104 protein-coding genes and 1 riboswitch (2 of these 105 running past the window's edge) are annotated in these 115,343 nt (G+C 54.2%); of the genes, 57 read left to right on the top strand and 47 right to left on the bottom strand.

The features are described 5' to 3' along the window. The 10 genes from fdhF to RG807_RS05955 all read left to right on the top strand — a co-directional run. Window positions 1-841 carry the end of a formate dehydrogenase subunit alpha gene (gene fdhF, locus RG807_RS06000; RefSeq protein WP_309044085.1) on the top strand. Its footprint begins 2,096 nt before the window's first position, so the window shows 841 of its 2,937 coding nt (coding positions 2,097-2,937); the start codon falls outside the window, past its left edge; its stop codon occupies window positions 839-841. Window positions 842-857: 16 nt separating this feature from the next. Beyond that, the gene (gene fdhD, locus RG807_RS05995; RefSeq protein WP_309044084.1) at window positions 858-1,697 is read left to right on the top strand and encodes a formate dehydrogenase accessory sulfurtransferase FdhD; all 840 of its coding nucleotides are present in this window, start codon (window positions 858-860) and stop codon (window positions 1,695-1,697) included. After that, window positions 1,694-1,927 (top strand): formate dehydrogenase subunit delta, encoded by a 234-nt coding sequence (locus RG807_RS05990; protein WP_298451215.1) that lies wholly within the window; start codon window positions 1,694-1,696, stop codon window positions 1,925-1,927. The genes fdhD and RG807_RS05990 overlap by 4 nt, the downstream gene beginning before the upstream one ends. 104 nt (window positions 1,928-2,031) lie before the next feature. Continuing rightward, the gene (locus RG807_RS05985; protein WP_298451212.1) at window positions 2,032-3,372 is read left to right on the top strand and encodes a cyclic di-GMP phosphodiesterase; all 1,341 of its coding nucleotides are present in this window, start codon (window positions 2,032-2,034) and stop codon (window positions 3,370-3,372) included. Window positions 3,373-3,424: 52 nt separating this feature from the next. After that, window positions 3,425-5,392, top strand: a complete 1,968-nt coding sequence (locus RG807_RS05980) for a diguanylate cyclase domain-containing protein (protein ID WP_309044083.1) — start codon at window positions 3,425-3,427, stop codon at window positions 5,390-5,392. A gap of 49 nt (window positions 5,393-5,441) precedes the next feature. Beyond that, complete coding sequence (locus RG807_RS05975; RefSeq protein WP_309044082.1) at window positions 5,442-6,071, top strand: class I SAM-dependent methyltransferase; 630 nt, start codon at window positions 5,442-5,444, stop codon at window positions 6,069-6,071. A gap of 253 nt (window positions 6,072-6,324) precedes the next feature. Next, on the top strand, window positions 6,325-7,833 hold the full coding sequence (locus RG807_RS05970) for an ATP-binding protein (RefSeq protein ID WP_309044081.1): 1,509 nt from the start codon (window positions 6,325-6,327) through the stop codon (window positions 7,831-7,833). Beyond that, window positions 7,830-10,565 carry a Z1 domain-containing protein gene (locus RG807_RS05965; RefSeq protein ID WP_309044080.1) on the top strand — a complete coding sequence of 912 codons (2,736 nt, stop codon included), beginning with the start codon at window positions 7,830-7,832 and terminating at the stop codon, window positions 10,563-10,565. Before RG807_RS05970 ends, RG807_RS05965 begins: the two co-directional genes overlap by 4 nt. Continuing rightward, the gene (locus RG807_RS05960) at window positions 10,525-11,514 is read left to right on the top strand and encodes a PD-(D/E)XK motif protein (RefSeq protein ID WP_353962121.1); all 990 of its coding nucleotides are present in this window, start codon (window positions 10,525-10,527) and stop codon (window positions 11,512-11,514) included. The genes RG807_RS05965 and RG807_RS05960 overlap by 41 nt, the downstream gene beginning before the upstream one ends. Then, window positions 11,507-13,573, top strand: a complete 2,067-nt coding sequence (locus RG807_RS05955) for an AIPR family protein (protein WP_309044078.1) — start codon at window positions 11,507-11,509, stop codon at window positions 13,571-13,573. Before RG807_RS05960 ends, RG807_RS05955 begins: the two co-directional genes overlap by 8 nt. Window positions 13,574-13,674: 101 nt before the next feature. On the opposite strand, the gene RG807_RS05950 is transcribed toward RG807_RS05955, so the two are convergent. Further along, the gene (locus tag RG807_RS05950; protein WP_309044077.1) at window positions 13,675-15,333 is read right to left on the bottom strand and encodes a DNA cytosine methyltransferase; all 1,659 of its coding nucleotides are present in this window, start codon (window positions 15,331-15,333) and stop codon (window positions 13,675-13,677) included. Between RG807_RS05950 and RG807_RS05945 the strand changes: the two genes are divergently transcribed. Beyond that, entirely contained in the window at window positions 15,310-15,768 is a 459-nt protein-coding gene (locus tag RG807_RS05945; RefSeq protein ID WP_309044076.1) for a very short patch repair endonuclease, read from the top strand. The genes RG807_RS05950 and RG807_RS05945 overlap by 24 nt on opposite strands. A gap of 6 nt (window positions 15,769-15,774) precedes the next feature. Here RG807_RS05945 and RG807_RS05940 read toward each other — a convergent pair whose 3' ends face one another. Together RG807_RS05940 and RG807_RS05935 are read right to left on the bottom strand one after the other, a co-directional pair. Beyond that, window positions 15,775-16,182, bottom strand: a complete 408-nt coding sequence (locus RG807_RS05940; protein WP_309044075.1) for a hypothetical protein — start codon at window positions 16,180-16,182, stop codon at window positions 15,775-15,777. Between the two features lie 175 nt (window positions 16,183-16,357). Continuing rightward, window positions 16,358-17,668, bottom strand: coding sequence for an NAD(P)/FAD-dependent oxidoreductase (locus RG807_RS05935; protein ID WP_309044074.1), 1,311 nt, complete (start codon window positions 17,666-17,668; stop codon window positions 16,358-16,360). Window positions 17,669-17,855: 187 nt separating this feature from the next. Between RG807_RS05935 and RG807_RS05930 the strand changes: the two genes are divergently transcribed. Further along, window positions 17,856-18,416, top strand: coding sequence for an LOG family protein (locus tag RG807_RS05930; RefSeq protein WP_309044073.1), 561 nt, complete (start codon window positions 17,856-17,858; stop codon window positions 18,414-18,416). A 58-nt stretch (window positions 18,417-18,474) separates the two neighbouring features. On the opposite strand, the gene RG807_RS05925 is transcribed toward RG807_RS05930, so the two are convergent. From RG807_RS05925 to RG807_RS05900, 6 genes are all read right to left on the bottom strand, one after another. Next, the gene (locus RG807_RS05925) at window positions 18,475-19,086 is read right to left on the bottom strand and encodes a DUF2931 family protein (RefSeq protein WP_309044072.1); all 612 of its coding nucleotides are present in this window, start codon (window positions 19,084-19,086) and stop codon (window positions 18,475-18,477) included. Next, window positions 19,083-19,979: a phospholipase effector Tle1 domain-containing protein gene (locus RG807_RS05920; RefSeq protein WP_309044071.1), complete on the bottom strand. Its 897-nt coding sequence runs from the start codon at window positions 19,977-19,979 to the stop codon at window positions 19,083-19,085. Before RG807_RS05920 ends, RG807_RS05925 begins: the two co-directional genes overlap by 4 nt. Then, window positions 19,976-20,365: a hypothetical protein gene (locus tag RG807_RS05915; protein ID WP_309044070.1), complete on the bottom strand. Its 390-nt coding sequence runs from the start codon at window positions 20,363-20,365 to the stop codon at window positions 19,976-19,978. Before RG807_RS05915 ends, RG807_RS05920 begins: the two co-directional genes overlap by 4 nt. A gap of 102 nt (window positions 20,366-20,467) precedes the next feature. Further along, complete coding sequence (locus RG807_RS05910) at window positions 20,468-20,854, bottom strand: PAAR domain-containing protein (protein ID WP_309044069.1); 387 nt, start codon at window positions 20,852-20,854, stop codon at window positions 20,468-20,470. 138 nt (window positions 20,855-20,992) lie between these two features. Next, window positions 20,993-21,733 carry a spermidine synthase gene (locus RG807_RS05905; RefSeq protein ID WP_309044068.1) on the bottom strand — a complete coding sequence of 247 codons (741 nt, stop codon included), beginning with the start codon at window positions 21,731-21,733 and terminating at the stop codon, window positions 20,993-20,995. A 24-nt stretch (window positions 21,734-21,757) separates the two neighbouring features. Then, window positions 21,758-22,090, bottom strand: a complete 333-nt coding sequence (locus tag RG807_RS05900) for an ankyrin repeat domain-containing protein (protein WP_309044067.1) — start codon at window positions 22,088-22,090, stop codon at window positions 21,758-21,760. A gap of 153 nt (window positions 22,091-22,243) precedes the next feature. Between RG807_RS05900 and RG807_RS05895 the strand changes: the two genes are divergently transcribed. After that, window positions 22,244-22,867 (top strand): YbhB/YbcL family Raf kinase inhibitor-like protein, encoded by a 624-nt coding sequence (locus RG807_RS05895; RefSeq protein WP_200370679.1) that lies wholly within the window; start codon window positions 22,244-22,246, stop codon window positions 22,865-22,867. A gap of 21 nt (window positions 22,868-22,888) precedes the next feature. Here the strand turns inward: RG807_RS05895 and RG807_RS05890 are convergent, their stop codons facing one another. Then, the gene (locus RG807_RS05890) at window positions 22,889-23,644 is read right to left on the bottom strand and encodes a C40 family peptidase (RefSeq protein ID WP_309044066.1); all 756 of its coding nucleotides are present in this window, start codon (window positions 23,642-23,644) and stop codon (window positions 22,889-22,891) included. A gap of 139 nt (window positions 23,645-23,783) precedes the next feature. On the opposite strand from RG807_RS05890, the gene RG807_RS05885 reads away from it, so the two are divergent. From RG807_RS05885 to RG807_RS05855, 7 genes are all read left to right on the top strand, one after another. Next, window positions 23,784-25,976 (top strand): dihydrolipoyl dehydrogenase family protein, encoded by a 2,193-nt coding sequence (locus tag RG807_RS05885; RefSeq protein ID WP_309044065.1) that lies wholly within the window; start codon window positions 23,784-23,786, stop codon window positions 25,974-25,976. Between the two features lie 23 nt (window positions 25,977-25,999). Then, entirely contained in the window at window positions 26,000-26,968 is a 969-nt protein-coding gene (locus RG807_RS05880; RefSeq protein ID WP_200370675.1) for a radical SAM protein, read from the top strand. 18 nt (window positions 26,969-26,986) lie between these two features. Next, window positions 26,987-28,393, top strand: coding sequence for a sodium:solute symporter family transporter (locus RG807_RS05875; RefSeq protein WP_309044064.1), 1,407 nt, complete (start codon window positions 26,987-26,989; stop codon window positions 28,391-28,393). Then, window positions 28,390-29,343 (top strand): metallophosphoesterase family protein, encoded by a 954-nt coding sequence (locus RG807_RS05870; RefSeq protein WP_309044063.1) that lies wholly within the window; start codon window positions 28,390-28,392, stop codon window positions 29,341-29,343. Before RG807_RS05875 ends, RG807_RS05870 begins: the two co-directional genes overlap by 4 nt. A 149-nt stretch (window positions 29,344-29,492) precedes the next feature. Then, on the top strand, window positions 29,493-30,008 hold the full coding sequence (gene ectA / locus RG807_RS05865) for a diaminobutyrate acetyltransferase (RefSeq protein WP_309044062.1): 516 nt from the start codon (window positions 29,493-29,495) through the stop codon (window positions 30,006-30,008). A 77-nt stretch (window positions 30,009-30,085) separates the two neighbouring features. Beyond that, complete coding sequence (ectB, locus tag RG807_RS05860) at window positions 30,086-31,354, top strand: diaminobutyrate--2-oxoglutarate transaminase (protein ID WP_309044061.1); 1,269 nt, start codon at window positions 30,086-30,088, stop codon at window positions 31,352-31,354. A 54-nt stretch (window positions 31,355-31,408) separates the two neighbouring features. Next, window positions 31,409-32,851 carry an aspartate kinase gene (locus RG807_RS05855; RefSeq protein WP_309044060.1) on the top strand — a complete coding sequence of 481 codons (1,443 nt, stop codon included), beginning with the start codon at window positions 31,409-31,411 and terminating at the stop codon, window positions 32,849-32,851. A gap of 51 nt (window positions 32,852-32,902) precedes the next feature. On the opposite strand, the gene RG807_RS05850 is transcribed toward RG807_RS05855, so the two are convergent. From RG807_RS05850 to pdxH, 3 genes are read right to left on the bottom strand one after another with little or no spacing between them, the layout of a single operon-like run. Next, window positions 32,903-33,505 (bottom strand): DNA-3-methyladenine glycosylase I, encoded by a 603-nt coding sequence (locus RG807_RS05850; protein ID WP_309044059.1) that lies wholly within the window; start codon window positions 33,503-33,505, stop codon window positions 32,903-32,905. Between the two features lie 21 nt (window positions 33,506-33,526). Further along, entirely contained in the window at window positions 33,527-34,315 is a 789-nt protein-coding gene (locus tag RG807_RS05845) for a 4'-phosphopantetheinyl transferase family protein (protein WP_309044058.1), read from the bottom strand. After that, complete coding sequence (gene pdxH, locus RG807_RS05840) at window positions 34,284-34,919, bottom strand: pyridoxamine 5'-phosphate oxidase (protein ID WP_309044228.1); 636 nt, start codon at window positions 34,917-34,919, stop codon at window positions 34,284-34,286. The genes RG807_RS05845 and pdxH overlap by 32 nt, the downstream gene beginning before the upstream one ends. 204 nt (window positions 34,920-35,123) lie before the next feature. Here pdxH and RG807_RS05835 point away from each other — a divergent pair, with 204 nt between their 5' ends. Continuing rightward, window positions 35,124-37,964 (top strand): DUF748 domain-containing protein, encoded by a 2,841-nt coding sequence (locus tag RG807_RS05835; protein ID WP_309044057.1) that lies wholly within the window; start codon window positions 35,124-35,126, stop codon window positions 37,962-37,964. 44 nt (window positions 37,965-38,008) lie between these two features. Next, window positions 38,009-38,602, top strand: a complete 594-nt coding sequence (gene yfbR, locus RG807_RS05830; protein ID WP_309044056.1) for a 5'-deoxynucleotidase — start codon at window positions 38,009-38,011, stop codon at window positions 38,600-38,602. Between the two features lie 32 nt (window positions 38,603-38,634). Here yfbR and RG807_RS05825 read toward each other — a convergent pair whose 3' ends face one another. Both RG807_RS05825 and RG807_RS05820 read right to left on the bottom strand, forming a co-directional pair. Then, window positions 38,635-39,669 carry an SPFH domain-containing protein gene (locus tag RG807_RS05825; protein WP_309044055.1) on the bottom strand — a complete coding sequence of 345 codons (1,035 nt, stop codon included), beginning with the start codon at window positions 39,667-39,669 and terminating at the stop codon, window positions 38,635-38,637. Window positions 39,670-39,671: 2 nt separating this feature from the next. After that, window positions 39,672-40,130, bottom strand: a complete 459-nt coding sequence (locus tag RG807_RS05820) for a nodulation efficiency, NfeD-like protein (RefSeq protein ID WP_298451142.1) — start codon at window positions 40,128-40,130, stop codon at window positions 39,672-39,674. A gap of 199 nt (window positions 40,131-40,329) precedes the next feature. On the opposite strand from RG807_RS05820, the gene RG807_RS05815 reads away from it, so the two are divergent. Together RG807_RS05815 and RG807_RS05810 are read left to right on the top strand one after the other, a co-directional pair. Further along, window positions 40,330-41,145, top strand: coding sequence for an SDR family NAD(P)-dependent oxidoreductase (locus tag RG807_RS05815; RefSeq protein WP_309044054.1), 816 nt, complete (start codon window positions 40,330-40,332; stop codon window positions 41,143-41,145). Window positions 41,146-41,257: 112 nt separating this feature from the next. Continuing rightward, complete coding sequence (locus RG807_RS05810; RefSeq protein WP_309044053.1) at window positions 41,258-42,055, top strand: class II glutamine amidotransferase; 798 nt, start codon at window positions 41,258-41,260, stop codon at window positions 42,053-42,055. Window positions 42,056-42,106: 51 nt separating this feature from the next. Here the strand turns inward: RG807_RS05810 and RG807_RS05805 are convergent, their stop codons facing one another. Next, the gene (locus RG807_RS05805) at window positions 42,107-43,012 is read right to left on the bottom strand and encodes a metal-dependent hydrolase (RefSeq protein WP_309044052.1); all 906 of its coding nucleotides are present in this window, start codon (window positions 43,010-43,012) and stop codon (window positions 42,107-42,109) included. A gap of 221 nt (window positions 43,013-43,233) precedes the next feature. On the opposite strand from RG807_RS05805, the gene RG807_RS05800 reads away from it, so the two are divergent. Continuing rightward, a complete protein-coding gene (locus RG807_RS05800; protein WP_309044051.1) occupies window positions 43,234-44,340 on the top strand; it encodes an AraC family transcriptional regulator in 1,107 nt (368 codons plus the stop codon). Window positions 44,341-44,552: 212 nt separating this feature from the next. Next, a complete protein-coding gene (locus tag RG807_RS05795) occupies window positions 44,553-44,960 on the top strand; it encodes an NINE protein (RefSeq protein WP_309044050.1) in 408 nt (135 codons plus the stop codon). On the opposite strand, the gene RG807_RS05790 is transcribed toward RG807_RS05795, so the two are convergent. The 4 genes from RG807_RS05790 to RG807_RS05775 all read right to left on the bottom strand — a co-directional run bounded on the left by RG807_RS05790 (window position 44,953) and on the right by RG807_RS05775 (window position 50,711). Continuing rightward, window positions 44,953-46,335: a WS/DGAT/MGAT family O-acyltransferase gene (locus RG807_RS05790; protein WP_309044049.1), complete on the bottom strand. Its 1,383-nt coding sequence runs from the start codon at window positions 46,333-46,335 to the stop codon at window positions 44,953-44,955. The two genes, RG807_RS05795 and RG807_RS05790, sit on opposite strands and share 8 nt — an antisense overlap. A gap of 65 nt (window positions 46,336-46,400) precedes the next feature. Further along, window positions 46,401-46,769 carry a nitrite reductase small subunit NirD gene (nirD, locus tag RG807_RS05785; protein ID WP_309044048.1) on the bottom strand — a complete coding sequence of 123 codons (369 nt, stop codon included), beginning with the start codon at window positions 46,767-46,769 and terminating at the stop codon, window positions 46,401-46,403. A 173-nt stretch (window positions 46,770-46,942) separates the two neighbouring features. After that, window positions 46,943-49,450 carry a nitrite reductase large subunit NirB gene (gene nirB, locus RG807_RS05780; protein WP_309044047.1) on the bottom strand — a complete coding sequence of 836 codons (2,508 nt, stop codon included), beginning with the start codon at window positions 49,448-49,450 and terminating at the stop codon, window positions 46,943-46,945. Window positions 49,451-49,478: 28 nt separating this feature from the next. Beyond that, window positions 49,479-50,711, bottom strand: coding sequence for an NAD(P)/FAD-dependent oxidoreductase (locus RG807_RS05775; protein ID WP_309044046.1), 1,233 nt, complete (start codon window positions 50,709-50,711; stop codon window positions 49,479-49,481). 341 nt (window positions 50,712-51,052) lie between these two features. Here RG807_RS05775 and RG807_RS05770 point away from each other — a divergent pair, with 341 nt between their 5' ends. Then, a complete protein-coding gene (locus tag RG807_RS05770; RefSeq protein WP_309044045.1) occupies window positions 51,053-52,357 on the top strand; it encodes a nitrate- and nitrite sensing domain-containing protein in 1,305 nt (434 codons plus the stop codon). A 9-nt stretch (window positions 52,358-52,366) separates the two neighbouring features. Here RG807_RS05770 and RG807_RS05765 read toward each other — a convergent pair whose 3' ends face one another. Genes RG807_RS05765 through RG807_RS05755 form a run of 3 tightly spaced genes read right to left on the bottom strand, consistent with a single transcriptional unit; the run spans window position 52,367 to window position 55,565 of the window. Beyond that, window positions 52,367-53,233, bottom strand: coding sequence for an ABC transporter ATP-binding protein (locus RG807_RS05765; protein ID WP_309044044.1), 867 nt, complete (start codon window positions 53,231-53,233; stop codon window positions 52,367-52,369). An 11-nt stretch (window positions 53,234-53,244) separates the two neighbouring features. Beyond that, the gene (locus RG807_RS05760; RefSeq protein ID WP_309044043.1) at window positions 53,245-54,240 is read right to left on the bottom strand and encodes an ABC transporter permease; all 996 of its coding nucleotides are present in this window, start codon (window positions 54,238-54,240) and stop codon (window positions 53,245-53,247) included. Between the two features lie 23 nt (window positions 54,241-54,263). After that, window positions 54,264-55,565, bottom strand: a complete 1,302-nt coding sequence (locus tag RG807_RS05755) for a CmpA/NrtA family ABC transporter substrate-binding protein (protein WP_309044227.1) — start codon at window positions 55,563-55,565, stop codon at window positions 54,264-54,266. A 515-nt stretch (window positions 55,566-56,080) separates the two neighbouring features. On the opposite strand from RG807_RS05755, the gene RG807_RS05750 reads away from it, so the two are divergent. Next, window positions 56,081-58,753, top strand: a complete 2,673-nt coding sequence (locus RG807_RS05750) for a nitrate reductase (RefSeq protein WP_309044042.1) — start codon at window positions 56,081-56,083, stop codon at window positions 58,751-58,753. Here the strand turns inward: RG807_RS05750 and RG807_RS05745 are convergent. From RG807_RS05745 to RG807_RS05730, 4 genes are all read right to left on the bottom strand, one after another. Next, window positions 58,736-59,392, bottom strand: a complete 657-nt coding sequence (locus RG807_RS05745; protein WP_309044041.1) for a hypothetical protein — start codon at window positions 59,390-59,392, stop codon at window positions 58,736-58,738. The genes RG807_RS05750 and RG807_RS05745 overlap by 18 nt on opposite strands. Window positions 59,393-59,577: 185 nt before the next feature. Beyond that, a complete protein-coding gene (locus tag RG807_RS05740; protein WP_309044040.1) occupies window positions 59,578-60,015 on the bottom strand; it encodes a hypothetical protein in 438 nt (145 codons plus the stop codon). A 19-nt stretch (window positions 60,016-60,034) separates the two neighbouring features. Continuing rightward, window positions 60,035-60,385 carry a hypothetical protein gene (locus tag RG807_RS05735; RefSeq protein ID WP_309044039.1) on the bottom strand — a complete coding sequence of 117 codons (351 nt, stop codon included), beginning with the start codon at window positions 60,383-60,385 and terminating at the stop codon, window positions 60,035-60,037. A 74-nt stretch (window positions 60,386-60,459) separates the two neighbouring features. Next, entirely contained in the window at window positions 60,460-60,978 is a 519-nt protein-coding gene (locus RG807_RS05730) for an Hcp family type VI secretion system effector (RefSeq protein ID WP_309044038.1), read from the bottom strand. A 352-nt stretch (window positions 60,979-61,330) separates the two neighbouring features. Between RG807_RS05730 and RG807_RS05725 the strand changes: the two genes are divergently transcribed. Further along, a complete protein-coding gene (locus RG807_RS05725) occupies window positions 61,331-63,679 on the top strand; it encodes a sensor domain-containing diguanylate cyclase (RefSeq protein WP_309044226.1) in 2,349 nt (782 codons plus the stop codon). A gap of 10 nt (window positions 63,680-63,689) precedes the next feature. Here RG807_RS05725 and RG807_RS05720 read toward each other — a convergent pair whose 3' ends face one another. Together RG807_RS05720 and RG807_RS05715 are read right to left on the bottom strand one after the other, a co-directional pair. Next, the gene (locus RG807_RS05720) at window positions 63,690-64,457 is read right to left on the bottom strand and encodes a sulfite exporter TauE/SafE family protein (protein ID WP_309044037.1); all 768 of its coding nucleotides are present in this window, start codon (window positions 64,455-64,457) and stop codon (window positions 63,690-63,692) included. Continuing rightward, window positions 64,448-65,587, bottom strand: coding sequence for a transglycosylase SLT domain-containing protein (locus RG807_RS05715; protein WP_298451104.1), 1,140 nt, complete (start codon window positions 65,585-65,587; stop codon window positions 64,448-64,450). The genes RG807_RS05720 and RG807_RS05715 overlap by 10 nt, the downstream gene beginning before the upstream one ends. Window positions 65,588-65,639: 52 nt before the next feature. Between RG807_RS05715 and RG807_RS05710 the strand changes: the two genes are divergently transcribed. From RG807_RS05710 to RG807_RS05685, 6 genes are all read left to right on the top strand, one after another. Beyond that, window positions 65,640-67,142: an amidase gene (locus tag RG807_RS05710; protein ID WP_298451101.1), complete on the top strand. Its 1,503-nt coding sequence runs from the start codon at window positions 65,640-65,642 to the stop codon at window positions 67,140-67,142. A 111-nt stretch (window positions 67,143-67,253) separates the two neighbouring features. Next, entirely contained in the window at window positions 67,254-67,868 is a 615-nt protein-coding gene (locus RG807_RS05705; RefSeq protein ID WP_298451099.1) for a hypothetical protein, read from the top strand. A 65-nt stretch (window positions 67,869-67,933) separates the two neighbouring features. After that, window positions 67,934-69,031, top strand: coding sequence for a PLP-dependent cysteine synthase family protein (locus RG807_RS05700; RefSeq protein ID WP_309044036.1), 1,098 nt, complete (start codon window positions 67,934-67,936; stop codon window positions 69,029-69,031). Between the two features lie 117 nt (window positions 69,032-69,148). After that, complete coding sequence (locus tag RG807_RS05695) at window positions 69,149-70,156, top strand: methionine ABC transporter ATP-binding protein (RefSeq protein WP_309044035.1); 1,008 nt, start codon at window positions 69,149-69,151, stop codon at window positions 70,154-70,156. Next, window positions 70,156-70,821, top strand: a complete 666-nt coding sequence (locus RG807_RS05690) for a methionine ABC transporter permease (RefSeq protein WP_298451088.1) — start codon at window positions 70,156-70,158, stop codon at window positions 70,819-70,821. The genes RG807_RS05695 and RG807_RS05690 overlap by 1 nt, the downstream gene beginning before the upstream one ends. Window positions 70,822-70,848: 27 nt before the next feature. Then, window positions 70,849-71,631, top strand: a complete 783-nt coding sequence (locus tag RG807_RS05685; protein ID WP_298451085.1) for a MetQ/NlpA family ABC transporter substrate-binding protein — start codon at window positions 70,849-70,851, stop codon at window positions 71,629-71,631. 111 nt (window positions 71,632-71,742) lie between these two features. Here RG807_RS05685 and RG807_RS05680 read toward each other — a convergent pair whose 3' ends face one another. After that, window positions 71,743-72,396 carry a peroxiredoxin gene (locus RG807_RS05680; RefSeq protein ID WP_298451082.1) on the bottom strand — a complete coding sequence of 218 codons (654 nt, stop codon included), beginning with the start codon at window positions 72,394-72,396 and terminating at the stop codon, window positions 71,743-71,745. Between the two features lie 176 nt (window positions 72,397-72,572). Further along, window positions 72,573-73,934, bottom strand: a complete 1,362-nt coding sequence (locus RG807_RS05675) for an alanine/glycine:cation symporter family protein (protein ID WP_309044034.1) — start codon at window positions 73,932-73,934, stop codon at window positions 72,573-72,575. 204 nt (window positions 73,935-74,138) lie between these two features. Between RG807_RS05675 and RG807_RS05670 the strand changes: the two genes are divergently transcribed. Then, entirely contained in the window at window positions 74,139-74,570 is a 432-nt protein-coding gene (locus RG807_RS05670) for a CBS domain-containing protein (protein WP_298451076.1), read from the top strand. A 179-nt stretch (window positions 74,571-74,749) separates the two neighbouring features. Beyond that, window positions 74,750-75,778: a GGDEF domain-containing protein gene (locus tag RG807_RS05665; RefSeq protein ID WP_309044033.1), complete on the top strand. Its 1,029-nt coding sequence runs from the start codon at window positions 74,750-74,752 to the stop codon at window positions 75,776-75,778. On the opposite strand, the gene RG807_RS05660 is transcribed toward RG807_RS05665, so the two are convergent. Continuing rightward, the gene (locus RG807_RS05660; protein ID WP_309044032.1) at window positions 75,767-77,173 is read right to left on the bottom strand and encodes an MATE family efflux transporter; all 1,407 of its coding nucleotides are present in this window, start codon (window positions 77,171-77,173) and stop codon (window positions 75,767-75,769) included. The genes RG807_RS05665 and RG807_RS05660 overlap by 12 nt on opposite strands. A gap of 172 nt (window positions 77,174-77,345) precedes the next feature. On the opposite strand from RG807_RS05660, the gene RG807_RS05655 reads away from it, so the two are divergent. From RG807_RS05655 to RG807_RS05645, 3 genes are all read left to right on the top strand, one after another. Then, window positions 77,346-78,218: a carboxylate/amino acid/amine transporter gene (locus RG807_RS05655; protein ID WP_309044031.1), complete on the top strand. Its 873-nt coding sequence runs from the start codon at window positions 77,346-77,348 to the stop codon at window positions 78,216-78,218. Between the two features lie 142 nt (window positions 78,219-78,360). Further along, entirely contained in the window at window positions 78,361-79,935 is a 1,575-nt protein-coding gene (locus RG807_RS05650; RefSeq protein ID WP_298451067.1) for a methyl-accepting chemotaxis protein, read from the top strand. Between the two features lie 122 nt (window positions 79,936-80,057). Next, window positions 80,058-81,455, top strand: coding sequence for a sodium-dependent transporter (locus tag RG807_RS05645; protein WP_309044030.1), 1,398 nt, complete (start codon window positions 80,058-80,060; stop codon window positions 81,453-81,455). Window positions 81,456-81,520: 65 nt separating this feature from the next. Here the strand turns inward: RG807_RS05645 and RG807_RS05640 are convergent, their stop codons facing one another. Further along, entirely contained in the window at window positions 81,521-82,102 is a 582-nt protein-coding gene (locus RG807_RS05640; RefSeq protein WP_309044029.1) for a hypothetical protein, read from the bottom strand. Window positions 82,103-82,327: 225 nt separating this feature from the next. On the opposite strand from RG807_RS05640, the gene RG807_RS05635 reads away from it, so the two are divergent. The 3 genes from RG807_RS05635 to msrB all read left to right on the top strand — a co-directional run bounded on the left by RG807_RS05635 (window position 82,328) and on the right by msrB (window position 85,792). Then, the gene (locus RG807_RS05635) at window positions 82,328-83,029 is read left to right on the top strand and encodes a response regulator transcription factor (protein ID WP_309044028.1); all 702 of its coding nucleotides are present in this window, start codon (window positions 82,328-82,330) and stop codon (window positions 83,027-83,029) included. A gap of 6 nt (window positions 83,030-83,035) precedes the next feature. Next, complete coding sequence (locus tag RG807_RS05630; RefSeq protein ID WP_309044027.1) at window positions 83,036-84,541, top strand: sensor histidine kinase; 1,506 nt, start codon at window positions 83,036-83,038, stop codon at window positions 84,539-84,541. 78 nt (window positions 84,542-84,619) lie between these two features. Next, entirely contained in the window at window positions 84,620-85,792 is a 1,173-nt protein-coding gene (gene msrB, locus RG807_RS05625; protein WP_309044026.1) for a peptide-methionine (R)-S-oxide reductase MsrB, read from the top strand. Here msrB and RG807_RS05620 read toward each other — a convergent pair. Further along, window positions 85,789-86,517, bottom strand: a complete 729-nt coding sequence (locus RG807_RS05620) for a 3'-5' exonuclease (RefSeq protein WP_309044025.1) — start codon at window positions 86,515-86,517, stop codon at window positions 85,789-85,791. The genes msrB and RG807_RS05620 overlap by 4 nt on opposite strands. Next, a complete protein-coding gene (locus RG807_RS05615) occupies window positions 86,510-88,396 on the bottom strand; it encodes a putative nucleotidyltransferase substrate binding domain-containing protein (protein WP_309044024.1) in 1,887 nt (628 codons plus the stop codon). The genes RG807_RS05620 and RG807_RS05615 overlap by 8 nt, the downstream gene beginning before the upstream one ends. Before the next feature lie 127 nt (window positions 88,397-88,523). Here RG807_RS05615 and cobU point away from each other — a divergent pair, with 127 nt between their 5' ends. Then, window positions 88,524-89,039, top strand: coding sequence for a bifunctional adenosylcobinamide kinase/adenosylcobinamide-phosphate guanylyltransferase (gene cobU / locus RG807_RS05610; protein WP_309044023.1), 516 nt, complete (start codon window positions 88,524-88,526; stop codon window positions 89,037-89,039). On the opposite strand, the gene RG807_RS05605 is transcribed toward cobU, so the two are convergent. Beyond that, on the bottom strand, window positions 89,020-89,643 hold the full coding sequence (locus RG807_RS05605; protein ID WP_309044022.1) for a histidine phosphatase family protein: 624 nt from the start codon (window positions 89,641-89,643) through the stop codon (window positions 89,020-89,022). The genes cobU and RG807_RS05605 overlap by 20 nt on opposite strands. A 14-nt stretch (window positions 89,644-89,657) precedes the next feature. Further along, window positions 89,658-90,728 (bottom strand): nicotinate-nucleotide--dimethylbenzimidazole phosphoribosyltransferase, encoded by a 1,071-nt coding sequence (gene cobT / locus RG807_RS05600; protein ID WP_309044021.1) that lies wholly within the window; start codon window positions 90,726-90,728, stop codon window positions 89,658-89,660. Between the two features lie 155 nt (window positions 90,729-90,883). On the opposite strand from cobT, the gene cbiB reads away from it, so the two are divergent. Both cbiB and cobD read left to right on the top strand, forming a co-directional pair. Further along, window positions 90,884-91,834 carry an adenosylcobinamide-phosphate synthase CbiB gene (cbiB, locus tag RG807_RS05595; RefSeq protein WP_309044020.1) on the top strand — a complete coding sequence of 317 codons (951 nt, stop codon included), beginning with the start codon at window positions 90,884-90,886 and terminating at the stop codon, window positions 91,832-91,834. After that, complete coding sequence (gene cobD / locus RG807_RS05590; RefSeq protein ID WP_309044019.1) at window positions 91,831-92,850, top strand: threonine-phosphate decarboxylase CobD; 1,020 nt, start codon at window positions 91,831-91,833, stop codon at window positions 92,848-92,850. Before cbiB ends, cobD begins: the two co-directional genes overlap by 4 nt. A gap of 28 nt (window positions 92,851-92,878) precedes the next feature. On the opposite strand, the gene RG807_RS05585 is transcribed toward cobD, so the two are convergent. After that, on the bottom strand, window positions 92,879-94,093 hold the full coding sequence (locus RG807_RS05585) for a hypothetical protein (RefSeq protein WP_309044018.1): 1,215 nt from the start codon (window positions 94,091-94,093) through the stop codon (window positions 92,879-92,881). A gap of 68 nt (window positions 94,094-94,161) precedes the next feature. Then, window positions 94,162-96,132 (bottom strand): TonB-dependent receptor, encoded by a 1,971-nt coding sequence (locus RG807_RS05580; RefSeq protein ID WP_309044017.1) that lies wholly within the window; start codon window positions 96,130-96,132, stop codon window positions 94,162-94,164. 142 nt (window positions 96,133-96,274) lie between these two features. Then, window positions 96,275-96,495: riboswitch (cobalamin riboswitch) on the bottom strand. A gap of 96 nt (window positions 96,496-96,591) precedes the next feature. On the opposite strand from RG807_RS05580, the gene RG807_RS05575 reads away from it, so the two are divergent. From RG807_RS05575 to bluB, 6 genes are read left to right on the top strand one after another with little or no spacing between them, the layout of a single operon-like run. Next, window positions 96,592-97,461, top strand: a complete 870-nt coding sequence (locus RG807_RS05575) for a cobalamin-binding protein (RefSeq protein ID WP_309044016.1) — start codon at window positions 96,592-96,594, stop codon at window positions 97,459-97,461. A gap of 33 nt (window positions 97,462-97,494) precedes the next feature. Then, window positions 97,495-98,454, top strand: a complete 960-nt coding sequence (locus RG807_RS05570; protein WP_309044015.1) for a FecCD family ABC transporter permease — start codon at window positions 97,495-97,497, stop codon at window positions 98,452-98,454. After that, window positions 98,454-99,221 (top strand): ABC transporter ATP-binding protein, encoded by a 768-nt coding sequence (locus RG807_RS05565; protein ID WP_309044014.1) that lies wholly within the window; start codon window positions 98,454-98,456, stop codon window positions 99,219-99,221. Before RG807_RS05570 ends, RG807_RS05565 begins: the two co-directional genes overlap by 1 nt. 26 nt (window positions 99,222-99,247) lie before the next feature. Beyond that, complete coding sequence (cobO, locus tag RG807_RS05560) at window positions 99,248-99,859, top strand: cob(I)yrinic acid a,c-diamide adenosyltransferase (RefSeq protein WP_309044013.1); 612 nt, start codon at window positions 99,248-99,250, stop codon at window positions 99,857-99,859. A gap of 3 nt (window positions 99,860-99,862) precedes the next feature. Then, complete coding sequence (locus RG807_RS05555; protein WP_309044012.1) at window positions 99,863-101,332, top strand: cobyric acid synthase; 1,470 nt, start codon at window positions 99,863-99,865, stop codon at window positions 101,330-101,332. After that, window positions 101,329-102,030, top strand: coding sequence for a 5,6-dimethylbenzimidazole synthase (bluB, locus tag RG807_RS05550; protein WP_309044011.1), 702 nt, complete (start codon window positions 101,329-101,331; stop codon window positions 102,028-102,030). Before RG807_RS05555 ends, bluB begins: the two co-directional genes overlap by 4 nt. 3 nt (window positions 102,031-102,033) lie before the next feature. Here the strand turns inward: bluB and RG807_RS05545 are convergent, their stop codons facing one another. Both RG807_RS05545 and RG807_RS05540 read right to left on the bottom strand, forming a co-directional pair. Continuing rightward, on the bottom strand, window positions 102,034-102,453 hold the full coding sequence (locus tag RG807_RS05545) for a hypothetical protein (protein ID WP_309044010.1): 420 nt from the start codon (window positions 102,451-102,453) through the stop codon (window positions 102,034-102,036). Between the two features lie 15 nt (window positions 102,454-102,468). After that, on the bottom strand, window positions 102,469-103,047 hold the full coding sequence (locus tag RG807_RS05540) for a nucleotidyltransferase domain-containing protein (protein WP_309044009.1): 579 nt from the start codon (window positions 103,045-103,047) through the stop codon (window positions 102,469-102,471). Window positions 103,048-103,157: 110 nt separating this feature from the next. Between RG807_RS05540 and RG807_RS05535 the strand changes: the two genes are divergently transcribed. After that, window positions 103,158-103,829, top strand: coding sequence for a DNA-3-methyladenine glycosylase I (locus RG807_RS05535; protein ID WP_309044008.1), 672 nt, complete (start codon window positions 103,158-103,160; stop codon window positions 103,827-103,829). Window positions 103,830-103,841: 12 nt separating this feature from the next. On the opposite strand, the gene cobS is transcribed toward RG807_RS05535, so the two are convergent. The 3 genes from cobS to RG807_RS05520 are packed head-to-tail and all read right to left on the bottom strand — an operon-like array spanning window position 103,842 to window position 106,811. Continuing rightward, window positions 103,842-104,636 carry an adenosylcobinamide-GDP ribazoletransferase gene (gene cobS, locus RG807_RS05530; protein WP_309044225.1) on the bottom strand — a complete coding sequence of 265 codons (795 nt, stop codon included), beginning with the start codon at window positions 104,634-104,636 and terminating at the stop codon, window positions 103,842-103,844. 23 nt (window positions 104,637-104,659) lie between these two features. Further along, window positions 104,660-105,706 (bottom strand): FUSC family protein, encoded by a 1,047-nt coding sequence (locus tag RG807_RS05525; protein WP_309044007.1) that lies wholly within the window; start codon window positions 105,704-105,706, stop codon window positions 104,660-104,662. A gap of 10 nt (window positions 105,707-105,716) precedes the next feature. Continuing rightward, window positions 105,717-106,811: an HlyD family secretion protein gene (locus RG807_RS05520; RefSeq protein ID WP_309044006.1), complete on the bottom strand. Its 1,095-nt coding sequence runs from the start codon at window positions 106,809-106,811 to the stop codon at window positions 105,717-105,719. Window positions 106,812-107,003: 192 nt separating this feature from the next. On the opposite strand from RG807_RS05520, the gene RG807_RS05515 reads away from it, so the two are divergent. From RG807_RS05515 to RG807_RS05500, 4 genes are all read left to right on the top strand, one after another. Next, window positions 107,004-108,512, top strand: coding sequence for a sensor domain-containing diguanylate cyclase (locus RG807_RS05515; protein WP_309044005.1), 1,509 nt, complete (start codon window positions 107,004-107,006; stop codon window positions 108,510-108,512). Between the two features lie 85 nt (window positions 108,513-108,597). Continuing rightward, entirely contained in the window at window positions 108,598-109,464 is an 867-nt protein-coding gene (locus RG807_RS05510) for an MBL fold metallo-hydrolase (protein WP_309044004.1), read from the top strand. A gap of 7 nt (window positions 109,465-109,471) precedes the next feature. Then, the gene (locus RG807_RS05505; RefSeq protein WP_309044003.1) at window positions 109,472-111,202 is read left to right on the top strand and encodes a SulP family inorganic anion transporter; all 1,731 of its coding nucleotides are present in this window, start codon (window positions 109,472-109,474) and stop codon (window positions 111,200-111,202) included. A 76-nt stretch (window positions 111,203-111,278) separates the two neighbouring features. Next, on the top strand, window positions 111,279-111,938 hold the full coding sequence (locus RG807_RS05500; RefSeq protein WP_309044002.1) for an energy-coupling factor ABC transporter permease: 660 nt from the start codon (window positions 111,279-111,281) through the stop codon (window positions 111,936-111,938). A 26-nt stretch (window positions 111,939-111,964) separates the two neighbouring features. Here RG807_RS05500 and RG807_RS05495 read toward each other — a convergent pair whose 3' ends face one another. The 3 genes in view from RG807_RS05495 to RG807_RS05485 are tightly spaced (at most 22 nt apart) and all read right to left on the bottom strand, a layout consistent with a single transcriptional unit that may run on beyond the window. Continuing rightward, window positions 111,965-114,091 carry a putative bifunctional diguanylate cyclase/phosphodiesterase gene (locus RG807_RS05495; protein ID WP_309044001.1) on the bottom strand — a complete coding sequence of 709 codons (2,127 nt, stop codon included), beginning with the start codon at window positions 114,089-114,091 and terminating at the stop codon, window positions 111,965-111,967. A 22-nt stretch (window positions 114,092-114,113) separates the two neighbouring features. Further along, window positions 114,114-114,647: a response regulator transcription factor gene (locus RG807_RS05490; protein WP_309044000.1), complete on the bottom strand. Its 534-nt coding sequence runs from the start codon at window positions 114,645-114,647 to the stop codon at window positions 114,114-114,116. After that, window positions 114,634-115,343, bottom strand: partial view of a sensor histidine kinase gene (locus tag RG807_RS05485; RefSeq protein ID WP_309043999.1) — the 3' portion only. It continues 556 nt past the right edge of the window; 710 of the gene's 1,266 nt are visible here — the last part of the coding sequence; its start codon lies off the right edge, out of view; it ends in the stop codon at window positions 114,634-114,636. The genes RG807_RS05490 and RG807_RS05485 overlap by 14 nt, the downstream gene beginning before the upstream one ends.

Here is a 115,343-nt window from a genome sequence, read left to right as displayed (position 1 = left end):
CCATGTGTTGCTGCCGGGCTCCACCTTTTTGGAAAAGAACGGCACCTTCACCAACGCTGAACGCCGCATCAACCGCGTGCGCAAAGTGATGGAGCCCGTTGCGGGCCTGGAAGATTGGGAAGTAACCATGGCGTTGTCTAACGCTCTGGGCTACCCCATGCACTACAACCATCCATCTGAAATCATGGATGAAATAGCATCGCTAACCCCCACGTTTACCGGCGTAAATTACGACAAGCTGGAGCAGCTGGGCAGCATTCAGTGGCCCTGCAACGATGAGCACCCGGATGGTACGCCCACCATGCACATGGCGGACTTCCCCATCGGCAAGGGTCGGTTTGCGGTAACCGAGTATCTGGCAACCGAAGAGCGTGCAAGCCGCCGCTTCCCGTTGCTGCTGACGACAGGGCGAATCCTGTCCCAGTACAACGTTGGCGCCCAAACCCGTCGCACAAGCAACAGCGACTGGCATGAAGAGGACGTGCTGGAGCTGCACCCCAGCGATGCAGAACTGCGCGGCGTAAAAGACGGTGACTGGCTGGGCATCAGCAGCCGCGTTGGCCATACAGTGCTGCGAGCAAAAGTGAGTACCCGAATGTTGCCGGGCGTGGTTTACACCACCTTCCATCACCCGGGCAGCGGTGCCAACGTGGTAACCACCGACAACTCCGATTGGGCCACCAACTGCCCGGAATACAAGGTAACCGCCGTTCAGGTAGAAAAAGTGTCCCAGCCATCGGATTGGCAACGGGATTTTGTGGATTTCGACAAGCGCCAGCAGGCACTGCTGAAACCGGCCATGAGTAAGCAGGAAAATAGCCATGCAACTACTCTCAAGTAATCAGAGGCCAGCGGCTGTGGCTGATTCACCTGGCAAAACCTCGCCACCAGCAGTGAGCGAGGCCTGGGTAAATGTGCGTGGCGGTATCAAGGGCGCGCGCTCCCACGATCTGGTTGCGGAAGAAGTACCCGTGGCTATGGTGTACAACGGAGTGTCCCATGCGGTGATGATGGCTTCGCCCTGTGATCTTAAGGACTTTGCCCTGGGCTTCAGCCTGAGCGAAGGTATTCTGCAGCGGCCGGACCAGCTGTTCAGCATCGAGATAAAACCCAGCGAAGACGGCATAGAGGTGCAAATGCACATTGCCGGCGATTGCTATGCCCGCTTGCGGGAGCAACGCCGCAACATGGCAGGCCGAACCGGTTGCGGGCTCTGCGGTACAGAATCCCTTGCTCATGTGGTGCGAACCCTTGAAAAGGTGGCGACGAAGCCGCTCCCCGGTGATGAAATCGTTCAAGAAGCACTGACCAACCTGAAAAAACACCAGCCACTGCAACTGCAAACCGGTGCTACCCACGGTGCAGCCTGGTGCGATTCTCAGGGCAGAATTGTAATGGCGCGAGAAGACGTAGGCCGGCATAACGCATTGGATAAACTGATCGGCGCCCGGCTACGGGAACATGGCGAACAAGCCTTCAGTGAAGGCTTTGCACTGATCTCCAGCCGTGCCAGCTTTGAAATGGTGCAGAAAAGCGCCAACGTGGGCATAGGCAGCCTGGTGGCAGTATCCGCCCCGACTGCTTTGGCCATTCGCGAAGCCGAAAAAAGTGGCATGAACCTTATCGGATTTGCTCGCCCCGGCCGCCACGTAATCTATGCCCGTGGCGATGAAAAGGCTCAGGAGAGAGAGTTGTGAGTGATCAGCAGTTGAACAACCTGATTAAGATGCTCGACCAGATAATCGCCAATAACCTGCACCATGGTGACGACGAAAAGGTAACCGATGTAGCAGCCGACCACCTTCAAAAATTCTGGGCTCGTAGCATGAAGCAGCAAATCATTGCCTATGCCAACCAGCGCCCGGATGAGTTGTCTATTTTGGCGAAGTTGACGGTCGACAAACTCGAGCCTGCTGTGGAGGTATAGCGTGAAACTGTACAGGTTTTAACCGTTTTTAACAGACCCAAAGCACGTTTTACATATAAACTGCCTGGCGCTGATGTTGGAAATTTCACATTTGAGAAAAACTCATGCGCGGCACATACGTTGAGCTTATTGAAACCCAGGTCGATGTCGCTGACCTGGAAGTCGGAATGCACGTCATCCGACTGGATAGACCCTGGGAAGACACAGACTTCCTGGTTCAGGGGTTTATCATCAACGATATGACACAGCTGCACGCTGTGCGCCGCCAGTGTGAGTATGTGTTTATACAGGGCGTGGCTGAAAGACACCGCGAGCCCATAGAAAAAAAGCCCGGCTCCAATCGCCTTACCGGTTTTTTCAAAAGCAAAAAACAACAGGCAAAAACACCGCAACCCGGCTCGGCTCGGGTTATTCCGAGAAAGCGGGTTTCCTATATTAATCAAGTGAGTGTGGGCCGTGAGCTTCAAACCGTCAGCATGCGATTTGAAGAGGCTCAAGATACGGCCAAATCCATCATGTCTGGCTTGCGGGTAAGCCGTGCTCTGGACATCAACAACGCGCGAGCGGTTGTGAACAGTTGTGTGGAGAGCGTTCTACGTAATGAGAACGCCTTGATGCTGCTCACCAGAATCAAAAACCAGGATGAATACACCGCAGAGCATTGCATCAACGTGTCCATACTGGCGGCTGCGTTTGGCAAATCACTGGGCATGATAAAGGGTGAAATTCAGAACCTGGCGTTGTGCGGCCTGCTGCACGATGTGGGTAAAACCAAAATACCGAACGAAGTTCTGAACAAACCAGGGCGCCTGACCGCCGACGAATTTGATTTGATGAAAAACCACGCAGTTCATGGCCGAACCATACTGATGAGCACGGGCGCTGCGCTGCATTCCGCCGTGGATGTTGCCTTTTCTCATCATGAACGAGTGGATGGCCAAGGGTACCCGCGGGGCCTGCCGGCTGAAAAAATCCCTTATTTTGCGAAGATCATTTCATTGGTAGACACCTACGATGCAATCACCAGTAAGCGGGTGTACCAAAAAGCCCTGGCATCCATGCATGCGTTAGAAATTATTCACAAGAATCGCGGAACTCAGTTTGATGCGGAACTGGCCGATGCGTTTATCCAGATGATAGGGATTTACCCACCTGGCTCCATTGTTGAAATGATGAATGGAGAGGTAGGGATAGTAGTAGAGAGTGATCCTGACCATAAGCTCAAACCCAAGGTATTGATGGTACGGAATGCCCATAAATTACCAGTGACACCGGCCAGGATGCTGGACCTGAAAACCGGCCCAACAGACGAGAGAGATCAGGTTTTTCATATATCCAAAGAGGTGCCGGATGGCACCTATGGTATTGTTTTGCGGGATTTTGTGAGGGACGGTTTGATTGTAGCCGCTACTACACCAGCGCTTGATCCCGAAGAGAACGATTGAGATTACTGAGTCAGCCCTTCCATTCTTTTTAATAAAGCACTTTTGGAAACACATGTCAGGTATCGGAATAAAAGAACAAGGGTATGTTAAATCGGCCTTGATCACGGGCCTTCTCTGCGCAGTGGCATTTACAGCTGTTGTTTATGGTGCATTAACCTATCAGGCAAGCGAACAGCTCGCGGATTTAAAAATTGCTGAGCAGGCCAAAGTTAGGCTCACCTCCGGGCTACTCACCCAAATCTATGATTACGCCGCGAATGACCTGCGCACAGTGTCAAAACTGCCAGCGACCGAGGCGTTCAATCAATCTCGCGCTGACATTGACAAAGTGCGGCTTAAGCAGGTGTTTCGTGTCCTGCTCGAGCAAAAATCAATCTACAACCAGATTCGCTTTCTCGACGTTGATGGAACTGAGTTGGTTCGGCTGGATTATTCATCCGGTAGCAGCGTAACTACCCCTGATGGCCAACTGCAGTCTAAGGGCACCCGTTACTATTTCACTGGCACCTTGGCCATGCCTGAGGGCAATGTGTACGTATCCCCTCTCGATTTGAATGTTGAGAACGGCCAGGTCGAATCCCCCTACCTGCCTATGGTTCGGTTTGGTGTACCAGTGTTTGGTGATGGTGGCCAAAAGCAAGGTACTGTAATTCTCAATATGCTAGGCCAGTCGCTTCTGGACACCTTCAGGCAGAGCATGGGGGAAACCTACCCGGCATTTTTGCTTAACAGCGAGGGTGGCGTGTTATCTGCTCCGGATGAAAACGACGAGTGGGGCTTCATGTTTGGCTTGCCTTCTGCATTTCAGCGAGAGTATCCGAAAGCATGGGAACACATATCACAAAGTGAAAGTGGCCATATTGATACGCCGGCAGGCCTCTTTGTGTTTGAAACGGTTCACCCGCTTCTGGGGCTGGATTCATCAGAAGGAAGTGAGGATTACGCCTGGAAGGCTGTTGCGTTTTTACCCTCAAGCACACTACCGACGAACGCACTTTTTACGCACCCATGGGTAGTTGGTTTTTACCTGATTGGTGTGGTGCTGATATTAGTGGTGACGTTCTATTTCCAGTTTTCCCTCCACAATCGCCGCCAGCTAAGGCGCGAAAACGCACAGCAGGCCCGGCGCTTCTGGAAAATCTCCAGCGTGCTTGGAGATGGCCTGATCGTTATGGATAGCGAGGGTGTTGTTACCTATATCAACCCGGAAGCTGAGCGAATTTTGGGCTGGAGTTCCGAGGAAATGGTCACCAAACAAGGGCACGATGTATTCCACGTGCATGAGGGAGATGAAACCAGCTGTTCCATCCTCAACGTGATGAATACCCGCGAGCTATACCGCAGTAAAGACGAGGAGTTTCGCCGAAAAGATAAGGCCACCATTCCGGTGATCCTGAATGCTGCTCCGCTAACCAGCGATACTGGCGATGAGGGGGTGGTGATCTCATTCCAGGATTTCTCCGAGATGAAAAAGTACCAGGAGAAAATTCACACACTCGCGTATCAGGATATTTTGACTGACCTTCCCAACCGGCGAGCTTTGGACGATCGGTTGAGCCTGGCTATTGCGCTCTCAAGGCGTCATTCCCGCTATCTTGGGCTGATGTTCCTTGATCTTGACCACTTTAAAGAAGTGAACGACACCCTTGGCCACGATGCTGGTGATAGCCTTTTAAAAGAAATCGGGGCGAGGCTGCAGAGCAGCATTCGTGAGACAGACACAGTGGCGCGTATGGGTGGAGACGAGTTCATCGTATTGCTACCGGAAGTCTCCTCACCGGAAAATGCCACAACAGTGGCTGAAAAGATTATTCAGGCAGTTGCAGCGCCCGTTTATATGCCCGAAGGGGTTGCTCGGGTGAGTGTGAGTATTGGAATTGTGGTTGCTCGCGGTGCTGGAATTACCAACGAAGGCCTTATGCAAAGTGCCGATGCAGCCATGTATGAAGCGAAGCGAGCGGGCAAGAACCGGTATTTTATCAGTGAGCATGACCTGCCAATTTCCAATACCGACGACTAGACTGGTCGTGCACTGATCTTCGTTGATAATCAAAAGGGCGCTTCTCGGCATGAGCCAATCGGTTGCCTACTACAACGCGCACGCGCAGCAGTTTATAGACGAAACGCTGCATGTAGATATGTCCGCACTGTACGATGCATTTTTGCCACACCTCCCTGAAAACGCACACATTCTGGACGCAGGCTGTGGCTCAGGGCGGGACTCCCGCGAGTTTCTGGCCCATGGCTACCGCGTTACGGCGTTTGATGCCTCCGAAAAACTGGCTGCCCTGGCAACCAAAGCCATAAGCCACCCGGTTTCTGTTCGCACATTTAGCCAGGTTACTGAACATCAGGCCTACGATGGCATCTGGGCCTGTGCCAGCTTGCTCCACCTCCCCGGGCAGCAGATACCCCAAGCACTCTCCCAACTATGGCAAGCCATGAAGCCAGGCGGCGTTTTATACCTGAGTTTCAAAAGAGGAGAAGGGCAGCGCGAACACAATGGCCGGCACTTTACCGATGCAACAGAGGCTCAGCTTGAACGCTGGGCAGGTGCATTACCCGGGCTTGAGAAGATAACCACTTGGCAGACTGCAGATCGCAGGCCGGGGCGGGATGAGTATTGGGTGAATGGGGTTTTTCATAAGCGTGGTCTTATCGATCCCGTCACAAATATTGATGCCAAGTTTTCGATTTAAAGTTAATGCATATGGGAAAGTGAAATGCCGTTGTGCCCGGTAACTATTTGTTACTAAAGACTAAGAGTGAGCTACATTCATAGCTTGGAACGGGATCGTTTATCAAGCAGTATTGGTTTGCCGAGAGAGTTTTGATGCCCGTGTGTCTAGGGGGTGGAGAACTTTAAATCAATGTATCACGCGTTGGTTAGATCTTAGAGAGGACGTACCAGCACTCCTCCCTCGACTAAGTACGAGTAGGATAAATGAGACTATGGAACGAGTTGCAGGCAAAAAAGCCTATCCGGTACGAGAAGTTGATGCTGCACCCTATGCTGCGGCCTTGATTGAAGGTCACAGGGACTTTGGGTACAGCCTCGAAACTGCATTGGCAGATGTTATTGATAACTCAATATCTGCTGGAGCAAAAACTATTCAGTTAATTGCCAGCACTGCAGTTGAGAAGCCTGTAATAGCCTTAGCGGACAATGGTTCTGGCATGTCTGAAACAGAACTTATAGAGGCCATGCGGCTTGGCTCAAAGAATCCCAAGGATGTTAGGGCCATCGATGATCTGGGGCGTTTCGGGCTTGGACTTAAAAGTGCTAGCTTTTCCCAGTGCAGAAGTTTGACAGTTTTGACTCGCAAAAACGGAAAAGTATCATGCGCGCGCTGGGATCTTGACCGCATATCTCGACGCAACGATTGGTCACTCGAGCTAATTGACCATCCTGAGAGCATTGCTGGCTATGAGCTATTGAGCGAGACAGGTACGGTGGTTATCTGGGAAAAGCTTGATCGCCTGATAGACGGGTTTGGTGAAGATCGTCCTAAACGTACCAGCTACATAAACGCTGAGTTAGGGAGAGCAGAACGACACCTTCGACTGGTTTTCCATAGGTTTCTGGAAGGGCGGAATCCAAAGCTGACTTTGTTTCTCAACGACCGGGAACTCAAGCCTATAGATCCAATGGCTGCATCTCATCCTGCTACTCAAAAAGACCCCGAAGAAGTCCTCCAGCTTAGCAAAGGTAATGTTCGTATTCGCTGTTACACGCTGCCTCACCACAAAAAAGTAACACGTGAGGAGTGGGAAGAAACGGGTGGGCCAGAGGGCTATCTCAAATCTCAGGGGCTCTATATATACCGGGAAAATCGATTAATTATTGCTGGTGGGTGGCTTGGGCTGGCTCGCCAAACGGAGCTCACAAAGTTGTGTCGGATAGCAGTAGACATTCCAAACACGATGGATGCTGAGTGGAAAATTGATGTCAAGAAGGCCTCTGCTCAACTGCCTCCCCTTGTAAGAGAGCGGCTTAAAAAGGTGGTAGAGCGTTTTGTTGGAACCTCAAAACGCACCTATCGCAGGCGTGGCCAAAAGTTAGTGGACGAAACCAAGCACCCCATTTGGAACCGTGTCCAACAGGATGGTGAGATTTCCTTCCGGCCTAATTTGGATCATCCAGTATTCAAGGCGTATTCAGATAAGCTTCCTGAGGGCTTGCGTGACGGCTTTAAACGATGCTTGCGTCTTGTTGGTTCAGGTTTACCTGTTGAAACTTTGCACGCGGAGCTGGTGGGTAACGCGGAGATGGTTGTGGCTGATGAGACAGATGAAGAGGATCTGAGGCAGATGGTCTATGCGACAGCTGATGCTCTTGTCAGTAATGGTGTGGAAGCTGGTTCTCTTTCAGACACCTTACAAAGTCATCCTTTTCTCAGGTCAAACTGGTACGTAGCCAAACAGATAATCGAAGAGTATTTACGCGAGGGAAATGCATGAGCGGCAGTAAATATGACCAGCTAATGAGTGTGGTTGAATCAGCTTTATTCAATCAGCCACGGAAAACCGAAGAGGAGCTGCGGAGATTAATTGAGGCGTTGGCGAATGCGGTCGCTCCGGAAATTGATACCGAGGAAAGAGAGCACCTTGCAAGAGAAGTTGAGGCAAAACAGGGTATCAAGGCCGGATTGGGGGCAGTAGTAGATGGAGATGATTTCGAACCTTGGCTAGACGATGCAAAAGCGTCTATAGAACCTTTCTATTGGCATCGGTATCAAAAGTTACTTTTACAGAACGGGTTACCTCGAGACGTCGTCACATCAACAGATAAGGTTACAGACAAAATACTCGGCCGGCTGGGGAACCCCAAGAAACAGATGGCTTGGGACAGGCGGGGAATGGTTGTTGGCCACGTCCAGAGCGGAAAAACTGCGAACTACACCGGCCTTATCTGTAAGGCTGCAGACGCTGGGTACCGTTTGATCATAGTAATTGCTGGTATTCATAACAATTTGAGAAACCAGACTCAGGCCAGAATCGATGAAGGGTTTATTGGCAGGGATACTGGCAGAGTCCAAGAAAAGGGAAAAGGAGGCGCGCGGTACACGGTAGGCGTTGGACAGTTCGACTCTAACAGAACGCCGGTAAGTCTGACGAATACTTTGAGAGACTTTAATAAGGAAACTGCGTCAACTAATACTAGTGAAATAGATTCATATAAAGTTCCTGTTGTTCTTGTTATTAAAAAGAACCACCGAACACTTTCGAACCTTCTTGACTGGCTTAGAGATAATAGCACGAGAGGTGACCGGGAGATGATCGATCAGCCCATGATTCTAATTGATGATGAGGCTGATAATGCTTCGATAAATACCGGGTACAATAAAAAGTTGGTGACCAAGATCAATAGCCAAATCCGTGACTTGTTGAGTATGTTCCATCGAAGCTGCTATGTCGGATACACTGCAACTCCTTTTGCCAATATCTTCATCGATCCAGATCAAGATGACGAAATGTTCAATGAAGACCTGTTTCCCAGAGATTTCATCATCGGTCTTGATGCGCCGACAAATTATTTTGGGCCACGGAAATTATTTATTGATGGCATACCGGAGGAAGGCGAACCAGTCTGGCTAAGATACATAACCGATAATGAGGACATTCTTCCGGTAAAGCACAAAATTGATCATCAATTAGATAGCCTGCCTGATTCTTTAATAAAGGCTGTACGGACCTTCTTGCTAGCGCGAGTAATCAGAAACCTTCGCGGCCATGCATCTTCCCATTGTTCAATGTTAGTGAACGCCAGTCGATTTACTGATGTTCAGGGAAAGCTAAGAAATCGCATTCACGAAATACTTGAGTATGTAAAAAATGCGGCAAGAGTTAATGCCGCACGCGGAACTGCTGCTCTGGAAGACCCCGAGATTGCCGCTTTATATCATGTTTGGTTGCAAGAATACTCAGAAACTGAGTTCAGCTGGGACGTCATTCAGAAGAGTCTGTTAGAAAGTATAGCTTCTGCGAAGGTTGTTGAAGTTAACAGTAGAGCTAATGATCTTGATTATTCTGCAGCAGGAGAAAGAGGTCAGACTGTTATTGCAGTCGGAGGCTTTTCGTTATCCCGGGGACTGACATTAGAGGGATTGACAGTCACCTGGTTTCTACGAAATACAATGATGTATGACACCCTGATGCAAATGGGTCGCTGGTTTGGCTACAGAGGTGGGTACGAGGATTTGTGTCGTGTTTGGATGCCACCAGAGGCGATCGATTGGTATGCATTCATAGCGAACGCCTCCGAAGAGCTTCATGAAGAGCTGAAAATAATGGAGAAAGCAAAAGCAACTCCCAAAATGTTCGGGTTGGCAGTCAGGAGTCACCCAGCCTCTCTTTTGGTCACGGCTAGAAACAAGATGGGATCAGGGAGAAAAGTTACTACGATGGTAGGGCTCTCCAACCGGTTTATAGAAACCGCTAAGGTGAGCGTCACATCAGAGGATCTAACCGCGAACATGGCAATATCAAGATCCTTCGTCGGATATTTGATTGATGGCGAACTTGAGCATGAAGTTACCGAATGGGGGTACCTTTGGAGAGGAATTAGTTGGGAGAGCATTGACCAGTTTTTGGCCGGCTGGCGAAATGCGGAACAAAGTGTCACTACAGAAACTGGGCCTGTCCGTAAATATATTCAGGCTCGAAGCGACGGGGAGCTCAAAAAGTGGGATGTTCTGATTACATCAAAAAAATCTGGAGAGCCAGATTGCTCCTTGGGGCTCCAGATTATACCTGCGGAACGAAAAGTCAGTATTAGCGACCCTAAACATGCTTATATGTCATTTAGTGGTAAAGGCATGAGGTTAGCGTCAAGAGGAATTGAAAAGGCCGGGCTTGCTCCTGGTGAGGCGCTTCAAGCGGAGGAGAGCTTTCGTTTGGCAAATAATAAAAACAAGGGTGATGTTGTGAATTATCCGGATAAAGCGTATCGCCAAATGAGAACCAAAGGGCTATTTATTCTGCATTTGGTTCAACCGAAAAATCCTACTGAAGATTCACAAGCGAAGTATCGTGATTTGATACCGCAAGCACCTGTAGTCGGCTGGGGTATCAGTTTGCCAGTTTCATCCCGTCCGACTGAAAAAGTAGAGTATGTTGTGAATACAGTCAGATATACCGAGTTGTTTGGGGATGAAGATGAGGATCAGGAGTCAGAATATGACGAGCCCTGATCCTTGGAGCAAACTGCCCCCGGATGAAGCCCGGCGAGTGAGTGCCACAGGGCAATTCGATTTTTTTTGGGTGACACTTGAGCTTGGTATGCCAGGCTTGATGTTGCGACTTCCGCAGTTGCCGGATCCTCTTCCCGAGCTTCCCAAATTAAAGAATCTCTCAGTTTGTTTCCGCACATCTGCTTCAGCTCCTGCTTTTGTTCTCGCTCTAAAAGAACAAAGTCAGGTAGAAATATTCGAAACGCTCTGTCGGGACGTTGTTTCTGCGTGTGAATCTGCTGACAGCATTGACCACGCCCTGAATAGGGCGATACAGCGTACCCGTCGATGGCACCATCTTCTCAGAGGTGGCAGTAGAGCTGGTTTGTCTATTGAGGAGCAGAGAGGGCTTGTGGGTGAGCTGGCGGTTCTCAGGGAGCTTATAGCCGGCTTGGGCCCAGACGCTGCTATTGACGCATGGAAAGGGCCAAGTAGAGCTACGAAGGATTTCGAGTTCATCGGAACTTGCATCGAGGTGAAGACTCGTCGCGTTGCTGCCAAACCTTTTGTTTCAATCTCTTCAGCGGAGCAGTTGGCGGACGTTGAAGGCTGCCGGCTGTTTATGCGTATTGTTAATGTGGCGTCTGCAGTTACCCCTGTAGGGCAAAGCTTGCATGACCATGTAGAAATGACTGCTCAGCTTTTCGCCGAAACCGTAACCGCTATCGATGATTGGGAAGTAGCTTTATATGATTATGGATATGATCCCGAAAATGACTATGGCGGGCGCCGCTGGCAATTGGGGGAAGTAAAAACTTATGAGGTAATAGACGACTTTCCGCGTATTGCTGTTCCGCTGCCAACTGGTATTGAAATGGTTAAGTATGCATTGTCTATCGAAGCTTGCGCCAGATTTGAAAAAGAAATCGACCTAGTTGAAGTAATCAGGGATGGTTTGGAAAATGGATGAATTATATAGCTTTCACCATGAATTGATTGCCGATATACAAGGTGATGCCGATGCTTTGGGTGTGGTTACTACAGAAGCATTTTTTGAAAAAGTGGCAGAGCTTTTATCAGAGGCTGGTGAAATTGATGAAGCAAACAGGGCCTATTATGACGGAAAATATTCATTTCATCATATATTAGTCGACGGTTATGGTGGTGACCCTGGTGAAAACTCTGATGTTCTTACCCTTATATTATGTGACTTTGCGTTAAGTGATGATGTGCGAGTGGTCAATAAGGGGCATGTGGAGCGACTACGAAATAAGCTCTATAATTTTCTCTTGGCCAGTTTGAATGCTGATTTCCGGGATCGCCTGGAGGAGACCAGTGCCGGTTTTGGGTTGGCAGACCTGATTGTCACAAGATGGAAGTCAGTACAAAAAGTAAAGTTAATCATTGTGACAAATGGGAATTTTAGTGCCCGGTCAGATGCTGACAATCTTGCTGCGGTTGATGGAAAGCAGCTCACCCTTAGCGTTTGGGATCTTAAACGCTTAAAGCAGTTCATGGAGCAAGGTCAAGCTAGGGCAGACCTTATCATTGATTTTGAGAGTGACTTTGGTGGTGGTATTCCGGTGCTGAGAGCATCCGGAGGAGAAGGGGCGTTTGAAAGCTATCTAGCAGTGATTCCGGGGGCGCAGTTGGCTGGTATTTACGAAAAATGGGGGCCGCGCCTTCTCGAGGCAAACGTCCGAAGCTTCCTGCAAGCTAGAGGTAAGGTAAACCAAGGCATTAGAAATACAATACGAGATGAGCCTAATATGTTTTTCTCGTACAACAATGGATTAAGTGCCACTGCAGATGGTGTTGATATCAAGCAAACCTCTTCGGGACTCGAAATGGTGCGCGCGGATAACCTGCAAATTGTTAACGGTGGTCAGACCACGGCCTCCTTACATGCTGCGAGAAAAACGTTTGAGGATCAGCTCAGCGATGTTCATGTACAGATGAAGCTCACTATTGTTCCTCGCTCTCAGTCTGAAAATGTTGTACCCCGCATCTCAGAATACGCGAACAGTCAGAATAAAGTTAACGCTGCAGATTTTTTTGCGAATCACCCCTTTCATATTCAGGTTGAGGGCTTTTCCCGCCGCATACTCGCCCCAGCCGGGGAGGATGGATATCGAGAAACAAAGTGGTTTTATGAACGCGCTAGAGGTCAGTATGCTGATGAAAGGGGCCGTCGCACTCCAACAGAAAGAAAGAAATACGACGCTGAGTTTCCAAGGAGCCAATTCTTCACAAAAACTGATCTTGCCAAGTATGAGAACACCTTTGAATGCATGCCACATATTGTAAGCCGTGGGGCGCAGAAAAATTTTGCGGAGTTTGCAAAGAATATTGGAAAGAATTGGGGTAAGGAGGGTGCTGTTTTTGATGAGCTATGGTTTAAACGATTAGTAGCAAAAGCAATCCTCTTTCGCACCATGGAAAAGCTCGTCTCCAGTGCTGATTGGTATCAGGGTGGGTACCGGGCTAATATCGTTACGTACGGTATATCGAAAGTTGTTTTTGATGCAAAGCAACATGGGCAAGTAATAGATCTTGATCTGATTTGGAAGAGCCAGCAAGTTTCACTCACTCTGAAAGCCGCACTATTGGCAGCGGGGGTAGTTGCCCAAGATGTAATAAATCATCCGCCGGAGGGAGTTCGAAATGCCAGTGAATGGGCAAAGAAGGAGGTTTGTTGGACGTGGCTGACTGAAGCAGAGGTAAATTATCCGGACAAATTTGAGCGCGTGTTAATTTCTGCGGGCGCAGCGAGGAGTCGCGTCAAGGAGGCAAAGGCAGAGGCAAAACTTGATAGCAATGTTAATGCAGAAATAGAGGTTCACCGTCTGGGAGGTCACCTTTGGACAAAAGCTCGAGATTGGGCTCGGGAAAGAGGCATGTTGACCCCGAAAGAACTAGGTGTGGTGGAAACCTGTGCGGCCATTCCTAGGAAAATGCCATCTGAAAAGCAATGCATTGTTGCCCTATCGGCACTGAATAAACTAAAGGATGAGGGGTTTCAAGGCTAATTTCTTCGCGACTCCCCATGTAGCCATGGGGAGCTGTTACATGCTCGACGCATGCTTGGTTATGCAACACGTCCTTGGCTTTTCCTTTGCATCTTCACCAATTAGCAAAGAAGCTCATGAACAACCAAGGCAATCTTTTTAGCCAATAGAGGGGGTACGGCATTCCCGACCTGAACGTACTGCTGAGTCCGGTTTCCCTCGAAGAAATAATTGTCAGGAAACGTCTGAATCCTGGCGGCTTCACGCACCGTAAGGCTGCGGCACTGGGCAGGGTCATAGTGAATGAAGTAGTGCCCGTCCTTTGAAATGTGACTGGTTACCGTGCTGGCCACTCTGTGGCGAGACTGCACTTTAAATCGATCTGCAAAGTGACCACTTTTCCAGTTTTTATGTGCGGGCGCCAGTTCATCTGGATAGTCCGCTGACCTGGGAGATAGGCCTTCGTTTATCTCCGCATAGCAGCTGGCATAAAAGTACCTGTGCAGATCCTCCGGCATATGATTTCTTGCCTGATGATTTGGGACGCCCTCCAGCTCTTTGTCCAAGTACCATTTCTGTAAGGCTTCAGGCATTCGTTGTAGATTCTTTTCGGCTTGCTCTACAAATGGCAGGCCTTGGCCTGGATCCACACTAGGTCGACTGCCAGCTTCCCGCGCATATTTCTTCGCCGCATTTCGGAGCGCGGGTGTTAAACTCGCATGGCCTTCGGCCTTTTTCAGATTATCGAGCCATGCCTGATAATCGTTCTTCAGAACCTTGGTTTGGCCGCTCCTCAGAGAGGGAAGGTCATATAGGACTTGGTCGGCAGTTATTAACTCGTTTGTCTGCCACTGTCCGAGGAGTCGGCTGCTGGGTACTTTATGCTGATGGTCTCTCCTCACGCCCAGAATTATGACTCGATGGCGAGCTTGGGGGATGCCAAACTCTTCTGCTCGAATAACGAAGTCTTTACCTGAGTATTTAGCACGCCCTTTACCTATTTCCACCGCCAATGGGTAGAGATCGTATTCAACGTCACTGCCATGATTGCCAACAGCTTTTCCGGGGTGCCGTAAGTCCTTCTGGATCTCCTCGAAGATAGGATTTCCATTCACCTTGGCTGTCAGGATGCCCTTTACGTTCTCCATCACGAAAACGTCAGGGTTCACAAGGTCGAGTACCTTGAGGTATTCCTGATAAAGGAAATGCCTGGCGTCTTCCTCTGGTTGATAAGACTTGTTGCCCTTATTTCTGGCCCTCCCGACTAACGAGTAGGCCTGGCAAGGGGGACCTCCAATAACGACTGTTGGCCCCTTATGATTTTTGAGAGCGTCCTCTATTGCCTGAAAAATTTCATCGTGGTCTTCGCTGCCGAGAGCTTTTGGCCCACCCAGGGTTTCATCCTTTGCTGCCTGGAGCTGCTCAAGGTACTCGCTGAAAACTTCGTCCAGGTCACCCCTGCCGCCTGAACGGACGTAGTCGTAATATTCCTTTGGCACTTCTTTGCCTCGAAACTGGCGAAAGAATGCTCTGAGCGTTAGCGTTTTATGCGCGTTGGGCTCCATTTCTACGGAGGCTGCGATTTGAAATGGGAAATCTCCGTTCTCGGTCTCAAGAGCTGAAAATCCTTCCCCTAAGCCACCGGGGCCAGCGAAAAGATCAATTATTTTGATTTGGTTTTTCATGAGATGATCACCGAGATTTGGTGGCGCACTAGCATACCAGGCCTTTGAATGAATTCCAGGTTTTAATATCAGATGACTGACATTGTTGATAAGCATACACGCTCACGAATGATGTCCGGAATCCGTGGCAAAAACACCAAGCCGGAGCTTGTTGTTCGACAAGCGCTGCATGCTAGGGGATTCCGGTATCGCCTTCATCGTAAGGATCTTGCCGGGAAACCAGACATTACGCTTCCGCGCTACAACGCTGTGGTTTTCATCAATGGGTGTTTTTGGCACGGCCACAGCTGTCACCTGTTCAAATGGCCTAAAACTCGGCCAGAGTTCTGGCGTTCAAAGATTGGTGCTAATCAGGAGCGTGACCGCAAAAGCATCGAAACACTGCTGGATCAAGGCTGGCGGGTTTTCATTCTGTGGGAGTGTTCAATAAAGAACGCACGCGCTGAATCCCTTGCGCCAGTCATCGACGAACTATCAAGCTGGATAACTGGGTTGAGCTGTTTTGGTGAAACCAGCCCAGCTCGGCCATGAGTTTTCTCAGCTAAATGAAGCTTCGATATCAATGTAGTCTGCAGCGCTTCCTTTTCGACCTGATGCTAACCACATACTGAGAGCATCTGCGACGGCATTGAAGTGGTCGCATATTTTCTGCACATCCCAGTCCCACTCATAAAAGCTGCCAACTTTGGAGCCGTGTAGGGCTTCGTCCAGCAGATACATGTTGTGATCGCAATAGTCTCCAATCGTGGCAAAATCAGGAATGTCATCGGGTAAAAAGTTGAATTTAATATCCCGCTCTATCCAGGCGTGAGCGACGAGCACTCGATAGCGGATTACGTCCTCGGGTGTAACCGTGTCCGGGTTTGGAATCGGGATATTGAGACGAAGAGTTCTGTCGATGCCTTCATCCAGAACGCTTTTTGAGGTTTGAAGTTCCTTCTTCATGGGGGCTCCCTATAATGAATACTGTGTTTATGTACAGTACTCTGGGGAGTTAATGTTTGCAACGTTAAAAAGCCGCCCAAGTCACAAATTCGGGCGGCTTTTTCATCATGATTTTATTGGCAAAGCGTTGGGTTTTTGAAGAACCTGAGACCTTCAGGTTTTAGCCGAGAATCAATCAATGCAACTTCATCCTCGGCTGCATCGCCCGGCTAATCTTATCCATAAACCAGATCACGCCCGTGCGCAGAAAACCGTGCACCGCCACCTGGTGCATGCGGTATAGCGATACATAAAACAGCCGGGCTACCTTGCCTTCAATGTACATACTACGGCCAGAGAGGTTGCCCATCAGGTTGCCTACGGCGGTGTAGTGGCTGAAGTTGATCAGCGAGCCGTAGTCGTTGTACACGAAGGGTACGGCATCTTTGCCTTCCAGCCTGTTGCACAGAGTTTTAAACAGGGTGTCGGCTTGTTGGTGTGCAGCCTGGGCGCGGGGTGCTACGGGGCGGTCAGAATCTGGCTGTGGGCAGGCGGCGCAGTCGCCAAAGGCGAAGATGTCTGCATCCTGGGTGGTTTGCAGGGTCTGGTGCACTATTAGCTGGTTGCTGCGGTTGGATTCGAGCCCATCAAGGTTGGCCAAAAACGCAGGCGCCTTGATGCCGGCGGCCCAGATGGTCATTTCCGAGGGCAGTTCGGTGCCGTCTTTCAGTATCACAAGGCCGGGGCGGATTTCGCTTACGGGCTGGCCGTTGAGTACTTTCACATGCTGGCGGCTCAACTCTTTTGTGGCGGCTGCCGATAGCCTGCCCGGGAGTGCGGGCAGAATGCGGTCGGCGGCTTCAATTACGGTAATGGATACATCAGAGGCTTTCAGGTGGTTCATGCCGTATACAGGCAGTTCCCGTGATGCCGTTCGCAGCTCTGCAGCCAGCTCAACACCTGTGGCGCCTGCGCCTATAATGCTTATATTGAGCGCGTGAGCCCCGCCTTGCATGGCTTCGTGGTTTTTTCGCAGAAAGGCGTTGAGCATCAGATTGTGGAAGCGCCGGGCCTGTTTGAGGCTGTCCAGGAACAGGCAGTTCTCTTGTGCGCCCGGGGTGCCAAAGTCGTTAGCGGTACTGCCCACGGCAATCACCAGTGTGTCGTACTTCAGGCGGCGTTCAGGTACTACTTCAATGCCGTCCTCATCAACAAAGGGCGCGATGACCAGCTCTTTGGCTTGGCGGTTGAGGTTGTTCATGCGGCCGAGTTGGAATTCGTAGTGGTGTTTGCGGGCGTGGGCCCGGTAGTTCACTTCGTTTGAGTTGGCGTCCAGCGAGCCAGAGGCTACTTCGTGCAGGAGGGGTTTCCACACATGGGTCAGGCCGGCATCAACAAGCGTAATGCGGGCTTTGCCCTTTTTGCCGAGTTTTTTACCCAAGCTGGTAACAAGCTCGAGGCCGCCGGCACCACCGCCGACCACCACAATGTGATGAAGGTTATCCATAGCGTTCAGACCTTTAAGTAATGAAAGCCAAACGCTCTTGCGGAAAAACGCTTGGCTGTCGTCACTGGGGCTAGCTTACAGGTAGGATACGGGTGCTGCGGGGATAATACTAACGCGCGCCGGGCAGGCTGCACAATTGGTCGGAAGGCCCATTAATCATTTGAAATACAGCAAGAGACAGGAAGATATGAAAGTAGCAGTTTACTGTGGTTCCCGTTCAGGTAATGAGCCGCTCTATATTGAAAAGGCCAGAGAGCTGGGCGAGTTCTTCGGTAATAACGGGATAGACCTGGTGTTTGGTGGCGGGCATGTTGGCCTTATGGGCGTTGTTGCTGATGCGGTATTGGCAGCCGGAGGCAAGGTTTTTGGCGTGATTCCGCAGCATCTGGTTAACAGGGAGCTGGCGCATCCGGGTCTTACAGAGCTTTTTGTTGTAGACAGCATGCATGAGCGCAAAGCGAAGATGGCAGAGTTGGCCGATGGTTTTGTGGCGCTGCCAGGGGGCATTGGCACACTGGAAGAGATCTTCGAGGTGTGGACCTGGGGGCAGCTTGGTTTTCACAGAAAGCCCTGCGCTTTCTATAATGTGAAAGGGTTTTACGACGCGCAGCTTGAGATGGTTAAAACCATGGTGGCTTCCGGATTCGTCAAGCAGCAATACCTCGACATGATTGTGTTGGCCGATACACCGGCGGCGCTGATTGAGGGCTTTAATGGCTACACGGCGCCGCAGGAAAAGTGGACCTGAGGCGGGATGCACGCCCGGCACCTTTTCGGCGGCAGGGCTTTCCCTTTGCAGGCAGTCTTCACCAGCGGTCGAGCTGGAGGCCATGTTGTTCAAGGTATTCCCCATGCTCTTTCAGGTAATCTTCAACCCATGTCGAATAGTCATTTTTTTCATCCTCAAAAGGCACGGCTTTATACCGCCCCACTTCGATGGCCGTCTCCGCCCAGTTCATAATCCACAGGACAACTGTACCACCAGGGGCAAGCCCTAAAACCAGGTTATATCGAGGTAAGTTATGGTGTTTCCCCCATTTATTTACAGGTGCGGGTTGCTCCATGCGTTCACGCAGGGCTTCGGGATCCGGGATATGGATCAACCGCGTATAGGGTTGCTGTTCGGCAAAGGAAAACCAGGTGACGTGGATGTAGTCGGGCATGGGTTCCAGCTTGCCGCCTGACCTTCCGGGAGCTCTCCAACAACAGCTGGTGATACCGACCGGCCACCACCAGGCGCGCTCACCTGTTGCTTCAAACCTTAGTTGCTTAACCCAGGCATCGTAATGGCGTGGGACGGCCACTCGAGCACTGTAAGTTACTGGTCGATCCCACTTTGGAGTACTGGCCAGAGAGCAGCCAACCGATAAGGCGCTTGTGCAGAACACAATGAAGAGTATCGCGAGCTTATTGATCATTGGAGCCCCTTATTGGGATGCACGCCCCGCACTTGGTCGGAGGCAGGTTTGAATGGGAAAAGTGGCCCGGAAACCTGGTAATGGGCTGAATGGTGAATATAGCGCTGGCGGAGCAGAGCTTCCTCTTTAACAGGCAGTTTCAGGGGCCGACCTTCGTTGATGTGAAGGGTGATGCGGGTGGCGATGGATTGGAGTTCGTCTGGAAGGACGTATTTCTCCACGTCGGGGTTCAATTTTTTAAACGGAACGCCCGAATCTTTTGCTAGCCGGTACATCTGCCGCAAGGCAATTCGGGAATATTCAGCCTGTACCCTTCGATCCAGCCAGAGGCGGAATTGCAGTTCCACTTCCCCCTCTTTCAGCTGCCGCCGATACGCTTCTTCAATGGTTAGTGTGCCGCCCGGGTTGTATGGCCCCAACCAGCCTTCGCTGACTATGCGCTTGCGATCCATCAGGATTCTTGTGTACTCATAACTGTCTCTGGGGAAGCGGCCAGTAAACCTGCGGGGCAAGGCTACCTGAATGCGTTCATGGAAGTTATTCGGGTATCCGCCACCTATGTCGGAATGGGCACCGGGCAGCACCCACTCGTCAAAGTGACCCGGCAGGCTGCCATCCGGCGCTCGTAGGCTGTTGAGGGAAAAGTTGTGGCGCCATTCATCCCGGGCGGTCAGATGCACGGCCCGCTTCACCGCGTCGGCGGCAATGTCCACGCGCACCTTGCCATTATGAGCATTGTGGGCTGAAAAGTCGGCGTCCAGTATGTCTACAACGGCTGCAACAGTGTCAAACAAGCCCAGAAAACGAATGGTCACCGTTTTCGGCCAGACAATGCCATATTTCTGGAATGCCAGGCCCAAAGCACCGCTGGCACCGTCCCTTACTTCATTCACGAAATGCCGGGCAGTGGCCGCACCCCGGCTGATTCCGTTTTAGCGAGAATACCACGCTCGCCTGTACCAGTTCCCATAGCCCAGGCATCGTCCTCTTTCCCGGATTTTGTGCCTACGCCAGAAATATAAACAGGAACGCGGTGATTCTTCTCGTCACGAGTATTCTCAGAGAAGGGTTGATACAGCGTGTGAAGCTTCGCCACATTAGTCTCAGCATTCAGATAACTCCCCTCCATCAGCTGTGAGATTTCAGCACTACAGGTTGCCTCACTGATGGCGCCCGCAGCCTGAGCGGTCAGGCACTCATCCACTTTCCGCTCAAAGGCACCGGTGTTATCGCTGTTGTTACCGGTGCCGTCGAAGAAAATGCCAGCTTCAACGGTCACTTTGGTGCGCTGGCCGCCTTCAGGGTGCGTCGAGGCCTCATTTTTATCCGGGGTTGTGCTTTCCAGGCCTGCGTCTACCAGCGCGCCCTTGGCTTTGGCCCGTTAAACAAAGCCCGCAGGGTCTGTATTCAAAGCCTGTTTGGTCTCGGGGGTTAGCTGTCCCTGGCTGTCCAGCGCCCCTGCCTTGGCAAAATCCACTACTGGTGCTGTGGAGGTGGCTAGGCCCAGGATAAGGCGGGGTTTGCCGGTGATAATCTGTCCGCCGTGGTCTGTCGGGCTGCCCATGTGGGCCAGTGGGCGGCCGTCCAAAAAGGCCAGAGGGTAACCTTGGATGATTTTCGCGCCACAGCCGCAGGCATCGCCCACCCGGGCAATGGGCACGCCATCCAGGCTGGCGGTCGCGCCGTTGGCGATTATGGGGCTGCTACCGTGGCCGGGGATGGGGCAAACGTGGGTGTCGCCAATGCAGGCGACCTTGAGGTTGCTCATGGGGGCATTCCTTCCTTGGGTGATGACCGGTTTAGTTCCGCAAACCGGCTTGTATCTGTAAGGGAAAAGATTATACGGTTTTTTGGGGCGTTTCCATGAGCGGCCATAAGAACTTGGCCAGGGCACGTCGATTTGGGCTCAAAGCCGGATTACCTTGCTCATTATCTGCTTCCAGCCAATAGGCAGGCGCTTTTCCAGGCTGGCAAGTGCAGGATCCTTCGGGTGTATGGCCTCAAAGGGTTTTTTGCTGGCATACACAATGGTGTTGTTGGTTTTGCTCTTGAAAGCCAGTAACACGGCAAAGTGCTTTTTCAGCTGGCGGAAGTAAGGCCCGTCCGGATCTGGTGGGCGATGGTAGTTCAGTGCGAGCCAACCATTGTCGCTCAGCGCCCGGCTGCAGCCTTCTACAAACTGGCGCTGCGCCTGTGCGGGGCTCATGCGGTCTGCGCTGTACAAGTCGGCCAGAATCAAATCGGTGCTCTTTTCAGGGATGTTGCTCAGGGCATCGCGGGCGTCGGCAATGGTTACGTTCAGGCGCTCACTTTCGGGCAGGTCAAAGTACTCCCGGGCCACGTAAAGCACAGCCTCTCGCAGTTCAATTGCATGTATGTGGCACTCAGGAAACAGGTGATGAAAGGCGCTGGCCATTACACCGCCACCAAGCCCCAGTATGGTGACGTGTTGCGGGGTTTTGAAGGCTGCAGGCAGAAACATGGCGCGATTGTATTCGTGCACGGGAACGTGGGGGTAGCGCCTGTCGATCTTGCTTTGTTCAAACATTGAGTTGAAGGTCAGTACCCGATGTTTGCGGTAATCGATCACCAGAATGCTGCCGAGCTTATCCCGGCTGTGATGAATAATATCGCCTGTGTTGAACATACGATGCTCTTGGAGAAGGCCGGGCTAGGGGCTCAGGAGTTTAACGGTGGCTTGGGAATCTGTCGCGCGGGCAAGGCTCAGTGCCGTATTGCCTTCTTCATCCTTTAATTCGGGATTGGCGCCTTTTTCCAACAGGAGTTGTACCGTATCCGCATGGCCGTTGCCGGCAGCAAGCATCAGCAGGCTTTTGCCGTCGCTGGTGCGCATGTTTGCGGGTACACCTGCGTCCAACAAGGGGCGAAGCATTTGTGTGCCACCGTTGCGGGCCAGTTCAAAAATCCCCTGGGCAAAGGCAATGGCGTCTTCATCCAGTTGGCTTTCGGGTTGTTGAGGCTGGCCGGGCTTGTGTTCGCTCATCTGGGCTCCATCTAAATAATTGCTGAACAGTTGTTGTAGACATGAGTACGATACCGTTGATACAACCTTTTATCACAGAATGAGTTAGCTTCAGGCACAATCGTTGTAATAGAACGACGCTAATAACAGCAATAACTGACAGGAGAAAGCACCATGAAACTGAACGTTGAGGGGATTGAAGAGGGTAAGCCGATCCCGGATCTATTCGCGTTCGGCGTGTTCCACCCGGAAGATCGCATGAGTTTTGGTCCTAACCGGAACCCGGGAATGTCCTGGGAGGGTGAGCCAGAAGGCACCAAAAGCTTTGTGGTTATGATGTTCGACCCGGATGTACCCAGTGTGGCGGACGATGCAAACCAGGAAGGCAAAACCATTTCAAAGGATATTCCACGGGTGGATTTTTTCCACTGGCTACTGGTGGATATCCCGGCCCGCATTAGCCGCATTCCTGAAGGCGAAGACAGTGATGGTGTTACGCCAAAAGGCAAAGACAGCGCTGATGGCGTGTTTGGCCTTCGCGGGGTGAATAACTTTACCCAGTTTTTGGCAGGCAACCCTGACATGGCCGGCACTTACACCGGGTACGATGGCCCCTGCCCACCCTGGAACGATGAGCTGCTGCACCACTATCACTACGAAGTGCATGCGCTGGATGTGGAGTCCCTGGGGCTTTCTGGTGAGTTTGATGGCGAGGCGGTGCGCAAGGCCATGAAAGGTCACGTATTGGCCAGTGCCCGGGTAACCGGAACCTATACGCTGAACCCGGATTTACGTTAAAGCCGATCGGTAATGGGCAGCTTATAAGTCTGCCCAGTCGATGGCTCTGAAATCGAAGTTGTTTTCCAGCGTTGGTTTGATTATCTGGAAGTACGGCGATGCATCGAAGTCCCTTGGTGTAAACAAGGATGTTTGCCGGATTCGGTAGTGCTCACGAATGCAGTCCCGGCAGTTGGGGTCGTCAGAAGGAATGGTGTCTATGGTCGGAAGTATGGGGTAGCGCAGGCGCTGGAAACCCTCCGCAATAAACGTGGAGCATATCGTACGTGTTGGATCGCCGCTGCCGAGGGATAGTAATTTGTGTCTGTGCCTTGAAGGAACCGGTGGCGTCTGGATGAGATAGCGCGCCAGATCAAACACATTTTTCAGATCGTACCGGTTGCCCAGTCGGCTCAGGGCGTAGTCGGTAAGCATGCGAATATCGTCGTCATCCAGTCCTGCAGGGCGGCAGATTCGGGTATGGCTGTTGCGGTAGAAGGATAGGGGCAGAGGGCGAATGCCAACCTCCAGGTCTGCCTCAATCAGTGTGTGGGGCTCGCCATCTTCTGATGTGCCCAGGCCGGCATCGGGCCCCAAATAGAGAACCGCATGAGACCAGGTGGATTGGGTCAGATATTTTATTGCAACGCTGATGCGTGTATCGCCCTCCACAAGCAAAACGTCTCCGGGCATGAGAGCCTTTTGCAAAGCTTCATAAGTTGAGGTGGCCACAGAGTGCTGCGCTACCTGCTTGGTGAGGTAGGCGGCGAGATGCTTCGCAAGCCAGTTCAGAAACATTCTTCACTCCGGTTTTGATTATGTGTTTCCAGTCGTGGTCACGTTTCTCAAATTCATTTCCCATGCGCTGTAACATTCGGACAGTGATCCTGTCACAGCGATAGGCGTATTGTTGTATACCCTTCTTACAGGCATAACCATGAATCGAAGCAAGCTGATACTGATACTTATCATTGTGGCCGTTATTGGTCTTTTTATTGGTTTTGACGGCCATAAACTGCTGACGCTGGCTAATTTGCAGTCCCATCAGGCGAGCCTGGCACAGTGGATTGAAGCAAACCTCTTGCTGGCGGTTACAGGGTATACGGCTATCTATGTGGTAGTGACGGCTCTTTCCCTGCCCGGCGCGGTTATTATGACTCTCGCAGGTGGTGCATTTTTTGGCAACATCTATGGGCTGCTGGCAGTTTCACTAGCCTCTACGGTGGGCGCTTCCCTTGCCTTTCTGGTGGCAAGGTTCCTGATGCGCGACACTCTGCGGTCTCGTTATCGCGATACCGTGGCGAAAATGGATCGCGGTGTGGAGAAAGACGGCGCTTTCTATCTCGCCACCTTGCGGCTGGTACCGGTATTCCCGTTTTTCCTGATCAATCTGGCCATGGGCCTGACGTCAATGAAGCTGCGCACCTATGCGCTGGTAAGTTGGGTGGCAATGCTGCCTGGCACATTCATCTATGTGAACGCCGGAACCCAGCTGGGTCAGGTTCAGTCTACGTCCGATATTGTGTCTGCCGATTTGTTGATCTCCCTCGCCTTGCTGGGCATTTTCCCGTTGATTGCCAAGTTCGTGGTGGGTTTTATTCGTCGTCGCCGTGTTTACGCTGGCTGGCAAAAACCGGAATCCTTTGATTACAACATGCTGGTGATTGGTGGAGGGTCTGCCGGTTTGGTGACGGCTTATATTGCCGCTGCCGTAAAAGCCAAGGTGGCGCTGATTGAAAAGCACAAGCTGGGAGGCGATTGCCTGAACACTGGCTGTGTTCCGTCCAAAGCACTGATTCGTAGTGCCAAAGCCGCCGATACCATGCGCCATGCCAACCGTTACGGGCTGGAATCTGTGCCTGTGAAGGGCTCCTTCAAAAACATCATGAGCCGGGTGAAGGAAGTGATTGCCAAGATAGAGCCCCACGATTCCCCCGAGCGCTATCAAAAACTGGGTGTGGACTGCATCTTTGGTGAGGCCAGTTTCGTATCTCCTTGGGAGCTTGAAATAAAACACAATGATGGCCGCACTGAACGCCTGACCGCGCGCAGCATCGTGGTTGCGACCGGCGGCAAACCGGCCATGCCTCCGATACCCGGGCTGGCGGAAATGAGCCCGCTGAATTCAGACAACCTGTGGGATCTGGAGGAGCAGCCAGAGCGGCTGCTGGTTCTGGGCGGGGGGGCTATCGGTTCGGAACTGGCCCATGCGTTTGCAAGGCTGGGTAGCCAGGTGATTCAGGTGGAGCGGGATGACCGCTTACTGGCTAAAGAAGACGTTGATGTGTCTGATGTGGTGAAAAAGCAGTTTGAAGCCGATGGCATTGATCTGCGCCTGAACCATGCGGCCACAAAATTCTGCATGGAAGACGGTGAGAAAATTGCCTACTGCGATCACAAGGGTGAGCAGGTGCGTATTCCGTTCGATCAGGTGTTGGTGGCCGTGGGCCGCGCAGCGAATACGCGAGGCTTGAATCTAAACCGGATTGGCATTGAACCCCTGCCTAACGGCACTGTGCCAGTAGACGACGACATGAGCATGCGATATCCCAACGTATTCGCCTGTGGCGATGTGGCTGGGCCATATCAGTTTACTCACGCGGCGGCGCATCAGGCCTGGTATGCGGCGGTAAACGGCTTGTTTGGCCAGTTCAAGCGCTTCAAGGTGGATTATCGGGTGATGCCCTGGGTCACTTTTACCTCGCCGGAAGTGGCTCGTGTGGGCCTGAGTGAGGCGGAAGCGAAGGAGCGGGGTGTGGCTTACGAGTTAACCCGCTACGGCCTGGACGATCTCGACCGGGCGATTACCGACAGCGAAGACTACGGCTTTATCAAAGTGCTTACGCCGCCGGGCAAGGACAAGATTCTTGGTGCGGTGGTAGTTGGCGCCCATGCCGCTGAAATTCTGGCGGAATTTACGCTGGCCATGAAGCATGGCCTGGGCCTGAACAAGATCTTGGGCACGATTCACCCGTACCCCACCTGGAACGAATCAGCCAAGTACGCTGCGGGTGAGTGGAAGCGTGCCAATGCGCCCGAGACGGTTCTCAGGTTGCTGGAAAAATTACACGGTTGGCGACGTGGCAAAAGTCCATGCAGCTTGCCCGACACTTCAAACGTGACGCCGTAATGTCACCGAATCAAGGAGCATCCATGCCCCTGACTGAAACACGACCTGCCAGGCAGCGCATACCCGCGGTAGAAGTGCGGGCACCCAGAGGCCGCGACAGCTGGACCCACACTCGCAATGGCGACCCTCGGGGTTACATTGATGCGGACAAGCTGAAAGAGTTGTGGATTCACACGGGCACCGCCTGCAACCTGGCTTGCCCGTTCTGCCTGGAGGGCAGTCATCCCGGTGATGGTCGTATTCCTGGCATGAAGCTGAGCGATGTGAAGCCGTTTATCCACGAAGCCATTGATATGGGCGTGGAGCAGTTTTCCTTCACGGGTGGCGAGCCGTTCGTGATACGCGATTTTGTGAATATTCTCAATTATGCCAGCCAGCACCGGCCCTGTTTTGTGCTGACCAATGCCACTGAGCCGTTACTCAAGCGCCGGCATCAGGTATTGCCTTTGCTGGATAACCCCTACCCGATTCATTTCCGAGTGAGCCTGGATTTTCCTGATCGTGCCCGTCACGACAAGGATCGCGGTGAGGGAAGTTTTGATCAGGCGCTGGAGGGGATTCACTGGCTGATTGAGCAGGGGTTCAAGGTTTCGATTGCCCGGCAGACGGATACCAATGAGGTGCCGGCAGATGTGGAGGCGGCGTTCCGTGGGATTTTCCGTGAGTGGCAGATTCCGGAAAATCTGGCGTTTACGGCGTTCCCGGATTTGGGTACGCCGGGTTCTGAGGATGGTAGTCCGGAGATTACTGAGGGGTGCATGGAGAAATATCCAACGCCTCAGAGTCGTGCTCATTTCATGTGTACCTATACGCGGATGTTGGTGAAGAAGGGCGATTCGGTGCGGGTTTATGCTTGCACGCTGGTGGATGATGACCCTGAGTATGATTTGGGTGGGTCGCTGGCGGAGAGCATGGGTGAGCGCATTATGTTGCGGCATCATCGGTGCTTTTCTTGTTATCGCTATGGGGCTAGTTGTTCGGCGCCGGGTTAAACGAGGAAATAACAAACAGTGAATATCACAGAAGCCGCCCTTTTTTGGGGATTTTTGCTGGTTTATGGCGTGGTTATGTATGTGCTGTCGCCGAAAAGCAGGAACTCGGAGTCGTTCTACAAGGGCGCTGATGATCAGGGTAATCCGGTTAGTCAGTGGTCGCTTACGGCCAGTATTTTTATCAGTTGGATTTTTGCCAAGTCGGTGACCAATGCGGCGAATCTGGGGGCGGATTACGGGGTTGTCGGGGGGCTGGCTTATGCCAGTTACTGGCTTTCGATTCCGGTGGCCGGGTATGTGATTTATCTGATTCGCACGCAGACGGGTGCGCGGAGTTTGCAGGATTTTCTTACGTCGCGGTTTGGGCGTTTTGCGGGCTTGGCGTTTGCGGCGGCTATTCTGATTCGGTTGTATAACGAGGTTTGGAGCAACACGGCGGTTGTGGGTGGTTACTTCGGGCTTCCCGGGGAGTTGGGGTATTACCTTGCGGCGATGGTGTTCACGGCGTTTACGCTGGCTTACAGCCTGAAGGGCGGGCTGCGGTCTTCGATTTTTACGGATGTGATTCAAACGTTCGTGTTTGTGTTTTTCCTGGGGGCGGTGCTGTTCATGATTATCCCGGCCAACGATTCTTCCGCTTTGCTGAGCGAGGGCGAGTTCCGGTTGAATGCGGGCTTCGATCTGTTGCTTGTGGCCCTGTTGCAGATGTTCAGTTATCCGTTTCACGACCCGGTGCTGACGGACCGTGCTTTTGTGAATAAAGAAAAGACCATGCTCAAGAGTTTTGTAGTGGCGGGTTTGCTGGGCTTTGTGGCGGTGTTTTTGTTTAGCCTGGTGGGGGTTCACGCGCGCCTTAACGGTATTGAGGCCATGGGCAATGCGCCTGTGGCGGTGGGGCAATCATTGGGCTTGGCTGCGTTGTTTTTCATGAGTGTGGTGATGATGACGTCTGCGGGTTCTACTCTGGATTCCACCTTTACCTCGCTGGCCAAGTCTCTGGCGGTGGATTTGCCGCGGCTGGTGCAGGGTGCAAAAGACCGACTGCCGAGCATGCGTGTGGGTGCGGTGGTGATGATCGTGTTTGCGGTGATCGGCAACCTGCCGATGTTCGCTGGCACGGATATTCTCAAGGCCACGACCGTTTCCGGCACTATGGTGATGGGGCTGGCGCCGGTGTTTTTGTTTTATAGATTCACTCGCTGGTCGCCGTGGAGTTTTCATCTCAGTTTCTGGACAGGCCTCGGGCTAGGCGTTTTTCTGGCAGCGGGGCTTATTCCGGCGAGCTGGGCGATTGGGGATGGCAAGTACGCCACGCTGTTGGGCGTTAACGCCTATGGGTTCCTGATATGCACCGCGGGCTTCTTCCTGCCGTTGGCGGTGCGCCTGCTGGCCGGGAAAACTTTGGCGGCCGGAGAAGCGCGATGACGGAAGGCCGCAGTTGTCCTCTGGCGTATCGCTATCAGCCCGCTGCTTTGTGCGCTGACCCTGTGCCGGTGGCTGAAGACGTTATTTATGTAATTGGCGGGCTCTACGGCAATCCGTTTGCGCTGGATGAAATTGAGAGCATGGCACTTGCCGAAGAGCGGCAAGGGCGCAGCGTAAAGCTGGTGTTCAATGGTGATTTCAACTGGTTTAACGCCAGTGATGAACTGTTCCGCGATATCAACAGCCGGGTACTGAGCCACACGGCCATTTTGGGCAACGTGGACTATGAGTTGGCAACTCCGAATAGCGGGGCCGGATGCGGCTGTGCCTACCCTGAGTTTGTGGATCAGGGTGTGGTTGAGCGTTCCAATCAGATTATGTCGAGGCTACAAAAAACCGCCGGATCGCACCCGGATATTCAGCAGCAGTTGGCTGCCCTTCCCAGATATCAATGCTTGATGTTTGGAGGACTAAAGGTTTTGGTCTTGCATGGTGATCCGGAGTCTTTGGCGGGTTGGGGGTTGGCCCATGAATCCTTTGCTGCCGGCAATGAACATCGTCTTGAAGAGTGGTTCCGGGAATCCGGCGCAGATGTGATGGTCTCTACCCATACATGCCTTCCTGTGCTTTGGTCTGGACTGGTTCAGGGAAGGCTTTGTGCAGTGGCTAATAACGGCTCATCTGGTATGGGCAACCTGAGCGGGGACGCAAGAGGGTTGATCACTCGCATAAGTCGCACCGCATCAACTTTGGGGCCTGTGGAAGGCTTGGTTTCAGTGGCCGGGTTGCGCCTGGATTTGATGCCTGTAAATTATAATGTCAGTGCGTGGGTGGAGCAGTTCGATCAGCTCTGGCCTGCGGGCTCGTCGGCCGCAATCTCATATAGACAACGTCTCCTTGAAGGCGCTTCATTAAGCCCCTCTGATCTTGTTTTCCCCTTGTCACCATAATCTTTCCTGCGCTGGCGAAAGCGGTAATTTGGGCTATCCTTGGGGTGGGTATAAGGGTTTTCCGGGGTGTAACTCCCCGGTTCGACTTGAAATATATTTTGTGGTCTATATAATTTAACGCTTAATTTTAATAGCGAACCACTTAAGTTATGACTTCTGAAGGATCGAATACCACCGCCATCACCCTTCGCAAACCGACAAAGGATGATGGCTTCAGGCTCCACCAGTTGGTAGCAGAGTGCCCTCCACTGGACGCCAACTCCATTTACTGCAACCTCCTGCAGTGCAGCGATTTTGCCGATACAGGCGTAGCTGCGGAGAAAGACGGCGATCTGGTTGGTTTTATCTCCGGTTATACCCCTCCCCAAAAACCCGAAACCGTTTTCGTATGGCAGGTTGCCGTTCATGAAAAGGGCCGTGGGCAAGGCTTGGCCAAACGAATGTTGAAAGAGATCGTGTCCAGGGAAGCGTGCAAAAACGTGACCCACATGGAAACCACGATCACCGCCGATAACGAAGCTTCATGGGCATTGTTCCGCTCTTTTGCGCGAGATATGGGCGCAGACATTGAACACCATGAGCATTTCGAGAAGGGCATCCATTTTGGCGGCAAGCACGATTCTGAGTTTCTGTTGCGCATCGGGCCGTTTACCAGCAATCCCTGAGTGCCCGCACGTCAAAGCATCAGAACGATCGTTTAAAAATTCTGCATAAACATGCCGTAAGGCAATGAGGTAACACTATGGAAATTTTCAAGTCTACTGAATCCGAAGTACGCGTATACAGCCGTGCCTTTCCAGTGATCTTTAACCGCGCCAAGAACGCGCATCTTTACACTGAAGACGGCAAGCAGTACCTGGATTTTCTGGCTGGAGCCGGTTCACTGAACTACGGCCATAATAACGATACGCTGAAAAAAGCGCTGCTTGAGTACATCGAGTCCGACGGCGTGAGCCAGGGGCTGGATATGTTCACTACCGCCAAGCAAGGCTTCATGGAAGCCTATAAAAAGTACATTCTTGACCCCCGTGGGCTGGATTACAAAATGCAGTTCACCGGCCCCACAGGCACTAACTGTGTGGAAGCTGCTCTGAAACTGGCCCGTAAGGTAAAAGGCCGTACTGGCATTATTTCGTTCACCAATGGTTTCCACGGCGTAACCATGGGTGCCGTTGCTGCAACCGGTAACAAGCACCATCGCGGTGGTGTTGGCGCGCCCCTGAGCAATGTGGACTTTATGTTCTACGATGGCTACCTGGGTGAAGACGTAGATAGCCTGGCCATTATGGACAAACTGCTGTCGGATGGCTCTTCGGGTGTTGAGGTGCCGGCTGCCGTTATTGTTGAGGCCGTTCAGGGTGAAGGTGGTTTGAACGCGGCACGCGCCGAATGGCTGAAGGGCTTGGAAGCGCTGTGTAAGAAGCGTGACATGCTGCTGATTCTGGACGACATCCAGGCGGGTAATGGCCGCACCGGTGAGTTCTTCAGCTTTGAGTTTGCTGGCATCACGCCGGATATCGTTACTGTATCCAAGTCTCTGAGCGGCTACGGCCTGCCCATGGCACTGGTGCTGTTCAAGCCTGAACTGGATATTTGGAGTTCGGGCGAGCACAACGGTACCTTCCGTGGCAACAACATGGCGTTTGTTACGGCCCGTGCTGCCATTGAGACCTATTGGAAAGATGACAGCTTTGCCAACGAAGTGAAGGAAAAAACCCAGGTACTTGGCGATGCGCTACAGGCCATTTGCGATAAGTATCCGGGTGAGTTCAAAATGAAAGGACGTGGTTTGATGCGTGGCATTGAAGCGACCAATGCTGACATCACCGGACCGGTCACCAAGCGTGCGTTTGAGCACGGCTTGATCATTGAGACCAGCGGCCCGAATGATGAGGTGATCAAGTGCCTGATGCCGCTGACCACCAGCAAGGATGACCTGAAGCTGGGTGCTGAATTGCTGGCAAAGAGTGTGGATGAAATCATGCAGGAAAGTATGAGCAAGGCGTCTTAAGACGCCTGTTGTTAACCAGGACATTTACACTGCACGGTAAGCCAGGGTAGGAATATGACAAGCCAATTACATACCGTCGAAAAAATCGGCGGTACCTCAATGAGCAACTACGAAGCGGTGCGCGACAACATTATTGTTGGCGACCGCAATAAAGAAGATCTTTATCAACGTATTTTCGTGGTGTCTGCCTACGGTGGCGTAACCAACGAGTTGCTGGAGCACAAAAAAACCGGCGAGCCAGGCGTGTATGCGTTGTTCGCCGATGCCGAATCGGATTGGGCCTGGGGCGATGACCTTACCCAGTTGATCAAGTTCATCACCGATATTAACGGTGAGCTGTTTGAAGACCCTATGCTCAAACAGCAGGCGGATCAGTTCATTACCGACCGCATTGAAGGGGTTCGTGGCTGCCTGATAGACCTGCAGCGCCTGTGTTCCTATGGCCAGTTTCAGCTGGAAGAGCATTTGTTGACCGTGAGGGAAATGCTCGCGGGCATAGGTGAAGCCCACAGTGCGTTCAACACCACCCTGAAGCTTCAGCAAGAAGGGATTAATGCTCGTTTTGTGGATCTTACTGGCTGGCGCGATACCGAATTGCTGCCGCTGGATGAGAAACTGAAACAGGCATTCGATGCGGTAGATTTAAGCCGTGAGTTGCCCATTGTGACCGGCTACGCCCAGTGCAAAGAAGGCCTGATGCGCACCTTTGACCGAGGCTACAGTGAAATGACGTTTAGCCGGGTTGCGGTAATGACCGACGCGCGCGAGGCGATCATTCACAAGGAATATCACCTGAGCTCGGCCGATCCCAACATTGTGGGCGCCGATAAAGTGGTTCCATTGGGACGCACCAACTACGACGTGGCTGACCAGCTGGCAAACCTGGGTATGGAGGCCATTCACCCCCGCGCCGGTAAAGGCCTGCGCCAGGCGGAGATTCCGCTGCGGGTAATGAATACCTTTGAGCCGGAGCATACTGGCACCTTGATCACCGGTGATTACGTCAGTGAAAAGCCGCAGGTAGAGATCATCGCCGGCGCCAAGGGTGTGTTCGCTATTGAGGTGTTCGACCAGGACATGCAGGGAGAGCCGGGTTCTGACCGCCGTATCCTGGATATCCTGAGCCGGTTCAAAGTGCGCTTTATGGCCAAGGACACTAACGCCAACACTATTACCCATTACGTGGGAAGCACGCTCAAGCACGTTAAGCGTGTCGTGAGTGCGTTAAAAGACGAGTTTCCAAACGGTGAAATCAGCACCCGCAAAGTAGCGGTTGTTTCAGCGATTGGCAGTGATATTAAAATACCGGACATTCTTGTGCGGTCTGTCAAAGCCCTGGCTGAAGAGAAGATCAACGTGCTGGCCATGCACCAGTGCATGCGCCAGGTGGATCTTCAGTTTGTGGTGGATGAAGACAACTACGAAAAAGCGATCATTGCGCTGCACGGTGCGTTGGTTGAGCCTCACAACCATGGGTATGCGATTGTTGCCGCCTGATCGGTTGAGATCCCGGCTGCGTTCGCTGCTCGTAAAGGGCAGTGAACGGCCTTATTGCGCCACTAGTCGACATTGAGTGTGTTGTGGGCAATGCACCATGTGGTCGTTGACCATACCGGTGGCCTGCATGAAGGCATAAACAATGGTTGGGCCTACAAATGTGAAGCCTGCGCGTTTTAGTGCCTTCGACATGGCCTCGGATTCCGGCGTAGTAACGGGTACCTCTGCAAAGCTGGACCACTGGTTCTGAATGGGCTTGTTGCCTACGAACGACCAGAGAAACTCTGAGAACCCTGTGCCTTCCTGCTGCAGTTTCAAAAAGCCTTTGGCGTTTTTGATGATCGACTGCACTTTCAGCCTGTTTCGCACAATGCCAGGATTCGCTAATAATTCCGACACCTTGGCATCATCGTAGTGAATGATTTTTTCCGGAACGAAGTCATCATAGGCAGCCCGATAGCTTTCCTGTTTGCGCAGTATGGTTATCCAGCTCAGACCTGCCTGCTGGCCATCCAGGCAGAGTTTTTCGAACAGCGCCAGGTCGTCGTATTCTGGTCGCCCCCATACTGTGTCGTGGTAGTGAACGTAAAGCGGATCGGTACCGCACCATGAGCAGCGCTCCGGGGGTGTTTGGTATTCCTGCGAAACTGCCATGCTACGGCCCTTCAGTCGGTATTATTGCTGTGGCTTTGCCTGAATCTTGCGATGAAACATGGGCTCCCAGTGCGTATCCAGTGCCTGTGCTGAGCTCAGACTGTAATCATCAAGGGGCGGTTCCAGCAGTGTGATCCTTGGCCATGAACCACCCTCACCATCTGCGTTTTGTTTGTACACCAGTGTGCACAAGAACCCCTCTGTATAAAACACACAGGCCTGCCAGAGGCCGTCTGGCTGGTCGCCGTAAAGCTCAAAATTCCTGCGCACCTCCAGCGTTTGAAGATTGCCCGCAATGCCACGGCCAGTGGCCTTTAACCAGGCTTCTTTCAGTGTCCAGGCTTGAAGGAATGCCTGGGAATCATCTTCCTGAAACAGCCATTCCTGTTCAACCGGGGAGAACCAGCGTTTAACCACCTTTTGCCATTGCGGATGCCGTTTGCTGGGCTCGATGTCTATACCTACTGGCGAGCCGTATTGAGTCGCGCAGGCAGACAGCCCATGGCTATGACTCAGAGAGAGGTGCCAACCTGCCGGGCAGGCAGCGGCCGTTGGGCGGCCTTCCACCGGGCAACACAGGTCCGGCTCCATAGAACCTGCCTTGCTTAAAGCCTGGCGGATCAACCACCGGCTGGTAAGAAACTCAGCCGCGCGATTACCACTGAGCTGAGCGAACCGGTCAAGTTCATGGGCTGTCAGCCAAATCGGTGCAGCGCCGGGCATTTGCCCCGTCTGATGGCACAATTTTATGGTGGGCTGTTGCAGAGCCTTTCCGGAATCAGGGTTGGAGTCGTTGGATGAGCCAGCCATCGCCTTCCCTCACGTATTCGAACCGATCGTGAAGGCGGCTGGGGCGGCCTTGCCAGAACTCGATGCGATCAGGTACAACGCGGTAGCCACCCCAAAAGCCGGGCAGTGGCACCTCGCCTTCGCTGAATTTGCGTTTCATTTCAGCCACTTTCTGCTCAAGTAGCCCTCGTGACGTGATGGCCTTGCTCTGCTCGGAAACCCAGGCGCCAATCTGGCTGCCTCTCGGGCGCGAGGCAAAGTACTTGAGGGATTCGGCTTTACTGACCTTCTCTACCTTGCCTTGAATTCGTACCTGGCGATTCAGGCCAATCCAGGGAAACAGTAGCGCCGCCCGCGGGTTCTCGGCAATTTCGTGGGCTTTCCGGCTTTCATAATTGGTATAGAACACAAAACCGCGGCTATCAAAGTACTTCAGCAGCACTGTGCGCAAATCGGGCATGTGGTCGGCACCCGAAGTGGCCAGTGACATGGCGTTGGGCTCAAGAATACCAGCATCGCGCGCGTCTCCGAACCAGGCTTCGAACTGTTGCACAGGGTCGTTGTTCAGGGCTTCATGATCGAGTCCTTCACTTTCAAAATCGCGACGCATATCGCTGATGTCCATAAATGCCCCCTCTCGATCACTGAAAACCACAAAAGACGTGTAAAAAACTGACTGCAAACCATGCTTGGTAAGAGCTATCAGGATATAGAGTTCGGTTTCCCGTGTCAGCGGTTGCTGCACAATGGCTGACAAACAGGCGTTCTCCGGACTATCCTTGTGAAAGATTATTTGCTCTAGCCCCCCCTCGTCTCAAAGGAGAAAAACGTGGCTGAAAGCCGACAGCGCAGTCGCCTTCCCGGAATTCTGATTATCGTCGCGCTTGTGTTCATCCTGTTGTATAGCTTGGCGGGCTTTCTGGTGTTGCCCTGGTGGTTAAAGCGAGCTTTGCCGGATCAGCTGGAACAACACATGAGCTGGCAGGCAGAGGTGGGTGATATCAACAGTAACCCGTTTGCATTGAGCGTTGAGGCCCTGAATCTTTCGGCCCAGGACAGTGATAACCAGAAGGTCGTGGGATTTGATCGGCTGTATATCAACCTGAATTTCTTTGAGTTGCTTCGCGGTATTGTCGGGTTTGAGGCGATTGAGCTGGATGAGCCGTTCATCCGGCTGGATTTGCTTGACGATTACAGCGTGAATTTCGCCCGGGACTTTCAGGCGGCCAGCGCAAGAGAAAAGGAGGCGCTTGAAGAGCCCACTGAGCCAGAGGATGGCCAGTCGCCTCCCTCGATTTACTTTCAACAGCTCACCATCAACGGCGGTGAGTTGCTGTTCCGGGATTTCACTCAGCCAGAAATGGCAGAGTTCCGCATTCTGCCGCTGGATCTTACCTTGAGTGATCTGGCCACCTGGCAGCGTGATGATCGCAACAGCGACTACCATCTGCAGGCAGCCATAGGTGACCAGACGATTGAGTGGCAAGGCAATCTGAGCATTACGCCACTTTATTCCAGCGGGAATCTTGTTGTTTCAGGGGTCGACCACAAAACACTCGGGCACTTCCTGACACCCTACCTGCCCTACGGTTTACTCGGAGGTAAAGTAACTGTGGGTTCCGATTACCAGTTGCAAGCAGGGGATACGCTGCAACTTGTCACCACGAATGGCCGGGTGTTGGTGGAAGATCTTGCAGTTGCGCCAGATAAGCAGGCTGAACAGGCCCGTTTGAGTACAGCCTCAATCGCCATCGAGGATATCGGGTTTGATCTCCGGGCTCGTGAAGCCCAAGTTGGGAAAATCTCTCTGGCGCAGCCGGATATTGCGCTGGCGCGGAACAACCGGGGAGAAATTGACTGGATTGCCTCGCTTGCAGCATTTTCCGAACAGAATGAGGCGGGCAACGAGGAGAGCGCCTCCAAATCAGGCGAGCCCGCACCAGCGGAAACGCAGCGGCCGTTTCGCTGGTCGCTTGCGGGCATCGATGTGTCTGATGGCCGAGTGCTCTGGCAGGATTTGCAGCCCGCATCGCCAGCGGAACTTGAACTTGAACCGCTGTCGCTATCTATCGGAAGCATAAACAGCGAGATGGAAGATCAGGTGCCGTATGAGCTACAGGCGACTCTGGGCAGTGGGGGCAAGCTATCCGTTAAGGGCCAGCTGACCCCTGAGCCATTTACGTTGGAGGCCGCCATCGCCGGCTCAGGCATTCTTCTGGCTGCGTTTGAGCCCTATTTACAGCAATCGGCCAATCTCGCAATTGCAGACGGCACATTGGGGCTGGATGGAAATCTTGATCTGGATGGTCAACAGGAGCCTTTAACCGGCACCTTCAGTGGCACTGCTGAGGTTTCCGGGTTGAACCTTCAATTGCCGGGAAGTAAGGAACGTCTTGTTTCATGGAAGACGCTACGCCTGGCCCCCATTGAGTACAACGTACATCCGGCGCGGCTTGAAATTGGCACGGTGACCCTCGCCCAGCCGTCGATTAATCTGGTACGCAACACCGATAACATTCATAACCTTGCCCGGATCAGCCGGGATTCTGAAACGGATAATGCGGCCGAGCCAGCTCAGCCAGAACCCACGGATGAGGCCGGGCTTATTTTCCGTATTGGCCAGTTGGTGCTTGAACAAGGCGCACTCGACTATACAGATCGTACGTTGAAGCCGGCCTTTACAACCTCAATTGACCAGCTTAATGGCACTGTTTCCGGCCTTAGTAATGTGTCGCCCCAGCAGGGCAAGATTAGCCTGAAAGGGCGAGTAGGAGGCAGTGCGAGTATGGAGCTTGATGGCACAATCGGCACTCTGGGGGCTGAAGAAACCAACAACCTCACACTGGTGATGAAGGACCTCTCCTTGCCTGCACTTACGCCTTATCTGGGGCGGTATCTGGGCTATAGCATCGACAGCGGCAAGCTGGAACTGGACCTTGATTATGAGATTACCGGCAGCCAGATAAACGCATCGAACCGGGTGGTTATGGATCGCCTTGGGTTGGGGCAGGCGATTGCCAGTGAAGACGCCGTGAATGCACCAGTGAAATTGGGACTGGCGCTGATGCGGGACAACAATGGTGTCATTGAGGTGAACTTGCCCATCAGCGGCGATATGAGCAGCCCGGATTTCAGAGTGGGCCAGGTGGTGATGCGCACCTTTGTGAATTTGCTGGCGAAAGCGGCAACATCGCCGTTCAGTATGCTGGGCTCCATTGCCGAGCTTGCGGGCTTGAGTGGCGAAGAGCTGGGGCAGATAGGTTTTGAGCCGGGCACCAATAAGCTGGCCCCGGGTGAGGCTGAAAAGTTGGCGGCTTTGGGCAACGCCTTGCTTGATCGGCCGAATCTGCTGCTGAACGTGCGCGGTGGTGTTTCACCCAACGTTGATGGCCTGGTGCTTCTGCGTGATGAGCTGGCAGCAAACCAAAGCGTCGAACTGACAGAACAGGCCTGGGAAGAGGCCCGCGAGGCGTATCTTGCGGGCGAGCGATCACTGGCGCCTGAAACGCTGAATAATCTCGCCAGCGCCCGCGCTGGTGTATTGATGGATATACTGCGAGACACCCACGATGTGCCAGCCAAGCAGTTGTTTTTGCTCGAGCCTTCCCGTGATGCGACGGTATCGGAAGGTGGCAAGGTTATCGTTGGGTTTACTCTGGATTCCCGCTAAGACATTCATGAAGCACATAACAGCATTCAAAAGGAACACAGCTCGTGCCTAAGGCCAGCAGTCATTTCTTTGCATACGTTTCCCGCTTGCGCTGGATTAAGCGTTGGGGGTTGATGCGCAACGCTATAGAAGAAAACGTAGCGACTCACTCCTGGGAAGTGGCTACGTTGGCCCACGCTTTGGCGCTGATTCGCAACCGGCACTTTGGCGGGCAGGTGAATGCCGACAAGATTGCCGCTGCGGCGCTGTACCACGATGCAACAGAGGTTATAACCGGCGATATGCCCACGCCCATAAAGTACCACTCCAAGGTTATGCGAGAGGCCTTTGGTGATATTGAGCATAAAGCAGAAGCGGAGCTGCTGGCATTGTTACCGGAAGACCTGCGTGAGGACTTTGCGCCCTACCTTCAAGAGTCCCGATTACCAGAGGAGGATCGTGAACTGATCAAGGCAGCAGACCGCCTGTCAGCCTGGCTGAAATGCCAAGCAGAGGTGCGAGCGGGTAACCGCGAGTTTGAGCCTGCGGAGAAGCAAATCCGAGAGAGACTTGTGCAGGAAAGGTTGCCGGAAGTGACCTACTTTATGGAAGTGTTCGCACCCAGTTACGAAGAGCCTCTGGACAACCTGCTGGGCTGAACCCAGAGGTTGTCCGTTTACGTGCCAGAAAATCAGGCGTTGCTGGCGCCGCCCACCAAGCCGCCACGCAGGCCATCTTTCTGCAGCGATTGGCGGACAGCGTCTTCCGGGCTGCCAGCCAGTTCCCGGAACATGCCCATGGAGCCCAACAGAGCAGAAGACTCGTAGGGCACAAACACCCGCTCGCCGTCTTTTGCCATGTTCGGCAAAACCTTGATGTAACTCTGGCCCAGCAGGTAGCCGATAACGGTTTGCTTGTTGTCTTCAGAGTCACCCATGGCGCTCAGTACCAGGCGAATGGATTCCTGCTCACCCTGAGCACGCAAAATGGCAGATTCCTTGTCGCCCTGGGCGTTAAGAATGGCAGATTCACGCTGGCCCTGGGCCTTGGCAATAGCGGCTGATTTTTCACCTTCTGCCTCGGTTACCGTGGCCCGGCGTTTACGCTCGGCGGCCATTTGCAGGCGCATGGCCTCTTCAACTTCTTCCGGCATGCTGATGTCCTGAACCTCTACCCGAGTCAGCTTTACGCCCCACTTTGAGGCCGCTTCTTCCATCTCGGCCTGAATGGCGTTGTTCACCTCAGCGCGGGATTCGAACAGTTTATCCAGTTCCATTTTGCCCACTACTGAACGCAAGGTGGTTTTAGCCAATACTTCCACCGCCTGGCTCATGTTGGCCACTTCGTATACCGCACGGCGGGGGTCGATGATCTGGTAGTAGAGGGCGCCATTGATCTTCACGGTCACGTTATCGGTGGTCACCACTGGCTGGCCGGGGAAGTCCATCACGGTTTCCCGGCGGTCGATGCGGGTTTCGTCAGTCATCATCGGGTGGTATTCCTCGCCCATGCGCATGTAGCGGATCATGGTGATGGGGCGGGGGCGCTCGACAAAGGGAATAATGATGTTTACACCACTTTCCAGAACCCGGTTGAAAGAGCCCAGACGCTCAATAACCATCACTTCTGACTGTCGGATGATCACCAGCCCTTTGGCAATGATGAAAATGCCGATGGCGACAACAATCAGGCTGATGATCAGCCCTGGTGTAATAAACGCTTCCATACTTACTGTTCCTTGTGTGTGGCTGTGTGAACAATGGCGGTTGTGCCATCAAACTGACTGAAAATAACCTCGGTTCCCTCAGGGAAGTCGGTGGCGCCGGTATTGTCATCTTTCAAGCGATAAAAGTCGCCGTTGATCTTGATACCCGTAGCGCCATCAAAATCCCGTTTCAGGGTGCGATAGCGCTCTCCCTGTTCGACGCCCGTGCCAGTCGTCCCATAGGCCACGCCTTTTGGGGAAAACCGTGGGCGGATCCAGCGGATAGCGATTGGCACCAGCAGGCCCGAGAACATGCCCATACCGACCAGTTGCCATTCGAACGACATGCCGACATAGGCGAGCACAGCGGTCAGGCCAGCAGCAATAGCCAATGCCAGCAGCAACAGCACGCCGGACGTCAACTCAGCCAGGCCCAATGCAAGGGCCAGAATCAGCCAAAAATGTGTAAGACTCCATTCCATACAGAAAGTCCGCAGGTTCAGGGTGAAAGAAATCCGCGAGATTGAACTCCCGGTAAGTGGATTGTACCCAAAAGCGGGGGCTGAGTCCGACTGGCCGGGGCGTCGTGCAATACAGAAACGCAAGGCCATATGCTGCTCAGGCGCAGTTGTTAGAGTATCTTCTCTAAGAGGCGCAACACACAACAAGAGACCCATGCCCATGAAAGATCTGAAAAACAAGGTAGCGGTAATCACCGGAGCAGGCTCCGGTATCGGTCGGGCTCTCGCCAAGGCATTGGCAGTGCGGGGCTGCAGGCTGGCGCTGTCTGATGTTAACGAGGAAGGCCTTGCTGAAACCGCCGCCGGCCTGACGGGTTCGGAGGTTAAAACCTACCGGTTGGATGTTGGCGACAGAGACGCGATATACGCCCATGCAGCGGAGGTAGTGAAAGATTTCGGCCAGGTTAATGTGATTATCAACAACGCTGGCGTAGCACTCTCTGCAACGGTGAGAGAGATGTCTGATGAAGACTTCGAGTGGATCATGGATATCGACTTCTGGGGTGTCGCCCACGGCACAAGAGCCTTCCTGCCCCATCTGATTGCGTCGGGTGATGGCCATGTAGTGAACATCTCCAGTGTGTTTGGCCTGATCGGCGTACCTACGCAAAGCGCCTACAACGCAGCAAAATTTGCGGTTCGTGGCTTTACAGAATCCTTGCGTCAGGAAATGAGAATGGAGAAGCAGCCAGTGGCTGTAAGTTGTGTGCACCCGGGCGGTATTCGTACCAATATTGCCAATTCTGCGCGCATGAGCAGGCTGGAAAGCGCGACAGAGTTGCGTAAAGGGTTCGACCAAATAGCCATGACCACGCCGGAAAAAGCGGCCGAAACCATTGTTAAAGGCATTCTCAAAAACGAATCCCGCATTCTGGTCGGGCCAGATGCCTGGGGTATCGATGTCATTAATCGGTTGCTGGGGTCTGCCTACCAGCCACTGGTGGAACGCTTCACCCGCAACAAGCTGATTATCTGATCGCTATTATCGGATTGTGAAGAAAGGCGGGTATGCCGGCTGCTGGCATACCCGCCCAAGTGCGGTATCCTTCAACTGGAACCCCCCATCCTGCACGGAGCCGCATCCCGTTATGTGCGAACTACTGGCCATGAGTGCCAACACCCCCACCGATCTTTGCTTCAGCTTCACCGGCCTGACCCGCAGAGGTGGCGACACCGGCCCTCACAAGGACGGCTGGGGTGTCGCTTTTTACGAGGGCAAAGGTGTGCGGGCCTTTCACGATGTGGATGCCAGTTCAAACTCCCGGCTTGCCGAAGTGGTGCAGACCCACCCTATCAAAAGCGAAGTGGCTATTTGCCATATCCGTCAGGCCAATGTCGGTGACATTTGTCTGGCCAATACTCACCCGTTCAAGCGCGAACTCTGGGGTCGCTACTGGGTTTTTGCCCACAACGGCCAGCTCTCCGAGTTCCGGCCATCATCGGGTTTCTACGAGCCGGTTGGCGACACAGATAGCGAGGCCCTGTTCTGCGATATTCTCAACCACCTGCGTAAGCAATGTGACCGGGATGAACCGGTTGAGGTTATTACAGAACACTTGGTGGAGCTGTCGCAGGGGTATGCGGAGCAAGGCGTTTTCAACTTACTGCTGAGTAACGGCGATTGGCTGTTCACCTACTGCAGCACCAAAATGGCCAGCATCACCCGTCGCGCACCTTTTGGCCCCGCGAGGTTAAAGGATGCCGACGTGATTGTGGATTTCGAATCAGAAACCACCCCGAACGATATCGTCAGCGTGATTGTAACCGAGCCCCTGACCAGCGATGAGAAATGGGATGTTTACCAACCCGGTGAATGGCGTTTGTGGCGGAAAGGGATAGTGGAAGCCAAAGGCATTGCGGCGAACGCGCAGGGCGCGGGGGCTTGAAACCGGGCAGGCCGGCGCTACGTGGCCAGCCTGCGTGTTTGCACCCTTGAATTACTGCAGGGTTTTGCGATTCCCACCTTGGTACTGAGGCGCTATAAAAGACTGGATCTCCTCCTTGAAACGTGCGATTAGCTCGCTGTTGTCGTGATCCCATGGGTGGTACCCCGGCTTGAAGTAACTGAGCCAGACCGGAACCAGGCTTGAGAAGGTGCCATTTTTGCCCCATGTACGCCACAGGCCTTTGGCGGTATCGGTAATCGAGAAGCCTTTGGCGTCGTTCAGCATCAATCGGCCGGTGAAATAAGAGGCCATGACCCCTAGTGCCGCTGTGCTGAACACCAGATAAAAGGTTCTTTCGGCGTAGGTGCCCCCAACTTCCTGAAACACATCGTAAGCCACCGCCTTGTGCTCGGTTTCCTCGATAGCGTGCCATGCCCAGAGTGGGCGCATGGTTTCGTGCATGCCCTCACGCACATCGTCACGCTCCAGAAGCATATCCGCCATCATGGCCGTCATGTGCTCAAGGGCACAGGTAATGGCCAGTTGGTGGCGCTTTGGCAGCAGTTTGGTGGCGTCCAGAACCACTTTGAGATGCTTTTCCATGTCCTCAATCGGCATGCCCTGATCCCGCACATGCTGGTTCATGGCCATATGCTCCAGGGAATGCATGGCTTCCTGGCCAATAAATCCCCGCACTTCGGCTTTCAGTTTTGGATCGTCAATCTGATCCCGATAGGCACGTACAGAATCCACAAAAAACTGCTCACCCTGCGGGAAAAGCACGGAAAGTGCATTCATCATGTGACTCAGAAAAGGGCTGTCCTCCAACCAGTACTGGGGTACCTGTTCATCAAACTCAAACCCCATACGCTGGGCTTTAATGTTGACGTTATCCGGCGTTTTCGATGCCCGGTTAGCTGCGGTGACCTGCTTTTCGGCGGCTTTTGTACTCAGCATGGGTCTACTCCTCACATTGGCTGATGACATGGCCTCAGTGTGTCGGAGTCCACTGCCGGGATGAATGCGAAAGCAGGCCGGTCACCATTCAAAATGGGACAGGGCGGCACAAAAGTTGACCAACGCGACGGAACACCAGGTGCAACCGGCCCCACTGCCATGGCTGCGGGCTTCTGCTAGAGTCTTCAGCAAGTACTCACTTAGGCAAACAAGGGCAACCTATGGCGATCTCCGGGACGGAAAAAGAACGGCAGATGCTGGGACTATTCCTGGTGCCAGGCGCATACCTGCGTGTGCTGGCCCAGACCGTACAGCAGCTTGGCCATAACGACCGCCAGCTGTATCAGGGCCTGAATTTCAGCGCAGAAGACCTGAAAGCCAACGACAGCCGTGTGTTTGTTACAGATGCCACGGTTATGACTGAACGCGCCCTGAAGCTCGCCGGCAAAGACGGTTTAAGCTTTATGCTGACTCGCGAACTGCGGGTAACCATTCACGGCACGCTTGGATTCGCCGCGCTAACCAGCCCCACCCTGGCGGGAGCTCTGGATTCGGTTCGCCGCTACCTCCAATTGCGGATACCTTTTCTCACCATGAGCCAGTCGGAAACCGATGATCAGGTACTGGTGAAACTCTGCACCGAGTTCGACGCGCCCGGCGTTTATCCGTTTCTGGCAGAAACTGTCTGTGCAACCTTGGTGATGCTCACTGAACAGTTGCTGGACCGTGGCGATGCAGAGAAAAGTGGGTTTACCATGAAAGACGGCAAGTTGCCGGGAGTCAGTGTGCGCCTGAGTGCTGCGGAGCCTGCCTATTACCGCCAGTTTGCCGACCAGTTGCCGGTAAAGTTTGAGTATGACCAGCCCGATGAAATGCTGGTATTCCCGAAAGCACTGCTGGACGTGCCCATGCGGCTGGCCGATGCAGACGCTTCCCGCCTGGCGAGCGATGAGTGCGAATTTGAACTGCAAAAAGCACTAAAAGAACAGGGCGACATCGCCATGGCCGTGCGCAACATGCTGCGCCTGATGCCGGGCCCTTTGCCCTCGTTGGAAGCCATGGCCGAGCGCTTCTGCGTTTCCTCCCGCACCTTGAAACGCCGGCTGGCGGACCGCGAAACCAGCTACCGTGAAATCGTGGAATCAGTACTCAAAGACCGCGCCATACAGCTCTTGCGCTACACCAACCAATCCGTGAGCGAAATCGCCTACGAACTGGGCTACGCTGACCTCTCCAACTTCAGCCGAGCCTTCAAAAAATGGACAGGGAAATCCGCCAGCGAATTCCGCGAAGGCGGCCCCGACCCAGCACCAGAGCTGGGGCCGTGACCAACGTCTAAAGTATTTGGAGGTATCGCAAGAGTCGAAGGACGGAGGGTGGCGCATATTATCCGCCAGGAAAAAGATGTCTGAGCGAAGCGAGTTATTTTTCCCAAGGAGAATATGCGCCACCCTCCGGCCCGGCACCGAAACCAAAGACCTTGTAGAATCAACCTCCAAGCCCCATATAAAAGCTACCGATAACCGACACCGGAGCCATAATGCTCAACCGCCCAGATACACACAGCAAACTGTTTGGATACCTACTCTGGATCTTCGGATTTCTGGGCGCACACCGCTTTTATTACGGCAAACCCATCACCGGAACAATCTGGTTCTTTACGTTCGGATTCTTTCTGATCGGCTGGATAATCGACTTCTTCCTGATCCCCTCCATGGACGAACAGGCAGACAGCAGGTTTAGAGAAGGCGAAGTCGACTACAACATCGGCTGGCTGCTACTCACCTTCACCGGCGTATTTGGCCTGCACCGAATGTACATGGGCAAATGGATCACAGGCATCATCTACCTGCTGACCGGCGGCCTGTTCCTGATTGGTATTCTCTACGACTTCTGGACCTTGAATGACCAGATTTCAGAGCGGAACCGCGAAGTGAAGTTCAGCTAGCCATATCCTGCTCCAACTCCACCAAACCGTCCTCCAGATAGTCCAGCATCCGCTGGAGGCTCGGTAGGGTGCGGCGACACCCGATCAGACCAAACTCGATCTGGTCGTTATAGCTGGTCAGCGTCATGTTTAATGCCATGCGATCCATGGCAATCGACACCGGATACATGCCTTCCAGCTTGGCACCGTTCCAGTAAGAGGTTTCTTTTGGCCCGGGTACGTTTGAAATCACCACATTGAACGTTTGCCACTTCGGAGCCATCCCGGTAAGAAGGTGAAAGCACGCCGGCGCCAAGGTAAGAGCGGTGTAGTTGAGAATCTCTTCAGGCGACATGTGGGCGTAACGTTCCTTTGCTTCCTGCATGCCTTGGTGAATCTTCCTGAGCCGCTCACCTGCGTGGCTTTCATCCGTGTGCAGATTGGCCAGAATAACGCCCACGTGATTGCCCTCCGCTTGATCCTCCCCTGACTTCTGGTACTTGCGCAAAGACACCGGAACCATTGCAATCAATGGCTTTTCTGGCAGCGCATCCAGGTTCATCAAATAGGTACGTAACGCACTGGCGCACATGGCGGTGACCACATCGTTCACAGTGGCGTCGTACCCATGACAAACGGCCTTGATGCGCTTGAGGCAATAGGATTGCGCCGCGAATCGACGGGAGCCGGTAATTTTTCGATTCAAAATGCTGCGTGGCGCATGGAACATGGAATTGTAGAGTGGATCTTTGCGGGCTTTATTCACCGAGCGCAGTAATTCCCGAGCGACGGCTGGCACAGTTCCAAGCTGCTTCCCCGACTCCCCCAGTAAATGGCTGATACTCTGCCAGAGAGAGGGGCTGCTTCTGTCCCCGCTCTGCCCTTGTCGTACAACCATGTCCCAAACGGGCGGCATGTTGCGCTTGGAGGGATCCGTCGACAGCATTTTTTGAGTCATTCTCATGGCGGAAATACCGTCCACCAAGGAATGGTGTACCTTTATGTAAACGGCAAACTGCCTGTCGCCAAGCCCCTCAATAAGATGGAACTCCCACAAAGGCCGCTCCCGGTCCATCAGGTGGGAGTGTTCGGCAGAGATAAACGCAAGCAGCTCACGGATACGGCCGGGAGTAGGCAAGGCGACAAAGCGAAAATGGTGCTCCAGATCCAGATGATCATCCTGGACCCACACAGGTTGTGCCAAGCGGCTGTCCAGTCGCAGGTTGAAAGGCGCTGTTACTTGCGTGTCTTTTCGAAGTTGCTCAGCAAGCCTTGCGACATAATCGTCAGGCGCATCCTCCGGAAACGAAAAAATCTGCAGCCCGCCCACATGCATGGGTTGCTGGCGCTTTTCCAGCCAGAGAAAAAGCTGGTCTGTAGGGCTGAGAGGCTTCACGGGCAGGATCCTTTTTATGATTGTTTGACTGATCTTACATCAGGTTGCCCGCGAGTGATTCAAGGTTAGGCTGCCACAGCCTCCTGATGTGTTTCCCTTGTTTCCAAAAGGATCCGATTTCCATCAAGAAGCACCGAGTAGGTTTTGACCCTAACCGACTCATCCTCCAAACAGGCACCGGTTTTCAGATTAAAGTGTTGTTTGTACAAAGGCGATGCGACGATTGGCTCACCCCCAAGATCCCCCGTGATACCTCGCGCCAGAACATTAGCGCCACTGAATGGATCTGCATGGCTGATGGCAAAGAGCGCCGGCAACCGATGCGGCAGATAAAACACCGCCACCGGCCCGTCTACCGTCCAGACCGCAATACCGGATTCCGGCACCAGATCATCAACAGTACAAACCGAGTTCCAACAAGTACGAGTTCTCATCTGTATTCTCCTTAAATTTCGTTTTCAGGTTTACGGTATTAGCCAGTTTGGTGAGCGTGGTGGTATGGGGGATGCTTTTCCGCCGGGAAAAAGATGTCTGAGCGCAGCGAGTTATTTTTCCCAGAGGAAAAGCATCCCCCGTGCCGCCGCGCGCCCCCACCAAAACAAACAGGCTACACAGACTCCAAAACAGGCCGCCTCTGCCCCCGCTCAGTAGTCCACTGCTGCACCGGATCCCTCTGCTCTGGCAAGTTCACAAACTCCCGAAACCGCTTACGCTTCCCGGGATCCTCCACAGCCGTTTTCCACTCACACTGATAGGTATCTACAATGCCGTTCATATGCTCTTCGAGCTCAGCACAGATGCCCAGACTGTCCTCAAGAACCACATGCTTCAGATACTCCAGACCGCCCTCCAGGTTCTCCATCCAGACACTCGTGCGTTGCAGCCGGTCGGCCGTGCGCACATAAAACATCACCACCCGGTCAATGGTGCGGATCAGCGCCTCATCAGACAGATCGGTGGCAAACAAATCAGCATGCCGCGGACGCATGCCGCCATTACCGCAAACATAGAGATTCCAGCCGTTCTCGGTGGCGATCACCCCGAAATCCTTACTCTGCGCCTCGGCACACTCGCGGGTGCAGCCAGACACCGCCATCTTCACCTTGTGCGGCGCCCGCAGGCCCTTGTAGCGATTCTCCAGAAGAATGGCCATGCCGACACTGTCCTGCACCCCATAGCGGCACCAGGTGCTGCCAACGCAGGACTTCACCGTGCGCAGGGACTTGCCGTAGGCGTGGCCAGTCTCGAAGCCAGCTGCAATGAGCCTCTCCCAGATCACCGGCAACTCACTGAGTGTGGCGCCGAACAGGTCAACCCGCTGGCCGCCAGTGATCTTGGTATACAGGTCGTACTCTTTGGCCACCTCGCCCAGCACGATCAGCTTATCGGGTGTGATCTCCCCGCCAGGAATGCGCGGCACAATGGAATAGGTACCGTTTTTCTGCATGTTGGCCATGAAGGTATCGTTGGTATCCTGCAAGGGCACGTGATCGGTGGCCAGAATATGCTCATTCCAGCAGGTGGCCAGAATGGAGCCGACAACCGGCTTGCAGATGTCACAGCCATGGCCCTTTCCGTGCTGGCTGATCAGGGTGCGAAAGCTGCGGATGCCATTCACCTTCACCAGATGGAACAGGTCTTGTCGGCTGTAGGGGAAGTGCTCACACAGGTCCTTGCTGACTGCCACGCCGCGTTTTTCCAGCTCGTTGTCTACGACGCTCTTGAGCAATGCGGTACAGCCCCCGCAACCGGTACTGGCCTTGGTGTCGGCTTTGACGCCGGCAAGATCGCTGCTACCCGCATCAATGGCACAGCAAATGTCGCCCTTGGTGACGTTGTGGCAGGAACAGATGGAAGCGGTTTCCGGAAGCGCGTCGGGGCCCAGCGCCGGCGCACCGCCCTGGCTCTCCGGCAGGATCAGGGCTTCCGGATTGTCGGGTAGCGCTATGCCGTTCAGTGCGTACTGCAGCAGAGTATCGTAGTAGCTGTTATCGCCTACCAGAATGGCACCCAGCAGTGTTTTACCGTCTTCGCTGACAACCATGCGGCGGTAGTGGCCTGTTTGCTCGTCGTTAAAGCGTATATTGCGGGCGCCGGGCGTCTGGCCGTGGGCATCACCGATGGAGCCAACATCCACGCCCAGCAGTTTCAGCTTGGTGCTCATATCGGCACCGGTAAAGGCAGCGTCAGAGTGGCTGTTCAGCACCGATGCCAAGGTGCGGGCCATGGTATAGCCGGGCGCGACCAAACCGAAAATCCTCTGGTCCCAGAGCGCGCACTCGCCAATGGCATGGATATGCGGATCGGAGGTGGTGCACTGGTCGTTTACGACGATGCCGCCGCGTTCGCCCACGTTCAGGCCACTGGCTCGCGCGAGTGCGTCTTGCGGACGAATACCGGCGGAAAATACGATCAGATCGGTTTCCAGATGGCTGTCATCGCTGAAGTTCATGCGCAGCCGCGCGTTCTCGCCCGCAACGATGGCGGTGGTGGCTTTCTCGGTGTGAACCTGAACACCCAGCTCTTCAATTTTGTGGCGCAACAGCGCACCGCCGTCGGCATCCAGCTGCACCGGCATCAAGCGGGGGGCGAATTCCACCACATGGGCCTGCAGGCCGAGACTTCTTAGCGCATTGGCGGCCTCCAGACCAAGCAGGCCACCGCCTACTACGACGCCGGATTTGCCCTCTTTGGCGCTGGCGCGAATGGCATCGAGATCGTCCAGGGTTCGGTATACAAAACAGTGGGGGTGCTCGCGGCCTTCAATCGGCGGCACGAACGGGAAGGAGCCGGTCGCCAGCACCAGTTCGTCATAGTGGTATTCGCCTTTCGGTGTGATCAAGGTACGCTGATCCCGGTTCAGGGCGGTGACTGGCTCGTTTAAATGCAACTCAATGCCTTGCTCGGTGTACCAGTCTTCCGTGCCCATGGCGAGATCTGCATGGGTAGAGCCTGCGAAGTACTCAGACAGGTGAACCCGGTCGTAGGCCAACTGCTTCTCTTCGCCGAAAGCCAGAATGTCATAGTCCGGGGCCGCAGAGCTGGCGACAAATTGCTCGAGAAAGTGATGGCCAACCATGCCGTTGCCAATCACGATCAGGGTTTTCTTGCTCATGGTTCTTTCCTCTCTCATGGGCAGCGCTTCAGGCTGCTGCTTCGCAATAGGGTTTGCCAAAGGGCAACTGGGCCCGGAATGGTTGAATGTCGGTGTTGTCGTTAATCAGCTCCTGGTACCACGGGCCTTGGCTTGTGTTGCCCATCAGAATGGCGCCAACCAGCCGGTTATCGCGAACCAGCAGGTGGTTGTATCCGCCGGTTGTAATGTCTTGCCAGATCAGGGATTCGGTATGCTCATCGGGTGCCTGCTTGCAACAGGAAAAAACAGGTATGCCGCCGATCTTGAGCCTGGTGGCGATTTCAGAAGGCTGGTATGTCGCGCTTCTGGTTGTTCCTGCCAGTACGCATGCCAAGGTTTTTGCGTGCTGGTAACCCGGCTCCACAAGCCCATAGGTTTCGCCGTTGAACTCGCAGCACTCGCCAATGGCGAAAATGTCTGCAGCGCTGGTTTGTAGCTGAGCATTGACCTGTATGCCCCGCCCGCAGGCCAGCCCGGCGTTTTGTGCCAGTTCACGGTTGGGCTTGATGCCGGTAGCGATGACAACGAGATCCGTGCTGATAAGAGTCTGGTCGTGCAGTTGAATGGCACGAACACGTTCTTGCCCCAGTATCCGGGAGGGGGATGTGGACGTCAGAATATGCATGCCGCGTTCGGTCAGGGCATCAGACAGAAGCTTGCCACTGTCAGGGTCCAGCTGCCGGTTCAGGAGATGACGGCTTCGGTGCAAAACGGTGACATCCATGCCCCGGCGCAGCAGACCTTCGGCAGCCTCAAGCCCGAGAAATCCGCCGCCAACCACGATGGCCCGCTTCCGGCTTTTGCTAAGCTCAATCAGGGTGCGAGTGTGGTTAAGGTCGCGAAAATTCATAACACCGCTCAGTTCTTCGCCGGGAATACCCAGGCGGGCGGGGCTGGCTCCGGTTGCAATAACCAGTGTGCTATAGCTGTAAACACGGCCTGAGCTTGTCGTCACCGTGTGCTCATCCGGAGCGATAGCCTCGACTGCTTCACCGTGATGAACCTGAATGCCGTGATGGGCAAACCAGGCGTCTGGCTTCAAGGGCAGGCTATCCTCTTGGGTGTCTCCGCTGAGCAGGGCAGAAAGCTGAACACGGTTGTATGCCGCATAGGTTTCGCCGTTGAACACAATGATATTCCGATAGGGGATTGAGGCTTTGCTCACCAACTCTTCAAGGAATCGTTGAGCCACCATTCCGTGGCCACAGACGATCAATGTCGGTTCCATTTTCCGGATCATCTTTGCACCTATGCCGCGCTTAAAACCAAAAAAGCCGGAGCATCTCGTCCCCTCGGGGAATCGATGATCCGGCGCCAATGCCATCAATAGTTTTCTGGAAGCTCGGCCGAATCCTTGGCCGTAACAATCGTCCTTGAATTGTATAAAGCGATGTTCGTGCCAAATTGCAAAAACCTTTAAAATCAATGCTTTGATGTTTTCTTGATAAGTGTGGTGCTTGGGTATCCGGCTTTTTTGCACCTTGCAGGAGCAGGCTGCACGACTTTGATGCGTTTTTGCTGGCGCGGTAATTGCTCCGGTTTCCAGCGATGCAGCAATGTGACTACACCCGGAGTTTTGAAATGGATATCAGCAAGCGTCGATACAACCCTGTCCAACCCTCGGCTGAGGCGTACCTGATCGCATCGCGGCGGTGCGAGCTTATGAACCTCCAGTATTTTTTGCAGATGGGGAGGCTGGTACAGAGCATCAGCAATCTCGTGCACGGGCTGCAGCGGGAACGCGGAGCGTCCTCCATTTTTCTGGGATCGGGTGGTGAAAAGTTTGGCCTGGAGAGAAAAACCATGGTCGCTGAATCGGAGTGTTTGTATATCGTTTTCAAGCGGGCACTGGCTGAGATCCATGAAGAGTTGACGACACACCCTGTCAGCAGCCACTTGCTGGCTCATATTGCCAGCGCCCTTCATGGGCTGGAGAGCCTGACAGCGCTGCGCGAGCGGGTGAAAGCCCGGGCACTGTCGGTGCCAGAGACAACCGAGTCCTACAGTACGCTTATCCAGCGGCTGATTACCATGGTTTTCGAAGCGGCGGATACTGCCGTAGATCCCTCGCTTGCGCGTTTGCTGGTGGCTATGGTGCATCTGATGAAGGGTAAAGAGTTCTGTGGCCAAGAGCGCGCAGCAGGCTCCGTCGGTTTCTCCACAGGACGCTTTGACAGTGCACTGAGCCGGCGCATGACGCACCTTGTTGAAGCGCAGGGGCGGTGTTTTGAGGTGTTTGTCGAGTTTGCCGATGAGCAGAGCGGCCAGCTACTAAAGAGCCTGCTTGCTCATGAGCGGGAACAGGAAGTGGAGCGCCTGCGGCGTTTCGGATGCGCCATCGGCCGATACAAACCTCTGGACCCAGAACTTGCTGATCACTGGTTTGCGCTAATGAGCGAGCGTATGGATGAGCTCAAAAAGGTAGAAGAATCGGTGGAAAACAGTTTTCATGGTCGCTGTGCCGAGCGTTATGCAGACGCACGGAGCACATTGGCACATCATGAGGTACTGATTGCAGCACTTGAGCAGCCAGAAAATTCTGTGCCGTCCATGTTGGTACTCTGTGAGCCAGACAACAGTGGGCAGATCCAATCAGGTGAAGCCTGGAACAGCGGCGGTATTGGTCAACAATCTGGACGATCAATTTTTGACCTGGTGCAGGCGCAGTCACGTCGGCTTCAACAGATGAGCGAGGATTTGCAGAGTGCCAAAGACGCTCTGGAAGAGAGGAAGGTTCAGGAAAAAGCGGTCTTGTTGTTGATGCGTCACCGCAAAATCAACAACGATGAGGCTCATCGGGTTTTGCGAAAGCTGGCCATGGATCAGGGTAAAAAGCTGCCCGAGGTTGCTCGGGCACTGGTGTCTATGGCTGATGTGTTGAAGTAAGCGACCTGTTCAGGCCTTCGCCGCCGGAACGGTGTCTTTTTGCATGTTTGTGCCAGTCGTTTGATTATTCCGGCGCGGGGTGATGCTTTCCAGCTTACGTTGCTTCTCATAGAGAAACTTCAGAACCTCCTGCCGGTAGTGCACGTAGGTGGGATCATCCGCCAGAGTGACTCGGTTACGGGGCCTTTCCAGGTCGATATAAAGATCTTCCCCGACGGCCGCCGCGGGGCCGTTGGTCATCATGATAATGCGGTCAGACAGCAACACGGCCTCGTCCACATCGTGGGTAATCATGATCACCGTGTTGTTCAGGTCTTGTTGGATTTCCATCAGGGAATCCTGGAGGTGCGCCCGGGTAAGTGCATCCAAAGCGCCAAAAGGTTCATCCATCAACAGCACGCTTGGCTTCATTGCCAATGCCCGGGCAATCCCGACCCGCTGTGCCATACCTCCTGAGATTTCTCCCGGCCGCTTGTTGGCGGCGTGGGCCATGTTTACCAGTTCCAGGTTGTGATGAATCCAGCTTCGACGCTCCTGTTTTGTCATGGATTTACGGAATACCTGTTGCACCGCCAATTCCACGTTCTCGTACACCGTCAACCAGGGCATCAGAGCATGGTTTTGGAACACCACGGCCCGCTCTGGCCCGGGAGAGTTGATCTCATGGCCATCCAGAATGCATCCGCCCTTGGTAGCCTGTAGCAGACCGGCGACAATGTTCAGGACTGTGGATTTACCGCAGCCGGAATGGCCAATCAGGGAGACAAACTCGCCTTTTTTGATTTTCAGGTTGATGTTGTCCAGTGCAATAAAGGAACCCTTGGGTGTATCAAATGACATTTCCACGCCGGTCAGTTCCAAATGGGGCTTGCTCATAAGTTTCTCCGTTACTCGTTCCACGCAATTTTTTTCTGAAGCATCAACATGACGCGATCCAGTACAAAGCCGATAAAACCGATGGCCAGCACGGCCGCCATGATCCGGCTTAAGGATTGGCTACTGCCGTTCTGGAACTCATCCCAGACAAATTTGCCAAGCCCGGGGCTCTGCGCCAGCATCTCAGCCGCAATCAGCACCATCCAGGCAATGCCGAGCGAGACGCGAAGCCCGGTGAAGATTATGGGTACCGAGGATGGAAGAACGACCTTCATCACGTGGGTCCAGAATGACAATCGCAGAACCCGCGAAACATTCAGCAGGTCTGGATTCACCGCCGCTACGCCAACGCCGGTGTTGATCAGGGTGGGCCAAAGGCTGCACAGGGTGACGGTAATCATCGAGGTGAGGAATGACTTCTCGAACATCGGGTCGTCACTGACGTAAGTCGCCGATACCACCATGGTAACCAGAGGTAGCCATGCCAGAGGCGAAACGGGTTTGAAGATCTGGATCAGTGGGTTGATCGCTGCTTGAAGGTGCCGGTTAAGACCCAGCACTATGCCCAGTGGGACGGCGATCGCCGTTGCCAGAAGGAAGCCCGCCATGACGGTGATCAAGCTGGTGACAATCTGGTCCACAAACGTCGGGGCACCGGGGTAGCTCCGGATCTTGACTTCGGCATCTGGATTCTCAGCCAGAATTCGAGCGTTTCGCTCCTTCTGCATGGTCACGAACTTGTCCGCCCGTTCCCTCTGGTTGATGTGCTCCTGCCAGAGCTGTCCGCTCTGCTCCCAGACTTGCGCCGGGCCTGGAAAGGAGCCCAACGAGGTGTTCACCTGGGGCGCAGCCAGATGCCAGAAGCCGAGGAAGACCAGAATGCCGACCATCGGGAGTACCAGCTGTTTGCCGGTTTGGGCCAGCTCCACGCCAGTGAATCGATCTGTCAGTGCTTTCAGCCCCCCAAAACGTCGGATTCTGGAGTTTGTGTTCATTAGCGTGCTCATGTGGTTCTCCTGAGGACAGCGCGTTAAGGGGTATCGGAGCCTTTCAGGCCAATGTCAAAACTGTCGATGTAGGCATTGGGTTGGCGCGGGGTAAAGGCGACACCATCAATCAACTCACCCTGATGGGGGCGGGAGAAGTTCTCCTGATTGAAGTCGGGGAAGTCTTCAGCCTCCATCAAGCCATCGTCGATCAGGGATCTGGCCGCTTCGGCATAGATGTCTCCACGGTATACCTGTGCTGCCGTTTTCATGTACCAGTCGTCCGGTTTGGCCTCGGGTATCTGGCCCCAGCGGCGCATCTGTGAGAGATACCAGATGGCATCAGACGGGTACGGGTAGGTTGCGTTGTAGCGGAAGAAAACGTTGAAATCGGGCACCTCGCGGATATCCCCCTTCTCATACTGGAAGGTACCCGTCATGGAGCTGGCGATGACCTCGGCATCGGCACCCACGTAGCTCGAGCGAGACAGTATTTCGACGGCTTCTTGCCGGTTGGCATTGTTGTTTTCATCCAGCCAGTGTGCAGCGCGAATCAGGGCGCGCAGCAGATGCAGGTGGGTGTTGGGGTATTTCCCAGCCCAGGACTGACTGACGCCAAACACCTTTTCCGGGTTGTTCGGCCAGATTTCGTAATCGGTGATCACCGGAACGCCAATGCCCTTCGATATGGCCTGTTGGTTCCAGGGCTCGCCCACGCAATAGCCGTGAATGGTGCCTGCTTCCAGAGTGGCGGGCATTTGTGGGGGCGGGGTTACAGAAAGGTGTACGTCTGCGCTGAGGGTGCCGCTGGTATCGCCGTTCTGAGGGGCGTAGTAGCCAGGGTTCAGGCCACCCGCCGCCAACCAGTAGCGTAGCTCGTAGTTGTGGGTGGAAACCGGGAACACCATGCCCATGCGAAAACGTTCACCCTTCTCACGGGATTGCTCTACCGCCGGTTTCAGGGCACTTGCGCTGATCGGGTGCACCGGCTTTCCATCCTTTTCAGGAATCTGCTGGCGCATGATCTCCCATACTTTATTGGAGACGGTAATCGCGTTGCCGTTCAGGTCCATGCTGAACGCAGTAATGATGTTGGCCTGAGTGCCATAGCCAATGGACGCTCCCAGCGGCTGGCCTGCCAGCATGTGGGCGCCATCCAGCTCGCCGGTGATAACTCTGTTCAACAGGACCTTCCAGTTGGCTTGTGCTTCCAGCTCAACGAACAGACCTTCGTCCATAAAGAAACCCTGCTCCCAGGCAATGGCCAGAGGCGCCATGTCGGTCAGTTTGATAAAGCCGAGCTTCAGATCCGGCTTCTCAGGCGGGCCAATCTCTGCCTGAACCATGCCGGCGCTGGCTATAAGGGCGGCTGTAGCAGCCAACCCGGCCAGTCGGCGGAACGATCCGGTGACGATGTTCAGGGTTGTTTCCATGACGTATCTACCTCGTGACATTCTTTCAGGCAAAAAAATGCCTGCCCTCCGCTGTCGGAAGGCAGGCACCTATGCCCGATTAAATTGAGTGGTCTCGAAAGTTCATCTGTGAGGTTGCATAGCCTGTGCCAGTGATAAAAAACGCTTTAAAAACAGTGGTGTATTGTTCTTCTTCAGAGTTCAGGTTGTGTTTGGGAAGGATATTTCTGGTTTGCTTTAGTGCAGGACCGAGTGGTTTTGCACCATTGTGAATCGTTGGAGACGTACCAGACGAGAGTCTGTCGTAGGTGAGTTGTGGGCGCGCGGGCGCTGTACGCGGCGCATCCGGGCCAGGGTCATGGATTTTGGGGCTGCGCTGGCCTTGTTATTGCAGTTCGCATCTGGGTTTTGAGCAAACAGTGATCAAACACAGGCGAAGAGGTAGAAGCGTGGATTCCAATATCAAACCGGCTGACAGCATTCAAACCACTTGCCCATACTGTGGTGTGGGTTGTGGTGTGGCGGCGACACCTTCTTTAGTGGCCGGCGACAAAAGTCACCCCGCCAATCAGGGCCGGCTGTGTGTTAAAGGCTCAGCGTTGCATGACACTCTGGTTCCCAACGGAAGGCTGTTGAAGCCCCAAGTTGAGGGTGAGGAGCGAAGCTGGCCAGAGGCGCTTGCTGCAGTGCGCGATGCCATTCGCGATGCTGTTGATCATTACGGCCCGGGATCTGTAGCCCTGTACCTGTCGGGTCAGCTGTTAACAGAGGACTATTATGTTGCCAATAAACTTGCCAAAGGGTTTATCGGTACGCCCCATGTGGATACCAACTCGCGACTTTGTATGTCTTCAGCGGTGGCAGCCCACAAACGAGCGTTTGGCGAGGACTGTGTTCCCGGCTGTTACGAGGATCTGGAACTCGCCGATCTTCTGGTGCTGGCGGGCAGCAACGCCGCCTGGGCTCACCCCGTACTCTACCAGCGTATGCAGGCATCGCAGCGCGCCGGACGCCGGGTGGTGGTTATTGATCCGCGGCGAACAGCCACGGCTGACCTTGCAGACCTCCACCTTAAACTGAAGCCTGGTACCGATACGGTTCTGTTGAACGGATTGCTGGTGTGGCTGGTGCAACACGGGGCGACGAATTCTGACTATATCGCTAGGCACTGTAGCGGCTTTGAAGAAACCCTTGCGAGTGCACAGGAGGTTGCCCCCTCAGTGACATCCGTTGCCACCCAGTGTGATCTTGACGAGGACGACGTTGAGCAGTTTTACCGTTGGTATGCCGACACCCCGAGAACTGTAACAACGTTCTCCCAAGGGATTAATCAGTCGGTAGCCGGTACCGACAACTGCAACGCCATTATCAATTGCCACCTGGCGACGGGACGTGTGGGCCGGCCGGGCGCCAGCCCTTTTTCCCTGACAGGCCAACCCAATGCCATGGGTGGCCGGGAAGTGGGTGGTTTGGCGAATACCCTGGCTGCTCATATGGAATACGATACTCCGGGCGCCCGTGAGCGTTTGGCCGGATTCTGGGATACAGACCGTCTTCCGGAGGCGCCTGGTTTCAAAGCGGTTGAGCTCTTTGAGGCTGTGCATCGAGGTGATATCAAGGTGCTCTGGATTATGGGCACCAATCCTGCGGTCAGCCTGCCGGATTCGGCGCGGGTGTGTGAGGCCTTGGCAGCTTGCCCCACGGTGATAGTGTCCGACTGCATGGCGAATACGGATACCACAGCATTCGCCAAGATATTGCTGCCAGCGGCTGGATGGGGGGAAAAAGACGGAACCGTCACCAATTCGGAGCGCTGCATTTCGCGCCAGAGATCTTTTCTGCCTTTAACTTCCGAAGCTCGCCCTGACTGGCAGATACTGACGTCGGTTGCGCGCGAGCTTGGGCATGCCCGGGCTTTTCAGTATCAGCGTCCTGCAGATATTTTTCGGGAGCACGCGATGCTCTCCGCTCTTGCGTGTAAGGCTAGCGACGGGCGACAAGTGTTTGATATCGGTGCTTTGGCCCAGCTGACCGAGGCTCAGTATAACCAGCTGGAACCTGTGCAGTGGCCTGTATCCATTGATGAGGCGGGTGATGTAACCGGCACACCCCGGCTGTTTTCTGACGGGCGCTTTGCCACGGATAACGGGCGGGCCCGAATGGTGCCCATTTCTGCAGGGCTGCCCCGCCAAGTCGTAACCTCACGCTACCCACTTGTGGTCAATACCGGCCGTATTCGTGATCAATGGCACTCGATGACGCGCACGGCACTGGTCTCTCGGCTTCTGACGCACCGCCAGGAACCTTCCATTGAAATCCATCCGGACGATGCGCTCCACTATGGGATCAATGACGGGACCTTGTGCCAGCTCACCGGGCCAGGGCCTGAGGCATTTCTTGGTCGGGCTCGGCTGACAGTGGATCAACGCCCCGGAGAGGTCTTCATACCGATTCACTGGAGCGGATGTTTTGCCTCGCAAAGTGTTGCAACAAATCTGATTGCTGCTGTGACCGATCCGATCTCTGGCCAGCCAGAAAGCAAGCACGGTGTTGCCAGCTTATCTAGCCTTGCGAGCCGATGGCAGGCTCGGCTGATGCGTCGCGGCTCCGGCGGAGGGCTGGGGAAGCTGGCGGGATTTTGTGACTATTGGTGCCGCCAGCCACTGACCCACAGTACGAGTTGGTGGCTGGCAGGTAACCAGACCATAGATTGGGGTAGTGATGCGAGGAGTTGGCTGGGGGGAGAACCACAGCTGATCATGGCTGATGCAGCGCAAGGCCGCTTCCGTGCGGCGTGGGTGGTTGATGGTCGCCTGGATGCTGTTCTTTTGGTCGATCGTGAGGTGGGTCTTTTGCCGGATCTGGCGTGGCTGGATCAGTGTTTTTCGGCTGAACGTTTGAGCGCTGATCAGCGACAGTGTTTGCTTGCGGGCCGGTCTGTGGAAACGGAAGAAATAGGGGCTCTGGTGTGCAGCTGCTTTCAGGTGGGTGATCGCCAGATTGCCAGTGCCATCCGCCGTGGGCACACGACATTGGAAGCCTTGGGGCAAACTTTAAAGTGCGGCACCAACTGTGGCTCCTGTGTTCCGGAAATTCGTGAGCTTTTAGCGCACCCTGCGTAGCATCGACATGGGGACTCGGTAGCGCTGGCCCCGGAACCTGCCTGTGCCGTCCACGGTGCAGGTTTTGCGGTTCACTCGCGTAATATCGCCCTGAAATTCCCGCAAACCCTGGTCGAAGGCCACAGCTTCGCCAAGGTTCCACGCCGCCTTCTGTTTATTGATATCAGGCATTTCGAAAGACTGCTGAGGCAGATCGATGCCCTGCTGTTCCGCGCGCTCCGCTAATACTTCTCGCACGACACCTGCTTCTCCATTCTCATGCAGACCATCCAGAATGTTATAAAAGTGCCGGTTGTGAACCGAGCCAGGAAACCTGTGGCCTGCACTGTGTTGCAGCAAATGTGCGAACTCGTGGCAGCAGGTGTGTGCCAGCAGGTTAAGTGTGTTCAGCTCGCCGTCGAAATATCCACGCCTGTGGATCTCGCGGCTGGAGAGCCAACCACTCGCTGTGGCGGGATGGTGCTTGGCCTGAATCATGCGAAGGCCGTAAGTGATCTGGTGCTGCTTTGGCTGCGGGTTAAAGCGGTGATAGGTCGCTTGGCCGGAGCCTACCCGGCACACCAGAGTGCTCCCGGGCGCTTGCGCCTGAACCTGATTTGCAGCGGGTTGCCAGAGAATCTGCTCTGTAACAGTGCACATCAGCTCGCCTAGCTGACGCATTTGATATTTCGGGTGTTTCATGTCAATCGAAGGACTACGCGCCTCATGATCTGGTAATTCGGTTTCGTTAGGTTACCTGCCAATTTACTAGATTCTCGGCGACGAGTCAGACATAACGTCACCAGATAAAAATAAGTGGTGACAGTTTGTCTGAAGGCGGCGTATTAAATTCCGGCCGAGACTGTCTTGACGATTTCGTCGAAGTCACCTTCAGGGAAGCTGAAAATAAGAATTGAGTCGGAGTGCGTTTCGCTGAATAGGTAGCCGGTAACGTAATTACGGTTTTTTGCTGCGAACCCCGTGAAGCCAGATGGGAGATTCAATGGCGTTGTATTCGTGGATGCTGATTCAGAGCTGAGTTTAAGCTCGTTCAGAAAAGCTTCCGCTGAATCGGAGCCTTCGGGGACAGGTTCAATGCGGATGAACCCAATGGCCTTGCCTTTACGGAAGAGAGATGTGTCATTTACGTCAATACGCACTGCATCGAATAAAGAAGAACCCACAGACACCGAGTAATCCTGACTTGGCGAAAATGATATCGGCTGAACCGAGCTGCAGCCCGATAAAAACAGTAAAAATATAGCTGTGCTGATGAGTTTCATTTATTCAGGCTTCCTTGTCTTATCTGAGAGAGGATTCCAGCAAACTCCTGAATTGTAGTCCACGAGTTAGTTTGCAAGTAAGGCTGATTTTAATGTGGCCCTTTGCAAATGGATCGCCTGCAGCTCGAATAACCCTGATGGCCCATTTTCGAATGCCATTTGCGGGAGAAAGTATGTCTTTTGGGTTTGGGACAGCATCGATCCATTGGCTGCACACTTCAGTCTCAGTTATTAATTGAGCAACAAGCTGTAGCGTCTCTGGCGTAATGCTGCCCGCATGAAAACGGTTTGCGATGCGCTCACCGTAAAAGGCAGTGATTACTGCTTTTACAGCTGAGACATCTTCTTCAGATAAATTGGTATTGCTCACTATCAACTTCCTTTTGATAGTTGGAATGCAAAAAAGAGAGGCGTGGAGCCTCTCTTTTAGAACCAAATCGAAACTTACGCCTCGATTGGCGAACGCCAGTCGTCAGCACCGGAAGTGCCGGCAACTGCGTGCTCCCAGGTTACCTTGCGGTAGGACACGGACACGGTTACCAGCTGGGTGAAGTCAGCGCTGGCGGCGTCCTGGCAGTGGGGCATGGTGCAGTTGATGTCGATAATGGTGGCATCTTCCAGGATGGTAGAGAAGAAGTGCTCTTGCTTGCCTTCAACCGAGGTGCGGTACCACTTCAGCTCAACCTTTGGCAGCATTTCGCCAGAAGCCAGAGCGTTGTACATCAGAGGGGTGGCTTTGTTCAGTGCGGAGGTGAACTTGAACGGCTTGTGTACACGCTGGCCGGAAGGCTGGCCGGACTGGGGATCGGTAGGAACGGTAACAACGTGGCTGAATTCCTGAACCAGTACTTCGTCTTCATGACCTTCAACGTAGATGTTGCCTACGGAATCGGACGTGAATGCACCAGCGGTGATGTTGCCCTGAGTTTTACCTTCGATCGAGATATAACAAGGAGTTGGCATAGTCTGCTCCATGACGTTTTAATGAATGAATGTCCTTGGGTGTTCCCTGGACAAAAAGATATAAACAAAGCCCGTGCCAGGTTGGTAAAGTTCTTTCAAAACAGTATCTAACAGGTTTTCCGCAAAGCGCTGTTCTGCGATGGGCAAGCTTATGCTCGGCCCTGGGGCGATAAATTGCTCCCTGGGCGAATATTTGCCTGGGCAAATAGTGCTGGTGATTGCAGGCCTGTAATTCCCCACTGCACAGGCTCTGCTAAAATTTAAACGACCGAAAACATTTTTAAGCGAACTGAACAGCAGGGGGACCCACCATTACTACGCTATCTCTGAAAAGAGGAGTAACTCTGCTGTGATGATTTCCCGCTGGCTGCGAGGCTTGGTCAACCGGGCTGTGCTTTTCGTGGTTGCCGCTGTTGTCCTGACTGCGCTCGTGGTTGCTCTTGTTGGCTCACTTTTAAGCAAGTCCGAACTTGAGCAGCAGGCGGCGAAACAGGTAGAGACCATTGCGCAGATAGTGGCTGGCGAACTGGACGATAAGTTGGCTCAGCGCTTGGAAACTCTCAGCCATGTGGCCAAAGGGCTCACCATGAGTGAGGCCGCATTCGAGGTGCGAGCAAAAGTCGTGATGCGCCGCCAAACAGCATTGCAGCACCTTTTTGATGGTGTTTACCTGATTGATGCGCAAGGGAAAGTGATTGCCGAGCACCCGGAAGATCTGGAGCTGGTCGGGTTGGATATTAGTAACCGCTCGTATTTTCGCCGCGCCAAAGAGCAACTTACCCCGCTTATCAGTGAGCCCTACAGATCATACGATCAAGGCCGGCCTGCCCTGATGATGGCAGCGCCCGTATTCGATCATAAACAACGCTTTATCGGCATGCTCGGGGGTGCAGTTGTGCTTTCGGGTGAGCATCTAATTGAAGAGTTTTCTGACATCCGTATTGGTGAAACCGGATATTTGGCGATCGTAACCCACGGTGGAACGGTTCTGGCCAATGGCCGGACCGGTGAGGTTATGCAACCGATTAACGACGCTAACCCGCTGCTAAAAGAGGCCGTGGGCGGGTTTGAGGGCACCGCCAGAACTCGTGGTTCTGAGGGGGAAAGTATCATTCTGTCGGTTCAGCAAATGTCTGAGGTGCCTTGGTTTGTGGCCGCTAGTTGGCCCGCTCGCGAAGCCTATGCGCCGGCTAGCCGAATCAAGGATGCCTTTCTCTGGACGTTGTTGGTGGTGATCCTGCTGGTTGTTCCGGTGACCATGTGGCGCTTTCGTCGCCTGATGGCGCCGTTGGGCGAGCTTGGGCAGCAAGTGCGCGAGCGCCATCTGGGGGTGCGAAGTAACCCGGTGGGGGTCTCCGGTAGTTCGGAAATAGGCCAGGTGGCTGAAATATTCAACATGGTTATGGACGAGCGTGATGATGTTTTGAGCTCACTGGCAGAGCGGGAGGCCTTTTTCCGGTCACTTACCCGCGGAGCACCGATAGGTATTGTGCAGGCTGACGTACTTGGCCGCATTGAGTTCGTGAACCCGGTATTTGAAGGCATTATCGGCCTGACACTGGCAGAGCTCACAGGTTCCCATTTGTTTGATTGCGTCACCGCGAATGATCGTGATGCAGTGATTCATGGCTGGCAGAGAGCCCTTGAGAAACAGGAGGTATTCCGCGGGCGCTATCAGTTGCAAGGGCCTAACGCAGGCACGCCGGTTTGGTGCCAGGTAATGACGGCAATTCTTGAAACTCCCGAAAAGGTTATGGGTACCATTACGGTTGTGAGGGATATTTCCCACGAACTGGCGGTAGAAGACGCCCTGCGAGACGAGCAACTAAGGGCGGAGAGCATATTAGGCGTAATGCAGGACGGCGTCTTGATGGCCGACACTGGCGGTGTTATCCGATATGCGAACCAGGCTGCGGCCCGCTTTTTGGGTGCCGGTGGGGAATATGTTGGTAAAAATGTATTTGAGCTGGTGGGCATCGACCACGAGGACCAAGCCCTCAGCCACGAGTGGTTTCTTGACCGGGATGATCTGGACAGCCTTTACGTTACCCTTCGCAACGCCAACGTCGATCTGTTCGATGTCGACCTCAGCATGATTCACATCCGCCAAGGCCGGCAGAACGAGCGATTGGTATTTGTACTCCGTGATGATACCGAGCGCAGGCGCCAGGAAGAGCGCCTGTCCTGGGAAGCAACCCACGACAGCTTGACGCAACTGTTAAATCGCCGGGCCTTTACCGCAGCGCTAAACAAATGCCTCAGCGAGATGCCGCAACAGGACGCAAGCTCCGTGCTGATACTCATCGATCTTGATCACTTCAAGCCGGTAAACGACGAAGGTGGACATCTGCTTGGCGATGAAATGCTCCGTCGACTTTCCGATCTGTTCAAGGAGTCGGTGCGTCAGTCAGATGCTGTTGCTCGCTTGGGTGGGGATGAGTTTGGCATTATTTTGCCAGCGTGCGGCATGGACAGAGCCAAAACCCTTGCCGAACGTATTCGTGCGGGTGTTGAGGCGTTCGCCATAGAACACGAAGGCCGTATGTTCGGCGTTACGGCCAGTATCGGGGTGACGGAACTGCTCCCGACAGACCGCGAACCGAAACACGTGGTCGCCCGCGCCGATGAAGGTGCTTATGCGGCCAAATCAAAAGGCCGCAACCGTGTTGTCGTGATACCTGCGCCGAAGCCAGAACTGTAAAGATGCACCGTTATGCCCACCAGTGTGCTGCGAGGCTGGCCTGCCAAATCAGGCGCAAAGCCAGAACGGTCAGAACCAGATTGAGCGCTTTGCTGAACCAGTGATTGTTCAGTGAGTGCAGAACGCGCAATCCTAGCCAGGTGCCGGCAAAGCCGCAGACAATCATGGCCAGGATGAACGGCAGCCAGTGCGCGAACACAAACCCCGTTACACCAAAAACCAGGGCCTTGGGAGCATGCTGCAGAACCATGGCGGTGGCAAAGGTGGCGACGGTGCGAAACCGGTCTGCATGAATTTGCTTGATAAACGCTGCGACCAAGGGGCCGGTCGCGCCCACAAACAGGCTGATAAAGCTGGTTAGTGCAGCAGCAACAAAAACACCAACCGGGCCGAAGGCGCCTTTTGGTAGCGATGGTCCCCAGCACAGGTAGAGCACGAAGCCCGCAATGGTCAGTTGCCATAAATAGGCGGGCAGGCTCACCAGCAACCAGGCACCCGCTGCTGCACCTACGATGACGCCGGGTGCAAAAGCTGCAATGGTTCTCCAGTCGATGTGTTTCCAGGTCAGTATTGTCCTGCCACCGTTAGAACCCAGCTGAATCATGCCGTGCACGGGAATAATAGCGGCTGCCGGCATCCATGTGGCCATCAGAATCAACAGAAGAACACCGCCGCCGGCGCCCAAACTGGCTGTGATCATTGAGGTAACAACAGAACTCGCCAGCAGGAAAATCGCCACTGACAGGCTCAGGCTCTCAGGGAGCAACGCTATTTCCACGCGCAGAATTCCTCGGATTCAAGAGTTGGGGTTCGGCATAGGGCTTCTGTTGCCAGCTGCACATCGGCCACATAATACAGGGATGCCAGCCCCAGTCTGTCCCGGCCCAGATTGTGAAACACCATGCCAAAGGCAATATCACCTGCGGTGAAGCGTTCGTGGTTGGCTGCAAAGTACTCGGCTGGCTTTGCCAGTGTTTCATCATCAAGAAGCGCTTGCACGCGCGCCGCGCCGCCGTGGTAGGCCTGAACCAGCAAGAGTACAAACAACTCGTTGCGTTTGTCCTCCGGCAGGTGGCCGAAGCGTTCATTAAAGGCCGGCTGCAGATTGCGGGCGTTTTGGTGCATCAGGCGCAATGCACAATCAATCTGGGCCAACCGGTGCCAATAGTTTTGCGGCTTGATCTGGCAGTCATTCAGGGCGGAGGGAGACAGCTGAAGAATGCCTTTGGCGTCCGCACGGGAGTGTGCCCGGGCTTGCCCACCGCTTTCAATCAGGATTTGCCCGGCCAGATACCTGGGTAAAACCGCCGGCAATGTATATCGGTTTTGCTCGCTCCTGAGCTGAACAATGTACATCAGCGCATCGTGGAGCGATCCCGGGTTTTCGCGCGTGGCGAAGGAGAGGTCGTCCCAGGCACCCCACACACGATCTTTCCCCCGGGCACCCAGATAACGGCCAACGGCAAGATCCAGGTTTACATGGGGTTGATCACACGCCAGAGCAAACGGGTATCCATTCGTATTTGCGTCCCCGGCAATCCACTCTTCAGTGACCCCTTTTTCATGCTGAGCCTGACGGGCGTCGTTCAGGCGCTGCTGAGTGGCGGCGCTGGTTGTGCCGTTGCTGATCCACCCCAAAAACTGCCCGCGCATATCGAACAGAATGTGACGATCCGTATTTGAGCAGTAGCCGGATTCTTTCAACACCCATCGGCGGATAGTAAGGATATTTGTGTAAACGCCCTGGCTGACCCAGTAGGGCGAGTTCCTCACAATGGCGGTCCAGCCAGCAGTATCAGCACTGTCGGCTTCGGGCTGCTTCTCTTCTGACTGCGCTGCTACAGGCGCCAGCGCAGTCAGGATGAAAATAACGGCAAGCTGACGTAAGCTTGCGAACCTTGAGTACATAAGCAATGTGTCCGTGGCATTCCGGGCACCACAATAACAAATGGGCGCCGCTATGAAGCAATCTGAGTATCTGCGTTATGACGCCACCGCGCTGGCCGATCTTATCCGCCGCGGCGAAGTAACTTCCCGGGAAGTATGCGAGGCTGCAGTGGAACGAGCAACCACTGTGAACGGTTCGTTGAACGCCATCTGCTTCCCTCAGTTTTCAGAGGCTCTGGCCCAGGACTTCCCGAAGCAAGGCGCGTTTGCGGGTGTGCCCCTGTTGCTCAAGGATTTGGCTCAGGAACAGGGCGATCGGCCCTGCACCTATGGCAGCCGTGGTTTCCAGAACTACATTGCGCCTCAGGATTCCGAGTTTGTACGCCGTGCCCGTGAGGGTGGCCTGGTGTTTCTAGGGCGTACAGCAACCCCGGAGTTCGGCCTCAAGGCCGTTACGGAATCCGAGTTGTGGGGGCCTTCGCGCAATCCCTGGAACACCAAGTTGACCCCTGGCGGTTCCAGCGGTGGTTCCGGTGCCGCAGCTGCAGCCGGTGTAGTGCCCATGGCCGGCGCAAACGATGGCGGTGGCTCAATCCGTATACCCGCAGCTTATAACGGCTTGTTCGGGCTCAAACCTTCTCGCGGGCGCATCTCCAGTGGGCCCATGATGGGTGAGGCCTGGACGGGCGCTTCGGCAGACCATGTGGTTACTCGCACGGTGCGCGACAGTGCGACCATGTTGGATGTACTGAGTGGCCCGGCTTCCGGCGACCCCTTCGTTATTCCCGGCCCCGGCGAGGCTTATGCGGATTTGATGCAGAAGTCGCCCGGCAGCCTGAAAATTGGTGTGTTCACCGCGTCCCCCTACGATACCGCGGTTGCTCCCGAATGCGTTGCTGCCGTTGAGGAAACCGCGCGGATTCTGGAAAACCTGGGGCACAAGGTTGAATATGCCCGGCCGGAGTTTGATGGCATGGCGCTGGCCCGGTGCTACCTCGGCCTCTATTTTGGTGAAGTGTCGGCCTTGATGGCGAAAGCCAAGAGTCAGCTTGGTGCTGCAGACAGTGATTTTGAGCTTGATACACGGCTGATAGGCATGCTGGGCGATACCATGCCGTTGTCAGACTATGTGCTTCGCCGCCAGCAGTGGAACGAATTCGCCCGGGCATTGGGCGCTTTTTTTGCGGGCTATGACCTTTATCTCTGCCCCACTGCTGGCCAGTTGCCAGCTCGCATCGGTGAGCTGGACACGCCGGCACATTTGAAGATGGCGGCAAAGCTGACGCTCGCCCTGAAGGCCGGGAAAATACTGCATCGCAGTGGCCAGGTGGATCAGATTGCGATGGACAGTCTGGCCCGAACCCCCTTTACCCAACTTGCCAACCTGACCGGAACACCGGCCATGTCCGTGCCCATGCACTGGACGGCTGACGGCTTGCCGGTTGGTGTGCAGCTTGGGGCGCCCCATGGCGGTGAAGGCGTGTTGCTGCAGCTGGCGGCTCAGCTTGAGGAGGCTGCGCCATGGTTTGGCTATTACGAACGGCTGGAAAATGCATTTCCGGCAGAGGGCTTGTGATCTGTTGATTGAAACCCCACGTTTATCTTTCTACGCGTATCAGGCTATGCTGTGTGTCAGGGAGATCATCTTCCTGTTAGACCCTGATGGCATCGAGGAGGCGAGCGTATTATGAACCAACCGATGGCAATCGAAGAACTGGTGTCAGTCGCACAGGCAGAAGCCATGGGAGAGCTGGATGCTCCGATGATGGCGATTGTTCTGGCCAGTGAGCAAAGTTATGACCTGCCCATCAACTCACTTGAAACCGATGCCGACAAGGCACGCTGGGGATTGATTCTCCGCGCTGCCCGTGAGCATGTTGAAGCGGATGCGGTGGCGGTCTTGTACCCCGCCTGGACAACCATTCGTGAGAAAAAGAAGGAATCGGAAGAGGATGACGGCCTTGAGGCCTCATCGAGTGATAGCCCGGAGGTTGAGCCAAACGAGCCGATAGATACCTTGTTTGTGCAGCTCCACACCCGGGATCATGTGTACTGGCGTGGATTTGAACAGATCCGGGACCCCAAGCATCAGCGCATTATCGGCTTTCGCCGGATTAAAGCATTGTCTACGGACTACCGGCGTGACGAGGAGCCATCAATCGCCTCCTGGCTCAGCACGCTGTTTGACCCCCTGCCAGAACATGGTGAGGAAACGGATGTTGACCTTGAACTGTCTGATCTACTGGAGGAGCCTGAAGTAAGCGCTGCACTTTACCCTCGGCAGTTGCGAGCATTGCACTAGTTCAAAACTCTGAAACCCTGAAATGAAAAGCCGGGCCAAGTGCCCGGCTTTCAGGACCTACGACCATGTTAAATAACGCCCAGTGGCTATCCGACGCCATCGCTCGTATCGATGCGGATTTCAATCGGTCATCAGACACCCACCTGATCAAACTGGATCTGCCCGGGCTGCAGAACGTCGATATCTATCTCAAGGACGAATCGACCCACCCCACGGGTAGTCTCAAACATCGCTTGGCGCGCTCACTTTTTCTGTTCGGCCTCTGTAACGGCTGGATTACGCAGAATACACCCGTTATCGAAGCCTCCAGCGGTTCGACGGCGGTGTCCGAGGCTTATTTTGCCAAGCTTCTGGGGTTGCGCTTCATAGCTGTGATGCCCAGAACGACGTCGGCTCAAAAAATCGCCAAAATTGAATTTTATGGTGGTGAGTGCCATCTGGTTGATAACGGCAGCGAGATTTACACCGAATCGCAGCGGCTTGCCCGTGAGTTGGGTGGTCACTATATGGATCAGTTCACCTATGCCGAGAGGGCGACGGACTGGCGTGGCAACAACAATATTGCTGAAAGCATTTTCCAACAGCTACAGCGGGAACCACACCCTGTTCCTCGCTGGGTTGTGGTTAGCGCCGGCACGGGTGGCACCTCCTCAACCATCGGGCGTTATATCCGCTACGGTGGTTACCTCGCCAAAGGCTGCGAACTGTGCGTGGCCGACCCTGAAAATTCGGTGTTCTATGAGGCGTTCGCCAGCGGCCGATCGGATATCACTGGCCAGTGCGGCTCACGTATCGAGGGCATAGGCCGCCCTAGGGTGGAGCCCTCTTTCAACCCCGCGGTCATCGATCGCATGGTGCGCGTGCCCGATGCCGCCAGTTTTGCTGCGTTGCGCTATCTCGAGCGGCACTTGGGGCGGCGTTGCGGTGGCTCTACCGGCACCAATCTGATTGCTACGCTGAGCCTGGCCAGCGAAATGCAAAAGGCCGGTGAGAAAGGCTCAGTCGTCACGCTACTTTGTGATGGCGGCCATCGTTATATCGACACCTATTTTAACCCCACCTGGGTTGCCAGCCAGGGGCTGGATTTAACGGAATGGGAGACCGCCCTGGATAGCTTCGATCGAAGCGGCGTGTTCGAGCCGGGTCTTGAAACGCGTCCATAGACTGATCCCCTACGTTGCCCAACCTTACAAGCGCTAGCGATGATTTGTGGGTTCGGGTTTGGCCGGTGAATAGGCTATAATTGACGGCTTTATTCTTGCACCCACAAGGCGCTGACCGTGATTGTATTTAACCAGGTACAGAAGTCGTATCAGGTGGACGGCCGGGCGATCCCCGCGCTGCATCCTACTGATATGACCATTGAAACCGGCGAGGTGTTCGGTATTGTCGGGCATTCCGGGGCGGGGAAATCCACCCTGGTGCGCCTGATCAACTTGCTGGAACCACCGACGGGTGGTGATATTGTGATCGATGGCGAGAATATCACCCGCTACAGCGCGGCCGAGCTGCGTGCCTTCCGTCGCAACGTTGGCATGATTTTCCAGCATTTCAACCTGCTTTCCTCTAAAACCGTTTCGGACAACATCGCCTTCCCTATGAAGCTGGCGGGCATCTATTCCAAAGCGGAAATTCGAGACCGTGTGCAGGAACTGCTGGATCGTGTTGGTCTTGCTGATCACGCCACAAAATACCCATCGCAACTGTCGGGCGGGCAGAAACAGCGGGTCGGTATTGCCCGGGCGTTGGCATGCAGACCAACCATTCTTCTGTGCGATGAAGCCACCAGCGCTCTGGACCCGCAAACAACCCAGTCGGTGCTGCGTTTGCTTTCCGAGATCAATAAAGAGCTTGGACTCACGATTGTACTCATCACCCATGAAATGGATGTGGTGCGCCGCGTATGCGACCGGGTTGCTGTTATGGACGCTGGCCGTGTTGTTGAAATGGGCGCTGTGAGTGATGTTTTCCTGCACCCCAAACATCCCACCACCCGGGATTTCGTGTTTGAAAGCGAAAGCATCGACAGCCAGGAGCGGCAGGAAGATCTGCAAAAGGCCAGTGGCCGTATTTTGCGGCTGACGTTCAAGGGCGAATCTACCTATCAGCCTTTGTTGGGCAGTGTGGCTCGCGCCTCCGGTGTGGATTTCAGCATCCTCTCTGGCCGCATCGACCATATCAAGGACACGCCCTATGGCCAGTTGACGCTGTCCCTGGTGGGTGGTGATCTTGAGTCCGCCATGACGGCACTGGAAGCGGCCGATGTTCATGTGGAGGTGCTGCGCTGATGGAAGCCTTATTGAGTAACGTGGATTGGCCAGAAATTGGTATAGCGAGTTGGGACACTTTGGTAATGGTGGGAATGTCCCTGCTGTTCAGTGTTCTGGCGGGCCTGCCGATTGGTGTGCTGCTGTTCCTCACGAGCAAGCGGCAGTTGCTGGATCAACCTTTAGCCTACGGCGTACTGTCATTTGTGGTGAACGTGCTGCGTTCCGTGCCGTTCATCATTCTGCTAATTGTGATGATCCCCTTCACCGTGATGCTGATTGGGACTTCGTTGGGTGTGGCCGGTGCGATTCCGCCGCTGGTTGCGGGTGGCGCACCCTTCTTTGCAAGATTGGTGGAAACCTCTCTGCGGGAAGTCGACAGGGGCATAATAGAAGCCACGCAGGCCATGGGTGCCAACGTGCGGCAGATCATTTTTGGTGCCTTGCTGCCTGAAGCGCTTCCGGGCATCATCGCCGGCATCACGGTCACGGCGATCACCTTGGTCTCCTATGCGGCCATGTCTGGCGTCATTGGCGGCGGTGGCTTGGGTGATCTGGCCATTCGTTTTGGCTACCAGCGCTTCCAGACCGATGTGATGGTGATTACTGTGGCGCTTTTGGTGATTTTCGTACAAGTGTTGCAGATGGCCGGTGACCGTCTGGTTCTGTATTTCAGTCGTAAGTAGTTTTTCAATTCAATAGGAGAGTGAGTGATGAGCTTTAAGAAAGCCCTGGTGGCATTGGCTGCCGCATCTGTTTTTTCTGCAGCGGTTTCCGCTGAGAAGCTGTCTGTAGCAGCAACCCCTGTACCCCATGCAGAGCTGCTGGAGTTCGTTAAGCCTCAGTTGGCCGAGCAGGGTGTGGAACTGGATGTAAAAGTCTTCACCGATTATATCCAGCCAAACGTACAGGTAGACCAGAAGCGTATGGACGCCAACTTCTTCCAGCACCAGCCGTACCTTGATGAGTTCAATGACGGCCGTGGCACAAGCCTGGTGACGGTTGCCGGTATTCACGTTGAGCCGTTTGGCGCTTATTCGAACAAAATCAAGTCGCTTGATGATCTGAAAAATGGCGCAACCATCGCCATTCCAAATGATCCCACCAACGGTGGTCGTGCACTGCTGCTCCTGCAAAAAGCAGGATTGATCACTCTGAAAGAAGGTAGCAAGATCACTGCAACGCCGCGTGACATTGCGGATAACCCGAAGAAGCTCGACTTCAAAGAGCTGGAAGCAGCAACCTTGCCACGAATCCTTGGTCAGGTAGACGTTGCGCTGATCAACACCAACTACGCGCTGGAAGCGGGCCTGAACCCGTCTGAAGATGCGCTGATCATTGAAGGTTCCGAGTCGCCGTATGTAAACATTCTGGTTGCGCGTCCTGATAACAAAGACAGCGATGCCATGCAGAAACTTGCGAATGCATTGAAATCTGATGCGGTTCGCGAATTCATCAAAGAAAAGTATGAAGGTGCCGTTGTTCCGGCATTCTGATCGAAGCCAGAACACAACCTGAAAAAAGCAGTACAAAAAAAAGCCGGGCAGTGAAAACTGCCCGGCTTTTTGCATTCAGTACTTTCTACATTCAGACACTGGTGCTGGTGATTATTCACCACCCCAGTTAGCTGAGGGATCTGGCGTCATCCGCAGGTAGGACTTCACCTTCTTGTAGCCCTTGGGGAAGCGCCGTGCAATCTCATCTTCATCCTGAAGTGATGGCACAATCACCACGTCTCCGCCGCGTTCCCAGTTACCCGGGGTGGCAACTTTGTGGTCGTCGGTCAGTTGCAGAGAATCAATTACCCGCAGAACTTCGTTGAAGTTGCGGCCGGTGCTCGCTGGATAAGTGATGATCAGACGAACTTTTTTGTTCGGATCAATCACGAACAGTGAACGTACGGTCAGCGTGCTGTCGGCATTGGGGTGGATCATGTCGTACAACTCGGCCACTTTGCCGTCGTGGTCTGCAATAATCGGGAAATTCACCGCGCAGCCCTGGGTTTCGTTGATGTCTTTGATCCACTCATGGTGGGAGTCAACAGGGTCAACGCTCAGCGCGATGGCTTTGACGTTGCGCTGTGCAAACTCATCTTTCAATTTCGCAGTCAGGCCAAGTTCTGTGGTGCACACTGGCGTAAAGTCTGCAGGGTGAGAAAACAGCACACCCCAGCTGTCACCTAGCCAGCTGTGGAAAGAAACCTTGCCTTCACTGGAATCCTGTTCAAAATCCGGCGCAGTATCGCCTAGACGTAAACTCATATTTGCTCTCCTTCGGTGTCACTTGTTAGTGGCTTTATTCGAGCTTCCGGTGGGCATGTACCTACCGGAACTATCTTGTAAGTGTATACGAGTATCATTGGTGCGGGATGACAGGTTTGCAAGGGTCACTTGATTCACCTCATCCCGCACCGGGTGCCTGTTGAGCTATTACTATGTTAGAACCCTGCCGCCGTTTTTCGTTCAAAATGCTCTTTCGTCAACTTGAATACAACCGGGCTGAGTAACAACAGGGCAATCAGGTTGGGCAGCGCCATCATGGCGTTCAGCGTGTCTGCCACCAGCCACACCAAACCCAGATTTACGGTTGCGCCAAGAGGTATGGCAAGGACCCAGGCGACACGGTAAGGCACGATAGCCTTCACTCCGAACAGAAACTCAACGCTGCGCTCTCCGTAGAATGACCAGCCTAGCAATGTGGTAAAGGCGAAGATTGCCAATGCAAGGGCCACCACGTAATCACCCACGCCGGGAAGTGCCTGTGCGAACGCCATGGAGGTGAGCTCCGCGCCGGATTCGCCAGATGTCCAGGTGCCTGAGGTGATGATGACCAGCCCGGTAATCGTACAAATGATAATGGTGTCGATAAAGGTGCCCAGCATGGCCACCATGCCCTGGTTAATCGGGTTTTTGGTTTGGGCAGCCGCGTGGGCAATAGGCGCAGAACCCAAGCCAGCCTCGTTGGAAAAGACACCGCGGGCAACACCAAAGCGTATTGCTGCCCACACGGCGGCACCGGCAAAACCACCTTCTGCTGCAATGGGGCTGAAGGCATGCTCGAAGATCAGGGCGAATGCGGCCGGGATTTCCGAGAAATTAATACCAAGGACAATCAAGCCGGCAACCAGATAGGACAGCGCCATCAGAGGGACCAGAGCGCTGGCCACCCGGCCGATACGGCGAATACCACCAATAAGCACCAGACCCACAAGTACCATCAGAATAACGCCTGAAATCCAGTGAGGAAGGCCGAAAGTGGCTTCCATAACATCTGCAACCGAATTCGCTTGCACTGTGTTGCCAATGCCAAAGCCGGCAATGGCCGCAAAAATCGCAAAGAGTACACCCAGCCAGGCCCACTTTTTGCCAAGACCATTGCGGATGTAATACATGGGCCCGCCAACGTGAACGCCGCGTTCGTCGACTTCACGAAAGCGTACAGCAAGCACGGCTTCGGAGTATTTGGTAGCCATGCCCACCAGAGCGGTCAGCCACATCCAGAACAGTGCGCCCGGTCCGCCAAGGACAATAGCGGTCGCGACGCCGGCGATGTTGCCAGTGCCGACCGTTGCTGCAAGAGCGGTCATCAATGCCTGAAAAGGAGGGATTTCACCGTCGGATTCTGCATCTTTGGAGCTCCGCCCCGTCCACATTAACCTCAGGCCGGTGCCAATTTTCAGTACTGGCATCAGTTTCAATCCTAGACTCAGGAACAATCCAACACCAAGAATGAGTATCAGCATGGGAGGTCCCCAGACCAGCCCGTTAATGGAACCAACAATGTTTTCAAAGGCTTCCATGGAAATCCCCTTGTTGTGCCATGGTTTGATGTTGTGATTTTACCCGCAAGGAGTATAACTAGTTGAGTTTAGTCACATATTGGCATCTGTAAACCGCCAGAGAGGAAAATGGAGGATTGGGCGCCCATTGTCTATGTTTACAGTAGAGCTCAGTGGCAGAACCCGTTGATGTTGCTGGGTCATAAAAATTGTGAGGAGTTAACCATGTGTGCGCTTAAAGTTTCCAATGTCATGTCCAATCATATTGAGCCCATCCGTTGCGGAACGCCGCTAACACAGGTAGTCAAAGCGTTGCTTGAAAATCACATCACCGGGCTTCCGGTGGTCGATGCGGAGCGGCGTATACTGGGGTTCGTTTCCGAGCAGGATTGCATTCATGCCTTGCTGGTCAGTAACTATCACTGCGAGGGCGACCCGATTGTAGATGATGTTATGTTCCGTGAGCCTTTGGCGATTTCGCCAAACATGGCGATTGTTGATCTCGCGCAGAAACTCGGCTCTGGCAAACCTAAGGTGTACCCCGTTGCGGAACACGGAAAACTCATTGGCATCGTTACCCGTTCAGCAGTGCTTGCTGAGCTTGCGCGAATTGGTTGTGGGCTCGAGCTTTCGAGGCACACGCGCGACGACGACTGAGCATGCTCACCGGTTAAGAGCCAGATTTTTTGAGAGGTAGAGATCAGTTGACGTATTTATGTGTAGCGTTGTGCGACGCTTTCGGGTCGTTTTGTTACAAATAGTAGGATTTGGCGCTTATTGGGCCGCACTGAATTATGCTTGGGAAGCTAGCTCCGTCTGACCGGAAGATGACAAGCATGTTAAAGCGCCTAAGAACCGATTTTCGGTTGTCGATCATTACCATTTTGGGCACCAGCGCCCTGCTGGGTATTACCCCCTTTGCAATCATGCGTTTTTTGCAAGGCAACCATGTTGCGGGGGCCATAGATACCACCATAATGCTCACGATTCTTGGTGGAATGGTTTATGCGTGGATAACCGGTGATACGCGGCGTAGCGGAATGCTTCTTGCCGTCATTGCCTGTTCGGGTGCCGTTGTAGTGGCTATGGTGGTTGGGGAGGTGGGGCTGTTCTGGCTTTATCCCTGCCTTGTGACGGCCTTCTTTCTGGTGAGCCCACGGGCTGCGACATTCCTCAATCTCTCTTCGATTGGTGCCATTGTGCTTCATGGTGACGCCTTCCAGGACGATGTACAGAAGTGGACCTTTATGGCAACCGCCCTGGTGGTGAGCGCCACAGCCTTTGCCTTTGCTCAGCGTACTGATAATCAGCGTGAGCGCCTGGAACACTTAGCGACCATTGACCCACTGACCGGCGTTAAAAATCGGCGCTCCATGGATGAAGAGCTTGATCTGGCCGCGGCCCATGCAGAGCGTACGGGCATACCTTATGCCTTGGTTATGCTGGATATTGACCACTTCAAGAAGGTGAACGATGAGTACGGTCACGGAGTGGGCGATGAGGTACTTGTTGATCTGGTGATGCTGATTCAGCAAAGCACGCGTAAATCCGATGAGCTTTTTCGCTTCGGAGGCGAAGAGTTCGTGCTTCTGCTGCCGGGCGTTGATGGTGCGGGGTTAGTTGCGGTGATGAATAACCTCCAGCACATTTTGCGGAAGAAAATGACGCACCCGGGCGGGCCAATCACTGTTTCGGTTGGGGTCGCATTGCTTCGGCATGGTGAGAGTGTGAGCGATTGGCTGGAGCGGGCCGATGAGGCCCTCTATAAAGCCAAAGAGACCGGTAGGGATCGGGTGGTGTTTTCAGACGCGATGCCCGGGGCTGACACAGTTCCGCCTTCCGCCAATCCGGAATTAACCACCTGACTGCGCGACGGTTGCAGGTCGATAGCGAAACAACCGCCACCCAAGCAGCACACTGGCGCAACCCAGTCCTCCAGTCAGCCCTACCCAGAAGCCGGCAGCCCCCATCGTCGGCGCCAGCAGGTCGGTAAATGTCAGCATATAACCTACCGGCAATCCCACACCCCAGAATGAAAACAGCATGATCAGGAAGGGAATACTCGTATCCTTATAGCCTCTCAGGGCGCTGATGCAGGTAACCTGAATGACGTCTGCCACCTGAAAAATAGCCGCGAACATCAACAACCTTACTGTCACTGCCTGAACCGCTGCATCACTGGTGTAGAGCGCTGAAACGCCTTGTGAGAATGTAAACAGCAGCGTGGCAAACACCAGGGCTGTCATGGCCGCCAGAATCAGTGAGCTGTGGGAAATCAGCCGGGCTGTATCCGGTGCACCAGCGCCAATAAGAAAGCTGACTCGCAGGGTAAGGGCCATGCCAATGCTCAGCGGCAGCATGAATAGCAAGGAGACAACGTTTAGAGCAACCTGGTGGCCCGCAACGACAACAGGTCCGAGCGGTGCAAGAAACAACGCGATCACCGAGAACATACTGACTTCTACGAAAATGGTGAACCCGATGGGTATGCCAATGCTCAATACATAGCGAATCAGGGCGGCGTTGGGCTTGGTCCAGTCAGCAATCAAATGAAATTTTTTGAATATCCTGCTGCGGCTCAGGTAGACCAGCAGCGCAATGGCCGCAACGCCGTTGGAAATAGAGGTGGCCCAGCCACAACCTATGCCGCCCATGGCGGGCAGCCCGAGCTTGCCGTAAATGAAAATATAGTTCAATGGCAGGTTAATTAACGTGCTCAGTAGTGAGAAGGCCATAATCACTCGAGTGTGCCCCAGGCCATCTGTCAGCCCCCGAAGTGCGGCCATTAACAGCAGCGCTGGAATTCCCCAGACAAACGCATCCAGGTAGCCTTGGGTGATACGTGCCGTATTGGCTTCAAGGTTCAACCCTTGCAAAACCGGGTGAACATTGGTGAGCAGCACAATCATGATGATAGCCCCTACCCCCGCAATGTAGAGGCCCTGCCACGTAGCCGGCATTATTTTTTCCGGTGTACGCGCTCCGTTGTAACCGGAAATGATGGGCTGCAATGCGCCTAGCATCCCCATAAACAACAGGAATAAAGGCGCCCACAAGCTGCTGCCTATGCCAACGCCAGCCAGGTCTTCCGCGCCCGCGTGGCCCGCCATTACGGTATCGATAACACCGTTGGCCATTTGAGCCAGCTGGGCAATCAAAATAGGCCCGCCAAGTATTGCCAGGGTTTTCCATTCGGTCAGCGTTCGCGAGATGAGAGATTTGCGAACTTCTTCTGGTAGTGGCTGGTCGGCTTCATCCATAGTGTGCTGATCCGAAGGACGGTTGCTGTTTGGCAATAGTGGCTGAATTGCGGGCGAAATATCCTACCCGTTCGTCAGTGCGCGCGTTATAGGGATTTGTCGCGCAAAGGCACTGAAACTCACTTTAAAACCCGTTAAAGTACCCGTCCAATTCCTTCGAGTGGCGTGCAGTATGGGGCTTCTGGTTTTTGTAACGATCCTCTGGGCTTTTTCTTTCAGTTTGATTGGTGAGTTTCTGGCCGGTCAGGTCGACAGCGATTTTGCAGTGCTCAGCCGCGTGTTGTTGGCAACGCTTATCTTTTTACCTTTCACGCGCTGGCGCGGTGTACCGGGAGGGCTCCGCTTCGGCGTGCTGGTAACAGGCATGCTGCAGTTTGGCATCACCTACCTGTGCCTTTATCGCTCTTTTAGTTACCTGACAGTCCCGGAAGTCCTGCTGTTCACCATATTTACACCGCTCTACGTCACCCTGCTTGATGATGCATTGTTCCGGCGGTTCTCCCCGGTGGCACTTGTCGCTGCTGCAATCGCAACATTTGGCGCAGGCGTTATTCGTTATGATGGGTTGAGTGAAGACTTCATTACAGGCTTCCTGTTGTTGCAGGTGGCCAACTTCACGTTTGCGGCGGGGCAGGTGGGCTACAAGCACGTGATGCAGCGCTATCCGGTGGATATACCCGCGTACCGTACTTTCGGTTACTTCTTTATCGGTGCGCTGATTATTGCCCTGCCGTCGTTCATGATATTTGGCAATGCCGAGCGTTTGCCTTCAACGGCTCTGCAATGGGGCGTTTTGACGTGGTTGGGCCTGGCGGCTTCCGGCGCCGGCCTGTTCCTGTGGAACCGTGGCGCCTGCAAAGTGGATGCAGGCACGCTGGCTATCATGAATAACGTGCTGGTGCCTGCCGGATTGGTGGTAAACCTTGTGATCTGGAACCGTGATGCCGACCTGCTGAAACTTGCGCTGGGTGGTGCCATTATCGCCTTTTCGCTCTGGGTGAATGCTCGCCTCCACCCCCGTGCCCGGCTTGCCGGAGCTGCATAAGTAAGTAAATTCCGCCCCAGCCATGGGGCGGATGGATAAGTCCTGTTACTCTGTTTTACGTTTGACCAATATCAATGAGCTGGGTGAATCTATATTGTGTAGCAACCTATACTCCAGCCTGCACTGAGCAACAGACCAACTTATGCGCAAAAACCTCCCCGTAACCCAGCGTGAAGTAAAAATGCGCAAGGGTGGCCGGCTTATTACTACCACCGATCTCAAAGGCGTTATCACCTACTGCAACGAAGAGTTTGCAGAGATAAGCGGCTTCTCTGAGGCTGAGCTGATTGGCCAGGCCCATAACATTATTCGCCACCCGGACATGCCGCAGGCAGTATTTGAGGATATGTGGCGGTACCTGAAAGCGGGTAAAGCCTGGATGGGATTGGTAAAAAACCGAGCTAAAAGCGGTGATTTTTACTGGGTGAGTGCCTATGTGACGCCCATTCTGGAAAACGGGCAGATGACGGGTTATGAGTCGGTTCGGGTTGAGCCTGCCCGCGAGGACGTGACAAGAGCTGAGAGGTTCTACGCAGGAATTGTTGCCGGCAAGCCCATCCGACAAAAAACGAGCCGAACACTGTCGGCACTGAAGAGCGCTTGGCCGCTGTTGCTATCGCTGGTGTTCAGTGTTGTTGCGCTCGGGTTCGAGAAAACCTGGTTGGCTGTGGGGCTGATTGTCGCTGGCCATCTGTTGGCTGCATTTATGTTTCAGAAAAGCCTCACCAGCCGGCTGAGGCAGCTTCTAGAGCTCCGCCCGGATGCGTTCCACGATCCTGTTGTCGCTCGTACCTACAGCGGTGAGGCTGGAACGTTTTCCCAGCTGGCAATGTTACTGATTAGTGAAGAGGCCCGGGTTCGCACAGCTCTTGCCCGCATCGAAGATCAGGCTGAACTACTGTATGAGCAGGCCCGCGCTTCCCATGGTTATATCAGTGATGGGGCGATAGCCATCGGGCGTCAGCGTGCTGAAACAGATCAAACAGCCTCTGCTATCACAGAAATGACAGCCTCCATTCAGGAAGTCACAAGTGCCATGCTGGGCAATGCCAGCGAGGCTGAGGAGGCAGACCGTCTTGCTGTGATTGGCAGCGAACGCAGTTCAGAAGCCCTGGTTGCCATTCAACAGCTGGTAACCAGTGTGAACGGGATTGGCCAAGCCATCAGCAGGCTTGGGGAGTCCACCAAAAGCATAGGTGAGGCCACCAGCCTGATTTCAGACATTGCGGATCAGACTAACCTGCTGGCCCTGAATGCGGCCATTGAAGCTGCCCGTGCTGGTGAGCAGGGTCGTGGTTTTGCGGTTGTTGCGGATGAGGTTCGGTCGCTGGCACAGCGTACCCGTGAATCCACGGTGCGCATTCAGGATGTGATTGATGATTTTCGCCTGCAGGTAGATACTGCCGTTAAGGCCACCCAGGATGGGGAAGCGGTTGCCGGCCAAGGGCTTGAAAAGGTACGGGAAGCCGAGAACTCACTGCGGGATATTGTTACTTCCATCGGAAATATATCCGACAGCTTTATCAGCATGTCGGCAGCGTTTGAAGAGCAGAATCAGGTGTCTGAGGAGATCAATCGCCAAATCATCAACATTGCCGAGCTGGCAGACCACAGCGAAGTAGAGGCTAACTCCGCCAAACAAAGCAGCGATAGCCTGAGCAACATGTCCCATGGGCTGAAAGATCTGGTTTCGCGGTTTCTCCACAAAGCCGATTAGGTGTTCCTGCAGGGAATCCGGGGCCAATGTGTTGCTGGCTCTGGTATCCCTTGGCTACTGCTGGCAAAATCCCCACAATTTTTTCAAATCCGAGTCCTCAGCCAAAAGCACAGGAACTAAACATGTCTCAGTCTAACCCGGCTTCAACTAACGATTCCGGCGTCTCCCGCGGCCTATGGTCTTCTCGCTTTGCCTTTATTCTTGCCGCAACCGGTTCCGCGGTTGGTCTTGGAAACGTGTGGAAGTTTCCTTACATCGTAGGTGAGAACGGGGGCGGCGCATTTGTGCTTGTTTACCTGTTGTGCATCGCCATTATCGGTGTGCCCATCATGATGGCTGAGATCTACATAGGCCGCAGCGGCCGCCACAATCCGATCGGCAGTATGCGGTTGGTTGCCGAGCGCAACCTCAGTTCACCTGCATGGCGTATCTCCGCTGTTATCGGCATGATCGCCGCCTTTGTCATTCTCTCTTTTTACTCTGTCATTGGTGGCTGGGCTGCATCCTATGTTGGTCACGCAGCATTGGGGGATTTTAACGGTGGCAACTCAGAGTCCATTGGCAAGGTGTTCGGTGATCTGCTGGCGAGCCCCAAGCAGTTGTTAGCCTGGCATACACTGTTTATGGTTTTGGTAATTCTTGTTGTGTCTCAAGGCCTTAAGAACGGGCTGGAGAGAGCGGTCAGCATACTGATGCCAGCGCTATTTATTCTGCTGCTGATAACCGTTGGTTATGCGACCACCACCGGGCACTTTGGTGAGGCCGTCAGCTTCCTGTTTACGCCTGATTTCAATGCCTTAACAGTCAACGGCGTTCTGATTGCTCTGGGCCATGCCTTCTTCACACTCAGCCTGGGCATGGCCATCATGATGGCTTATGGCTCGTATCTCGGGCGCGATGTAGCGGTTGGGCGAACCGCGGTAACCATCGGTTTGATGGATACAGCCGTGGCTCTGCTTGCCGGCTTGGCCATTTTCCCGATTGTGTTTGCCAATGGCCTTGAAGCCGGTGCAGGCCCAGGCTTGATATTTCAGACCCTGCCACTGGCGTTTGGCAACATGCCTATGGGGGATGTGTTTGGCACCCTGTTTTTCGTGTTGCTGCTGTTTGCCGCCTGGACCTCGGGAATTTCCCTTCTGGAACCTGTAGTTGAGTGGGTAGAAGAGAACACCAACATGGAGCGCTCGGGCAGTGCCATTTTTGTTGGCGTGCTCTGCTGGCTGCTGGGTATTGCGTCTGTATTGTCGCTGAACGTTTGGGCAGATGTTACGCCCCTTGATATGTTCGCGCGGTTTGAAGGGAAAACGATTTTTGATCTACTGGACTTCTTTACTGCCAACATCCTGCTGCCACTATCCGGTTTGCTGACCGCGATTTTTGTGGGTTGGTTTGTCGCTAAAGAATCACTGAAATCAGATCTGGAAATGAGCGATGGCACCTTTGCACTGTGGCTGAACTTCTTGCGTTTTGTTACGCCGGTGGCCGTTGTGATCGTGTTTGCTTACAACTTGCTGGTGTAGTTGCACTGGAAACAAAAAAGCCCGGAAGGCAGTGGTGCCTTTCCGGGCTTTTTTTGGACTGAACATCAGTCCTCGTCGTCGTTCATTGTGGCTTGCAAAGCTTTCATGTGGGGTCTGACTGCTTCTATGTCTGCGGCAGGTACGTTGTCGGCGGCTTTTGTAATGTTCAGCGCAGCGCCCATCATTGCCCGCATTTGGGCTTTCATTTCAGGGCTCATGTTCGGATCGTTTTCCATTTCTGCCATGGCTTCGGCCATCTCGGAGCCACCATTGCCAGCGTCTTTCATTTCAATGGCCATCATGGCGCCGAAAACCCGGTCACCGACAGATGCCCAGGATTGAAGGTCTTTGAAACCATGCTTTTTGACCACGCCTTCGAACTTGCCATAGGCGGGGGTGCCCTTCATTTCTTCAACACCATCAGAAAAGAGCCGCGTCATGTCGGGTATTGAATCCATGTCTTCTGTGTCAGGATCCGGCCAGCCTTCTGTATCTTCGTATTGATCCTGCAGTGTTTGTGCGTCCTGCATGGATGCGATAAATGCTCCGATTGTTGAGTCAGTCAATCTCTCTGCCTGCGCCGTAAACGCCAGTATTGATAGCACCAGCGCCAGTAGACACCGACCGAAGATTTGAGCCCTGAACATAGAACACTCCTTATTTATACTGGTGAGCGGCATTGCTCCACCTCCCTCATTCGATGAACACTCTGCGTGCGATAGAGCCTGCATTTAGCGTAGACCATTGGCTTTATCTTAGCGAAGCCCGGTCGGAGCAGCAGGTTGTGACGAATTTGTGAACTTTTAACGCTAGACTCATTTCATGAGAAAGCGCACAAAGACTGTATTGTCACTCAGGTTAAACCACCGTTTATGACGCGAACTGTATTGATTATTGAAGACAATCCCGGTATCGGGGAACTGGTGAGTATGCAGATCAAAGATCTGGATATGCAGGCGGTTCTTGTTGATCGCGGGAATGATGGCCTTGAGCGCTTTAAAAAAGGCGGCATTGATCTGGTTGTTCTCGACCTGATGCTGCCGGGACTGGATGGACTTTCTGTTTGCCGGGAAATTCGGGCTATCCCCGGTTACGTTCCGGTGCTTATGCTGACCGCCAAAAGTTCCGAGCTGGATCGGGTGCTTGGCCTGGAAATGGGTGCAGACGATTATCTGACAAAACCTTTCAGCGTTGCGGAACTTGCGGCCCGCATCAAAGCCTTGTTCCGGCGGGTGGATGCACTTTCTTCCCGCAGTTCCGAGCAAGCGAAAGCCGAAGAGTTGGAGGTAGACGGGCTCAGAATAGACCCTGTGCGGCGGCGAGTGTTTGTGCAAGGCAATGAGGCGGAACTTACCGCCCGTGAGTTCGATCTGCTTTGGCACTTTTCCTGCCACCGCGGGCGCGTATTCAGCCGGGCGCAGTTGCTGGATGCAGTGTGGGGGTATAACCACGAGGGTTATGAACACACCGTGAATACCCACATCAACCGCTTGCGTAACAAGATTGAAGCCGATGCAGCCGAGCCCCGTTACGTGCAAACGGTATGGGGTGTCGGGTATCGGTTTCTGGATTGAACCATTATGCCCCGACCTTTGTTTCAAACCCTGTATGCGCGCCTGGCCCTCGGCCTGTTTCTATTGCTCGTGATTGTTGGTGGGCTGTTTACGGCGTTAAGCCTCTACTCCGTGCGTGAGTATAGTGCGGCAGTGGGCCAGGAGCTGAATCGCGATCTTGCCAGCCACCTCGTCTCAGATCGCAACCTGGTCACCAACGGCACACTCAATCACAGCGAGCTGGAGCGCCTGTTTGATCTGTACATGAGCATCAACCCCAGTATTGAGATTTATTTGCTGGATCATGAAGGCCGCATTCTCTCTTACTCTGCCAACCCGGCGAAAATCAAACGCAAGCATGTATCCCTGGAGCCCATTCGCCAGTTGCTGGACAACCCGGGCGCCTACCCTTTGCAGGGCGACGACCCACGCAGCCACGATCGCCGCAAAGTGTTCTCGGTCACCCCGGTGCCGAATGCGGAGAATCCCACGGGCTACCTGTATGTGGTGCTTAGGGGTGAAGAGTACGATTTTGCTGAAAGTATGGTGCACAGCGACCACTTGCTGCAGATGGGCGGCGGGGCTTTAGCCATCAGCCTATTTGTGGGGCTGCTTGCGGGCCTTGTGTTCTTTAGGCTGCTGACACGGCGCTTGTCTGGGCTGACTGCTCGAGTAGAGGCTTTTGCGGCAGAGACAAAAGATTCAGCAAGTACGGGTATTGCAGACGACACCAGTGTGCCCGGGGACGATGTGGATTATTTGGCGGCCCGGTTTGATCAGATGGCGGCTCGCATTGCCAGCCAGTTGGAGTTATTGAAAGATAAAGATCACCTGCGCCGCCAACTGGTGGCTCAGGTGTCACACGATTTACGCACCCCGCTGGCGTCCATTCAGGGGTATCTGGAAACCCTGGGAATGAAGCGGCAGGAGCTGAGCCCTGATGAGCGCCGGCGCTTTCTGCATGTGGCTTTGGCTGAAACTATGCGCCTCAGCAAATTGGTTGATGAGCTGTTTGAATTAGCGGCATTGGATGCCCGCGAACGACAACCCGTTGCGGAGTCGTTTATGCCCGCAGAGCTGCTGCACGACGTTGTGCAAAAGCACAGGCCAAAAGCCGAACAGGCAGATGTTACGTTGAGCATCACAAGCGCCGAGCCGGCCATAGTGCTGGCTGATATCGCCATGACCGAGCGAGTGCTGGATAACCTGATTGGCAACGCTGTGGATCATTCACCCAAGGGTGCAGAGGTACAGCTAAGTGTGACGGTGAACGGTGATGGTGCTGCAATCTGCATAGAAGATGCAGGAGAAGGCATCGACCCGCAGGATATCGACCATGTGTTCGATCCATTTTATCAGGCCCCAGGCGCAAACCGCACCGGGCATGCGGGGCTGGGCCTTGCAATAGCGCGCCGAATGGCGGAATTGCAGCATGGGAGAATCTCCGTAGAAAGCCATTCAGGGGCAGGTGCCAGGTTTCAATTTTGGCTGCCGCTGGCGGATTCAGCGGCAAAAGAATCCACAGCGTTATAAATTCGTAAGATTTAAGGAACGTTTTGGTGAAGTCACGGCGATAGGATGGCTTTCGTTATTACTCGCAGGAGAGTTGTTATGAACCGAAAAATACTCGCGATGGTTACTGCGCTTTTGGTCGCAGCTACCGGCGCCTTTTATGCCACCGTTGCCACAGCCGAGAAAAGCACCGTCACGGCCAATGAATATGCTCCGACAGACCCGGGCCTGAAAGTCGCTACCTTTGCCGGTGGCTGCTTCTGGTGCGTGGAAGCTGGCTACGAGAAAATCCCCGGCGTGGTGGAAGCTGTTTCTGGCTACACCGGGGGCGACGAGCCTAATCCGAACTATCAGCAGGTGGCCGGCGGTAGCACCGGGCACACAGAGGCTGTTCAGGTTTACTACGACCCGACCGTAATCACCTATGAAGGTTTATTGCAGGGCCTGTGGAGAATGATGAATCCCACGGATGCCAACGGTCAGTTTGTGGATCGTGGCCAACAGTATCGCCCGGGAATTTTCTATCACGATGCTGATCAGAAGCGTTTGGCTGAAACGGCCAAACAGGCACTGCAGGCTTCCGGTGTCTATGAAAAGCCGGTGGTTATTGAAATCACACCACTGGGCGCGTTTTACGCGGCAGAGAAGTATCACCAGGATTACTATAAAACGAATCCGGTGCGCTATAAATTCTACACATACAACTCGGGCCGCTATCAGTTCATTGAAAGCGTATATGGCGAAGACTATGAATTGGATTTCAGCCAGTTCAAACCAAGCGAGAAGGCAATGGGCAGTTCTGGCGACAAAAAAGGCTTCGACCCGGAAAGCTTTGTAAAGCCCGATCCCGAAGCCTTGAAGAAGCGACTGACCAGTACTCAGTATGAAGTAACCCAGAACGATGGCACCGAGCGGGCGTTCAGCAATCCGTACTGGGATAACAAACAGCCGGGAATCTACGTGGATGTGGTGTCAGGTGAGCCACTGTTTTCTTCCCGTGACAAATACAAATCCGGAACTGGCTGGCCGAGCTTTACCCGCCCGCTTAGCTCGGACATGGTTGTGGAAAAGGAAGACAATGGGTTCTTTATGAAGCGCACCGAGATTCGAAGTCGCTTTGCTGACTCGCACCTTGGGCATGTGTTCAATGATGGCCCAGCCCCGACGGGCCTGCGCTACTGCATGAACTCAGCGGCGATGAAGTTCATCCCGTTGGAAGACATGGCTGCGTCTGGCTACGGCGATTGGATTGCCGAGGTGGAGGCGCCTTAAAGCCATAAGTCGCCAACAGGCGTTTCTGGACTGAAATGATGCTGAATCTGGGCCTGCAGAAGTTCTGCAGTCGCTATAGCATCGACCAGAGCGTTATGGGCCGCGTAGTGAGGCAGCCCGTAGCGCTTTCTGCTATCCCCTAGCCGTATCGATGTTGGCTTTTCTCCTGCCAGTTTTTTAAAGAAAGAGGGTTGCCGGTTTGGGTGCAGGTGCGCCTCTATTGCCATGGTATCGATAAGAGGAAAACGGATTCCCTCATTAAGGCGGTATTGCAGTGCCACATTCAGGAAGGGCCTTTCGATATGTCTGAAGTGAACGACCACAATGCGGCCATTCAGGCTGGCAAAGACGTCTTCAAGTATTTCTGACAGATCTGGCGCGTCGCTGATATCGGCGTGGGTGATGCCATGGAATGTCACAGATACTTGGTGCAGTGGCAGTCTCGGGCGCACAATCCAGTGTTTGGCCTGATTAAGCAGAATAGCGTCCATCGTAAAAGGCACCAGCCCGATACTGACGATTGAATGAGCGTCCGCTTCAAGGCCGGTGGTTTCAAAATCCAGGGCCACCATGGGCACCTCGGAGATTGCCGTGTCCTCAGAAACGCAGCCGGCCTCGTAAAAGGCTTTCAGCACAGGCGCCTTGGCGCTTTCCGACAGAGCCTGGTATTGCTCAGGCCATGGTAGGGTATTAACGGCGTCTGGTAAGGATTGGTTATCAGACATGCCGGGTCGCCTGGGAGTTGTAGCGGAATCTCAGGAACTTCTGGGCATTGCTCACAACCTGGAAGGCGTCTTTGAGATGGCTACGCTCAAATGGCGATAAATCTTCTGGCCGCACATTGTTGTTGGGTTCCTCTCCAGCTTCCAGGGCAAGCGCCTGATGGCGAATACGCACAATAGAAATGAACTCCAGTGCGTCTCGCAGGTTGCTCAGGTCGTCTTCCATAATCAGCTTGGTTTTGCCGATGCTTTTCAATCGTTCGAAGGAGTTCTGCGCCTGTGAGCCGCAAGCCAAGGCGTGAATCCGAATGAGGTCCGACAGTGGAGCTGTGCCCCGGCGTTTCAGGTTGAAGGTTTTTTGATGTTTACCGTCCTCTTCAAGCACAAAGGTGCGGAAGAAGCCCAGAGGAGGTGTTCGGTTGAGCGCATTGCGCGCCATAAGGGTCAGGAACAGTTGGCTGCTGCTGGCCTTCTGGGCGACCAGAGCTTTCAGCTCTTCGGCATATTCCGTGCGGCCATAAATGCCGTCCAGATCGAAAAAGATATTGCTGTTCAGCAGGGCGACTGCCTTGGGGTTTTCAATCCAGTCGGTAAAGTAATCGCGCCAAACCTTCAACGGCTGGCGCCATTTTGGGTTGGTGGCCATTATGTCGCCGGTGCAGTAGGTGTAGCCGCATTCAGCTAACCCGTCAGACACAAATTTTGCCAGTGCGAGGAAGTACTCGTCGTGTTCTTCTGGCACAAAGCTGTTGTCCAGAATCATGGCATTGTCCTGGTCTGTCACCACCAGTTGCTCGTCCCGGGCCATGGAGCCCAGTGCCATGAAGCAGTAGGGGACCGGCGGCGGCCCCAGTTTTTCCTCACCCAACTCCAGCAAGCGCTGAGTGAAGCTTCGGCCGATACCTGCCATAGCACTGCCTATCATGTGTGAATTGGCGTCCTCATTCACCATACGCACAAAGCTGTCGCGGACATCCTTACTGATTTTCTTCAGGGCTTTCACATCTTGCTGGTGGAAGATGTTACTTACCAGATACAAGCTGCTCTGACTTTCGTAGCGCACAATGTCTGCAAGGGCGATTACGCCTCGAACCTCATCGCCGTCTATTACCGGCAAGTGATGCACGTTGTTGTGCAGCATGGTGAGCATGGCTTCAAACACATAGCTGCTGGCCCGAATGGTAATCAAACCTGTGGTCATGATATCGCTGACGGGCGTTTCGGAGGGCAGCGCTTCGGTTACCGCCCGCGTGCGCAGATCCCGATCGGTGATGATGCCCACCAACCGCTCCCTGTCGCAGGTGCCACCGCACTCTTCATCCATCAGCAGCAGAGCAGATACACCCTGATCTGTCATGATTCGCGCAGCTTCCTGCAGCCTCACAGTGGTGGGTGCCGAGACGGTTTCTCTGGAAATAAGACGGTTAACGCGGGAGGTCATCAGAGCGTTGGATTTTTCCCGGCGGGAGACGGCTGAACGCAAACGGCTGCGATCTTCTATCTCCACAAAATCTGCAAAATTCTCATCGTTTTCAAACAAATAATGAAAGGTTTCTGCCGTAACGCGATAGAGCAGGCTGTCCTCCAGTGCCCGCGCAGGAAACCTCACCTGGCCACGCATAAGCAGGCCAAACTGGCCAAATATCTCGCCTTCACCTATGCGGTTATACAACTCGCCGGAGCGACGGAAAATTTCCACAGCGCCGCTTCGCACGTAATACATGCGAGTGCTGGTTTGCCCGGTTTCTGTTATCTGGGTTCCTGCCCGCACATAACTGATCTCAATGTTGGCAGTAAGCTCGTTCACCAGCTCCTCAGGCATTTCATCAAATGGGGCATGCTGGATGAGGTGGTTGCGGATATCGATCAGTTCAGCCTGCATGCTGTCTCCCGGATGGAATTGGATAACGTTCAGGCAAAACTATAGCAGAAGCCGCCGGCTGAGCGGTGGAGGTTGGGCCGAAAGGCTATAATGTGGCTTTTGACCTTCGGAGAAACCATCAAACATCATGCATACACTAGTACTTGGCGGCATCCGCTCCGGTAAAACCGCGCTTGCGGAGCAGTTGGCTTCGGGCACAAACAATTCAGTGGTGTACCTGGCAACCGCAACCGCCGGAGACGACGAGATGCGCACGCGCATTCAGCGCCATCAACAGCAGCGCCCGGATAGCTGGGGGCTTGAGGAAGAGCCGCTGGCTCTGGCCCAGGTGCTTGCCCGCCAGGCAAAAGCCACGCAACTGCCCTGTATACTGATTGACTGCATGAGCCTGTGGGTGAGCAACCTGCTGCACGCCGGAGAAAAAACCTTTGCCCGGGAGCGGGAAGCATTTTTAAATCAGGTGAGCCTTTATCCCGGCGAGCTTGTGATAGTCAGCAATGAGGTAGGCTTGGGTACGATCGGGATGGACCCGCTCACCCGGCGTTTTGCGGATGAGCTGGGTTGGCTGAATCAGGCGTTGGCCGCTGTGAGCGACAAAGTGGTGATGAGTATCGCCGGACTGCCTACGGTGCTGAAGCCTTGAGTGACCCGTGGGCTACAAGGCTTTGGAAAGCCCCGTGAGCTGATGTGTCCACCTGTATTCTGCTACGGCAGGCATAGGGCGTGGCCACACTGGAGAAGGAATGCTCCAGGGGGATGTTCATAACATCCGCAATAACCATCCTGATCACCCCACCATGGCAAACGATCAGGACCTTTTGGCCTGCAAGCTTCTCCCGCCAATGGTGCCAGCTTTCAGTAACGCGGTGATTGAAGTCCTTGGCTGTTTCACCGCCGGGAGGCGTGTAGGCAACCGGGTTCGCCCAGAACTGGCTGAGCCTCTCGCCATCGTTGGCCATCACCTCATCGGCTGTGCGCCCTTCCCATTCCCCGAAGTTAATCTCCCGCAAACGTTCGTCCTTATGCAGGGGGATTCCGCGGTTATCTGCGAGTTCCTGCGCAAAGCGAACGCAGCGCAGCATGGGGGAGGTAACTATGGCATCCCAGTGCTCACTTTCAGTCACTGCGCTTCGCATCTGCTGCCACCCCGCCTCGCTTAGCGGGTCGTCTTTGCTGCCGCGATACATGGGGCCGCCTTCCGGCTCGCCGTGGCGAATCAGGTCAAACACGGATGTGCTATCAGCCATGGTGCCTGCCCTCTTTATTGCGGATCTTTATTGCTAACGCCAGCGTCTTCAAAGCTGGCCATTTTGTTGTGAAGCTCACAGGCCATTCTCAATAGCGGAATGGCGACAGCTGCCCCGCTGCCTTCACCGAGCCGCATGCCAAGATCCAGCAAGGGTTCAGCACCCAATGCGGCAAGAATAGCTTCGTGGCCAGGCTCAGCGGAGCGGTGAGCAAATAGCAGCCAAGGGCGGATGCCTGGCTGCTGGCTCACCGCAAGCAACGCTGCGACAGAGGCAATATACCCATCGACCAACACCGGAATGGATCGCGCTGCGCAGCCGGCAAAGGCGCCTGCCAGAGCGGCTATTTCAAAGCCACCAAAGGCCTTGAGTACGGCAATGGCATCCTCGCCATCGTCATCGTTATCGTGGCGCTGAATGGCCAGGATGATGATTTCCGCTTTGTGGCGCACGCCCGCCATGTCCAGGCCGGTGCCAGGACCAGTGAGTTTCATGGGGTTTTTGCTCATGAGCGAACTGGCAAGAGCCGTGGCGGAGGTGGTGTTACCTATCCCCATTTCGCCGCCAATGAATAACTGGCTGCCCTTGTCTGCAGCACGCTGGGCTGCGGCATCGCCGTGGCTCAACGCGGCGCATAGCTGCTCAGTCGTCATGGCATCGGCTTCTGAAAAATTACGGGTGCAGGGGGCGATGTGAGCATCAACCACACCGGGTAAGTTGGGCTCAACATCCGCTACCGTGCCCAGGTTAACAACTTCCAGTTCCGCACCCAGGGATTTGGCCAACACGCTTATAGCAGCGCCGCCATTGGCGAAATTGGCAATCATTTGAGCCGTAACCTCCTGGGGATAGGCTGAAACGCCCTCTTCACAAATACCGTGATCACCCACAAAAACGCTGATCTGAACACGATCAACTGCTGGCGTAACAGTGCCCTGCAGCCCGGCTAGCTGAACAGCCACGTTTTCGAGCCGACCCAGTGAGCCGGCGGGCTTGGTCAGAACGCTTTGACGCTGGGCGGCTCGTTCAAAAAACTGTGCGTCGGGTTGTTGGGGAGGGGTAGTCCAACTGCTGGGAAACGACATTTCACATACCTTCAGACATCAATAGACCGTAACGTCAGATGCTATTACGGCGATCAGGGCTTGGGTTCAATAGAGTGTGGAGCGGGATCATACTCCGACTGGGTGTAATGAGGTAGGCTTGACGGTTTCATCGACTGACCGGCTTGGAATCACCAGTGCTTTTATTCACTCCTTTAATTGTTTTTGTGCTCGCCCTCGCCCTTGATCAGCTGTTCGGTGAGCCGCGTCGCTTGCATCCGGTGGTCGGCTTCGGGCATTTGGCAAACGCCGTTGAAAAGCGATTTAACACCGCACCGACTAATTCCCGGCTGAGTCTGTTGGCTGGTCTGTTTTCCGTATTTTTGCTCACAGCACCGTTTTTGGGCTTAGCGATCTGGGTGTCTGTCACTCTCGATGGGTGGCTGTTGATGTTGATTCAATCGATCGTCCTTTGGCTCGCCATGTCTCTTCGCGGATTGGCTGAGCATGGCAGAGCGGTGGCTGAGCCATTGCAGGCCGGCGATCTTGAGACAGCTCGTGAGCAAGTCAGTCGTATTGTCAGCCGTAAGGCGAGTGCGCTGGACGAAAAAGGTGTGGCTGCAGCGGCAACTGAGTCCATGCTGGAGAATGGAGCCGATGCGGTGTTTGCCAGTTTGTTCTGGTTCCTGGCTGCAGGCATTCCGGGTGTTGTGCTGCACCGAATGGTGAATACCCTGGATGCCATGTGGGGCTATCGCAACCCACGGTTTCTATATTTTGGCCGAGTGGCCGCACGGCTGGATGACCTTATGGGCTGGGTGCCCGCTCGGCTGACAGCCCTTACCTACATGCTGCTGGGCAATCGCAAGCTGGCATGGTGGTGCTGGAGACATCAGGCGCCACAATGGGATAGCCCCAATGCCGGCCCTGTGATGGCGGCGGGTGCCGGCGCACTGAATGTTCGGCTTGGTGGGCCCTCACCCTATCCTTCCGGCGTTAAACATCGCCCGGTGCTGGGTGGCACCCAGAATGCGAGCTCCGCCAGTGTGGACGCTGCGATCACATTGGTACGGCGGGGAGTCTGGCTCTGGCTTGGCGCGCTTCTGGTGACCACAGTGTTTTGGTTTTTGGCGGTGCATTCATCATGATGCTGGAACATGGTGGGCGTTTAAACAAAGCGGCAGAACGCTGGGGAATCCCCCGTTCGGAATGGCTTGATTTGTCTACTGGCATTAACCCCAATGGCTGGCCAGTGCCTGAAATACCGGCAGAGCTTTGGCAAAGGCTGCCCGAAGCCGATGATGGGCTTGAAGAAGTTATTCGCAAGTGGTCAGGAGCGCCCGCGGAGGCGGCCTGTGTGCCTGTGCCGGGCAGCCAGGCAGCGATCATGGCGCTGCCGAAATTACGCAAACCCTGCCGTGTGGGTATACCTGTGCCGGGTTATCGAGAGCATGGGCAAAGCTGGCGGCAGGCAGGCCATACAATTGTGCCTATAGCACCTGAGCAAACAGACGGTGGAGCGACAGGCTGTGATGACCGTTGGCTGGACCGGCTGGATGTGCTGGTGTGGATTAACCCCAATAACCCCACCGGTGAAATCGTCCCGCCCTCGACGCTCCTGCGCTGGCATCAGCAGCTGCAGAAGCGCGGTGGTTGGCTCGTTGTCGATGAGGCGTTTATGGATGCTACGCCGGCATTCAGTTTGGCATTCCGTGCCGGTTTGCCAGGTTTGATTATTCTGCGTTCGCTGGGAAAGTTTTTTGGATTGGCGGGGGTGCGTGCAGGGGCGGTGCTAGCGGATCCTGTTGTTGCTGGGGCTTTAAGAAGTGCGCTCGGCCCTTGGGTGCTTGGTGGGCCTGCTCGTTATGTGATGGCTCGGGCGCTGGAGGATCATGACTGGCAGCAGAATGCCTTGCACCGTTTGCGCGGTGACTCTGACAAGTTGAGAGGGTTGCTCCAAGACAGTGTGTTTCCGGTTTTCGGCGGTAGCCCTCTGTTTCAGACCGTAAGGGTCGGCCAAGCGAGCGCTTTGGCGGAAATCTTTGCCCGTAGCGGCGTGCTGGTTCGCTGTTTTACCCAGCCAGAAATGCTGAGATTTGGACTGCCCGGCAGCAGTGGCGAGTGGAAGCGCTTGGCTGAGGTGATAAAGGCAGCGGCGCAATAATCCACCGCTGCCTTTAGTTTTACTTCGCTTATGGTGTGCCTGCTACTTCCGTGTCTTTGCCTGTTTCGATGAATGCAACTGCAATGGGCAGTAGCTGTGTTTCTACAAAATCGACCTGTTGATCGGTGGACGTATCAAAGATGCGAACACCTTGAGCACTGGTGTTGGCATCCCCTATCCAGAGAGTACCTTCGGGGCTTAGGTCGATAGTTCTGAAATCACCGCCTGTTAGACCAGCAACATCCGTGAGACTGCTGGCGCCTGCCAATGGGTTGAAGCGTTGCAGGGAAATGTCCTGCCAGCCTGTGTAGTTAAGAACGTAAGCCTGTGTTGGACTCACAAATACGGCGTTGTTGATCTGTGTGGTAATCTCAGCGTCAGTAATTAAAGGGCTGACGGTATAGGTGTCAGGGTCAATGATGTCCAGACCTGTGCCAGCAAATGGGGAGCTGAACCCGCCTCGATTAACTACCACCAAGCCAAGTCCCTCAACATGTTCAATGCGTGTTGGGTTGCGACCCAGCAAGGCAATGCCCTCAAGCCCTTCTGCATTCCCTGAGTCAGTATCGATTTCCGTGTCGGTTGTTGTGTCGAAGACCGCGACATAGCTTGTGTTTGTCGGCTTATAGTCGCTACCCAAACGCTCAAGAGTAATAAAGAGCTTGCTTCCAACAATCACCCCAGAGGACATGTTTGGTGCTCCGGTTGTGTTTTGGGGTATGTAAGCGGACAAATCCAGTTCACCCGTATAGAACTCTGACTCATTGGCGGCTGACGGGTTTACGATCCATGCGGTGCTTGCGCCATAGCGGAGGAGATACGCTTTTTGCTCACTAACAAAGACCAGCTGATAAGGATTTGATGAGCCGGTAGCGCCTTTTGCCAGTGTGGAGTAGTCCCACGTAGCGATGGCCGGATCTTTGATATTGACCTTCTTGATGGTATCAATGAAGAATTTACCAATCAGGTAGTAGTTTTCACCGTAGGCATTCACTGTAATATCAGACGGCCCCGGAAAATAACCACCGTTAGCCGATATATCGTCTTTGCCCAGTTCAGCCAACTCGACTTCGCCAGACAGGTAATCACTCGACGCAGTCGCGATTGCGGCAACGTACTTTGTATTTTCATCGATCTCGATGCTGCCACTGTTGCTTGAGCTTCCGCCACAGGCAGTAAGTGTGGCAGACAGGGCAAGCACGAAGGGTAGAGCGAATCTACGGAAGTGCAGTTCAGTTTTCATGATGGGTTCCTTGGTTCCTGTTTATATAAGGTCTTTCTTTTTGGTTTGCGTAATTAGATATTCGCCGATCAAAAAATGTGCTTCACATTCACAAACCAACTCCTTCCCGGACCGGGAAAGCGGCTGAAATCCTGATAGGTTTCGTTTGTTATATTTTGAAGTTCCAGAGTGACTTCGCTCTCGCCTCGGTTGGGCCAGACCTTTGTCCAGCTTATGGAAGCGTTTATCAGAGTGCGGGGGTCGGCCATGAGCCTGTTGGCGGCGTCATAATAGAGCTTGTCGTCATAATTGTAGGAAACGTCAACGCGAAAAGGCCGGATATGCCAGCGGCTGCCGGCGACAAATGACTCATGGTAAATGCCGGGAAGTCGTTGCTCGAAGCGATCACTGACGCTGTCATCAGTGTTTTCAGACTCCTGAAGTGTTGCGTTGCCGTACAGCTCCCACCAGTGGTAGATGCGCCACAATGCATCTATTTCTGCGCCGTATATTTCTGCGGATAAATTGGTGTAACGGCCAACGCCGCGGGCGTCGTAGATCGCGGCAACAGCAGGGTCAAGTTCACGATAGAACCCTGTTAATTCGGCGTGCCCCCAGCCCCGGTCTGTGCGCAGAGTTATTTCGTAGTTCTTCGACTCTTCGGCTTCAAGATCGGGGTTGCCGACAAATAACCCCTGTTGACCATAGAGCTCCTGCAGAGTTGGAATGCGAACTTGTCTGGACAACGCCCCTGAAATTTCCCAGTTGCCGGCAAAGTAATGGCTCAACCCCAGTTGCCAGCTGTTGTAGCGATTTGTACTGGAGGTTTGCGTGACGGTGCCATTGCCGAGTGCTTCATCGGAATGGTCGTCAATGCGGTACTGTCGCAGAGATACCTGCGAGCGCCAGCGGCTGTTGGAGCTGAGCCATTGGTGGGAAAGCGCGCTGGCGATTTGCAGGCGTTCCCTTTCGTCAGGCAGATCCGAGCTGAGCTTGTCGTTCTGTCGGTAGTCGTATTTTGCGACATCGATAGCGGCGGAAAGCGTGTGGTTGCCCAACAACCAAGTGAGGGTATTGGCCATTCCAAGCTGTTTTGTGCGGGTATAGACGTCGGTTGTGCCCAGCCCGACCAGTCCTGTTTTGTTGTTGTAACGCTCGTTGGCATCCGACCATATCACTCGGTGGCTGGAGTGAACCTGGCCATCCATCCAGCCTTTTTGCTGATAGTGCAATTGGGTGCGTAGGGTGTCGTTGGCTAAAAACGCTTTGTTATTTTGCCAGTTCTGAATGCTTGGAACGCCCTGCTCGTTATCGTTGTACTGAATCAGCGCGTCCAGCTTGCTGGTGTTATTAATCTCCCAGCCCAGCTTAGTGCTGACAGCATCCTGCTCGTAGTCTGCATTCCGGCGTTTTGTCGTGGCGCCATCGTTCGGATTGAACCATTCGCGGCTGTTGGGGTACTCAAAATCGTTGTTACTGCTCTGCCGATCCAGCGATACCCAATAATAAAAATCTTCGTGGCTGCCACTGTTGAACAGGCCCATCTTGTAGGTATCAAAAGAACCTGCGCCCAAGTTAATGCGGGTGGAATCTTCAATATCTTTGCCCAGGGTTTCCATAACCACCACGCCACCAATACCAGCCTGGGCAAACTGCGCGGGTGCGCCACCAGGGTAAATCTGAATTCGGCTGATGTCGTGAAGCCCTAGCTTGCCCATATCCACCCCGCCCGTTACGGGATCGTTGAGCAGCATGCCGTCAACCACAACCTGAACCTGGCGAGCGGTGGAACCTCTGATGGAGACAGAGGAATAACTACCCAAGCCGCCACTTTGGCGAATCTGAACGCCCGTCTGATTGCTGAGCACGTTGGCCAGATTGGCGGTGCGGTTTTCATATTCCGAACGGGGGATTACCCGTACCGGGCCGGTTGCCTTGGAGGGATCGATGGTTGTTGCTGCGTTGGCGGGTGAGCTTTCAACAATGATAAACGGCGCAGCGTCGTCCGCGTTTGCGGCAGCCAGGGGGAAAAGAAATAGCAGGCAGAAAAAACGACGCATTAGAGCAGTTAACCATGGCCAAATGAGCTATAAACCACAGCCAAAGAAAACCGCTTCAGCTGCGAGAACAGCTATCATCAGGAGGTTTAACGCCAACACGAGCAGGCAAAAACTCCGCGGTACCAGCCCTCCGCCAGTACTCACTGATAGCCGGTAGCAGGCCGGTCTCCGGGCTTGCGGCTGGCGATGTCGCCAGAGTAGGATGCGCTCGCGCCAGCCAGAAGGCTGGAGCTGATCCTGCTCATTGCCACTTACCGTTGCGGGGGCAGCGTCGGACTTTAACCGAACTTCCCAGTTTCACCCTGCGCTCAATAATACGATAACGTATATTGCGCCACGGGCACCTGCTACGGATAGAACTTGGCGCATAGTCTAGGGTTCCGTTTTATGTCAGTCAATTAATGTTATTTGTGGCGCCGGATCTGTCATTTTGGCAGCAGACCAAGGAATGAGCTTTCAATGATATTTCGTGCTTTTTTTCTGTTTTTCGCGCTAGTTGGCGGTGCGTTTGCAGACGTTTGTGCAACGGATGATGCCGGTCAACCCCTGTGTCTGGCGGCGCCTGCACAGCGAATTGCTACTTTGTCGCCGGGCGCAACCGAGCTTACGTTCGCAGCCGGGGCGGGCGACAAGGTAATCGCGGGTGTTAATTACAGTGATTATCCTCCCGCTGCACTCAAGCTCCCGCGGGTTGGCAATCATACGCGGATAGATCTGGAAGCCCTTGTGGCGCTTAAGCCGGATTTGGTGATCACTTGGGTAACAGGAAATCCCCCGGCCCAGATTGAGCTTTTGGAGGCGTTGGGTATTCCCCAGTTCGCCATAGAGCCTCGAACTTTTGAAGGTGTTTCCAGTGTTCTCGAGAGGCTTTCTACTCTTGCGGGTACAGAGCAGGCTGGGTTTGCGGAAGCGGAACGTTTCAGAAAGGGCATTGCGGATATTGCTGACGAGTATCGCAACGCGGAGCCGATACCGGTTTTTTATCAGGTGTGGGAGCAGCCGCTGATGACCATCAATAATGATCATTTGATTGGTAAGGTTCTGCAGTTGTGTGGTGGCGTTAATGTGTTTGGCGATATGCCACGTTTAGTGCCAAGAATCAGTGCGGAAGTTGTCTTGAAGGCCAACCCCCATGCCATTCTCACGGGGAGTGTAGATGGCGAAGCCGATGAACAGCTGGATCGCTGGATGGAGTATTCCGAGTTGAGTGCGGTGGTTCGGGATAACCTTATTTTTGTTCCCGCCTCCCCTATTTCCCGGCCCACGCCCAGGCTACTCGAGGCCAGCAAGCTGATTTGTGAAAAGTTGGACGTTGCTCGTGGGCATTGATGGCGTGGGTGAGCACCTGTGGGAGGGTGGCCAGTGACCCGCTCACTTCTGGGTCTTGGCGTGATGGCACTGGCAGCCATGATGCTGGCTTTGGCTATGGGCAGTGTGACCGTTCCACTGCCTGATCTTTGGCAGGTTATTCAGGGCGACGGCAGCGCATTGCATCGTACGCTTGTTTGGGAATTACGGCTGCCGCGAGCGATTGCGGCGTTTGCGACGGGGGGGCTGTTGGCTGTGGCCGGCGCACTGATGCAGGTATTGCTGCGCAACCCACTTGCTGATCCATACATTCTGGGGCTGTCGGGTGGTGCCGCAGTGGGTGCGTTGCTGGCGATGCTTGCCGGGATGGGAACGCTGCTAATCTCCGGCTCGGCTTTTGCTGGTGCCATGTTGGCAACCATGCTGGTGTTTGGCCTTGCCCATGGAACCGGTAGTTGGACACCTTCCCGCCTACTGCTCACTGGCGTTGTGGTCGCTTCCGGTTGGGGGGCTGTGATCACACTCATGTTGGCAATTACTCCTTCGCACAAACTGCCCGGCATGCTGTATTGGCTGATGGGGGATGTTTCCTATGCTCGTACACCCTGGCCAGCCTTTGTAGTGCTGGTTGTCTCCATAGGCTTGATTATGCCGCTTGCCCGGAATCTCAATGTGCTGGCGCGGGGGCCTATGCAGGCAGCCGCGCTGGGTGTTTCTGTGCGGCCGCTGGAATGGGCGGTGTATCTACTCGCCAGCCTGCTGACCGCGACGGCGGTGACAACTGCGGGGAGTATAGGATTTGTAGGGCTGATAGTGCCTCACATGCTCCGGCTGGTGTTGGGGAATGACCAGCGCACCATCTTGCCTGCCAGCGCTCTGGCCGGCGGGACGTTGCTGGTGCTGGCAGACACTCTGGCGCGTACGGTGATTGCGCCCGAACAGTTGCCGGTTGGCGTGATAACCGCATTGCTGGGTGTGCCCATGTTTCTCTATCTGTTGCACCGGAGTCGCTGATGAGCACGCTGAGAGCCCGCGAACTGATCATCAACATACCGGGGCGCGCTGACGGCTTTGCTCTGAATATAAATGTTGAGCCGGGCCAGATCTGGGGTGTGCTAGGCCCTAACGGTGCGGGCAAAACCACATTACTGCATACCCTTGCGGGTTTACATCCTGCTCGCAGCGGGCAGGTGGTGCTGAATGACTCACCTTTAAAAGAGCTCAAGCGCCGGGATATTGCACGGCATCTGGGCCTGGTGTTCCAGGAGCGTCAGGACACGTTTCCGGCAACGGTGATGGAAACAGCCCTGATTGGCCGCCATCCCTGGCTGTCACCCTGGGAAAGTGAGCAAGGCGAGGATCAGGCTCTTGCGGAACAGGCTCTGACGGCACTGGATGTCGATGGCTTGTCTGAACGCTTGCTCAACACCTTGTCTGGCGGAGAACGCCAGCGCGTTGCCATTGCAACCTTGATGACCCAAAACCCGGACATCTGGTTGCTGGATGAGCCCACCAACCATCTGGATCTGCACCACCAGGTAAAGGTGATGAATCTGCTTCGCAACCAGGCAGAGTCTGGAAAAGCTGTGTTTATGTGCTTGCACGATCTCAACATGGCGGCGCGCTGGTGTAGCCATGTTCTGTTGCTGTACACCAATGGCGATGCGTGCTGGGGGGCGACAGGCAGCATGTTGGTGCCGGAAGCACTGGAACGTTTATACAACCAGCGCCTTATCGCCTTGGAAAAAGACGGACTGTCGGTATTTGTGCCGGCTCAATAAATTAACGTTGATGTGAGGCAATCACCATGAAAGAACGCGCAAAAGACCCCGAACGCCACGCCAAACGCATGGCAGCTAAACAAAAAATCATGCACGAACGCATAGCCAACGCCCAGAAAGAGCAGGGCATATTGCTGGTATTGACCGGCCCGGGCAAAGGTAAGAGCAGCTCTGGTTTTGGCATGGTGGCTCGTTCTTTAGGCCACGGCATGAAAGTCGGCATTGTGCAGTTCATTAAAGGTGCGTTCAGTACCGGTGAAGAAGCCTTCTTCCGGGATTTGCCTAATGTGGACTACCACATAATGGGGCAGGGCTACACGTGGGAAACTCAGAACCGAGAGCAGGATGTTGCAGCGGCCAATGCCGCGTGGGACATCGTTGCAGGCATGTTGAACGACGACAGCTACGATCTGATTTTGCTGGATGAACTCAATATCGCATTGAAATACGACTATATCGATCTCGACCGTGTTCTGGACGATCTACAAGCACGGCCAGAGATGCAGCACGTGGTGGTCACTGGCAGAAGCGCCCCGAAAGAGTTGATTGATATCGCAGATACAGTGACTGAAATGGGCGTAGTGAAGCACGCTTTTGAGGATCAGGGCATCAAGGCCCAGAAGGGTGTCGAGCTTTAATACATGACCACTCTGATGATCCAGGGCACCACATCCGACGCTGGTAAAACCACGGTTGTCGCCGCCCTGTGTCGCTGGCTCGCCCGCCAGGGTGTATCAGTCGCACCGTTCAAACCCCAGAACATGGCTTTGAACAGCGCGGTGACGGTGGATGGCGGTGAAATTGGCCGCTCCACTGCTTTGCAAGCGCTGGCTAGTGGCCTTGAGCCCCACAGCGACATGAACCCGGTATTGCTGAAGCCCCAAAGCGATTGTGGTGCCCAGGTTATTCTGCGCGGGCAAGTGCACGGGAATATGGACGCGCTGGATTATCACGCCTACAAAGCCGAAGCCATGGAGGCGGTGATGGCCGCCTGGCGGTCACTCAGCGAACGTTACGATGTGATCATTGCGGAAGGCGCCGGCAGCCCGGCGGAAGTTAACCTGCGTGCTAACGACATCGCCAACATGGGCTTTGCGGAAGCAGCGGATTGCCCGGTGCTATTGGTTGGGGATATCGATCGGGGCGGGGTTTTTGCTCAGCTTGTTGGCACGCTGGAGCTGATTTCTGCCAGTGAACAGCAGCGCATAAAAGGGTTTATCATCAATCGCTTTCGGGGCGATATTGCGCTGTTGGAACCGGGGCTCGACTGGCTCGAAACCCGCACGAGCAAACCGGTGTTCGGCGTACTGCCGTACCTTCACGGGCTGGTGGTGGATTCCGAAGACAGTGTCAGCACTGAAGGAAGTAGCGAAGCTGGTGCGCTGAACGTGGTGGTGCCGGTAGTACCACGCATCAGCAACCACAACGACTTTGATCCGTTGCGGCTGCATCCGGGGGTAAACCTCATCTTTGTCGGCCCGGACCAACCCATACCTCCAGCTGATTTGATCATCCTGCCGGGCAGTAAAAGCACCCGTCACGACATGCAGTGGCTTATACATCAAGGTTGGCCGGAAGCCCTGCGCAAACACCTGCGCTACGGCGGCAAGGTGCTGGGAATTTGTGGCGGCTTTCAGATGCTGGGGCAGTGGGTCGAAGATCCTGATGGCCTTGAGGGCGAAGTTGGCCACACAGAAGGCTTGGGCCTGCTGGAAATGAATACGCGAATGGTACCCGGTAAGCAGCTGAAACAAGTGTCCGGCACCCTGGCGTGCAGCGTAGCCGGGGCGACCACAAGCGTGACGATGTGCGGTTACGAAATGCACAACGGCGTTACCGAAGGCCCTGCACTGGCTCGCCCTTTTGCGGAACTGGAAGGCCGGCCCGACGGCGCCGTTAGTCATGATGACCAAATAGCCGGCACCTATGTGCATGGCTTGTTCGATGCGCCCGAAGCATGCGATGCCATCTTGGCGTGGGCGGGGCTGAATCAGGCAGCTGCGCAAGCGGTGGATTACCAGAGCCACCGGTTACAGCAGTTGGATCGCTTGGCTGACCAGGTGGAGGCGTGTTTGGATACCGATCGGCTAAGGAGCCTGCTGCAGCTATGAGTAATCACAATGACCCGTTTACTGAAGCCCAGAGAGCGGGGCTGTACCGCGCTATTTTTGAACGCCGTGATGTGCGCTCGCAGTTTCTGACCGACCACATTCCGGACGATGTCTTAGCCCGAATCCTGAAGGCTGCCCATCACGCGCCGTCGGTAGGCTTTATGCAGCCGTGGGACTTCATTGTGATCGACAGTTTGTCGGTGCGAGAGCGGGTTCTGGCCAGCTTCAATGAAGAGAACGCCAAAGCCGCTGATAACTATACCGGTGAGCGCAAGGACGCCTATCGTAGCTTAAAGCTTCAAGGCATTATCGAAAGCCCAATCAACCTGTGTATCACCTGTGACCGTTCCCGGGGTGGCCCTCATGTTTTGGGCCGAAACTCTATCATGGAGATGGATCTGTTCAGCACCTGTCTTGCGGTACAAAACCTCTGGCTGGCGGCGCGGGCGGAAGGCATTGGTGTGGGCTGGGTCAGTATTTTGGACCAGGATCGATTGTCGGATATTCTACAATTGCCGGAGCAGGTCTACCCCTTGGCGTATCTTTGCCTGGGCTATGTCAGTGAGTTTCTGGATCAACCAGAACTGCAGGCGAAGGGCTGGCGATCACGTCTTCCGCTGGAAGAGCTCGTGCACGGAAATGGCTGGGGAAAGTCGTTAGATCAGACTGGCCTGACTGAGCAATTAAAGAAAGTCTGAACGTCAGACTGTGATTGGCGCCAACGCCTTTACCAACACCTGTAACTCGCGGGTGATAGCAACTAGCTCTTTCAACAGCTGTGGATTCACATCCATGTGCCCTTCGTATTCTGCCAGGTTTCGGGCCGCATGGCATTTATCCAGTACCCGCCATTTTGCATTCGGCAAACCGACCGTGTGTTGCAGGCATTGAAATACAATGTAGCGGCTTTCCGAACGGTAGCCGTGCCAGCGGAGCGCGGCGAGTGACAGAGCGTGAGCAGCGCTATAGGCAAGAGAAAACTGGCTGTCTTCCGAAAGGCCTTCTATGCAAGCGTCTTTGAGTTTGGCATCAGCCGCTCTAAGCATGCCATCAAATTCCCGGGCATCGGGCGGTTCGACTTTAAGCCGTCGTATCTTTACCAGATTGTCGAGTGCTTCCATGCGCGGATCCGTGGTTTAGCTTGCGAAGTTCAGCTCGAGGCGGGGTTGTTCTATCACCCGGGTAACAAAGCTTTGGTTGTCAGCAATGCGTTCCTCGAATTCGTCGGGGGAGTATAACGTGGGATTGATGGTTCGTTGAAGCTGTTGCTCCGCAGGTGCCAGCAGTTCCATGATGTCGCTGTAACTGAGATCCTTGCCGATCAGCATCAGGTCTATGTCGCTTCCAGCGTGTGCTTCGCCTTTGGCGACGGAGCCATAGATAAAGGCCTGTTGGAGAGTATCGGCTACCGGTAGCAGGGCGTTTTTCAGAACTTCAGAAATACCAAACGTCTTCTGAACGATATGGATCAGCTCATGAAAGATCGGGTTGTCCCGGTTTGCCTGATAGTGGTTTTGGTTGCCCTGGCGGGTCATGACCACCAGTCCAGAGTCGGTAAGCTTGGTTAGCTCCCGAGCCACCGAGCCGCGGCCAACCTGAGCCAGCCGCACCAATTCGTTTAGGTATAGGCTTTGATCTGGCTGGCCATACAGTAGAGTGAGTACACGCTGCTGGGTTTTAGTAAACAGGGCATCGCCGATGTTGGTTACGGGCATGGTAGGCTCATTTAACAGACTCAATGTGGGTACTTTAGTCCCCACATTGGGGTTTATCAAGCCCTAAATGGGGTTTTTGAGACCCAGTTTGGGCTTTTTGGGGGGGGGTTATGGAGTTTTCTGAATTTTATCAGCAGGCAGTCGCGCGAAAAGGTGGCGAGGAAGCCGTGAAGGCACTGCTGCCACCATTGCCCAAGCGCGCGCGGCTGATGGAGGTTGGCGACGACCGTTACCTGTCCGAAATCACCCGCTGTATTTTCAAGGCGGGTTTTGTCTGGCGTGTAATTGAGAATAAGTGGCCAAGTTTCGAGGCGGCCTTCGAAGGTTTCGTGCCCGCCTACTGGCAGCAAGTTCCACCAGAAGTTTTGGAAAGACTGGCCGAAGATACGCGGGTTGTTCGTAATATGCAGAAGATTCGCACCGTGCCTGAAAACGCCCGGATGATTATGGAAGTGGCGCAAGACTACGGTAGTTTTGGGCAGTTTCTAGCGGAATGGCCCAGTGAGGATCAGGTTGGCCTTTTAATGTATTTGAAGCGCAACGGCGGCCGGTTGGGCGGGAACACTGCTCAATACTTCCTGCGTCGAGTGGGCTGGGATGGCTTCATCCTGTCCCGTGATGTGGTGACCGCATTGACCCGCGCCGATATTCTGGATGCGTCACCCACCAGCAAAAAAGGGCTGACCCAGGCTCAACATGCGTTCAATCAGTGGCACCAGGAAACCGGCCTGCCCGTCAGCCACTTATCCCGAATCGTCTCGTTCACCGTGGATAACGACTAAGTCGGCCACATCTCACAAGAGCATCAGTAGTACCAGCTCGCTGAACACCACACTTGCCCCTAGAGCATCTCCTGTGTAGCCGCCCAGTTGGCTGCGCAGGTACACGCCCCAGCTCAGTGCCACCAGCAGAACCGCCGTCAGAGAGCTGATGATCAGCAGGGGGTGCCAGAATGACAGCAGGATGCATAACGCCAACACAAAGGCCGCAGCGATTGCTAGTCGAGCGTTAGAGAATCCATCAGCAACCGGTTTGGATTTGCTTTTATCCGGGTCGGTTACATACGTCAGCGTTGCCATCAACAGCAGTGGTGTCAGTCGGGAAACAGCAGGTGCAACCAGCAGCGCGAGCCAGATATGGTTAGCTTCTGTGAGCAACGCCACCTTGAGCAGTAAGGCCATCACCAAAGCCACGGTACCGTAGGTGCCAATACGGCTGTCTTTCATGATCTCCAGGCGCTTCTCAACGGTATAGCCACCGCCCAAAGCATCCACGCTGTCAGCCAGGCCATCCTCATGGAAGGCGCCGGTAATAAACAGGTGGAAGCACAGCACCAACAGAACACCCACCAGCGGGCTCCACGCCAGGCCGAGCAGCGCAAACAAGCCGGCATACAAGGCGCCCAGCAACAACCCCACCACTGGAAAGTACATGCTGCACTGGTTCATCAGTTTCTGGGAATAATCGATGCGAGCGAGCATGGGAATGCGGGTGAGAAAGCCAACGGCTAGCCAGAAGGCTTGCCATTCGTGCTGCAGTACTGAACGGGAAGGCGATGGGGCTGCCTCAGCAGGCTGGCCGTCTATCATTTGGTCATCCACACCATGATTACTCATGCCTCAGTCTCTTGTATTTGTTGCTTCCGTGATCGTTCGGACCTCCGCCACCCTGTGAGGGCGTCCAGTCCAGCAACCAGTAGAGCGGCGGTGCCGGCACCGGCGAGCGTGAGCACAATGCGCGTAAAGGTTGCGTAACCCGGATCCTGGGTTGAGAGCGCGCCGGCAATCAGCGCCATGGCGACAGAAAGGCCATATTGATACACCATGCTGGGATGCTTTCCGTGCAGCATCAGGTGCCCAAGCCACAAGCCGCCAAGAAAAATCAGGCCTAACAGGATGGGCAAGTGCGAAGACAGAGTGAACAGCCAAAGCACCGCAAGCCCGACGGCGCTGCCGTAGAAGGTTGCCAGTACCCGCTGGTGGGCTTCGTAGAACACAGCGCGGCGGGTTGGGAAAACCAGCACCATGGCCGCAATCACCGCCATCATCATGTCGGAGGGCTGCATTACGGAGTAGAGCCAGAACGACAGGCACATCAGCACCGTGGCTCTGATGGAAGCACCCAGGGTGACATTGCCGTCTGTGGGCACAGGCTCGTCTACATGCTGCTCACGGGTTCGTGCCGGGAAAACTGCATACACAAGCGGCCCCAGCACTAAACCCACCAAAGAGGCCTGAACAAATCCGTCACGCATAGCCTCTACCGTAGCGTTACCGTGCATGCCCATAACGGACATGAGCACGGCAACAACGACAATCAGCATGCCCGCCTGTGCGCCGGACTGCAGAATCATACGGAAGCCGGCAAAGTAGGTTAGCCACATGGCCCCTACATACACTAATGGCATGGGGCGCAAGGTTTCTACAAACCAGGTCATCAGATAGACCATCAGGATGAGCGCAATGGGCCCACCAATGGCTTTGCCCGGGCTGAAGGCTTTACGCTGCGCGGCAATCAGGCCAACCGGCAGCGCTGCAATAATCGGCGGCAACGCCGGGTTGATCAGTGGAATGGCGGAGTAGGCCAGCATGCCAGTGACACCCAGGCGCACAGCGTAAAGCGGGTCGTCAGCTTCGTTGGGACGGGGGGTTACGTACATGGTGTACGCCTCAATACAGGTAGCTGAACCAGGATCTCACGCGTTGAAACCCACGGGCGATCAGGGCAATTGGGTTGCTTGTTCCGTTGGCAAATACCACCGCATGCACCTTGCCACCTACGCGCACTTGCCGCGGCCAGTCGTCTTGCGTGCCTTTCAGCTCAATCCTCACTGGAATACGCCGCGCGGGTTCAAACCAGCGATTGGAGGCTTCGTTAACCACCAGGCCGCCTTGAACGTTGCGCCCCGGATTAATGCCCCAAGCAATGCTCTGTACACGGCCTTCGAAGATAGTGCCGGGTACGGCATCAAAAAGCAGGTGCGCGGTGTCACCGGGTTCGATGCTTTGAAGCTGGTTTTCCCGCAGATCCACGGTGACCCAGGCAGCCTCCGCATCAATGAACGTCAGCGCCGGGTTGCCTGCACCGATAAACTGGCCCTTTGCCAGAGTCATGTTGGTCACTACGCCATAATGGGGTGCTCGTACCCTTGTGGATGCAAGATCATACTGCACGCTTTCCAGTTGTGCCTGTGCCGCGAGGATGGAAGGATTGTCTGCACCTTTTGGGCCGAGCTGCTTGCGGGCACTTTCCAAATTGGCTTCTGCAGTACTGAGCTGTGCTTTGGCATCCGCAACTTTGGCCCGTGCTGCATCACCTTGCGCAACCGGCACTATGCCGCGTTTTTCCAGGCGTAATGTGCGGTCTGCGTCTGTAAGGGCCGTGTCAAGGTTGGTTCTGGCCTGGGTGACGCCAGCTTGGGCGGCTACCAGTGAGGCGGCTGAGGCATCTATACCCTGAACGGTGCTGGCCAGATTGGCTTCCGCCTGTCGAAGCGCCAGTTCAAACGGACGGGGGTCGATGGCAAAAAGCGGATCACCAGCCTGCACCACAGCGTCGTCTTGAACCATCACTTCGGTAATGTCACCGGAAACCCGGGGTGAAATTTGGACAACATGGGCCGAAACAAAGCCTCGCGACGATGACGGTGCCAATCGGTCGCTCAACGCGTAGGTGACCGCCAGGATAATAAGGAGCAGAACGACACCGATAGCGATGGTTTTTGCAGGGTTCCTGGTCGGAGCTTGTTCGTCGATCTCGCTCATTCGGTGTTCTCCCGGGGAATCATTAGGCTTGTCCGTACTTTTCAGCCGATACGAAAATAGGGTAGCACCTGCTCAAAATTGGCGCGAGACGCTTGAGGTGAATGAAAGGCTTTGATTTGAAATGGCTGAGCCTGGTGCCTTGGACTACACTTTTAGGATTAAGATGATTCACGCCAGTAAGGCGAAAGGTTCATGATCAAAGAGATCGGCCTACGGCCGCATTACACCGACTCTGATTATTTTTTCAAAAAACTGGCCTTGGGCATTCCCGGCGTACTCTTTACCTATTGGAAGAGTGCAGACGCGAAGGCTCATAAGTATCTGTTTGTCAGTGATCAGGTAAGTGACATTCTTGGCCTTGATCCTGACATCTTGCGCGAAAACGCCGATTCTATGTTTTTAACGGTCCACCCGGAGCAAATCCAAGGTGTAGAAGCCAGCATTGAAGAATCGGCTACTGCTCTCAAAAGTTGGTGGTATCAAGCCCGGATGAAAGTGAGAGCCGGGCACTACGAGTGGTTCGAAGCCCAGGCAACACCTGAGCGCCAGGCTGATGGAAGCATGGTGTGGTATGGCCAACTGCATAACATTCAGCATTACAAAGATCTTGAGTGCACACTCAGAGCACGCGAAGCGGAATCTTCCTTTCAGGCCGATTTTCAGAAATTGATCGCCAAGCTGTCAACGCAGTTTATCAACCTGAGCTTTGGCACCATTGATCAGTGCATTAACGAGTTATTGAAAGCCATTGGCGGCTTTTTTGGGGTGGACAGAGCCTACTTGTATGAGTTTTCGCAAGACCATCGTGTGATGGATAACACTCACGAATGGTGCTCTGAAGGTGTGCCAGCCCTCATCGATAGCCAGCGCAATGTGCCGACCGACGATTTTGATTGGTGGCAATGCAAAATCGACGAAATGGTCAGTGGCAACCGGGTCATTTTTGTTGAGGAAATTGAGCAGATTCCTGCCGGCCCCGAACGCACGATGCTGGAAGAGCAGGGAGTGTGTTCAATGTTTTGTGTGCCTGTTCGTGTGAGAGGTGTGGTTACAGGTTTTTTTGGCGTAGATTCCATTCGTAAACGTATTTGGCGTGAAGACCAGGCAGACCTTCTTATTATCGTATCCAGCCTGCTGTCGGGAGCACTTGAACGCCACCGGCTTGAACGAGAGCTGCTAAACCAGTCTATCCGAGACCCCCTAACCAAATTGCATAATCGTCGCTATCTGATGCCCAGGCTTCATGAAATGCTCAGCCGTGCCAGCCGATATGAGGAGCACTTTACACTGGCCATGTTCGACCTCGATCGATTCAAGCACATTAACGATTCTGTAGGCCATTTGGGAGGAGATGCCTGTTTGCGGAGTTTTGCCGAGGTTCTTCTGGAGCAAACCCGAGAGGCTGATGTGGTGGCTCGATTTGGTGGAGAGGAGTTTGTAGTAGCGTTCAGTGGCATAGACGCAACGGGTGTGCGTCGTATCGTAAGCCGTATTCTCTGTGCCGTGCGCAATCATGATTTCGATCTTGAAGATCACACTGTGCCGTTAACGGTCAGCGCCGGTATTGCTGACATCGGTGAGCTCGATGAGTTTCCTGCTTCGCCTGACCCGCTGATCCGGTTGGCGGACGACAGGCTTTATGCAGCAAAGCAGGCGGGGAGGGACTGCCTTGTTGATGCATTAGGGGTATCGCGCATATAGGAAAAGAGAATTTCATCTTATATTCCGTTTTGGTATATCCTTATGCTATAAATTATAGGATTACACCCCAACGGAGGTGAGTGCAGTGAACAGCCCTATCGTTCAACATTCCTTTGATGAGCCCACCAATACGTTCAGCTACGTGGTCCGTGACCCTGATAGTCAGGCTTGCGCCATTCTTGATTCGGTACTCGATTTTGACTACGCCTCGGGCACTACCGATGTGCGTTCTGCAGATGAGATTATTGAGTATGTGCGCTCAAATGATTTGTGCGTTGAGTGGATTTTGGAAACTCACGTTCATGCGGATCACCTTTCCGCCGCGCCATATCTTCACGAAAAGCTCGGTGGTAAAACCGGAATTGGTGCCCACATACGGGATGTGCAGGAAATATTTGGTAAGGCGTTCAATGCGGGCACTGAATTTGCCCGTGATGGGAGCCAGTTTGATCGTCTTTTCCAGGATGGAGATAGCTTTGCAATTGGTGGCCTTGTTTGTCGCGTTATGCACACCCCTGGCCACACACCTGCCTGTTTGACCTATGTAATAGGTGACGCAGCCTTTGTGGGCGACACCTTGTTCATGCCTGATTACGGAACTGCACGCTGTGACTTTCCGGGTGGTGACGCTCGTGTGCTCTTTCAGTCGATTCGCAAGGTGCTGTCATTGCCAGCTCAAACCCGTATTTTCCTTTGCCATGATTATAAAGCTCCGGGCCGGGAAGAGTATGTGCACCAGACAACTGTGGCAGAGCAGCGAGAGGCCAACATTCACGTGCACGATGGCGTCAGTGAAGACGAATTTGTGAAGATGCGCACTGAGCGCGACGCGACGCTTGATATGCCGCGGCTAATTCTACCTTCCGTGCAGGTAAATATGCGGGCAGGTGAGATGCCACCAGCGGAGGATAATGGCCAGGTGTACCTGAAAGTGCCGGTCAACTTCTTCTGAGTGCCGAATGAACTTCAAACGCTATCTGCCTTTTCTCCAGTGGGCGCCTCAATACGGTCGTAACCAGGCTTCCAGTGATCTGGTGGCTGCGGTTATTGTAACCGTGATGTTGATTCCGCAGTCACTGGCTTATGCCCTGCTGGCAGGCTTGCCTGCGCACGTAGGCTTGTACGCCAGCATTCTGCCGCTGATGATTTACGCCATCTTCGGCACAAGCCGCACACTGTCGGTGGGGCCGGTGGCGGTAGTCTCCTTGATGACCGCCGCCGCACTGGCGCCACTGGCAGAAGCCGGAACGCCGGAATATCTTGCGGGGGCTGTCTTGCTTGCCGTTATCTCCGGGCTAATGCTCACGCTGATGGGGATTCTTAGGCTCGGTTTTCTCGCCAACTTTCTCAGCCACCCGGTCATCTCCGGTTTTATCACCGCCTCTGGCATTGTGATCGCCGCCAGTCAGCTCAAGCATATTCTCGGCGTGCAGGCATCCGGGCAGAACCTGTTGACGATTACCCAGTCCCTGATCCAATCGATCGGGGCCGCCAACATACCCACGCTGTTAATTGGTGCCGGTGCCTTGCTGTTTCTGATGTTTTCCCGGAAACATTTGAAGCCTCTGTTGGTTTGGTGTGGTGTGGAAACACGGCTCGCCGACATCATTACAAAAACAGCTCCGATTCTCGCAGTAGTGGTCACTACACTGGCTGCCTGGCTCCTGCAGCTTGATGTTCAGGGCGTTCAGTTGGTTGGCGTTGTGCCTTCAGGCTTACCCGAGCTGACGATGCCACCACTGGATTGGGAACTTTGGCAGCAGTTGGCTGCCAGTGCATTGCTGATCAGTATTGTGGGCTTTGTGGAGTCAGTGTCTGTGGGGCAGACACTGGCGGCTAAACGGCGCCAGCGTATTGATCCCGACCAGGAATTGATTGGTCTGGGAACCGCCAACCTTGGTGCAGGCTTATCCGGAGGCATGCCGGTCACCGGTGGCTTCTCCCGCTCCGTGGTTAATTTTGACGCAGGCGCAAAAACGCCCGCTGCCGGTGCCTATGCGGCAATCGGCATTGCATTGGCAACCCTGTTCCTGACGCCTGCAATCGCTTATCTGCCGCAGGCCACGCTGGCTGCAACGATTATTGTTGCTGTCGCCTCGTTGATCGATTTGCCAGCTCTGAAGCGCACCTGGCGCTATTCCCGCGCGGACTTTGGCGCCATGCTCGCAACCATTCTGCTGACGCTTGCCCATAGCGTTGAGGCGGGCATTACGGCAGGTGTGTTGATGTCTATGGGGTTGTATCTCTATCGAACCAGTCGCCCCCATAGCGCAGTTGTTGGACTGGTTCCGGGTACGGAGCACTTCCGGAATGTGCTTCGTCACGATGTGGAACTGTGCCCGGAGGTTACCTTTTTGCGGGTGGATGAAAGTCTGTATTTCGCCAATGCACGCTTTCTTGAAGAAACAGTGATGGCGCTGGCCATTCGTAAACCAGAGACGAAAGATCTGGTGTTGGTGTGCCCTGCAATCAGCCATATCGATGCGTCTGCGCTGGAAAGCCTGGAGGCGATAAATGACCGTCTGAAAGACGCAGGTGTGCGGTTGCACTTCTCTGAGGTGAAAGGGCCGGTAATGGACCGTCTCAAGGACACCCAGCTGCTGTCTCATCTGGGTGGAAAAGTGTTCCTCAGCACCTTTGAAGCATGGCAGTCTCTCACCAATAGCTGCATTAATTCGGCTTCCGGATAACCTGGATCATTAGCTGTGGGGTGGGTTCGGCCGTTATTATTGGGTTTGTTCCGAGCTATTGTAGGCGTGCTTCACTATGGGGATGACCGATAACCTGCTCTCAACCGGGCTGTGGTATCTAACACTGGCCGCGTTCCTGCTGATTCTGCTTCAGGCCGCCCGTTCGGTGCGTTGGCGTGCGTTGCGCTCCGACAACGCGCTGCAACATTCCTTTTTTGGAGCCGCAGTGGCGCTGGGCTTTATCTGGCAACTGCGAGCGGGGATCTATCCCGGGCTGGCGATCCACATCTTTGGTATCACAGTCGTCACCTTGATGCTGGGCTGGGGGCTGGCCGTATTCGCCGGGCTTTTGGCCTTGGTTATTACCGTGATAACCGGCCGTGAGCCACTCATGATGTTTGCCGCCAACGGCTTGGTGACTGTTATGATTCCCGCACTCGTCACCCAGGGCATCATGCTTTGGGAAAGGCATCGGGATTTCAGTAATTTTTTTGCTTACATCTTTTTTTGTGGCTTTTTCGGGGCAGGTATTTCGGTGGCCGCTGCGGGCATAGTGATGTGCGCTATGCTCTGGGCCAGCGGAGTCTATGAGTTTTCAGAGCTGGTTCACGGTTACCTGCGCTACCTCCCTCTATTCATGGTTCCAGAGGGCTTTGTGAATGGCGCGGTTGTAACCGGCATGATGGTGTTCCATCCGGACAGGCTTACAACGCTGGATCAGCGACGCTATCGATAGGTAGTCTGCGCCCGGGATGCTTAGAGTTACCAACCCGGACCGCTTTTGTGCGCTGGCCCCAGCGGGTCGGTGTGGCGCTGGCGCCACTGTTGCACCCACTCCAGAACATTCCCGGCCTGCATCGGTCGCCCAATCCCATAGCCTTGCATATATTCGCAACCCAAATCGCTCAAGGCACGGGCATGCGCCATGGTTTCAACACCTTCCGCCAGAATGGGATGGCTAAACCTCTGGCCCATAAAAATCACACTCTCCACGATTGCCCGGTCATTGGGATCGTTGAGCATGTTGATGACAAAGCTTTTGTCCACTTTCACCAGATCAATGGGTAAGGTGCTGAGGTAGGACAGTGACGAAAAGCCTGTGCCGAAGTCATCCAGAGCAACGCGGAATCCCAGTTCCTGGCAACGGGCAAGCACATCGCCGGCGCGTTTAATGTCATCCAGGGAGGTCGATTCCAGCACTTCCAGGGTTATGTGGTGAGGCTTGATTGCAGGGTGGTTGTGCAAATAGTTTTCCAGGTAGGACGTAAAATTCCGGTCCATCATGTGTCGCGCACTGATGTTTATGCTGACAGACAAATCCTCCCCCGCCCCGTGCCAAAGGCCCATCTGAACAACCGCTTCCTGGAGTACCCACTGGCCCAAAGGCACCTCCAGATCGCTGTCTTCCAATGATGGTAGAAACACATCTGGATAAAGCAAGCCTCTGTGGGGATGGTTCCACCGAATCAGTGCTTCAAAACCAATGACTCTGCAATCTGCTATTCGTACCTGAGGCTGGAAGTAGAGTTCAAACTCGTTGTTATCCAGCGCACGGCTGAGCTCTATGAGTTGAGCACGTTTCTGTTGGCGATGCTCGTTCAGTTCCGGATCGAAAACGTGCAGCAGATTACGCCCTTTATCCTTGGCTGCGTATACCGCCTGATCGGCATGGCGAATCAGGCCTTCAGCGTCTGTGTTGTCTGAGGGGTAGCGGGTGATACCGAGGCTTGCTGTAACAACAATCGAACCTGCCTCTCCGCCAAGGTCAACCGGTTCGTTGATGGTAGAGAGTATGCGGTCGTAGATAGCCTCATGGTTGTCGCTCTGAAGGATAAGCCCAAACTCATCACCGCCAATTCGGGCTACCGTGTCGCCACTACGGAGGTCCTGGGTAAGACGGCCTGCCAGGGTGCGCAGTATTCGGTCTCCCGCTTCCGAGCCAAAGTTTTCGTTGATTGCCTTGAAACCATCCAGGTCAATGTAGCCGACGGATAGGCTTTTTTGGTGAGTATCTGCTTGTATTTGAGCCTGGTGCAGGCGTTCTTTAAGCAGTTGTAAGTTGGGCAAGCCGGTGAGATCGTCGTAATTGGCTGCGCGATCTATGTCTTTTGCGTGGTTTTTTAGCTCCGTGATATCGGTAAAGTTGGCTACATGGTAATAGTGCCCGGGTTCGTCCAGGTGAACGCGGCTGATTGTCTGCAGCTCAACAAACTCTTCACCATTTTTTCGCCGATTCCAGATCTCACCTCGCCAGTATCCTCGTTCCTCAATGCTCTGCCACATAGAACGGTAATAGGCAGGCGAGTGCCGACCGGAACTGAGAATGGAGGGGTTAAGCCCCAGAACGTCGGTACGGCTGTATCCGGTAATACGCGAGAACGACGGATTCACATCCAGTATGCGGTTATTTTGATCTGAAATGATGATGGCTTCGTGGCTACGGTCAAACACACTGGCTGCAATACGAAGGCCGCGCTCGCTGTGTTTGTGATCCGAAATGTTGTTCATGATAACGATAAAGCCCGGCGCCACACCCGGTTCGTCCCCAATAGGAAGGCCGTAGGCGTGAACCCAGAATGGTTCACCGGAGCGGGTGTAAAGCAAAATCTCTTCTTCGAATCGTTTAGCTCTGTGCAGCTCCCGGGCAACGCGTAGTAGCGTTGTTGGATCTGTGGCGGGGCCTTTGAGCAGCTCCGGGGGGCGAGCGCCTGCAATGTCGTGCAGCTGGTGGCCGGTGTGCTCCTCAAAGCCCGGATTCGCCCACTCGATCGTGCCTGCGGCGTCAAGGATCATAATCAGATTGCGGCTGGCGCTCGCAACCAGAGACAAACGCTTGGCGTCAACCTTTGGGGTGGGCACTTTGTTTTCCGGATCCTTTATAGTTGGCATGGCTCAATTTGCGCCTGGTGTTTCAATTTCGCCAGCGAGAGTGCTTTTGCAGTTTGCGTTGAAGGGTTCTCCGGTGCATGTTGAGCGCCCTGGCGGTGGCGGATACATTGCCTTCGTGCTCATTGAGTACCCGCTGAATGTGCTCCCATTCCATTTCTTCCACCGAAGGTGGTTCCGGGCGGAGCTCCGGTGTGATTGCCAGAGCATCAAAGCCGCTGATGAGCTGGCTAACAGTAACCGGCTTGCATAAATAGTTGATTGCCCCGCGGCGCATGGCCTCAACCGCTGTGGCGATACTGCCGTAACCCGTGAGTACCAGTACGCCCAGATCAGGCTGCCGGTGAAGCAGTTCCGGCAGAAGTTGCAGGCCGCTCTCGCCGCCAAGATTCAGATCCAGCACACACCGGCTGAAGCTTCTTGAGCTCAGAGTGCCAAGTGCTTCGGCCTGGGAGGTGGCTATAGTAGCTTCAACGCCTTGGCGCTTCAGGGCGCGCTGAAGCACCTCCAGAAACGCTGTGTCATCGTCGATAAGTAACCAGGTTTTATTGGTGGTCACGTGCTACTCCCGCTGTCTCGGCTGCAGGCAGGTCGATGATCATAGTCGTTCCTTGCTGGTCGACGCGAGCCTTCAGCGTGCCTCCCAGGCGCTGGATGGTTGCGTTGGTAAGAAAGAGGCCGACGCCCATGCCATTTTCCGAGCCAACAATCTGTTCGCCCAAGCTTTTCTGAAAGTCATCTTCCAGGCCGTCGCCGTGGTCTTCCACCACCATTTCAATCCGGTTGTTTTCTGCACAATGCACACTAACGGCAACCCAGGATGGGCTGGCGGTTAGCGCGTTTGCCAGCAGGTTCAATATGGCCTGATCCAGGGTGGCATCCACCGCAACCCGGCAATCCGGAACCACCCCGGGCCAGTCGATAGGTGCAGCAGGCCACAGTAGCGTTGCTGACTCCTTCAGCCGTGCAATCCAACTCTCGGCAGTAAGCGTTTCCAGCTGGGCAGTTTTTGCTTGTACTGCCGCACTGGAAAGTTGCTGCAGATGTTCACTGCAAAGAACGAGTTGTTTCTCCATCAGCTTCAAGTCATCCGCAAGACTCGGGTCGGGGAAGGCGGCACGGATCTCGTCGACCAAAAGGGTCATGGTGTTTAAGGGGGTGCCGAGGCGATGGGCAACGGCGGCTGCAGAAAGCCCCATGGAGATGATCTGTTCATCGCGCAGGCGCGTTTCCCGGATGCTTGATAGCTGCTGCT

Source organism: Marinobacter sediminicola, assembly GCF_031157525.1.
In the GTDB taxonomy this organism is placed as follows: Bacteria; Pseudomonadota; Gammaproteobacteria; order Pseudomonadales; family Oleiphilaceae; genus Marinobacter; species Marinobacter sediminicola.
Note: the sequence above shows the minus strand (reverse complement) of the source record. Positions and strands in the feature narration are given on the sequence as shown.

Excerpts from the sequence above, each read along its gene's own strand:
- RG807_RS05985 (WP_298451212.1), top strand. The coding sequence starts at position 2,032 with ATGCGCGGCACATACGTTGAGCTTATTGAAACCCAGGTCGATGTCGCT.
- RG807_RS05980 (WP_309044083.1), top strand. The coding sequence starts at position 3,425 with ATGTCAGGTATCGGAATAAAAGAACAAGGGTATGTTAAATCGGCCTTG.
- RG807_RS05975 (WP_309044082.1), top strand. The coding sequence starts at position 5,442 with ATGAGCCAATCGGTTGCCTACTACAACGCGCACGCGCAGCAGTTTATA.
- RG807_RS05970 (WP_309044081.1), top strand. The coding sequence starts at position 6,325 with ATGGAACGAGTTGCAGGCAAAAAAGCCTATCCGGTACGAGAAGTTGAT.
- RG807_RS05965 (WP_309044080.1), top strand. The coding sequence starts at position 7,830 with ATGAGCGGCAGTAAATATGACCAGCTAATGAGTGTGGTTGAATCAGCT.
- RG807_RS05960 (WP_353962121.1), top strand. The coding sequence starts at position 10,525 with ATGAAGATGAGGATCAGGAGTCAGAATATGACGAGCCCTGATCCTTGG.
- RG807_RS05955 (WP_309044078.1), top strand. The coding sequence starts at position 11,507 with ATGGATGAATTATATAGCTTTCACCATGAATTGATTGCCGATATACAA.
- RG807_RS05945 (WP_309044076.1), top strand. The coding sequence starts at position 15,310 with ATGACTGACATTGTTGATAAGCATACACGCTCACGAATGATGTCCGGA.
- RG807_RS05950 (WP_309044077.1), bottom strand. The coding sequence starts at position 15,333 with ATGCTTATCAACAATGTCAGTCATCTGATATTAAAACCTGGAATTCAT.
- RG807_RS05940 (WP_309044075.1), bottom strand. The coding sequence starts at position 16,182 with ATGAAGAAGGAACTTCAAACCTCAAAAAGCGTTCTGGATGAAGGCATC.
- RG807_RS05935 (WP_309044074.1), bottom strand. The coding sequence starts at position 17,668 with ATGGATAACCTTCATCACATTGTGGTGGTCGGCGGTGGTGCCGGCGGC.
- RG807_RS05930 (WP_309044073.1), top strand. The coding sequence starts at position 17,856 with ATGAAAGTAGCAGTTTACTGTGGTTCCCGTTCAGGTAATGAGCCGCTC.
- RG807_RS05925 (WP_309044072.1), bottom strand. The coding sequence starts at position 19,086 with ATGATCAATAAGCTCGCGATACTCTTCATTGTGTTCTGCACAAGCGCC.
- RG807_RS05910 (WP_309044069.1), bottom strand. The coding sequence starts at position 20,854 with ATGAGCAACCTCAAGGTCGCCTGCATTGGCGACACCCACGTTTGCCCC.
- RG807_RS05905 (WP_309044068.1), bottom strand. The coding sequence starts at position 21,733 with ATGTTCAACACAGGCGATATTATTCATCACAGCCGGGATAAGCTCGGC.
- RG807_RS05900 (WP_309044067.1), bottom strand. The coding sequence starts at position 22,090 with ATGAGCGAACACAAGCCCGGCCAGCCTCAACAACCCGAAAGCCAACTG.
- RG807_RS05895 (WP_200370679.1), top strand. The coding sequence starts at position 22,244 with ATGAAACTGAACGTTGAGGGGATTGAAGAGGGTAAGCCGATCCCGGAT.
- RG807_RS05890 (WP_309044066.1), bottom strand. The coding sequence starts at position 23,644 with ATGTTTCTGAACTGGCTTGCGAAGCATCTCGCCGCCTACCTCACCAAG.
- RG807_RS05885 (WP_309044065.1), top strand. The coding sequence starts at position 23,784 with ATGAATCGAAGCAAGCTGATACTGATACTTATCATTGTGGCCGTTATT.
- RG807_RS05880 (WP_200370675.1), top strand. The coding sequence starts at position 26,000 with ATGCCCCTGACTGAAACACGACCTGCCAGGCAGCGCATACCCGCGGTA.
- RG807_RS05870 (WP_309044063.1), top strand. The coding sequence starts at position 28,390 with ATGACGGAAGGCCGCAGTTGTCCTCTGGCGTATCGCTATCAGCCCGCT.
- ectA (WP_309044062.1), top strand. The coding sequence starts at position 29,493 with ATGACTTCTGAAGGATCGAATACCACCGCCATCACCCTTCGCAAACCG.
- ectB (WP_309044061.1), top strand. The coding sequence starts at position 30,086 with ATGGAAATTTTCAAGTCTACTGAATCCGAAGTACGCGTATACAGCCGT.
- RG807_RS05855 (WP_309044060.1), top strand. The coding sequence starts at position 31,409 with ATGACAAGCCAATTACATACCGTCGAAAAAATCGGCGGTACCTCAATG.
- RG807_RS05850 (WP_309044059.1), bottom strand. The coding sequence starts at position 33,505 with ATGGCAGTTTCGCAGGAATACCAAACACCCCCGGAGCGCTGCTCATGG.
- RG807_RS05845 (WP_309044058.1), bottom strand. The coding sequence starts at position 34,315 with ATGGCTGGCTCATCCAACGACTCCAACCCTGATTCCGGAAAGGCTCTG.
- pdxH (WP_309044228.1), bottom strand. The coding sequence starts at position 34,919 with ATGGACATCAGCGATATGCGTCGCGATTTTGAAAGTGAAGGACTCGAT.
- RG807_RS05825 (WP_309044055.1), bottom strand. The coding sequence starts at position 39,669 with ATGGAAGCGTTTATTACACCAGGGCTGATCATCAGCCTGATTGTTGTC.
- RG807_RS05820 (WP_298451142.1), bottom strand. The coding sequence starts at position 40,130 with ATGGAATGGAGTCTTACACATTTTTGGCTGATTCTGGCCCTTGCATTG.
- RG807_RS05815 (WP_309044054.1), top strand. The coding sequence starts at position 40,330 with ATGAAAGATCTGAAAAACAAGGTAGCGGTAATCACCGGAGCAGGCTCC.
- RG807_RS05810 (WP_309044053.1), top strand. The coding sequence starts at position 41,258 with ATGTGCGAACTACTGGCCATGAGTGCCAACACCCCCACCGATCTTTGC.
- RG807_RS05805 (WP_309044052.1), bottom strand. The coding sequence starts at position 43,012 with ATGCTGAGTACAAAAGCCGCCGAAAAGCAGGTCACCGCAGCTAACCGG.
- RG807_RS05800 (WP_309044051.1), top strand. The coding sequence starts at position 43,234 with ATGGCGATCTCCGGGACGGAAAAAGAACGGCAGATGCTGGGACTATTC.
- RG807_RS05795 (WP_309044050.1), top strand. The coding sequence starts at position 44,553 with ATGCTCAACCGCCCAGATACACACAGCAAACTGTTTGGATACCTACTC.
- nirD (WP_309044048.1), bottom strand. The coding sequence starts at position 46,769 with ATGAGAACTCGTACTTGTTGGAACTCGGTTTGTACTGTTGATGATCTG.
- nirB (WP_309044047.1), bottom strand. The coding sequence starts at position 49,450 with ATGAGCAAGAAAACCCTGATCGTGATTGGCAACGGCATGGTTGGCCAT.
- RG807_RS05775 (WP_309044046.1), bottom strand. The coding sequence starts at position 50,711 with ATGATCCGGAAAATGGAACCGACATTGATCGTCTGTGGCCACGGAATG.
- RG807_RS05770 (WP_309044045.1), top strand. The coding sequence starts at position 51,053 with ATGGATATCAGCAAGCGTCGATACAACCCTGTCCAACCCTCGGCTGAG.
- RG807_RS05765 (WP_309044044.1), bottom strand. The coding sequence starts at position 53,233 with ATGAGCAAGCCCCATTTGGAACTGACCGGCGTGGAAATGTCATTTGAT.
- RG807_RS05760 (WP_309044043.1), bottom strand. The coding sequence starts at position 54,240 with ATGAGCACGCTAATGAACACAAACTCCAGAATCCGACGTTTTGGGGGG.
- RG807_RS05755 (WP_309044227.1), bottom strand. The coding sequence starts at position 55,565 with ATGGTTCAGGCAGAGATTGGCCCGCCTGAGAAGCCGGATCTGAAGCTC.
- RG807_RS05745 (WP_309044041.1), bottom strand. The coding sequence starts at position 59,392 with ATGTGCACTGTTACAGAGCAGATTCTCTGGCAACCCGCTGCAAATCAG.
- RG807_RS05740 (WP_309044040.1), bottom strand. The coding sequence starts at position 60,015 with ATGAAACTCATCAGCACAGCTATATTTTTACTGTTTTTATCGGGCTGC.
- RG807_RS05730 (WP_309044038.1), bottom strand. The coding sequence starts at position 60,978 with ATGCCAACTCCTTGTTATATCTCGATCGAAGGTAAAACTCAGGGCAAC.
- RG807_RS05725 (WP_309044226.1), top strand. The coding sequence starts at position 61,331 with ATGATTTCCCGCTGGCTGCGAGGCTTGGTCAACCGGGCTGTGCTTTTC.
- RG807_RS05715 (WP_298451104.1), bottom strand. The coding sequence starts at position 65,587 with ATGTACTCAAGGTTCGCAAGCTTACGTCAGCTTGCCGTTATTTTCATC.
- RG807_RS05710 (WP_298451101.1), top strand. The coding sequence starts at position 65,640 with ATGAAGCAATCTGAGTATCTGCGTTATGACGCCACCGCGCTGGCCGAT.
- RG807_RS05705 (WP_298451099.1), top strand. The coding sequence starts at position 67,254 with ATGAACCAACCGATGGCAATCGAAGAACTGGTGTCAGTCGCACAGGCA.
- RG807_RS05700 (WP_309044036.1), top strand. The coding sequence starts at position 67,934 with ATGTTAAATAACGCCCAGTGGCTATCCGACGCCATCGCTCGTATCGAT.
- RG807_RS05690 (WP_298451088.1), top strand. The coding sequence starts at position 70,156 with ATGGAAGCCTTATTGAGTAACGTGGATTGGCCAGAAATTGGTATAGCG.
- RG807_RS05685 (WP_298451085.1), top strand. The coding sequence starts at position 70,849 with ATGAGCTTTAAGAAAGCCCTGGTGGCATTGGCTGCCGCATCTGTTTTT.
- RG807_RS05680 (WP_298451082.1), bottom strand. The coding sequence starts at position 72,396 with ATGAGTTTACGTCTAGGCGATACTGCGCCGGATTTTGAACAGGATTCC.
- RG807_RS05675 (WP_309044034.1), bottom strand. The coding sequence starts at position 73,934 with ATGGAAGCCTTTGAAAACATTGTTGGTTCCATTAACGGGCTGGTCTGG.
- RG807_RS05670 (WP_298451076.1), top strand. The coding sequence starts at position 74,139 with ATGTGTGCGCTTAAAGTTTCCAATGTCATGTCCAATCATATTGAGCCC.
- RG807_RS05665 (WP_309044033.1), top strand. The coding sequence starts at position 74,750 with ATGTTAAAGCGCCTAAGAACCGATTTTCGGTTGTCGATCATTACCATT.
- RG807_RS05660 (WP_309044032.1), bottom strand. The coding sequence starts at position 77,173 with ATGGATGAAGCCGACCAGCCACTACCAGAAGAAGTTCGCAAATCTCTC.
- RG807_RS05655 (WP_309044031.1), top strand. The coding sequence starts at position 77,346 with ATGGGGCTTCTGGTTTTTGTAACGATCCTCTGGGCTTTTTCTTTCAGT.
- RG807_RS05650 (WP_298451067.1), top strand. The coding sequence starts at position 78,361 with ATGCGCAAAAACCTCCCCGTAACCCAGCGTGAAGTAAAAATGCGCAAG.
- RG807_RS05645 (WP_309044030.1), top strand. The coding sequence starts at position 80,058 with ATGTCTCAGTCTAACCCGGCTTCAACTAACGATTCCGGCGTCTCCCGC.
- RG807_RS05640 (WP_309044029.1), bottom strand. The coding sequence starts at position 82,102 with ATGTTCAGGGCTCAAATCTTCGGTCGGTGTCTACTGGCGCTGGTGCTA.
- RG807_RS05635 (WP_309044028.1), top strand. The coding sequence starts at position 82,328 with ATGACGCGAACTGTATTGATTATTGAAGACAATCCCGGTATCGGGGAA.
- RG807_RS05630 (WP_309044027.1), top strand. The coding sequence starts at position 83,036 with ATGCCCCGACCTTTGTTTCAAACCCTGTATGCGCGCCTGGCCCTCGGC.
- msrB (WP_309044026.1), top strand. The coding sequence starts at position 84,620 with ATGAACCGAAAAATACTCGCGATGGTTACTGCGCTTTTGGTCGCAGCT.
- RG807_RS05620 (WP_309044025.1), bottom strand. The coding sequence starts at position 86,517 with ATGTCTGATAACCAATCCTTACCAGACGCCGTTAATACCCTACCATGG.
- RG807_RS05615 (WP_309044024.1), bottom strand. The coding sequence starts at position 88,396 with ATGCAGGCTGAACTGATCGATATCCGCAACCACCTCATCCAGCATGCC.
- cobU (WP_309044023.1), top strand. The coding sequence starts at position 88,524 with ATGCATACACTAGTACTTGGCGGCATCCGCTCCGGTAAAACCGCGCTT.
- RG807_RS05605 (WP_309044022.1), bottom strand. The coding sequence starts at position 89,643 with ATGGCTGATAGCACATCCGTGTTTGACCTGATTCGCCACGGCGAGCCG.
- cobT (WP_309044021.1), bottom strand. The coding sequence starts at position 90,728 with ATGTCGTTTCCCAGCAGTTGGACTACCCCTCCCCAACAACCCGACGCA.
- cobD (WP_309044019.1), top strand. The coding sequence starts at position 91,831 with ATGATGCTGGAACATGGTGGGCGTTTAAACAAAGCGGCAGAACGCTGG.
- RG807_RS05585 (WP_309044018.1), bottom strand. The coding sequence starts at position 94,093 with ATGAAAACTGAACTGCACTTCCGTAGATTCGCTCTACCCTTCGTGCTT.
- RG807_RS05580 (WP_309044017.1), bottom strand. The coding sequence starts at position 96,132 with ATGCGTCGTTTTTTCTGCCTGCTATTTCTTTTCCCCCTGGCTGCCGCA.
- RG807_RS05575 (WP_309044016.1), top strand. The coding sequence starts at position 96,592 with ATGATATTTCGTGCTTTTTTTCTGTTTTTCGCGCTAGTTGGCGGTGCG.
- RG807_RS05565 (WP_309044014.1), top strand. The coding sequence starts at position 98,454 with ATGAGCACGCTGAGAGCCCGCGAACTGATCATCAACATACCGGGGCGC.
- cobO (WP_309044013.1), top strand. The coding sequence starts at position 99,248 with ATGAAAGAACGCGCAAAAGACCCCGAACGCCACGCCAAACGCATGGCA.
- RG807_RS05555 (WP_309044012.1), top strand. The coding sequence starts at position 99,863 with ATGACCACTCTGATGATCCAGGGCACCACATCCGACGCTGGTAAAACC.
- bluB (WP_309044011.1), top strand. The coding sequence starts at position 101,329 with ATGAGTAATCACAATGACCCGTTTACTGAAGCCCAGAGAGCGGGGCTG.
- RG807_RS05545 (WP_309044010.1), bottom strand. The coding sequence starts at position 102,453 with ATGGAAGCACTCGACAATCTGGTAAAGATACGACGGCTTAAAGTCGAA.
- RG807_RS05540 (WP_309044009.1), bottom strand. The coding sequence starts at position 103,047 with ATGCCCGTAACCAACATCGGCGATGCCCTGTTTACTAAAACCCAGCAG.
- RG807_RS05535 (WP_309044008.1), top strand. The coding sequence starts at position 103,158 with ATGGAGTTTTCTGAATTTTATCAGCAGGCAGTCGCGCGAAAAGGTGGC.
- cobS (WP_309044225.1), bottom strand. The coding sequence starts at position 104,636 with ATGATAGACGGCCAGCCTGCTGAGGCAGCCCCATCGCCTTCCCGTTCA.
- RG807_RS05525 (WP_309044007.1), bottom strand. The coding sequence starts at position 105,706 with ATGTACGTAACCCCCCGTCCCAACGAAGCTGACGACCCGCTTTACGCT.
- RG807_RS05520 (WP_309044006.1), bottom strand. The coding sequence starts at position 106,811 with ATGAGCGAGATCGACGAACAAGCTCCGACCAGGAACCCTGCAAAAACC.
- RG807_RS05515 (WP_309044005.1), top strand. The coding sequence starts at position 107,004 with ATGATCAAAGAGATCGGCCTACGGCCGCATTACACCGACTCTGATTAT.
- RG807_RS05505 (WP_309044003.1), top strand. The coding sequence starts at position 109,472 with ATGAACTTCAAACGCTATCTGCCTTTTCTCCAGTGGGCGCCTCAATAC.
- RG807_RS05500 (WP_309044002.1), top strand. The coding sequence starts at position 111,279 with ATGGGGATGACCGATAACCTGCTCTCAACCGGGCTGTGGTATCTAACA.
- RG807_RS05495 (WP_309044001.1), bottom strand. The coding sequence starts at position 114,091 with ATGCCAACTATAAAGGATCCGGAAAACAAAGTGCCCACCCCAAAGGTT.